102 protein-coding genes, 1 tRNA gene and 5 pseudogenes (2 of these 108 cut by a window edge) are annotated in these 115040 nt (G+C 63.2%); 51 read left to right on the top strand and 57 right to left on the bottom strand.

Annotated features, from left to right (window positions below; genetic code table 11):
* From QQK18_RS13745 to QQK18_RS13735, 3 genes are all read right to left on the bottom strand, one after another.
* Window positions 1-6910: the 5' portion of a DUF7507 domain-containing protein gene (locus tag QQK18_RS13745; RefSeq protein WP_284340898.1), read on the bottom strand. Its footprint begins 122 nt before the window's first position; the window shows 6910 of its 7032 coding nt (coding positions 1-6910); the start codon lies at window positions 6908-6910; its stop codon lies off the left edge, out of view.
* Window positions 6911-7392: 482 nt separating this feature from the next.
* Complete coding sequence (locus tag QQK18_RS13740) at window positions 7393-8124, bottom strand: helix-turn-helix domain-containing protein (RefSeq protein ID WP_284340897.1); 732 nt, start codon at window positions 8122-8124, stop codon at window positions 7393-7395.
* A gap of 635 nt (window positions 8125-8759) precedes the next feature.
* Complete coding sequence (locus QQK18_RS13735; protein ID WP_284340896.1) at window positions 8760-9269, bottom strand: hypothetical protein; 510 nt, start codon at window positions 9267-9269, stop codon at window positions 8760-8762.
* 88 nt (window positions 9270-9357) lie between these two features.
* Between QQK18_RS13735 and QQK18_RS13730 the strand changes: the two genes are divergently transcribed.
* The 5 genes from QQK18_RS13730 to QQK18_RS13710 all read left to right on the top strand — a co-directional run bounded on the left by QQK18_RS13730 (window position 9358) and on the right by QQK18_RS13710 (window position 14562).
* A complete protein-coding gene (locus QQK18_RS13730; protein WP_284340895.1) occupies window positions 9358-9981 on the top strand; it encodes a mechanosensitive ion channel family protein in 624 nt (207 codons plus the stop codon).
* A 343-nt stretch (window positions 9982-10324) separates the two neighbouring features.
* Entirely contained in the window at window positions 10325-10846 is a 522-nt protein-coding gene (locus QQK18_RS13725; protein ID WP_284340894.1) for a GNAT family acetyltransferase, read from the top strand.
* Window positions 10847-11169: 323 nt separating this feature from the next.
* A complete protein-coding gene (locus tag QQK18_RS13720) occupies window positions 11170-12939 on the top strand; it encodes a type I secretion system permease/ATPase (protein WP_284340893.1) in 1770 nt (589 codons plus the stop codon).
* Window positions 12936-14261 (top strand): HlyD family type I secretion periplasmic adaptor subunit, encoded by a 1326-nt coding sequence (locus QQK18_RS13715; protein WP_284340892.1) that lies wholly within the window; start codon window positions 12936-12938, stop codon window positions 14259-14261. Before QQK18_RS13720 ends, QQK18_RS13715 begins: the two co-directional genes overlap by 4 nt.
* Window positions 14262-14334: 73 nt before the next feature.
* Window positions 14335-14562 carry a hypothetical protein gene (locus tag QQK18_RS13710; protein ID WP_284340891.1) on the top strand — a complete coding sequence of 76 codons (228 nt, stop codon included), beginning with the start codon at window positions 14335-14337 and terminating at the stop codon, window positions 14560-14562.
* A gap of 98 nt (window positions 14563-14660) precedes the next feature.
* On the opposite strand, the gene QQK18_RS13705 is transcribed toward QQK18_RS13710, so the two are convergent.
* Together QQK18_RS13705 and QQK18_RS13700 are read right to left on the bottom strand one after the other, a co-directional pair.
* The gene (locus tag QQK18_RS13705) at window positions 14661-15092 is read right to left on the bottom strand and encodes a BON domain-containing protein (protein ID WP_284340890.1); all 432 of its coding nucleotides are present in this window, start codon (window positions 15090-15092) and stop codon (window positions 14661-14663) included.
* 266 nt (window positions 15093-15358) lie between these two features.
* Window positions 15359-16135, bottom strand: a complete 777-nt coding sequence (locus QQK18_RS13700) for a BON domain-containing protein (RefSeq protein ID WP_284340889.1) — start codon at window positions 16133-16135, stop codon at window positions 15359-15361.
* A 278-nt stretch (window positions 16136-16413) separates the two neighbouring features.
* On the opposite strand from QQK18_RS13700, the gene QQK18_RS13695 reads away from it, so the two are divergent.
* The 3 genes and pseudogenes from QQK18_RS13695 to QQK18_RS27565 all read left to right on the top strand — a co-directional run bounded on the left by QQK18_RS13695 (window position 16414) and on the right by QQK18_RS27565 (window position 18382).
* Entirely contained in the window at window positions 16414-16875 is a 462-nt protein-coding gene (locus QQK18_RS13695; protein ID WP_284341044.1) for a YbhB/YbcL family Raf kinase inhibitor-like protein, read from the top strand.
* Window positions 16876-16893: 18 nt separating this feature from the next.
* Window positions 16894-17073, top strand: coding sequence for a hypothetical protein (locus tag QQK18_RS13690; RefSeq protein ID WP_284340888.1), 180 nt, complete (start codon window positions 16894-16896; stop codon window positions 17071-17073).
* 11 nt (window positions 17074-17084) lie between these two features.
* Window positions 17085-18382, top strand: a pseudogene (locus QQK18_RS27565) (erythromycin esterase family protein).
* Between the two features lie 125 nt (window positions 18383-18507).
* Here QQK18_RS27565 and sorU read toward each other — a convergent pair.
* Both sorU and sorT read right to left on the bottom strand, forming a co-directional pair.
* On the bottom strand, window positions 18508-18927 hold the full coding sequence (gene sorU / locus QQK18_RS13680) for a SorU family sulfite dehydrogenase c-type cytochrome subunit (RefSeq protein ID WP_284340887.1): 420 nt from the start codon (window positions 18925-18927) through the stop codon (window positions 18508-18510).
* Window positions 18924-20132, bottom strand: a complete 1209-nt coding sequence (sorT, locus tag QQK18_RS13675; RefSeq protein WP_284340886.1) for a SorT family sulfite dehydrogenase catalytic subunit — start codon at window positions 20130-20132, stop codon at window positions 18924-18926. The genes sorU and sorT overlap by 4 nt, the downstream gene beginning before the upstream one ends.
* Window positions 20133-20492: 360 nt before the next feature.
* Here sorT and QQK18_RS13670 point away from each other — a divergent pair, with 360 nt between their 5' ends.
* The 9 genes from QQK18_RS13670 to QQK18_RS13630 all read left to right on the top strand — a co-directional run bounded on the left by QQK18_RS13670 (window position 20493) and on the right by QQK18_RS13630 (window position 33862).
* Complete coding sequence (locus QQK18_RS13670; RefSeq protein WP_348523227.1) at window positions 20493-21479, top strand: arginase family protein; 987 nt, start codon at window positions 20493-20495, stop codon at window positions 21477-21479.
* Window positions 21480-22200: 721 nt separating this feature from the next.
* The gene (locus tag QQK18_RS13665; protein ID WP_284340884.1) at window positions 22201-22431 is read left to right on the top strand and encodes a hypothetical protein; all 231 of its coding nucleotides are present in this window, start codon (window positions 22201-22203) and stop codon (window positions 22429-22431) included.
* Between the two features lie 245 nt (window positions 22432-22676).
* Window positions 22677-22811 carry a hypothetical protein gene (locus QQK18_RS13660; RefSeq protein ID WP_284340883.1) on the top strand — a complete coding sequence of 45 codons (135 nt, stop codon included), beginning with the start codon at window positions 22677-22679 and terminating at the stop codon, window positions 22809-22811.
* Window positions 22812-22968: 157 nt separating this feature from the next.
* Entirely contained in the window at window positions 22969-31467 is an 8499-nt protein-coding gene (locus QQK18_RS13655; RefSeq protein ID WP_284340882.1) for a GH36-type glycosyl hydrolase domain-containing protein, read from the top strand.
* A gap of 201 nt (window positions 31468-31668) precedes the next feature.
* Complete coding sequence (locus QQK18_RS13650) at window positions 31669-31875, top strand: cold-shock protein (protein ID WP_284340881.1); 207 nt, start codon at window positions 31669-31671, stop codon at window positions 31873-31875.
* Window positions 31876-31930: 55 nt separating this feature from the next.
* Complete coding sequence (locus tag QQK18_RS13645) at window positions 31931-32128, top strand: hypothetical protein (protein WP_284340880.1); 198 nt, start codon at window positions 31931-31933, stop codon at window positions 32126-32128.
* Between the two features lie 228 nt (window positions 32129-32356).
* Window positions 32357-32608 (top strand): hypothetical protein, encoded by a 252-nt coding sequence (locus QQK18_RS13640; RefSeq protein WP_284340879.1) that lies wholly within the window; start codon window positions 32357-32359, stop codon window positions 32606-32608.
* Entirely contained in the window at window positions 32605-32889 is a 285-nt protein-coding gene (locus QQK18_RS13635; RefSeq protein ID WP_284340878.1) for a hypothetical protein, read from the top strand. Before QQK18_RS13640 ends, QQK18_RS13635 begins: the two co-directional genes overlap by 4 nt.
* A 106-nt stretch (window positions 32890-32995) precedes the next feature.
* On the top strand, window positions 32996-33862 hold the full coding sequence (locus QQK18_RS13630; protein WP_284340877.1) for a transglutaminase family protein: 867 nt from the start codon (window positions 32996-32998) through the stop codon (window positions 33860-33862).
* Between the two features lie 422 nt (window positions 33863-34284).
* On the opposite strand, the gene QQK18_RS13625 is transcribed toward QQK18_RS13630, so the two are convergent.
* The 3 genes from QQK18_RS13625 to QQK18_RS13615 all read right to left on the bottom strand — a co-directional run bounded on the left by QQK18_RS13625 (window position 34285) and on the right by QQK18_RS13615 (window position 36744).
* Complete coding sequence (locus QQK18_RS13625) at window positions 34285-34593, bottom strand: hypothetical protein (RefSeq protein WP_284340876.1); 309 nt, start codon at window positions 34591-34593, stop codon at window positions 34285-34287.
* A gap of 222 nt (window positions 34594-34815) precedes the next feature.
* Window positions 34816-35907: a PQQ-dependent sugar dehydrogenase gene (locus tag QQK18_RS13620; RefSeq protein ID WP_284340875.1), complete on the bottom strand. Its 1092-nt coding sequence runs from the start codon at window positions 35905-35907 to the stop codon at window positions 34816-34818.
* A gap of 93 nt (window positions 35908-36000) precedes the next feature.
* Window positions 36001-36744 carry an SDR family oxidoreductase gene (locus QQK18_RS13615; RefSeq protein ID WP_284340874.1) on the bottom strand — a complete coding sequence of 248 codons (744 nt, stop codon included), beginning with the start codon at window positions 36742-36744 and terminating at the stop codon, window positions 36001-36003.
* A 168-nt stretch (window positions 36745-36912) separates the two neighbouring features.
* Between QQK18_RS13615 and QQK18_RS13610 the strand changes: the two genes are divergently transcribed.
* Window positions 36913-37833 carry an AraC family transcriptional regulator gene (locus QQK18_RS13610; protein WP_284340873.1) on the top strand — a complete coding sequence of 307 codons (921 nt, stop codon included), beginning with the start codon at window positions 36913-36915 and terminating at the stop codon, window positions 37831-37833.
* A gap of 30 nt (window positions 37834-37863) precedes the next feature.
* Here QQK18_RS13610 and QQK18_RS13605 read toward each other — a convergent pair whose 3' ends face one another.
* Window positions 37864-38445: a hypothetical protein gene (locus QQK18_RS13605; protein ID WP_348523226.1), complete on the bottom strand. Its 582-nt coding sequence runs from the start codon at window positions 38443-38445 to the stop codon at window positions 37864-37866.
* 5 nt (window positions 38446-38450) lie between these two features.
* Window positions 38451-40259 (bottom strand): SWIM zinc finger family protein, encoded by a 1809-nt coding sequence (locus QQK18_RS13600; protein WP_284340871.1) that lies wholly within the window; start codon window positions 40257-40259, stop codon window positions 38451-38453.
* Between QQK18_RS13600 and QQK18_RS13595 the strand changes: the two genes are divergently transcribed.
* From QQK18_RS13595 to QQK18_RS13545, 10 genes and pseudogenes are all read left to right on the top strand, one after another.
* Window positions 40258-40599, top strand: coding sequence for a hypothetical protein (locus QQK18_RS13595; RefSeq protein WP_284340870.1), 342 nt, complete (start codon window positions 40258-40260; stop codon window positions 40597-40599). The two genes, QQK18_RS13600 and QQK18_RS13595, sit on opposite strands and share 2 nt — an antisense overlap.
* A 203-nt stretch (window positions 40600-40802) precedes the next feature.
* Window positions 40803-41150, top strand: a complete 348-nt coding sequence (locus tag QQK18_RS13585; protein ID WP_284340869.1) for an ArsR/SmtB family transcription factor — start codon at window positions 40803-40805, stop codon at window positions 41148-41150.
* Entirely contained in the window at window positions 41137-41607 is a 471-nt protein-coding gene (locus tag QQK18_RS13580; RefSeq protein ID WP_284340868.1) for an SRPBCC family protein, read from the top strand. Before QQK18_RS13585 ends, QQK18_RS13580 begins: the two co-directional genes overlap by 14 nt.
* A 96-nt stretch (window positions 41608-41703) precedes the next feature.
* The gene (locus QQK18_RS13575; protein WP_284340867.1) at window positions 41704-42099 is read left to right on the top strand and encodes a YybH family protein; all 396 of its coding nucleotides are present in this window, start codon (window positions 41704-41706) and stop codon (window positions 42097-42099) included.
* 1010 nt (window positions 42100-43109) lie between these two features.
* Complete coding sequence (locus tag QQK18_RS13570; RefSeq protein ID WP_284340866.1) at window positions 43110-43952, top strand: helix-turn-helix domain-containing protein; 843 nt, start codon at window positions 43110-43112, stop codon at window positions 43950-43952.
* Between the two features lie 697 nt (window positions 43953-44649).
* On the top strand, window positions 44650-45105 hold the full coding sequence (locus QQK18_RS13565) for a hypothetical protein (protein ID WP_284340865.1): 456 nt from the start codon (window positions 44650-44652) through the stop codon (window positions 45103-45105).
* Window positions 45106-45337: 232 nt separating this feature from the next.
* Window positions 45338-46468: a transporter substrate-binding domain-containing protein gene (locus QQK18_RS13560; protein WP_284340864.1), complete on the top strand. Its 1131-nt coding sequence runs from the start codon at window positions 45338-45340 to the stop codon at window positions 46466-46468.
* A gap of 39 nt (window positions 46469-46507) precedes the next feature.
* Complete coding sequence (locus QQK18_RS13555) at window positions 46508-47098, top strand: DedA family protein (RefSeq protein ID WP_284340863.1); 591 nt, start codon at window positions 46508-46510, stop codon at window positions 47096-47098.
* A 374-nt stretch (window positions 47099-47472) separates the two neighbouring features.
* Window positions 47473-48489, top strand: a complete 1017-nt coding sequence (locus QQK18_RS13550) for a sensor histidine kinase (RefSeq protein WP_284340862.1) — start codon at window positions 47473-47475, stop codon at window positions 48487-48489.
* A gap of 105 nt (window positions 48490-48594) precedes the next feature.
* Window positions 48595-48878: pseudogene (locus QQK18_RS13545) on the top strand (hypothetical protein).
* Between the two features lie 138 nt (window positions 48879-49016).
* Here QQK18_RS13545 and QQK18_RS13540 read toward each other — a convergent pair.
* The 6 genes and pseudogenes from QQK18_RS13540 to guaA all read right to left on the bottom strand — a co-directional run bounded on the left by QQK18_RS13540 (window position 49017) and on the right by guaA (window position 55339).
* Window positions 49017-49750: pseudogene (locus QQK18_RS13540) on the bottom strand (2OG-Fe(II) oxygenase).
* An 8-nt stretch (window positions 49751-49758) separates the two neighbouring features.
* Window positions 49759-50292, bottom strand: a complete 534-nt coding sequence (locus QQK18_RS13535; protein WP_284340861.1) for a methylated-DNA--[protein]-cysteine S-methyltransferase — start codon at window positions 50290-50292, stop codon at window positions 49759-49761.
* 137 nt (window positions 50293-50429) lie between these two features.
* On the bottom strand, window positions 50430-51518 hold the full coding sequence (gene ada, locus QQK18_RS13530; RefSeq protein ID WP_284341043.1) for a bifunctional DNA-binding transcriptional regulator/O6-methylguanine-DNA methyltransferase Ada: 1089 nt from the start codon (window positions 51516-51518) through the stop codon (window positions 50430-50432).
* A 137-nt stretch (window positions 51519-51655) separates the two neighbouring features.
* Window positions 51656-52170: pseudogene (locus QQK18_RS13525) on the bottom strand (ester cyclase).
* 111 nt (window positions 52171-52281) lie between these two features.
* Window positions 52282-53052 carry an SDR family oxidoreductase gene (locus QQK18_RS13520; RefSeq protein ID WP_284340860.1) on the bottom strand — a complete coding sequence of 257 codons (771 nt, stop codon included), beginning with the start codon at window positions 53050-53052 and terminating at the stop codon, window positions 52282-52284.
* A gap of 730 nt (window positions 53053-53782) precedes the next feature.
* Window positions 53783-55339, bottom strand: a complete 1557-nt coding sequence (gene guaA / locus QQK18_RS13515) for a glutamine-hydrolyzing GMP synthase (protein ID WP_284340859.1) — start codon at window positions 55337-55339, stop codon at window positions 53783-53785.
* Between the two features lie 108 nt (window positions 55340-55447).
* Between guaA and QQK18_RS13510 the strand changes: the two genes are divergently transcribed.
* The gene (locus QQK18_RS13510) at window positions 55448-56023 is read left to right on the top strand and encodes a DUF1349 domain-containing protein (protein WP_284340858.1); all 576 of its coding nucleotides are present in this window, start codon (window positions 55448-55450) and stop codon (window positions 56021-56023) included.
* A gap of 80 nt (window positions 56024-56103) precedes the next feature.
* Entirely contained in the window at window positions 56104-57327 is a 1224-nt protein-coding gene (locus QQK18_RS13505) for an acyltransferase family protein (protein ID WP_284340857.1), read from the top strand.
* A gap of 253 nt (window positions 57328-57580) precedes the next feature.
* Here the strand turns inward: QQK18_RS13505 and QQK18_RS13500 are convergent, their stop codons facing one another.
* The 3 genes from QQK18_RS13500 to QQK18_RS13490 form a co-directional block, all read right to left on the bottom strand.
* A complete protein-coding gene (locus QQK18_RS13500; RefSeq protein ID WP_284340856.1) occupies window positions 57581-58876 on the bottom strand; it encodes an RsmB/NOP family class I SAM-dependent RNA methyltransferase in 1296 nt (431 codons plus the stop codon).
* Window positions 58877-59107: 231 nt separating this feature from the next.
* Window positions 59108-60610 carry an IMP dehydrogenase gene (gene guaB, locus QQK18_RS13495; protein ID WP_284340855.1) on the bottom strand — a complete coding sequence of 501 codons (1503 nt, stop codon included), beginning with the start codon at window positions 60608-60610 and terminating at the stop codon, window positions 59108-59110.
* 134 nt (window positions 60611-60744) lie between these two features.
* The gene (locus tag QQK18_RS13490; protein ID WP_284340854.1) at window positions 60745-61332 is read right to left on the bottom strand and encodes a CGNR zinc finger domain-containing protein; all 588 of its coding nucleotides are present in this window, start codon (window positions 61330-61332) and stop codon (window positions 60745-60747) included.
* 161 nt (window positions 61333-61493) lie between these two features.
* On the opposite strand from QQK18_RS13490, the gene QQK18_RS13485 reads away from it, so the two are divergent.
* From QQK18_RS13485 to QQK18_RS13470, 4 genes are all read left to right on the top strand, one after another.
* Window positions 61494-61727 (top strand): hypothetical protein, encoded by a 234-nt coding sequence (locus tag QQK18_RS13485; RefSeq protein ID WP_284340853.1) that lies wholly within the window; start codon window positions 61494-61496, stop codon window positions 61725-61727.
* Window positions 61728-61841: 114 nt separating this feature from the next.
* Complete coding sequence (locus QQK18_RS13480) at window positions 61842-62078, top strand: hypothetical protein (RefSeq protein WP_284340852.1); 237 nt, start codon at window positions 61842-61844, stop codon at window positions 62076-62078.
* A 163-nt stretch (window positions 62079-62241) separates the two neighbouring features.
* Window positions 62242-63636: a DHA2 family efflux MFS transporter permease subunit gene (locus QQK18_RS13475; RefSeq protein WP_284340851.1), complete on the top strand. Its 1395-nt coding sequence runs from the start codon at window positions 62242-62244 to the stop codon at window positions 63634-63636.
* Window positions 63637-63669: 33 nt separating this feature from the next.
* Entirely contained in the window at window positions 63670-65058 is a 1389-nt protein-coding gene (locus tag QQK18_RS13470) for an MFS transporter (protein WP_284340850.1), read from the top strand.
* Window positions 65059-65313: 255 nt separating this feature from the next.
* Here the strand turns inward: QQK18_RS13470 and QQK18_RS13465 are convergent, their stop codons facing one another.
* On the bottom strand, window positions 65314-66042 hold the full coding sequence (locus QQK18_RS13465) for an RlmE family RNA methyltransferase (protein ID WP_284340849.1): 729 nt from the start codon (window positions 66040-66042) through the stop codon (window positions 65314-65316).
* On the bottom strand, window positions 66032-67225 hold the full coding sequence (locus QQK18_RS13460) for a Ppx/GppA phosphatase family protein (RefSeq protein ID WP_284340848.1): 1194 nt from the start codon (window positions 67223-67225) through the stop codon (window positions 66032-66034). Before QQK18_RS13460 ends, QQK18_RS13465 begins: the two co-directional genes overlap by 11 nt.
* Before the next feature lie 236 nt (window positions 67226-67461).
* Here QQK18_RS13460 and QQK18_RS13455 point away from each other — a divergent pair.
* Window positions 67462-67535: transfer RNA gene (locus tag QQK18_RS13455), tRNA-Gln, on the top strand.
* Between the two features lie 793 nt (window positions 67536-68328).
* On the opposite strand, the gene QQK18_RS13450 is transcribed toward QQK18_RS13455, so the two are convergent.
* From QQK18_RS13450 to QQK18_RS13425, 6 genes and pseudogenes are all read right to left on the bottom strand, one after another.
* The gene (locus tag QQK18_RS13450) at window positions 68329-68736 is read right to left on the bottom strand and encodes a lysozyme inhibitor LprI family protein (protein WP_284340847.1); all 408 of its coding nucleotides are present in this window, start codon (window positions 68734-68736) and stop codon (window positions 68329-68331) included.
* A 572-nt stretch (window positions 68737-69308) separates the two neighbouring features.
* Complete coding sequence (locus QQK18_RS13445; protein ID WP_284340846.1) at window positions 69309-69515, bottom strand: hypothetical protein; 207 nt, start codon at window positions 69513-69515, stop codon at window positions 69309-69311.
* 585 nt (window positions 69516-70100) lie between these two features.
* Window positions 70101-70934: pseudogene (locus tag QQK18_RS13440) on the bottom strand (autotransporter outer membrane beta-barrel domain-containing protein); the annotation flags it as partial.
* Window positions 70888-72402: an autotransporter outer membrane beta-barrel domain-containing protein gene (locus QQK18_RS13435; RefSeq protein WP_284340845.1), complete on the bottom strand. Its 1515-nt coding sequence runs from the start codon at window positions 72400-72402 to the stop codon at window positions 70888-70890. The pseudogene QQK18_RS13440 and the gene QQK18_RS13435, both read right to left, overlap by 47 nt.
* A complete protein-coding gene (locus tag QQK18_RS13430; protein ID WP_284340844.1) occupies window positions 72399-73586 on the bottom strand; it encodes an autotransporter-associated beta strand repeat-containing protein in 1188 nt (395 codons plus the stop codon). The genes QQK18_RS13435 and QQK18_RS13430 overlap by 4 nt, the downstream gene beginning before the upstream one ends.
* A 276-nt stretch (window positions 73587-73862) precedes the next feature.
* Window positions 73863-74237 carry a DUF1515 family protein gene (locus QQK18_RS13425; RefSeq protein ID WP_284340843.1) on the bottom strand — a complete coding sequence of 125 codons (375 nt, stop codon included), beginning with the start codon at window positions 74235-74237 and terminating at the stop codon, window positions 73863-73865.
* A gap of 821 nt (window positions 74238-75058) precedes the next feature.
* Here QQK18_RS13425 and QQK18_RS13420 point away from each other — a divergent pair.
* From QQK18_RS13420 to QQK18_RS13410, 3 genes are all read left to right on the top strand, one after another.
* A complete protein-coding gene (locus QQK18_RS13420) occupies window positions 75059-75199 on the top strand; it encodes a hypothetical protein (RefSeq protein WP_284340842.1) in 141 nt (46 codons plus the stop codon).
* Between the two features lie 141 nt (window positions 75200-75340).
* The gene (locus tag QQK18_RS13415; protein ID WP_284340841.1) at window positions 75341-75526 is read left to right on the top strand and encodes a CsbD family protein; all 186 of its coding nucleotides are present in this window, start codon (window positions 75341-75343) and stop codon (window positions 75524-75526) included.
* Between the two features lie 575 nt (window positions 75527-76101).
* Window positions 76102-76389: a hypothetical protein gene (locus QQK18_RS13410; protein WP_284340840.1), complete on the top strand. Its 288-nt coding sequence runs from the start codon at window positions 76102-76104 to the stop codon at window positions 76387-76389.
* On the opposite strand, the gene QQK18_RS13405 is transcribed toward QQK18_RS13410, so the two are convergent.
* From QQK18_RS13405 to QQK18_RS13380, 6 genes are all read right to left on the bottom strand, one after another.
* The gene (locus QQK18_RS13405) at window positions 76381-76881 is read right to left on the bottom strand and encodes a hypothetical protein (RefSeq protein ID WP_284340839.1); all 501 of its coding nucleotides are present in this window, start codon (window positions 76879-76881) and stop codon (window positions 76381-76383) included. The genes QQK18_RS13410 and QQK18_RS13405 overlap by 9 nt on opposite strands.
* Before the next feature lie 27 nt (window positions 76882-76908).
* Window positions 76909-78000 carry a sialidase family protein gene (locus QQK18_RS13400; protein WP_284340838.1) on the bottom strand — a complete coding sequence of 364 codons (1092 nt, stop codon included), beginning with the start codon at window positions 77998-78000 and terminating at the stop codon, window positions 76909-76911.
* Between the two features lie 67 nt (window positions 78001-78067).
* Entirely contained in the window at window positions 78068-78994 is a 927-nt protein-coding gene (locus QQK18_RS13395; protein WP_284340837.1) for a carbohydrate ABC transporter permease, read from the bottom strand.
* Window positions 78991-79884: a carbohydrate ABC transporter permease gene (locus QQK18_RS13390; protein WP_284340836.1), complete on the bottom strand. Its 894-nt coding sequence runs from the start codon at window positions 79882-79884 to the stop codon at window positions 78991-78993. Before QQK18_RS13390 ends, QQK18_RS13395 begins: the two co-directional genes overlap by 4 nt.
* Window positions 79885-79892: 8 nt before the next feature.
* Complete coding sequence (locus QQK18_RS13385; protein WP_284340835.1) at window positions 79893-81179, bottom strand: ABC transporter substrate-binding protein; 1287 nt, start codon at window positions 81177-81179, stop codon at window positions 79893-79895.
* 65 nt (window positions 81180-81244) lie between these two features.
* Entirely contained in the window at window positions 81245-82348 is a 1104-nt protein-coding gene (locus tag QQK18_RS13380; RefSeq protein ID WP_284340834.1) for an ABC transporter ATP-binding protein, read from the bottom strand.
* Between the two features lie 113 nt (window positions 82349-82461).
* Between QQK18_RS13380 and QQK18_RS13375 the strand changes: the two genes are divergently transcribed.
* Entirely contained in the window at window positions 82462-83418 is a 957-nt protein-coding gene (locus QQK18_RS13375) for a dihydrodipicolinate synthase family protein (RefSeq protein WP_348523225.1), read from the top strand.
* Window positions 83419-83451: 33 nt separating this feature from the next.
* Window positions 83452-84159: a GntR family transcriptional regulator gene (locus QQK18_RS13370; protein WP_284340832.1), complete on the top strand. Its 708-nt coding sequence runs from the start codon at window positions 83452-83454 to the stop codon at window positions 84157-84159.
* 59 nt (window positions 84160-84218) lie between these two features.
* Here QQK18_RS13370 and QQK18_RS13365 read toward each other — a convergent pair whose 3' ends face one another.
* Both QQK18_RS13365 and QQK18_RS13360 read right to left on the bottom strand, forming a co-directional pair.
* Window positions 84219-85358, bottom strand: a complete 1140-nt coding sequence (locus QQK18_RS13365) for a mandelate racemase/muconate lactonizing enzyme family protein (protein ID WP_284340831.1) — start codon at window positions 85356-85358, stop codon at window positions 84219-84221.
* Window positions 85359-85367: 9 nt separating this feature from the next.
* Window positions 85368-86291 (bottom strand): dihydrodipicolinate synthase family protein, encoded by a 924-nt coding sequence (locus QQK18_RS13360; protein WP_284340830.1) that lies wholly within the window; start codon window positions 86289-86291, stop codon window positions 85368-85370.
* Between the two features lie 155 nt (window positions 86292-86446).
* Here QQK18_RS13360 and QQK18_RS13355 point away from each other — a divergent pair, with 155 nt between their 5' ends.
* From QQK18_RS13355 to QQK18_RS13335, 5 genes are read left to right on the top strand one after another with little or no spacing between them, the layout of a single operon-like run.
* Window positions 86447-88048, top strand: a complete 1602-nt coding sequence (locus QQK18_RS13355; protein ID WP_284340829.1) for an ABC transporter substrate-binding protein — start codon at window positions 86447-86449, stop codon at window positions 88046-88048.
* 27 nt (window positions 88049-88075) lie between these two features.
* On the top strand, window positions 88076-89125 hold the full coding sequence (locus tag QQK18_RS13350; RefSeq protein ID WP_284340828.1) for an ABC transporter permease: 1050 nt from the start codon (window positions 88076-88078) through the stop codon (window positions 89123-89125).
* Entirely contained in the window at window positions 89125-90042 is a 918-nt protein-coding gene (nikC, locus tag QQK18_RS13345) for a nickel transporter permease (RefSeq protein WP_284340827.1), read from the top strand. Before QQK18_RS13350 ends, nikC begins: the two co-directional genes overlap by 1 nt.
* A complete protein-coding gene (locus QQK18_RS13340) occupies window positions 90035-90889 on the top strand; it encodes an ABC transporter ATP-binding protein (protein WP_284340826.1) in 855 nt (284 codons plus the stop codon). The genes nikC and QQK18_RS13340 overlap by 8 nt, the downstream gene beginning before the upstream one ends.
* Complete coding sequence (locus QQK18_RS13335; protein WP_284340825.1) at window positions 90886-91626, top strand: ABC transporter ATP-binding protein; 741 nt, start codon at window positions 90886-90888, stop codon at window positions 91624-91626. Before QQK18_RS13340 ends, QQK18_RS13335 begins: the two co-directional genes overlap by 4 nt.
* On the opposite strand, the gene QQK18_RS13330 is transcribed toward QQK18_RS13335, so the two are convergent.
* The 12 genes from QQK18_RS13330 to QQK18_RS13275 form a co-directional block, all read right to left on the bottom strand.
* Complete coding sequence (locus QQK18_RS13330) at window positions 91606-92328, bottom strand: GntR family transcriptional regulator (RefSeq protein ID WP_284341042.1); 723 nt, start codon at window positions 92326-92328, stop codon at window positions 91606-91608. The genes QQK18_RS13335 and QQK18_RS13330 overlap by 21 nt on opposite strands.
* Before the next feature lie 226 nt (window positions 92329-92554).
* Window positions 92555-94240: a glycoside hydrolase family 3 protein gene (locus tag QQK18_RS13325; RefSeq protein WP_284340824.1), complete on the bottom strand. Its 1686-nt coding sequence runs from the start codon at window positions 94238-94240 to the stop codon at window positions 92555-92557.
* 5 nt (window positions 94241-94245) lie between these two features.
* Window positions 94246-94377, bottom strand: coding sequence for a hypothetical protein (locus tag QQK18_RS13320; RefSeq protein ID WP_284340823.1), 132 nt, complete (start codon window positions 94375-94377; stop codon window positions 94246-94248).
* 41 nt (window positions 94378-94418) lie between these two features.
* Entirely contained in the window at window positions 94419-95381 is a 963-nt protein-coding gene (locus QQK18_RS13315; protein ID WP_284340822.1) for an aldose epimerase family protein, read from the bottom strand.
* A gap of 3 nt (window positions 95382-95384) precedes the next feature.
* Window positions 95385-96461, bottom strand: coding sequence for an ABC transporter ATP-binding protein (locus QQK18_RS13310; protein WP_284340821.1), 1077 nt, complete (start codon window positions 96459-96461; stop codon window positions 95385-95387).
* 26 nt (window positions 96462-96487) lie between these two features.
* Window positions 96488-97585 carry a hypothetical protein gene (locus tag QQK18_RS13305; RefSeq protein ID WP_284340820.1) on the bottom strand — a complete coding sequence of 366 codons (1098 nt, stop codon included), beginning with the start codon at window positions 97583-97585 and terminating at the stop codon, window positions 96488-96490.
* A 24-nt stretch (window positions 97586-97609) separates the two neighbouring features.
* The gene (locus QQK18_RS13300) at window positions 97610-98353 is read right to left on the bottom strand and encodes a sugar phosphate isomerase/epimerase family protein (RefSeq protein WP_284340819.1); all 744 of its coding nucleotides are present in this window, start codon (window positions 98351-98353) and stop codon (window positions 97610-97612) included.
* 68 nt (window positions 98354-98421) lie between these two features.
* The gene (locus tag QQK18_RS13295; protein ID WP_284340818.1) at window positions 98422-99381 is read right to left on the bottom strand and encodes a sugar phosphate isomerase/epimerase family protein; all 960 of its coding nucleotides are present in this window, start codon (window positions 99379-99381) and stop codon (window positions 98422-98424) included.
* A gap of 25 nt (window positions 99382-99406) precedes the next feature.
* Entirely contained in the window at window positions 99407-100309 is a 903-nt protein-coding gene (locus tag QQK18_RS13290; protein ID WP_284340817.1) for a carbohydrate ABC transporter permease, read from the bottom strand.
* On the bottom strand, window positions 100309-101208 hold the full coding sequence (locus tag QQK18_RS13285; protein ID WP_284340816.1) for a carbohydrate ABC transporter permease: 900 nt from the start codon (window positions 101206-101208) through the stop codon (window positions 100309-100311). Before QQK18_RS13285 ends, QQK18_RS13290 begins: the two co-directional genes overlap by 1 nt.
* A 71-nt stretch (window positions 101209-101279) precedes the next feature.
* Entirely contained in the window at window positions 101280-102548 is a 1269-nt protein-coding gene (locus tag QQK18_RS13280) for an extracellular solute-binding protein (RefSeq protein WP_284340815.1), read from the bottom strand.
* A 57-nt stretch (window positions 102549-102605) separates the two neighbouring features.
* On the bottom strand, window positions 102606-103295 hold the full coding sequence (locus QQK18_RS13275) for a GntR family transcriptional regulator (RefSeq protein ID WP_284340814.1): 690 nt from the start codon (window positions 103293-103295) through the stop codon (window positions 102606-102608).
* Between the two features lie 307 nt (window positions 103296-103602).
* Here QQK18_RS13275 and QQK18_RS13270 point away from each other — a divergent pair, with 307 nt between their 5' ends.
* The 4 genes from QQK18_RS13270 to QQK18_RS13255 are packed head-to-tail and all read left to right on the top strand — an operon-like array spanning window position 103603 to window position 107423.
* On the top strand, window positions 103603-104610 hold the full coding sequence (locus QQK18_RS13270; protein WP_284340813.1) for an SMP-30/gluconolactonase/LRE family protein: 1008 nt from the start codon (window positions 103603-103605) through the stop codon (window positions 104608-104610).
* Window positions 104607-105719: an isocitrate/isopropylmalate dehydrogenase family protein gene (locus tag QQK18_RS13265; RefSeq protein ID WP_284340812.1), complete on the top strand. Its 1113-nt coding sequence runs from the start codon at window positions 104607-104609 to the stop codon at window positions 105717-105719. The genes QQK18_RS13270 and QQK18_RS13265 overlap by 4 nt, the downstream gene beginning before the upstream one ends.
* The gene (locus QQK18_RS13260) at window positions 105716-106765 is read left to right on the top strand and encodes a Gfo/Idh/MocA family protein (RefSeq protein WP_284340811.1); all 1050 of its coding nucleotides are present in this window, start codon (window positions 105716-105718) and stop codon (window positions 106763-106765) included. The genes QQK18_RS13265 and QQK18_RS13260 overlap by 4 nt, the downstream gene beginning before the upstream one ends.
* A complete protein-coding gene (locus QQK18_RS13255; protein WP_284340810.1) occupies window positions 106704-107423 on the top strand; it encodes a GntR family transcriptional regulator in 720 nt (239 codons plus the stop codon). Before QQK18_RS13260 ends, QQK18_RS13255 begins: the two co-directional genes overlap by 62 nt.
* On the opposite strand, the gene QQK18_RS13250 is transcribed toward QQK18_RS13255, so the two are convergent.
* From QQK18_RS13250 to pcaD, 7 genes are all read right to left on the bottom strand, one after another.
* On the bottom strand, window positions 107410-107709 hold the full coding sequence (locus QQK18_RS13250; RefSeq protein WP_284340809.1) for a putative quinol monooxygenase: 300 nt from the start codon (window positions 107707-107709) through the stop codon (window positions 107410-107412). The two genes, QQK18_RS13255 and QQK18_RS13250, sit on opposite strands and share 14 nt — an antisense overlap.
* Window positions 107706-108758, bottom strand: coding sequence for a hypothetical protein (locus QQK18_RS13245; protein WP_284340808.1), 1053 nt, complete (start codon window positions 108756-108758; stop codon window positions 107706-107708). Before QQK18_RS13245 ends, QQK18_RS13250 begins: the two co-directional genes overlap by 4 nt.
* A gap of 303 nt (window positions 108759-109061) precedes the next feature.
* Window positions 109062-110093, bottom strand: a complete 1032-nt coding sequence (locus tag QQK18_RS13240) for a 3-carboxy-cis,cis-muconate cycloisomerase (RefSeq protein ID WP_284340807.1) — start codon at window positions 110091-110093, stop codon at window positions 109062-109064.
* Window positions 110094-110112: 19 nt separating this feature from the next.
* The gene (gene pcaG / locus QQK18_RS13235) at window positions 110113-110733 is read right to left on the bottom strand and encodes a protocatechuate 3,4-dioxygenase subunit alpha (protein ID WP_284340806.1); all 621 of its coding nucleotides are present in this window, start codon (window positions 110731-110733) and stop codon (window positions 110113-110115) included.
* Complete coding sequence (gene pcaH, locus QQK18_RS13230) at window positions 110733-111479, bottom strand: protocatechuate 3,4-dioxygenase subunit beta (RefSeq protein WP_284340805.1); 747 nt, start codon at window positions 111477-111479, stop codon at window positions 110733-110735. The genes pcaG and pcaH overlap by 1 nt, the downstream gene beginning before the upstream one ends.
* The gene (gene pcaC / locus QQK18_RS13225) at window positions 111476-111865 is read right to left on the bottom strand and encodes a 4-carboxymuconolactone decarboxylase (RefSeq protein ID WP_284340804.1); all 390 of its coding nucleotides are present in this window, start codon (window positions 111863-111865) and stop codon (window positions 111476-111478) included. Before pcaC ends, pcaH begins: the two co-directional genes overlap by 4 nt.
* Window positions 111858-112652: a 3-oxoadipate enol-lactonase gene (gene pcaD, locus QQK18_RS13220; protein WP_284340803.1), complete on the bottom strand. Its 795-nt coding sequence runs from the start codon at window positions 112650-112652 to the stop codon at window positions 111858-111860. Before pcaD ends, pcaC begins: the two co-directional genes overlap by 8 nt.
* A gap of 153 nt (window positions 112653-112805) precedes the next feature.
* Here pcaD and pcaQ point away from each other — a divergent pair, with 153 nt between their 5' ends.
* Window positions 112806-113729: a pca operon transcription factor PcaQ gene (pcaQ, locus tag QQK18_RS13215; RefSeq protein ID WP_284340802.1), complete on the top strand. Its 924-nt coding sequence runs from the start codon at window positions 112806-112808 to the stop codon at window positions 113727-113729.
* Between the two features lie 25 nt (window positions 113730-113754).
* Here pcaQ and QQK18_RS13210 read toward each other — a convergent pair whose 3' ends face one another.
* Window positions 113755-114603 carry a helix-turn-helix domain-containing protein gene (locus QQK18_RS13210; RefSeq protein ID WP_284340801.1) on the bottom strand — a complete coding sequence of 283 codons (849 nt, stop codon included), beginning with the start codon at window positions 114601-114603 and terminating at the stop codon, window positions 113755-113757.
* 98 nt (window positions 114604-114701) lie between these two features.
* On the opposite strand from QQK18_RS13210, the gene pobA reads away from it, so the two are divergent.
* Window positions 114702-115040, top strand: partial view of a 4-hydroxybenzoate 3-monooxygenase gene (pobA, locus tag QQK18_RS13205; RefSeq protein WP_284340800.1) — the beginning only. It continues 819 nt past the right edge of the window; 339 of the gene's 1158 nt are visible here — the first part of the coding sequence; the start codon lies at window positions 114702-114704; its stop codon lies off the right edge, out of view.

Raw genomic sequence — 115040 nt, 5'->3', positions numbered from 1 at the left:
CGCCCGGCTCGAGATAGGTGAGGCGCAGCACCGACTGCTCCTCGGCAAGGAAGGCGATCAGTTGATCCAGTCCCTCCGCCCACTGCTCACGCAGCTCGATCCGGCCCGGCTCGAAGGCCGCGTCCTGCAGGTCGAGGCGCACCACCCGGCCGATCGAAGCCCCGAAGTTCAGTTCGGTCATCTTGCCGGCGGTCAGCCGCACCACCCGCGGGTTCTCCGTCGTCAGGCGATAGCCCGTCGGCAGGGTGCGGGTGTCGACCTTCATGATGAAGTTCGAGCCGATGCGCTGGTCGGGCAGCGCCGCGCAGGCGACGTGGAACCGGCCATGGGCATCGGTGGTCACCAGCCAACCATTGACCGTGGCGATGCGCACGCCCGGCAGGCCCAATTCGCCTTGGTCCTGATAGCCGTTGCGGTTCTGGTCGTCGAACACCCGCCCGATGATGTCGCCGCAGTCGAACACCGGTTCGACCAGGATCTCAACCGATGCCGTCGCCTCCGGCGCCAGCGGATTGCCGGAGGTGTCGGTGACGCTTGCCCGGTTGACGTGCTCGCCGGGTCCAGCGGAACTGAGGGCCAGCATGCGCAGCCGGATCTCGATCTGGCTGTTGGCCGGAACCGTGACGTTCTCGAAGATCACCCGCAGCCCTTCGACGACGGGCGTTGCCGCGACGCCGTCGATGCTGGCCGAGCCCTCGACGAAGCGGAAGCCGGAAGGCAGTGTATCGATTACCGTGAGGCCCGTGGCGGCTGTGGGCGACAGGTTGCTTATTGTGATGGCGAACGGCGCCTCCTCCCCGCGCCGTATGTGGCGCAGAAACGCGACCTTGGCGATCGCAATGTCGCCGAGCGCGGCGGCAGGGAGGGCCACTGTGACCGTGCTCTGCTGCGACTCCACCGGCGTGCCGGTGACCACATTGCCATTGACGTAGCCTATGGCCGTCGCGGTGTTTTCAACCCCGTCCTCGATGCCTGCGGCGTTGACGATATCGGTCTCGGTCAGCGTATAGCTCGCGGTAAAATCCGCGTGCTGTCCGGGGAACAGCGTGACGGGTCCCGGCGCGAAGGCGGAGAGGGATCCGGCAGCAGCCTTCCCGTTGAAGGTTGGACCGGGGTCCTGCGGCCAGGCATCGACGACCGTTTGCCCGCCGTCATTGGTGACAGTGAGGTTATAGGTCAGCGTGTCGCCGGGGTTGGCACGGCCATTACCATCGGCATCCTCGAACCGGCCGGTCTTCAGCAGAGTGAGGCTCGCAGGCTGCGGCGGTACGGTTACCGTGTCTGGCGGACTCTCGATGGGCGGCCCCGAGGGCGGCGTACCGGTGCCGGTGGCGGTGTTCTCGACCCGGCCTGTATCGATCTGGGCCTGCGTCGGCGTGTATTCGGCCGTGAAGGTCACCGTTCCGCCAGGCGCCAGCGTCTGCGGGCCCGGTGTGACCGAGATGCCCGCAGTGGTCAGCAGCGGATCGTTGACTGTCACGCCGGTCAGGGTCACGGCGCCGGTATTCTGCGCCAGGAAGGTATAGGTGATGGTCTCGCCGGTATCGAGTAGCCCGTCACCGTCGGCATCGTTGAGCGTGCCCTCCTTCTCGATAATGAGCCTCGGCGTCTGGTCCGGAGGTACAGTAACGGTGTCCGGCGGGCTTTCGGTGGTGCCACCATCGGGATCGATGCCGGTGCCGGTGGCGGTGTTCTCGACGCGTCCGGCATCGATATCGGCTTGGGTCGGCGTATAGGTCGCCGTGAAGGTGGCCGTTCCCCCGGGCGCCAGCGTCTGCGGGCCCGGCGTCACCGAGATTCCGGCGTTACCGAGCAGCGGATCGTTGACGGTCACGCCGGTCAACGTCACCGTTCCGGTGTTCTCCGCCAGGAAGGTATAGGTGATGGTCTCGCCGGGATCGATGAGCCCATCGCCGTCGCCGTCATTCAGCGTGCCGGTCTTGTCGATCGTCAGCCCGGACGTCTGATCCGGCGGCACTATGACCGTATCCGGAGGACTGTCGATCGGTGGGCCGGAGGGCGGCGTGCCGGTGCCGGTGGCGGTGTTCTCCACACGTCCGGCATCAATGTCGGCTTGCGTCGGCGTATAGGTCGCCGTGAAGGTAGTGGTCCCGCGGGGAGCTAATGTCTGCGGACCGGGCGAGACGGAAATCCCGGCATTGACGAGCAGCTGATCATTGACGGTAACGCCGGTCATCGTCACCGTGCCGGTGTTCTCGACCCGGAACGAGTAGCTGATGGTCTCGTTGAGATCGATGAGATCGTCGCCATCGAGGTCGTTGAGCGTGCCCGTCTTCTCGATGACGAGCGCTGGCGCCTGGTCCGGCGGCACCACCGAGGTGTCCGGCGGACTGTCGATCGGCGGACCCGAGGGCGGCGTGCCGGTACCGGTGGCGGTATTGGAGACTTGCCCGGCGTCGATGTCGGCCTGGGTCGGGGTATAGGTCGCCGTGAAGGTCGCGGTGCCACCGGGCGCCAGCGTCTGCGCACCGGGCGAGACCGCGATGCCGGCATTGTCAAGCAGCGGATCGATGATGGTCACGCCGGTCAGCGTCACCCCGCCCGTATTGGTGGCAAGGAACGAGTAGCTGATGGTCTCGCCGAGGTCGATGAGCCCGTCGCCGTCGGCGTCGTTCAGCGTGCCGGTCTTGTCGATGGTCAGGCCCGGGGTGTCGTCGGGCGGCACCACGGCGGTATCGGGCGGGCTGTCGACCGGCGGGCCCGAGGGCGGCGTACCAGTGCCGGTGGCGGTATTGGTCACCTGCCCGGCATCGATGTCTGCCTGCGTCGGCGTATAGGTGGCCGTGAAGGTGAAACTCGCGGCCGGTGCAAGCGTCTGCGGGGTTTGATCGACGGTCACCAGAGGATCGGTGACCGTCACGTTGGTCAGCGTCACTGCACCCGTATTCCGGACGAGGAACGAATAGCTGATCGTCTCGCCGAGATCGATGAGGTCATCGCCGTCGAGATCGTTCAACGTGCCGGTCTTCTCGATGGTGAGCCCGCTCGCCTGGTCTGGCGGTACGGTCACGGTATCCGGCGGACTGTCGATCGGCGGACCGGAGGGCGGCGTGCCGGTACCGGTGGCGGTGTTGGTCACCTGCCCCGCGTCGATGTCGGCCTGCGTCGGGGTATAGGTCGCCGTGAAGGTCGCGGTGCCTCTGGGCGCCAGCGTCTGCGGGCCAGGTGAGACCGAGATCCCCGCAGCGTCCAGCAGCGGATCGATGACGGTCACGCCGGTCAGCGTCACCGTGCCGGTGTTGGTGGCCAGGAACGAGTAGCTGATGGTCTCGCCGAGGTCGATGAGCCCGTCGCCGTCACTGTCGTTGAGCGTGCCCGTCTTCTCGATGGTCAGGCCCGGGGTGTCGTCGGGCGGCACCACGGCGGTGTCGGGCGGGCTGTCGATCGGCGTACCGGAGGGTGGCGTGCCGGTGCCAATGGCGGTGTTCGAGACCTGGCCGGCGTCGATATCGGCCTGGGTCGGGGTATAGGTCGCGGTAAAGGTTGCGGTGCCGCCGGGCGCCAGCGTCTGCGCGCCGGGCGAGACGGCAACGCCCGCATCGACGAGCAACTGGTCGTTGACGGTGACGCCGATCAACTCCGTCCCGCCGGTGTTCTCCACGCGGAACGAATAGCTGATCGTTTCGCCCAGATCGATGAGCCCGTCCCCATCGGTGTCATTGAGCGTACCGGTCTTCTCGATGGTCAGAGCCGGTGCGGCAAGTTCATTGGTGAACACGCATTGAAGGTCGGACTCCGGCCTGACATTGGCCGCCGGAATGGTCATCGCCGGCGAGGTGAAGCCGCCGACGACGGTCGGGTTGCCGGTGTTGGCAGCATTCTGGTCGGTACAGACGGCGGAGGCGAGGTTCCAGCCGGCGGGCACGACTTCGCTCAGAGTGATGGCCGTGCCCGGAATCGACTTGTAGGGGGACGAGGAGACGGGCGTGCCGGCGGTGGTCGTTGCCAGCGTGACGCCGGGTACGGTCGTTCCGCTGTCCTGCACGACATTGCTCATGTCGATCTGGAAGCTGCCGGTGCCGTCCTCGCTGACCTTGGCGACCGTCAGACAGGACGGGCGGGCGTAGAGCGTGTTGACGATATAATCACCGGCCTCGATATTGGTGCCGGTGATCGTGATCGATTTCACCGTATCCGCCGAATTGCCGCGCAGCGCACCGGCCGCCTTCCTACCATCGTTCGGACGAACGTAACCCAGCGCGCCCGTGGAGGCGGTGTAGGTCAGGTCGTTCATGAGGGAAGACCAGCCCGGAATGAGGGAAAAGTCAGCCGGAGTTGCCGTGCCACCCGCGCCCAGCGTGACCCTGATCGAGGGCAGCGTGGCCGGATAGGTGGCCCCGCCGCCGACATCGAAAACGGCAAACTGAATCCAGTTTGCCGGTATCGGCTGCGAGAAGGTCCAGGTGATCGAATAATTGCTGCCGAACGTCGTCCAATAGGTGTTGGGCTGCCACGTGCCGGTTCTCGTCATCGAGACATTGACGCCAAACGGATTGAATGCACCGCCCAGGTTGCGAACAGGCGAACACGCGCCCGAAGTGGGCGGTGGCGCGAGCGTATCGGTGTCGCTGGCGGTATTGTTGCCGGCGTCGATCTCGGTCACGCCGGTGGGCGCGGTCACCGTTGCCGTGTTGGTGAGGTTGCCCGAGTAGCTCTCGGGAATCCCCATGGTGAGCGTGTAGGTGACGGAGCCGCCCACCGGCAGGTTGGCCGTCGTGCTGATGGCGCCCGTGCCACTGGCAGCGCCGCAGACGCCGCCGCCCGTGGCGTTGCCGCAGGTCCAGCTGGCATTGGTGATGCCGGCGGGCAGCGGGTCGCTGATCTGGGCGGCACCCACTGGCCCGGGACCGTTATTGGAGACGACGATCGTGTAGCTCGTGTCCAGCCCGGGTGTGTAAGTCGCCACGCCGTCATCTTTGGTGATGGAGAGATCGGCTTCGCAAGGCGCGTCACCGGCAAAGATGAAATTGTCGATGAACAGACCGGTGGTGCCGGCGCCGGTCTCGACGAACTGGATCGTAGCTTCGGTGCCGGCCGCGATGAAGGTGTACCGAAAGGTGCTCCAAGTGACCGAATAGGCCGGCGTGTTCGGTATGCCAGCGTTTCCGTTGGAAATGGCATCCGCAGCCGGCCGAAGCGTCGCGAGCGTGACCGGCGTTACTCCAGCGCCATTCCCGAGCTGAACCAGGCCCGCGTTCGTCGTCAGCATTCCGGAATAGTCGATCGAGAAACTATATGACTGTCCCGGGACCAGGCCGGTGAAGGTTTGCCGGAATGTCGCTGCCGCCGTACCGAAGAGGTCAATGCTCTGCGTACCGTGACTGGCATTATTGAAGTGACGCAAGAAATCGACCGTGCCGCTGACGGTCTGCCAGCCGTCTATGGGGTACGTCGTTGTCCGCCATATCGCATAGCCGTTTACATAGGCCGTGTTTTCACCCGTGCGTTGCGGCTCGGTCTGGATGTTCGGCGACTCGAACGAGCCGTTGTTGGCGATATTGCAGGCGCCCGGGCCGGGACCGGGCGGAGACGTGAACTGGGTGTCGGTGTCGCTGGCAGAGTTGTTGGCGGAATTCGCCTCAGTCACGCCGGCAGGCGCGGTCACCGTCGCCGTGTTGGTCAGGTTGCCGCCGAAGCCGATCGGCACGATCATGCTCAGCGTATAGGTGACGGAGGTACCGGCCGGCAGATCGGCGGTGGTGCTGATCCCGCCCGTACCGCTGGCTGCGCCGCATGTGCCTCCACCGGCGGCACTGCAGGTCCAGCTTGCGGTGCTGATGCCCGCAGGCAGCGGATCGCTGACCTGAGCGCCGGTCACGTCGGACGGGCCATCGTTGCCGACCACGATGGTGTAGTTGACGGTGCCGCCTGGCGTATACTGCGTCTGGCCGTCGTCCTTACTGATGGAGAGGTCGGCCTCCACCAGTTGCAGTCCGATGTTGAAATCGGGATGATCGCCCGTGGCGGAGTCCGCGCGGACGACGTTCAGGATGCCGTCGAGCGGCAGAGCGCCCGTCGTGCCATAGGTTGGATTGGGCGTCTCGCTGACGAGCTCGTAGCCGGAGGGAACGGTGGCGGCGGCAACAACCTGACCAAGCGAGGGCGCGCTATTTAGCAGGATGACCTTCTGGCCGATGTCCGATGTCGAATATGCTGCGTTCGCGAGAAGATAAGTGCCGTCGGCCGCGATCTGGACGAAATCCATGACCGCGTTGTTCGCGTCGACCACCGCGACATAGGGCAAAGAGGCGGAAAGCGTCCCGTCGCCTGCGTCGAAGACGCCATTCGTATTATTATCGACATATATCCGGCCCGATATCCTGGCCGTCGCCATTTCGACGCGAATATCGTCAACAACGATGTCATTGCCTTGCGGAACGAGCGGAGTTGTATTGACGAAATTGAGATAAATCTCGCTTGCGGCGTAGTTGATCGGTAGTTGAAAGGAAACGGCTCTCTCCACCCATGCAAGCGGTCCTGCTGTCGCGGCACGTGCCAACGGAGTGGAGTTGCCCGGGCCTGTCGCAAGTATTGTTCCCCCACTGGCCTGATCTTCCACCGTGAGGCCGATATACCCGTCCGAGTAGACGGGGTCCGCATCGTACCTGATGGCGTTGGCCGTCCAGTAACTGGCCCTGTATGTCGCACCCGGAACTTCGACGGGCGAACTTATGCGATAGTAGGGGCTCTGATAGTTGGCGTTGAACAGCGCCATGTAGCCGGCGCCGGTCGTATGATCGGGGCCGTTATGCCATGCGGGGTTAGCCAGGGACGGGTTTGTGACCACATAATACACGCCATCCATGTGAGACGAGGTTCCCGGCGCCAGCTGGGCGTCCGGGTTCGAGCTGATCGGTTCGGCACCCTGACCGAAGGTCTGGAGCAGCAAGGTCTCCCAGATGGCCTGAGCATGAGCGGTTCCGCTCGAAAACGACAGCGCGCCGATCGTCACCAGAGCGACAAGAGCGCTACGCCTCGCTTCGGCTCGAACGGGTAGCTCCGCCAGCCATCTCGTCGCGCGAGCGACAGAACACCCGACGTGGCACGCATGGTCGCGCAACGAAATCAGCTTTTGCATAACGGCCCCTTCGACACACCAGTCCGGCGAGGAGCCGCCTTCTGCACAATCATGCTTCCGCCGCCCGAACAAGGTGCCTGACTTCCAAGAAGTCCGGCGCACCGCAACATGCTCGAACGGAGCTGCCCCCAAACCGGATTTCTCCAGCACGCCCAGAAGGGCACAGGCACGTTCAGGCGTATTTCAAGAAAGTCAGGCCGTATCACAATCCTCGGCAGACAATCCGATTTTACTCTGCGGCTGTCGCGGCACAGCCACATTGGTATTTCTGACGATGGCGAATCTATAAACTTTTACGATCGGCCATTCGACCGCACCTGCGCCGGCGTAGTCTGCCTGTACTTGCGCATGGCAGAAGTCAGGTGACTTTGACTTGAGAAGCCGCTGAGATAGGCGATCTCGGCGATCGGCAGGGCTGTCTGCGAGAGCAACTGCACGGCAAGGCCGAGGCGCAGGTTCAGCAGGTACCGGTGTGGCGGCACCCCGAAGGTCTTGGTGAACGCCTCGATGAAGTGTCCGCGGGAGAGGTCGCAGAGCGCGGTAAGGTCGCCAATGGTCACCTTGCCTGCAACGTTCAGGTTTAGGAATTCCTGAACCCTCTGGGCGACTGTCGGCGACAGCCCGCCGACCGGCTTGACGAGCTTTGCACTGCTATCTGCATTGGAATAGCGGCGAATGACATGCAGGCCCAGTGCCGTGATCAGTGACTCTACATAGAGCGCATTGGGCGCGCCGCTGAGCAGTTCCCGACGCAGGAGGTGCCCGATCTGCAGAGCCTGGTCGTCGGCTGTGGCGAAGCCGCGCCAACTGAGTTTGAGTGCAGGCAGACCGAACGCCTGGGCGGCGAGCACGCCCAGTTGCCCAGGTTCGTAGCCGACGGTGAGACTCTCGAGCGGCGAGGCCCATCCCCCGTAGCGCTCCATGCCGGCGGGCACGATCGCCACGGCGCCGGCAGGCGCGTCGACAACGTGGGCGCGACCGCTGGTTGAGCGCGACTCGAAGCCTTGCACAGGTGCGAGCAACACCACTACGCAGTCCCCGGATGAACGGAGGGTGAAAGTCTGGGGCGCGCGTACGCAATGCACGACGCCGCCCTTGGAGGTCGAGACCCTTGGCTCTGTATATCCGGAAATTGCGGGAAAATCGCTGCCCGCCGCGCGCGGGCGGGATCCGGCCGTTTCCTCAATCGACATCTGCACCCAATGCGAAATTTAATGTAAAATAGAATAGAATGTCTGCCCCAGCCGCGCCGGGACAGGCAGACTCAATAATAAGTCGCGCCTAGCTGTTTGGGACGATTCCTAAGCGATAAACATGTGAATGTAATGAAGCTTTTAACTGGCTTCCTCCTATATAAGGGAACCGGTCTTACTCGCCCAAGACACCGATATGGCTGGATCATTTGAGCCCCGCTGGCACCGCAACCGGCGAAATGCACGAATTGCAATAACGAGATCACCCTTCGCAGCTTTCAAACTGGTCTGGCATGCTGGCATTGTCAACTTATTGATTCACGGAAACGCCTCAGTTTGATCACAAAATTTCCATCGGCATTTGAGTCAAAATCCGTGGTTTGATCGGGAATAAGGTTTTCGCCCAGAGGCTTGAGCAATGGGAACCGAAGCGCGCGAAACGCCGTTGCGGCCAGAGGACGTAAGCCTCACAGCGTGAAGTTGAACTGACGTCGGATCTTCGAGCCCGTGTCAGGTGCTGTCCGGCTGCAGGAAACCATAGCCAAGGTCGCCGGTGTTTCATGGATCAGGCTCTCACCAGCATCGATGGAACGCTGACCCGGTTTCTCGCCTTGATGCCGGCCTCGATCGCCAACCTCCTCGTCTTTGGCATCGCCATCCTGCTGGCGCTGCTGGTCGGCCACGATCTCCACCGGCTGCTTACCCGGCTGGTGCGTGACAGAGACACGTTCCAGCGGTCGCTGGTCTCGCGCACGCGGCAGACGCTGCGCTTCGCGCTCATCGTCCTTGCCTGCTGGGTCGCAGCGTTCGTCGCGCCGCTGTCGTGGGAGGCGACCAGGACGGTCCAGCACGGGCTTTTCATCGGCATCATTATCCTCGCAGTGCTGGCCGTCCGCTCGGCGATGCACATCTGGGTGACTCTCTATTTGCGCCGGTTCACGCTCGAGGCCGAAGACAATCTCCTTGCGCGCAAGCACGTCACGCAGACCCGCATTCTCCAGCGCGTGGCGATGACGGTCCTCGTGATCGTGGGCACGGCCGCGGCGCTGATGACTTTCCGAGGGGGTGCAGCAATGGGGCATCAGCCTTCTGGCATCGGCAGGCGCGGCAGGCCTGGTGCTCGGTCTCGCCCTGCAGCCGGTGTTGAAGAACCTCTTTGCCGGCATCCAGATTGCCGTCACCCAACCCATCCGGCTCCACGACGCGTTGCTGGTCGAAGGCGAGTGGGGAACGGTCGAGGAGATCGGCTCGACCTATGTGGTGGTCAAAACCTGGGATTGGCGCCGGCTCATCCTGCCGCTGAGCTATTTCATCGAAAAGCCGTTCCAGAACTGGACGCGCGAAGAGACCTCGCTCATCGGCAGCGTCATGCTCTATCTCGACTACACGGTCCCCGTCGACGTCATCCGCCAGCAGCTCGGACAGATCGTCGAGAAGTCGCAGAACTGGGACCGCAATGTCGCCCATGTGCAGGTGACGGACCTGCGCGAAACCAGCATGGAGATCCGCATCCTGGTCACTGCGCGCAATGCCGGGAAGGCGTTCGACCTGCGATGCGAGGTGCGCGAAAAGCTCATCGCTTTCCTGCAGGCGGAATACCCCCAGCCCCTGCCGCGCGTGCGCACTCAGTCGCCCGCCGCCGCCGGCGAGATGGGCTTTGGGGATGGCGTCGCCGATGGGCTGTCGTAGGGGACGCTCCATACCCCACCGCTGTCATCCTTATCCTGAGGGCGTTGAGTGCGTGGCGGCATCGCGGCACCCCCTCCCGGCCTCCCCCATCAAGGGGGAGGTGGCGTTCGTGCCTTTGGCAGGACCGCGCACACCCCAATGCATCCGGTTCCTGGTTGCTGAGGCACGCCTTCGCCAAGCCACCAGACCGGCACCTCCCCCCTTGTGGGGGAGGTTGGGAGGGGGGAGCTCGAAGTGCAGGCGAGCGGTTCTGGTTCGGCCGCCCCAACCACCCCCCCGTACGGCCCGGCGGAACGCGACACCCGCCCCATCCATTGATCCTGCGGGGTCAACTGGAGCCGAGATGGATAAGTTCTACGGGATTCTGGCGCGCGTCTACTTCTTTGCAGCCACCATCGCCCTGATGATCATGGCCATCCTGCTGCTGCTCGGGGCGCTGTGGAACGTGGCACGGGGCCTCACTTCGCCCGAGCGGACCAACGTCATTCTCGACGCAGTGGGTCTGCTCATCATCGGCTTTGCGGTTATCGAGACCGCCAAATTCGTCGCCGAGGAGGAAATCCTGCGCCGCAGGGAGCTGCGCTCGGCGCTCGAGTCGCGTCGCTCGCTCACCAAGTTCATCTCGATCATCGTCATCGCGGCGAGCCTGGAAGCGCTGGTGATGGTGTTCAAGGCCAGCCAGACGAGCATCGTCGAATCGATCTATCCGGCCGTCCTCTTTGCCGCTTCAAGCATTGCCCTGGTTGCACTTGGTGCCTACCAGTGGCTGTCGAGCCGGATCGAGCCGCCCTCCTACCAGGAGGCCATGGAAGCGGCACGGAGCAAGGATTCGAACGAGGAGTCCAGCGATGGCGGGTCTACCTAGATTTCCGCGAGGAACCGGTTCCCACTTTTGTCGCGCGCCGTAGCCGCCGGAGGGGGATTCCGCTCCCCAGTCTCAAGATCATTCAAGTTCGTGAGGGGCCTTTGACGTCGTCGAAATACTCTTGCCCATAAAATGCCAGGGGGTCGCGCAATGAAGCTGCGGCTTTTGGCAGGAGCGGGATGTGCATCCTTCGACCGAAGCTTGCAGTGGGCCTGATTCTCTGGGCAAACAATGACAGTGTGCTTGGGAAGACGACGGAAGCATTTGCAAGTGGACATCGTCATCGCCGATAGGGCCGCAGTGCCAGCTTTTTGGAGGCGGCCGTGAGCAGAAACAGGGGTCGCGAGCAGCCTTCCCTGCGGTTCCTCAACAAGGCCCTTGTCGAGATCGGGCTGTTCTCGGCGGCGGTCAACGTCCTGCTGCTGACCTCTCCGCTCTACCTGCTGCAGGTCTACGATCGGGTTCTTGCCGCTTCCAGCCTCGAAACGCTCATCTATCTCTCGATCGCGGCACTTCTCGCCCTCGCAGTTCTGGGGGTGCTCGAAGTGGTGCGCGGCCGGTACGCCAATCGCGTGTCGGCGCGGCTCGATGCAGAGCTCGGTACCCGGGCGTTCGAGGCTTCGCTCGCCTCGCCTGCTGCAGGCTTCGGCGATGTGCAGCCGCTGCGGGATCTTGCCACCTTGCGTGCCTTCGCCGGCTCGCGCTCGCTGCTCTTCCTCTTCGACGTGCCCTTCGCCCCGCTCTTCCTGATCGTCCTCTATTTCATCCACCCCCTGCTCTGCCTGCTGACGAGCCTCGGGGCTGCCGTTCTCGTTGCGCTCGCCATCCTCAACCAGGCGGCAACGATGCGCAGCGGGGCCCTGGCGGCAGGTTCCTTGCTCGAGGCCACCAATCTGGCACAGACGCTGGTGCGCAATTCGGACGTTCTGAAGCCGCTTGGCATGACCGCCAATGCCAGAGAGGTGTGGGGTCGCCGGTTTGCCGAGTTCCTCCAAGCATCGGACCAGCTCACCCGCACGAACGCCTTCTACAGCGGCGTCTCGCGGATGCTGCGCATGATCCTGCAGATCGCCATCCTCGGGCTCGGCGCCTATCTCGTTCTCAATGGCAACATGACGGCCGGGATGATCTTTGCGGCCTCGCTCATCGCCGGCCGTGCGCTGCAGCCTATCGACCAGGTTATTGGAGCATGGCGCCAGATCGCCGACAGCTACGGCGCCTGGCAGCGGTTGCGCCAGCTGCGCGCTCCTGACCAGGCTGCCGATCGTCTCGAGCTGCCGGCGCCGCGCGGCGCGCTTTCGGTGGAAGATCTCATCTATCAGACGCCTGGCGCCGCCGCCGGGGCGCCGCCGATCATCCGCCGACTCGGCTTCCAGTTGCGAGCGGGCGAAAGCCTGGCGATCATCGGCCCGAGCGGAGCCGGCAAGACCACGCTCGCCCGGCTGCTGGTGGGGGCGCTGGAGCCCACGGCTGGTTCGGTGCGTCTGGATGGAGCCGAACTAGGCAGCTGGGATAGGGACGCACTTGGAGCGCATCTCGGCTACCTGCCGCAGGACCTCGAGCTTTTCCCTGGCTCCATTTCACAAAACATCGCACGTCTGCAGCCGGCTCCCGACGATGAGGGCGTCATTCGGGCGGCGCAGCGGGCGGGCGTCCATGACCTGATCCTGCGCTTGAAGGACGGCTACGCGACGCAGGTCGGCCCGGGCGGACTGCGCCTTTCGGGCGGCGAGCGCCAGCGCATTGCCCTGGCACGGGCCTTTTACGGCGACCCCAGCCTGCTGGTGCTCGACGAGCCGAACACGAACCTCGATGCCGAAGGCGAAGCAGCCTTGAGCAGGGCAATTGCGGGTGCGCGCGAGCGTAAGGCGTCCCTCATCGTCGTCACCCACAGGATCGGTATTGCTTCGCAGCTCGACCGGATCCTCTTGCTGCGCAATGGCCAGATCGAGCTCATCGGACCATCGGCCGAGATCATTCGGCGGCTCAACCAGCTCGGCCAGGCGACACCCGCCGTCGTCGCTGCCGTCGGGGCGCCGCAAGAGCCCTCCGGTCCGAGATCCACGTCGAGCGAGCAGCACAGGGCCCGATGACACAGGTGGAGACCAACCGGAGCTGGAAAAGTTCGGTCGTCACGAGCACAAGTTCCTATGCGCTTGCCGGCTATCTGACCCTGGCCGTCTTTGCCGGCGGCTTCGGCTATTGGGCCGCCGCAGCGCCGCTCGCCGGCGCAGTGATCGCTCCGGGGGTCGTCGCTGCTGCGGGCCAGAACATCTCCATCCAGCACCTCGAAGGCGGTATCGTCAAGGAGATGCATGTGCGCGAGGGCGGGCGCGTTGCGGCAGGAGAGCCGATGCTCGATCTCGATACGACCATCGTCGAGGCGCAGCTCAATCGGCTCCTGCGACAATCAATCGCCCTCCAGGCCAGGGCGGCGAGGCTGGAAGCGGAGCGGGACGGCCTCGAAGAGATGGCCGTGCCCGCCGACCTCGTGCAGGTCCCTCCCGATCCCGAAGTCGCCAAGGTCGTCGACGAGCAGCGCAGGGAGTTCATGGCGCGCCTTTCGCGCTACCGCGCCGAAACCGGAATCCTGCGCCAGCGGATTGCGGCGCACGAAGCGGCAGTTGCAGGTCTCGAGGCGCAAAAGGCTGCCGCCGAAGAGCAGTTGCGAGTCGTCGAGGAGGAAGTTATCCGCAAGCAGCAGCTCCTCGGCCAAGGACTGACGGACCGCTCCGACTATGCGGTGCTGCTGCGCAGCCAGGCAGAGCTCATCGGCCAGATCGGCTCGCTGCAGTCCCAGATCGCCAGTTCCTCCATCCAGATGGTGGAAACGCGCGAGCAGATCGAACGTCTCGAAACGGGACGGGTAGAAGAGGCCCTTGGCGAATTGAACAGCGTGCGCGCCACGCTTGCCGATGTCGAAGAGCAGATCGTGGCTGCCTCCTCGGTCGTCGAGCGCATGGTCGTTCGTGCCCCGGTCGACGGGATCGTCGTCCAGGCCACGTACAACTCTGTTGGCAGTATTGTCAGTCCTCGCACGACGATTTTCGAGCTACTCCCCACGACCAGCGATCTGGTGATCGAAGTCCATGTGCAGCCACGCGATATCGACGCCGTCGCCATCGGCCAGGATGCCCGGCTGAGATTTACTGCGCTCGACGTGCGCAGGACCCCCGAAGTATCGGGCACGGTGATCTATGTTGCCGCCGACAGGAGGGTGGACCAGGACACAAGGGAGGCCTTCTTCGAGGTCCGATTGGAGCCTACTCGCGAGCTCCCCCCGGGGATAACTCAAGAGCAGATTTACCCGGGAATACCGGTCGAGGCCTTCATTTCCACCGGCGAGCGGACGTTCGTCGACTATCTGTTGAAGCCTATCCAGGATTCTTTCAGCCGGGCGTTCAGGGAAAATTGATCCCTCGCCTGCGAACCGTAAAAGTGATGTCCAGTTCTGCTGAAAGCGCTGCAGATGAGAGGAACGAACCGAAATGGGCGAATGGATCGACATGGACCGCTGGGTCGAGTGCGCAACCATGGAACGCCCGGGGATCATCTTCGAAGTGGTGAATGCGCAAGGTCAGTCGGTCTTCACGCCATGCGTAGCTGAGGTCCCCGTCCCCTTCGACTGGGAATCCGGGCCCATCAAGTTCAGGCCGATCGAGGAACCCAAGCCGCGTCACTCGGATCCGCTACCGCCGCCGATCGGGAAGCGGTAGAGCTCGATCCGCAATGTGATTTGATTAATTGGCGAGTGGGCCGCTGACCGATCCCACCCACCGCTGTCATCAGTGGTCCGCTACACCATTCGTCCGCCCTACCCGCTCCGCCAGGGCACGCCGGCTGTGCGTTGCAGGCGCAGATTGTTCTGGACGCCGCGCACACCGCGAACAGATTCGGCGAGATCTTCGGCGAGGCGCTTGTCCTCACGGTCGGCAACGCTTCCGTCGAGCACGACGATGCCATTCTCTACACTGAGGTCGACGTCGCTTGCATCGAGCGCGTCGTTGGTGGTGAGGCGCTCGGCGACGTCCTCTTCGATGCGCCCGTCCGAGCGCGTGTAGTTAGGCGGGCCGCGCCCGCTGTAGTCGGGCAGGTCCGGCCGGCGCTGCAGCACGCGATCGGTGAAACCTCCCGGCTCGTGCTCGCTGAACCCGTGGTAACGCCGTGCGGCGTAGGGGCCGTGGTGGTAGCCGCCACCTTCGCGCGACGGCGGCACGCGATAGGGAGCATCCTCACGAGGACGCATCCCCTCGTAGTTGAGGCCGCGGTTGGACTGGCCGTAGCCGCCGCCCTGGCCGGAATATTGCGGGTGATAGCGCCTTTATTTAAGGCTCTCCCGCCCCTCAGGGGACGGGCGACGATCGTCGGGCATAGTCGCACTCCTTTTGCTGGGCGCGATGCGATTTGATGCAATCAAACCACGCGCTCCACAATTGTTGTCGCGGAATTTTCGCAAACTCCGGTTCCCATCCCGAATCGCCGCCGGGACAGGTTTTTCGCATTCCGCTCCGGTCAGCCGCCGCCGGCGGTGATCGAACTCATCGGCATGCCCTCCTGCGGCGGCTCGATGCGCAAATTGTTCTGCACGTGACGCACACCTGAGACGTTGTCGGTCAGATCCTCGGCCAGGCGCTTGTCCTGCCGACTGTGGACCGTGCCGTTGAGGGTCACCTCGCCGTCGGTGACGTCGACCTCGATGTCGGAAGCATCGAGCCGCCAGTCGTCGCTCAGTTCGTCGCTGACGTCCTCGGTGATGCGTGCATCCGAGCGCTTGTAGCCGCGCGGGCCGCGTCCAAAGTGGCCGCCTCGACGGCGGTCGATGTCGCGGCGCTCGGCCGCCTCCTCATCACCGAACCAGGAGGAGAGTTCGTCTCCGGCTTTGTCCATGAAGTTGCGTTCACGCCCACCATAGCCGCCCGCGCCAACCCGGCCCGGATAGATGCTCGGCGGTTCATAGGGATCTGTCGTATACGATCCCTCCCAATCGCCGTACCGGTCCGTGTAGCGGTTCGTGGACGGGCCATTCGTATAGGGGCCGGCGAACCGGCCATACGCCCCGTAGTAACGATCCAAGGCACCGCGGCCGCCGTAGCGCGGATATCTATCGCCGCGATAGTCGGGTGCTCCGCAGTCCCGCCAGTCGACGCTGCGATAGCCGCGGGGCAAGTCATCGGGATAGCGGGGATCGTAGTCGGCGCCACTGAAATCGTCGTCCGAAAAGCGCGATCCTCGGGCCCGGTCCTCAGCCTCACGCCAGCGCCAATCCTCGTGCCTGCGTCTGTCCATCATGACATCCTCCTTCTACGTTGCGTCTTGTCCGGAAAACGCTCGGGACAGGGCGCTGTTCCGAAAAACCCGGCAAACTCCTGGTTCCGCATTCCGAGAGCGCCGGACTGCTTTATGTTATCGCGCCCTGCCCCGCCTTTCAGACCGGAGCACTAGGTTGCGCTCGCTTTCGCATTCCCGCGAACCCGTGGGTCGGAAGGACGTTTCCCCAATGTCGGGCCGGAATGGTCGACCGCACCGGATCCGATCCTTGGGTCAGAAACGTCACCCGGAAGAACGCCATCACTCTCACCCTCATCAGCCCGGCTTTCGCCGAGAACGAGCCGATCCCCAGAAAGTACACGCGTGATGGCGAGAACCTTTCGCCACCGCTGAAATGGACCGGTGCGCCTGACAAGACGCGCAGCTTTGCACTGACGGTCGAGGATCCGGACGCGCCAAGCGGTGCGTTCCACCATTGCACGATCTTCAACATTCCCGCCGATCACGACCGGCTGCCCGAGAGCGTCGATACCGGCCCTGCCGATTGGATGCGCTATGCATTCAACGATTTCGGCAATGCCGCCTATGACGGGCCGCAGCCACCGCCCGGCCATGGGCCGCACCATTATCATTTCCGCCTTGCCGCGCTCGATGTGCCCAACCTTACCATTCCGGCCAAGGCCGGCGCCGAGGAGGTCTGGCGGGAGGCGCGCAAGCATACGATCGAGGAAACCGAGCTCGTCGGCATCTACGAAGCATGACAAAGAACGGAGCCCCAAATGGCAAAGCATGAACGCGACCGGATGGCTGTCGGCAAACAGAGTTCCCACGGGCGGCATGGCGGCAACCGGGCCGGCGACCAGCACAAGGACGACCGGCCACAGCAGAGCAGCCCCTCCGCCGGCAAGGATCCGCATCGCGGCGGTCGGCCGAGCGGCGGCCTGCCGAGATCGTCCTGAAGGCCAATCGGATGACCGAGCCGAGCGCGACCGTCCGCAGGGCGGCAAAGCCCCTGCCCTCGCCCGACTCCATAGACGCGTTCGGGAAAGCCTTGGGCAACGTCGCCGACGCCAGGATCGTGCTTCTGGGCGAGGCGACGCACGGTACTGCCGAGTTCTACCGCGCTCGCGCCGCGATCACCCGATTCCTCATCGAAGAGCACGGCTTCGGCATTGTGGCGGTGGAAGCGGACTGGCCGGATGCAAACCGCGTCGACCGATATGTGCGCCATCGGGGACCCGGGCAATATGACGAACGGTCCTTTGCCCGCTTCCCGACATGGATGTGGCGCAACGCGGAAGTTGCCGACTTCGTCGAATGGTTGCGCGGTCACAATGCCGATCTGCCTCTCGAGGGCCGCGTCGAGTTCCGCGGGCTCGACGTCTATTCCCTCCATCATTCGATCGGCGAGGTGCTCGCCTATCTCGATGACGTCGATCCGCAAGCGGCAGTCCTGGCGCGCAAGCGCTATGCATGCCTGACGCCCTGGCAGGCGGAGCCCGCCTGGTATGGACGGGCGCTGGTCACTGGAGAGAGCGACCCCTGCGAGGATGCCGTGGTTACGCAGTCGCGGGATCTGCTCAGCAAGGAGCTGGACTATGTGACCGGCGACGACGGCGCCGCCTTCTTCGATGCGGCGCAGAATGCGCGCGTGGTGCGGGCTGCCGAGCGCTATTACCGCACCATGTATCGCGGCTCCAACGACTCCTGGAACCTGCGCGACAGGCACATGTTCGACACGCTCGAAGCCCTGCTGGCGGCGCGCGGGCCCGACGCTCGGGCGATCGTCTGGGCCCACAACTCCCATATCGGCAACGCCGCCGCCACCGAAATGGGCTGGCAGGGCCAGTTCACATCGGCGAACTCTGCAAGGCGGCCTATCGCGACGCAGCCGCGACCGTCGGCTTCGGCACGGATCGCGGCACGGTCGCGGCGGCGGACGACTGGGACGCGCCGATGCGGCTGAAGACGGTCCTGCCGGCAAGGCCCGACTCCTACGAGCGCGTGTTCCTCGAAACAGGCATCGCCTGCGCGGCCGTGGACCTACGGGCCGACGAGACGTTGCGCGCGGTTCTTTCCGAGCCGCGGCTCGAGCGGGCCGTCGGCGTCATCTACCGGCCCGAGACCGAGCGCCAGAGCCACTATTTCGAGGCGGTACTGCCCGAGCAGTTCGATGTCTATGTCTGGTTTGAGGAAACCGGCCCGGTGACACCGCTCCCGACAGAGGCGCCGAGGGGCGTGCCGGAGACCTATCCGTTCGGGTTGTGAGAGGCCTGCCAGTGCATTGGTCGTTGTTGCGGTTTTCAGCGCAGATGCCTTGAGGTCGAAGAGCAGGCTTGGCGCCCGTGGTCACGGGCGGATGCACTACGCCGCTCGATCTCGTCCTCGATCTTTCACGGTTGCCCCCCACCTGCCACGGCCGCGACATAGGCTGAAATCAGCTCCATCTGTTCCATGGTCAGCTTGTCACCATATTCCGGCATCACGCCGGGCCCCTCGAGCAGGGCGGCCCTGACGGTCTGCGCATCGGGTTTGAGCTGATCGAGACTGGGCCCGAGCGTGCCCGTGGCCTCGGCCGCTGCCAACTGGTGGCATACAGCACATGCCGGCCCGGCGTCGCTGGTGATCAGTTGCCTTGCGACATCCATTTCTTCCTCGCTGAGTGCCGCTTCGGCATCCTGCTCCGCCGGCTCCTGAGCTTGCAACTGCACCTGCAACAGGCCTGCCGCCAGCGCGAGGCCGCACACCACGCTGATGAACAGCGCTCCGTTGGCAGAAACCCTGCTGTCCGGTGCAAGCCGGCGCTCGCTCACAGCACCGTCACCTCGACGGCCAGCCTGTCCCAACCGCTGTAGTCATAGCCCCGGTGGTTGGGTTCGGTTGTCTGCTCCTGGACATTGCCCTCGGAGTCCGTGGCGCGGCTGGTGATGCTGTAGGTGCCGGATGGCAGTTCCACGGGCAGAACGAAACTGCGCCATGCATAGCGTCCTAGGTCCGGGTCCAGGAGCTGGGCCTCCTGCCAGCTCTGCCCGTCGTCAGTGGACACCTCCACGCGCTGCACCGGATTGATCCCGCCGAATGCTACCCCGTGGATCTGGATTGGCCCGGATGGTGTTTCGACCACCGGATGGGTCACCCAGGACTTGACCTTCATCTGCCACATGGACGGCTGATCGGGCGCCCCGGACTCCCCCACCGGCCGCACCCGGTAACCGGTCTGCTGGATGTCCGCTTCGGATTCCGCCTCAGTGAACGCTATGCGCTTCACGTACTTGACGTTGTTCACTCCGTAATATCCGGGCACGATCACCCTCAGAGGGCCACCATGTGCCAACGGCACGGGCTCGCCATTCATTTCCCACGCCAGGATGATGGTATCGACATTTTCGATCGGAACCGAGCGCTCGACGAGCACTTCGTTGGCGTCAATGCCTTCGGGAATCACCTCGCCCCCCGTGTTGGTGACGAACCTGGCACCTTCTGCCACCCCGCCCAACGCATCGACCACGGCTCGCAGCGGCACACCGCTCCAGACGACGCAGCCTGCGGCGCCCGTGAGCCATGGGCTTCCGCTGGCCTCGTGATCAAAAAGTCCCCGGCCGTTGCCTGAGCACTGCAGAACCGTCGGAACGGTCGCGATGCCAAGTTGCTTGAGTTCGCGAACGGTCATGGTACGCGGTTGCGCAACGCCTTCGAATGCCACCTCCCAAGCATCGGCATCGGCGACGATTGCTGAATCAGGGGGCTCCAGATTGTTTCGGACAAACAGGATATTAGAGGGCACAACCGAGCTGGTGCCGATGAACGGGCGGCGTGTCTCCAACGTCAGTTCGGTGTGGACGATCATCGCCTCCGGCTTCTTCCAGGAGGCATAGTCGGGCAGTGGCGTCGTGGGTGCTTGGGTGCCGATTGCCTCCTGGGCAAACGCCAACCCACCCATGCCGGGGACCGTTGATGCGACGGCAACCCCAGCCGCACCGATAAGGAAGTGGCGACGATGAACAACAGGCGTGTCCATGGAAAGTCCTCCTCCGTATGTCGGACAGCAGTATTCGCCTGAGGGCGACGTCAGTCAAGCAAAGCCCTTCAAGCGCGAAGGCTGCCGGCACAATTGACAGGCTGCTGCACCGAGAGCTCGCGAGTCACCAACTCGGAGTAATCTTACCTCTGACACCTCCTCTGCCGCGAGCCCGTCAGTTCGGTTTGCACATAGGCGGCAACAACTCGTGGCCTCTACCGGCGTGCCGCGCAAGATGCACGCGCAGGGAGTGGGTATAGGGATGGATGGCCGCCTTCGTGGCAAATAGGGGGCGAGAGCCTGCGGCAGAAACGCCAGTCGCATGTTTGCCGAAATCTTGTGATCTGCCGTAGCCGCCAAATGGCGCTTTTTTCAACGCTGGAGCCCTCGCCGGAGCGAGTTATGAGCAACCGCTTGGCCGTAATCGGAGCGCCGACAAGTGCCGGGGCATACGCGCCCGGACAAGAGAAAGCGCCGGATGCATTCCGGCGCCATGGCTTGGTCACTGCGCTTGAGCGGGCTGGGTGGCAAGTCCGCGACGCGGGCGATGCATTCTCTTTTCGTTGGCGGCCGGATCGGGGCAATCCTGCCGCGATGAACCTTGCCACCGTACGTGAAGCGGCGATAGCCGTTTCCGGACATGTCGCGCGTGCCATGACGGATGGCGAAGCGGCGTTCGTCCTTGGCGGAGACTGCACCATCGGGTTGGGAGTCGTTGCGGGTGCCCTGACCCACGATGCTTCCGTCGGATTGATCTATATCGATGGCGATGCGGATCTCAACGTGCCGGAAACCGCCGAGGGTGCCCTCGACTGGACCGGCATAGCCCACATGCTCGACCTGCCAGGCGCCCTCCCCGACCTCAGCGGCCTCGCCTCAAGGCGGCCGATGCTGCAACCTTCCGATGTGCTGCTGTTCGGCGCGCACGAGATGACACCGCCGGAGGAAAAGGCCATCGCCGCCAACGACATTCAACACATCGCCCTGGGGGAGATCAAAGCAGATCCGGCGGCTGCAGCCGAACGTGCGAAGATCTGGGGCCAGAACTTCGATCGGTTGCTCGTTCATATCGACGTCGACGTGCTTGCATTCACATCGTTTCCGATTGCTGAGAACGTCCGCTACGGGGCACGCGAAACCGGCCTTGAGCTCGAGGAGCTCGGCCGGGCACTCGAGGTCCTGTTGGCAGCACCGAACTGGCGTGCGCTCACTCTGGCCGAGTTGAACCCGGATCACGCACCTGATGAGGCCGCTGCATTTGGCAGCCTCATTGCCACCCTGATGCAGGCACTCGCGTCCATTGCCGCCGCGCCGGACATGCGCGGCAAGAGCACATTCTCAACGTGACACTTCAGCTTCTCCACCGTCCCCCTGGAGGTCGTCAACATGCCTGCGGGCTATGGTCCCGCCAACCCCCCTTAGCAATCGGTGGAAGGTACTGGCGATCGATGATCCCGAGTTCGTCCTCGTCGTCGCCGATGCGGAACTCCACATAGGCGGGCGTTCCCTCCTTGGGACGCTGGAAGTATGGCTCGACCCCCAAGAAATCCCCGCCTACCAGTCGCGGGTTTTAGTAACGCCGTCGGCCGACAGGTTGACGTGGGCCAGCCCGCGCAAAGCACTCTTCACCGCCATTTGTCATGTTCTGTCGCTTACCTCCTCGTTTCGCGCACATTTGGAGTTTCGACCTTCAGCGCCCGTACATCTCACTTTGTGTGCAGCGGCGACCGCCGCTTCAATACCGAGCGGTTTTGCCGTTATCTCCATGTAAACTCCATATAAGTGTTCACTATTTTCCATCAGTCCGGACCGCTTAGACAAGAAAATTGGCGAAATATCGAACTGAAAATTTAGGGACCACGATTATATTACTGTAATTATTTCTGAGAAGGTGATATCGGTAAAATCAACGCGCACACTCTGCGCTCCTCCAACATAGATTGACCCTCTCATGAACTTCCCCGTTTGGATTAAGCCTGCGCTTACGGGTGCAGGGGTAGGAGCTGTTGCCACTGCAATCGTCGGATTCACCTGGGGTGGATGGGTGACGGGCGGCAGTGCCCTGGAAATGGCAAGCAAGCAATCCGAAGCGGCTGTCGTTGCGACCCTGACACCCTATTGCGTCCAGCAGTCGACGAACACGGCGGCAGTGGCGGTGCTCGCCGAGCTCGACGCAGCCTCGGGGTTCAACCGTCGGGCGGTGATCGAAAATGCAGGCTGGGCAACGCCGCTCGGCACCGATGCGCCGAACCGCGCCCTCGCCCAGGCCTGCCAGCTCGCGCTGGCCGCTGCGCGCTAAAGCGGATTTTCTCGCGAAATCGGGTTCCCATCCCGGATCAAGTCCGGGGCAGGATTTTTTCGCATTCGCTCTATGCGCCAACCACCAGATGCCTGCAGCCACACCAGGCTGCAGGCTATCGACCGACCTTCACCGATAATCAGATAGTCACCTGCGATCCGACCGGCCGCGTGAAGCCACGCGCCGGTATGGTTGCCGATGCCAATGCGGACGTCCGGCCGAATCCGGGCACAGGAATAATAATCATGGCCAAAGGACAAATGCGCGGCAATCGGGAGATCCGAAAGCCCAAGATGGTGAAGGCCGTGGCGGAAGCGCCCGCCGCGCTCCCGGCAAAAGCAGTGCTGGATCGGATCAGCGCGTCGAAGAAGAAGCGCTGATCGGCGAGGTCTCCTCGCCTAAAACGAGAGGCCCGTCGGCCGTCAACCGACGTCGCCATGCGCATGGGTCGTGTTGCAACGGTTTCGATGCTCTTCCGATCCGCCCCGAATATGCCGATCTCCATTGATAATAGTGCCGGCCACGGGACGGAGACATATGATCGCGATTTCTCGCTGGAGCTTGACCGTTAATCCCTCATCACGGGCGCCCTGGGACGACAAGGCGCCCGTGCGCGAGGAATTGTTCGGCGTCGAAAGGCTGGAGCAGCATGCAGAAAGCCTCGCTTCGGCTCAACCGATCACCGCGAGGCCGGTGCCAGTCCTGTCTCTCCAGAAGAGGCTGAAGGACAATGCCTCGGTTCTGCTGGCGGCTTATCGCGCCAGCGCCATGGAAGTGGAAGAGGACAGGGGCGTCGTTCCCGCTGCCGAATGGCTTCTCGACAATTATCACGTCATCGAAGAGCAGATACGGGAAATCCACGACGACCTGCCACCCAATTACTACCGGCAATTGCCCAAGCTTGCCGCAGGTCCCTTTGCCGGCTATCCGCGCGTGCTTGGCATGGCCTGGGCGTTCGTCGCTCACACCGACAGTCATTTCGATCCCCAGACACTGCGCCGCTTCATCGCCGCCTATCAGCGCGTCCAGCCACTGACCATTGGCGAACTTTGGGCAGTCGCCATCACGCTGCGCATCGTTCTCATCGAAAACCTGCGCCGGCTGGCCGACCAGATCACCGCAGGGCGGGCGGAGCGCGCAAAGGCCGACGCATTGGCGGACCGCGTGCTGAATGGGGATGACGACGCCAGCATCAGATGGCCATCCTTGTCCGAGCCGTTGTCGGAGCTATTCGCTGCCCAACTGGCAAAACGCCTGAGGAACCACGATCCCGAAACCACGCCAGTCCAGGGCTGGCTGGAAAGGCATCTTTCCCAACAAGGCACCTCCATCGATACCGTCGTCCAGCATGCCCAGCAGCGGCAAGGTGCTTCCAACGTCACCGTGCGCAATATCATCACCAGCATGCGGCTGATTTCCGATATCGACTGGGCGGACCTCGTCGAAAGCGTCAGCCTGGTGGACGCGCGCCTGGCGTCGGGCAGCGGCTTTGCCGCCATGGATTTTGCGACCCGCAACCTTTACCGCAGCGCAATTGAGGAGCTCGCCCGAGGCTCCAGCGTCTCCGAACTCGACATCGCCGGTCATGTGCTGGAGGCATCTCAGCTTGCAGCGGGCAAGGAGGACACGGCGGTCGAGAAAGAGCGCGTGAGCGATCCCGGCTATCACCTCATTGCCATGGGCCGTCCCGATCTCGAACGTGCCATCGGCTTTCGGCCGCCCGGCCGCCTGTGGATCAGCCGTCTCACCGTCCGACTCGGCATTGCCGGGTATGTCAGCTCGATTGCCGTCGTCACCATATTGCTCCTGGCGCTGGCGCTGTGGGCACTGTCGACCACCGGTCTTGCCGGCGGTTGGCTGATCACCATGGGACTGCTGTTGCTTGTGCCTGCGAGCGATGCGGCGACGGCCCTCGTCAATCGCGCGACGACTTGGAGTTTCGGGCCCGTCACCCTGCCGGGTCTGGAACTGGCGGGAGGCGTTCCGGAATCGCTGCGCACACTGGTTGCGGTGCCCACGCTTCTGACCAGCCGGAACGACCTCGTCGAACAAGTCGAGCGGCTCGAGATCCACCACCTTTCCGGAGCCGGAGGCGATCTCAGCTTTGCCCTGCTCTGCGATGGCGTCGATGCCGATAGGGAAGTTCTGGAAACCGACTCTGAACTGCTAAGTGTCGCGGCCGACGCCATTGCGGCACTCAACCAGCGGTATGGCCGCGGCCCGGGCGGGGACCGGTTCCTGCTGCTCTACCGGCGTCGCCAGTTCAACCCGAGCGAAAACCGCTGGATGGGCTGGGAGCGCAAGCGCGGCAAGCTGCATGAACTCAACCGGCTGTTGCGCGGCGCAACCGACACGAGCTTCATCGACATCGCCGGCACGCCACCCGCGGTGCCATCTGGTGTTCGCTACGTCATAACCCTCGACGCCGATACCAGGCTGCCGCGCGATGCGAGCATACGGCTGATCGGCAAGATGGCGCACCCGCTCAACCGCGCACGCTTCGATGCGACCGAGCAGAGGGTCACGAACGGCTATGCGATCATGCAGCCGCGCGTCACGCCCTCACTGCCGGTCGGTCGCGAGGGTTCCTTCTATCAGCGTGTGTTCTCGGCGCCGGGCGGTATCGACCCTTATGCGGCTGCCGCTTCGGATGTTTATCAGGATCTCTTCGGAGAAGGCTCCTATACCGGCAAGGGCATCTATGATGTCGATGCCTTCGAGGCCGCGCTAGCCGGCCGCATTCCGGCCAATACCCTGCTCAGCCACGATCTTTTCGAGGGCATCTTCGCGCGCGCCGGACTTGCCTCCGATATCGAAGTCGTCGAGGATTTCCCGCCGCGCTACGATGTGGTCGCGCGGCGACAGCACCGCTGGACACGCGGTGACTGGCAGTTGCTGCCCTGGATAGTGGCCAGCCGAGCGCTTCCCTCGGTTGGCCGCTGGAAGATGCTGGACAATCTGCGCCGTGGGCTGATTGCTCCAACCGTCTTGCTTGCCTTCCTCGCGTGCTGCCTGTTGCCATTGCCCGCCGCCCTGCTCGGTGTCACGCTCGTCTTTGCCTCCATAGTCATTCCGACTCTCCTGCCGGTGCTATTTGCCGTTCTGCCCCCGCGCAGCGGACTGCAAATGCGCAGCCACTTCAGAAGCCTTGCCAAGGACGCGCGATTGGCGGCGGCCCGGGCGATCCTCGACTTCGTGTTTCTGCCCGATCAGGCCTGGCGCAACGGCGATGCCGTCGCCAGGACATTGTTCCGGCTGCTGTTCACGCGACGGCATCTGCTGGAGTGGACAACCGCGGCCCAGTCGAGCGAGCGCCCCCGCCTGACGCTCACCGGCTTCTACCGAGAGATGGCGGGCGGCACGGTGCTGGCACTGGCCTGCCTGACAGCCGCCTTGATCCTGATGCCGTCATCATGGCCGCTGGCGTTGCCGATGGCGCTCGTCTGGCTCTCTGCACCGGGCGTCGCGCTCTGGGCTAGCCGCGCTCCCGACATTGCGGCAAACAGGGCGCTTTCGGCCCGCGAAACCGTGGAACTGCGCCTGATCGCGCGGCGCACATGGCGCTTCTTCGAGACCTTCGTCACTGCCGCCGAAAACATGCTGCCGCCCGACAACTTCCAAGAAATCCCCAACGCGGCAATTGCCCACCGCACGTCGCCGACCAATATCGGTCTTTACCTGCTGTCGGCAGTTGTGGCACGCGATTTCGGCTGGGCCGGAACCCTCGAGACCGTGGCGCGGCTGGAGGCGAGCCTTCTTACGCTCTCCAAGCTTGCCCGCTTCAACGGACATTTCTTCAACTGGTACGATACGCGCGATCTGCGCACCCTCGAACCGGCGTACGTCTCCTCGGTCGACAGCGGCAATCTCGCCGGCCACCTGATCGCCCTGGCCAACGCTTGTGAAGAGTGGATCGGGGAGCCGCCTCGGGCAGATGATCATGCTGGCCTCAGGGATGCATTCGCCCTTGCACGTGCAGCCCCGCTCATTGCGTCCAGCACCAGTCGCGCAATCGTTTCGTCCATCTTCGAGGAAATCGATGCCCTGGTGACTGGCCCTCAATCAGCGCAGGCCACGTCACCGGCCCTGGTCCGTCTGGTGGAGAAGGCCGAGGCAACCATCAGGGAGACACTCCCGGCAACAGACGACGGCGTATCAAGCGAGGCGCTGTTCTGGATCGAGGCGATGCGGCGTTCCCTCATCGAGCAGGCGCGCGACCAGCAGGCTCGGAGGGAGGCACCTAACGACCTCGAGGTTCGGCTCAAGACCTTGGCTGATAAAGCGCGGGCCCTGGCACTCGAGATGGATTTCGCCTTTCTGCTCGATCCGGACCGCAAGCTACTGTCGATCGGCTATTCCCTTGCCGAGAACGGCCTCGACCGCAACTGTTACGATTTGCTTGCCTCGGAGGCGCGCCTCGCCAGCCTCTTTGCCATCGCCAAGGGCGACGTTCCCACCAGGCACTGGTTTCGTCTCGGCCGTTCTGCAACCCCCACGGGAAATGCCTCTGCATTGATCTCCTGGTCGGGTTCGATGTTCGAGTACCTGATGCCCTCGCTGGTGATGCGGGCGCCCGCCGGCAGTTTGCTCGACGACACAAATCGCCTGATCGTTGCCCGCCAGCAAGCCTATGGCCACTCGATCGGCGTGCCATGGGGCATCTCGGAATCCGCCTATAGTGCCCGCGACATCGAGTTCACCTATCAGTATTCCAATTTCGGAGTCCCCGGGCTTGGACTGAAGCGCGGTCTTTCGGGCAACACGGTCATTGCCCCCTATGCCACCGCACTCGCCGCCATGGTCGATCCGGTGGCGGCAATCGCCAACTACCGGGATCTGGAAGCCATGGGCGCGCGCGGCGACCATGGATATTATGAAGCTCTCGATTTCACCCGTTCGCGCCTGCCCGAGAACGAGAGTGTCGAAATCGTCCGCAGCTTCATGGCACATCACCAGGGCATGACGATCGTTGCCGTCGCCAATGTGCTGCAGGGTGGACGGATGCGCGCGCGCTTCCATGCTGAGCCCATGATCCAGGCTACCGAACTGCTGCTCTCCGAGCGCATGCCGCGGAACGTCGCCATCGCCCGCCCCCGCGCGCAAGAGATTGAGGTCTCCCCTGTCGACGAGGGCAGCCCATCGCCGGCAGTGCGCCGTATGACCGGCCCGGGTGACGACGCTCCGGTCACTCACCTGCTCTCCAACGGGCGCTATTCGGTCATGCTGACCGCTTCGGGCAGCGGCTACAGCCGCTGGCGCGATATCGCGGTTACCCGCTGGCATGAGGACGGCACCTGCGACAACCGTGGCTCGTTCGTCTTTCTCAGGGATGTCCGGACTGGCGCCGTCTTCTCGCCGACCGCCCAGCCTCTGGGCGGTGCGGCGGACGCGACCGCCGTGGTGTTCGCCGAAGACCGTGCGGAATATCTACGTCACGATGGCTCGCTGGCGACGGAACTGGAAGTTCTGGTTTCGGGAGAGGACGATGGCGAAGTGCGCCGCGTCAGCCTGACCAATAGCGGCCGGCGTGCGCGCGAGATCGAGCTGACCTCGTATGCCGAACTGGTCTTGACCACACCAGCTACCGACAATGCCCATCCGGCCTTCGCCAAAATGTTCGTGCAGACCGAATATCTGGCCGAGTTCGGCGCTCTGGTCGCGACCCGCCGCCGGCGATCTCCGGCGGAACGCGAGATCTGGGCGGCCCACTTTGCCGTTGTCGAAGGTGAGATCGTTGCCGATCCACAATACGAATCCGATCGTGCCAAATTTCTCGGTCGCAACCGCTCCATCGCTACCGCTGCCGGCATTCACGATGGAAAGGATCTGGCCAGAACGACGGGCACCGTTCTCGACCCTGTGTTTTCACTGCGCCGCCATGTGCGTATCCCTCCCGGAAAGGTTGCTCGCGTCGCATTCTGGACCGTCGTTGCCTCCACTCGCGCCGAACTGCTCGAACTCATCGACAAACACCATGATCGCAGCGCCTTCGAGCGTGCCAAGACCCTGGCCTGGACGCAGGCCCAGGTACAGCTCCATCACCTTGGCGTCACGACCGAAGAGGCTGCCGATTTCCAGCGCCTGGCCGCGCCGATCCTCTATTCCGACTCTCGTTTCCGGCCGGCATCCGCCGCCATCGTGGCGGGTGCCGGCCCGCAATCCGGACTCTGGCAGCATGCCGTTTCGGGCGATCTGCCGATCGTGCTGCTGCGCATTGCCGAGGTCGAAGACATTCCGCAGCTACGCCAGATACTGCGGGCGCACGAATATTGGCGCATCAAGCAGCTCGCGGTAGACTTGGTCATCGTCAACGAGCGTGGTGCCTCCTACGTCCAGGATCTGCAGAGCGCTATCGAAACCGCCGTACGCTCCAGCCAGTCCCGGCCGCGATACGGGGATGAGCTGGCACAGGGATCGGTGCATGTTCTGCGCGCCGATCTGATAGGAGCCGAAACACTGGCGCTCATGAACGCGGCTGCCCGCGTCGTATTGCTGGCGCCCCGAGGGACGATTGCGGATCAACTCGTGCGGTTGCAGACGGCCTCGCCAAGTCAGCCCGTCCTACCCCCTCCCACCCTACAAGCCGCCCTTCCCTCCGATGATGTCGAACTGCCCTCGCACCTGGAGTTCTTCAACGGGCTGGGCGGATTTGGCGCCCAAGGCCGGGAATATGTCACGGTCTTGGAGGCGGGAGCTGTCACCCCCGCCCCATGGATCAACGTGGTTGCCAACCCGGCGTTCGGCTTTCAGGTTTCTGCCGAGGGCAGCGGCTATACCTGGGCGGGCAACAGCCGCGAGAACCAGCTCACCGCTTGGTCCAACGATCCGGTAACGGATCCGGCCGGCGACGCCATCTACATCCGCGACGAGGACAGTCTCGATTTGTGGAGCCCGACGGCACAGCCGGTTCGGAACGCGGGGCGCTACGTCACGCGGCATGGTTTCGGCTACAGCCGCTTCCAACACCAGGCCCACGGCATCGCCAGCGACCTCACCTGCTATGTGCCGCTTGCCGATCCGATAAAGATCTCGAGGCTGAGGCTCACCAACCACTCGTCGCGCCTGCGGCGGTTGTCGGTCACCGCTTATACCGAGTGGGTGCTCGGCAGCGTTCGCGGTACCACGGCGCCGTTCATTACCACGACAATCGATGCCGCGACCGGCGCGCTGCTGGCACGCAATCCCTGGAACATGGCATTTCCCGGCCGAGTCGCCTTTACGGACCTTGGTGGGGAGCACACGGAATGGACCGCGGACCGCAGCGAGTTTCTTGGTCGTAACGGTGCCGTCTCAGCCCCTGCGGCTATGATGTCGCTTGCGGCTTTGGAAGCCCGGACCGGAGCCGGGTTCGATCCCTGCTCGGCGCTGCGGCGCTTTGTCGAAATCGAGCCAGGCGAGACCGTGGAAATCGTCTCCTTCCTCGGTGAGGCCAGCTCGGGCGAAGCCGCAAGCGCGCTGGTCACCCGCTATCGCTTGGCCGACCTCGATGCGGTCCTTGCCGAAGTGACCGGGTATTGGCAAAGGCTGCTGGGCACCATCCAGGTCCACACTCCGGACCGGGCCATGGACATCATGCTCAACGGCTGGCTGCTCTATCAGACCCTCGCCTGCCGTATCTGGGCTCGCTCGGCATACTACCAGGCAAGCGGGGCCTATGGCTGCCGCGACCAGTTGCAGGATGGGATGGCCCTGGCCTTCGCCTCTCCCGAGGAGACGCGAAGCCACATCCTGCGCGTTGCGGGCAGGCAGTTCGTCGAGGGAGACATGCAGCATTGGTGGCTGCCCCATTCCGGCCAGGGCGTACGCACCCGCATTTCCGATGATCACGTATGGCTGGCCTTCGCCACCGCCACCTATGTCCAAACGGCCGGCGATCCCGCAATCCTCGACGAGATCATTCCGTTCCTTGATGGCCCTCAACTCAGGATCGGCGAGCACGATGCCTTCTTTCAACCCATGCCCGCCGATGAATCGGCGTCGCTGTTCGAACACTGCGCCCGTGGTCTCGACCGCGCTGTCTCGCGCAGGGGCAAAAATGGCCTGCCGCTGATGGGCACCGGCGACTGGAACGATGGCATGAACCGGGTCGGCGAGGGTGGAAAGGGCGAAAGCGTCTGGCTCGGCTGGCTGCTGGTGCGCACACTCGATCTCTTCGCGCCCATCGCCCAAGAGCGCGAACCGGTGCGCGCCAGGCGCTGGGCGACCCAATCCGCCAGGCTGCGCGCCGCCCTCGAACGGGTCGCCTGGGATGGCCAATGGTACCGCCGCGCTACTTTCGACGACGGCACCTGGCTCGGTTCGAAAGACAGCGACGAGTGCCGCATAGACTCAATCGCTCAATCTTGGTCGGTCCTGGCGGGCGCCGATCCGTTGCGCGCCGGTCAGGCGATGGCCTCCCTCGAAACTCATCTGCTCCGCAAGGATGACGGCCTCGCGCTGCTCTTTACTCCGCCTTTCGACCAGACGTCGCGCGATCCCGGCTACATCAAGGGCTATCCACCGGGCCTGCGCGAGAACGGAGGGCAATATAGCCATGCCGCAATGTGGGCCATCCTGGCCTTCGCCAAGGGCGGCGACGGCGACAGGGCACACGAGCTCTTCGCCCTCCTCAACCCGATCAACCACGCCAGGACGGACGAGGCTGCCTCCCGCTACAAAGTCGAGCCCTATGTCGTGGCGGCCGACGTCTATTCCGTCGCCCCGCATGTGGGGCGGGGCGGCTGGACCTGGTATACGGGGTCGGCCGCGTGGATGTATCGCGCCGGGCTCGAGGGTATTCTCGGGATCAGGCGGGAAGGCGCGTTCCTGGTGGTCGATCCGTGCGTGCCGGCCGCCTGGCCGGGCTTCGAAGTCGCATTGCAGGTCGGCCAAACCCGCTTCGACATCAAAGTCAGCAATTCCGGGGCCGGACAACGGACTCCCAGGTCCGTGATCCTGGATGGGAACAGGCTCGAAACTGCTGCGGGAGCTCTACGCATACCCCTCGATGAGCGCAATCATATCCTGCTGATTGAAATGGGCGGGCAGAGCGAGTAGACCGCCTCGCCCCTCTTGAATTGAGCTCACTGCGTTCCTACATAGGGAGTACGTTTTCAGCCCGTCATCGGCTGCCCGATCGCCCGGTTTTCCGGAAGTTTGGCTTTCCCTGATTTATGCGAACGTTAGATCCACTCGCGCATGTTGCCGGGTGGAAATCGCCCGTTCGCCTAAGGCTCCGGGCCACATCGAGGTATTGCCATGATTAAAGGCACCGTAAAATTCTTCAACGCCACTAAAGGCTTCGGCTTCATCGCGCCCTCCGACGGCAGCAAGGACGCGTTCGTCCACATTTCCGCCGTCGAGCAGGCCGGGTTGTCGGGCCTCGCCGAGGGGCAGACCGTGACTTACGATCTGGAGAACGGCCGCGACGGCAAAGTCGCGGCTGTCAATCTCCAGCTCGTATAGCCCAAACGTTCCGGACCGCCGAAAGGCAGTCCGGCACACCAGCCAAGGAGCGATGATGAACCAGACGTTGCGTGATGCTGCCGAAAGTCATTTCGCTCCTGGTTCGCCCGGGTCGTCAGACATCGGACGGGCCACCAAAGCAGACCGACTGACCAAACTCCGAAATACGATGCGCGTGCGGGAACAGGCGGCAAAGATCGTGCAAAAGCAGGCACGGTTGCGGGCGCGCGCCGCCAGCAGGTTTTTGGCCTGACCCGAGCGCGGCAGGCCTGTGCCAGTCCCCTATCCTGCCGGCCCATGACGACACGCCGGCTTTGTGCGCCGGCGACGCCCGGACTTTCCGATCGCGGTCCATAGACCCGCCTTCACTGCTTTCACGCCTTCCGACGGCTCCGAGCCGGCAGACCTGAACCGTGCTCTAAACGACGCACGCGAACGGCGCTCGGCAAAGCAGGCATTCTCCAACCTCGAGGTCTTTCACATGTCCAATTTCGACTACAACGACTTTGCCGAGCTCTATCTCGGCAGGAGCCCGCTGGGGCAGAGCATGGCCCGCTATCGCCGGTTCGACACGGCTGCGGAAGCCCTGCGTTTCGCCATGGAGGAATTGCCGCGCGACGTGCTGCGCGGTTCCATGCTGGAAGTCGACGAAGAGCGCTTCAACTCGCATCAGATCGATGAGCTCTACAATGCCAGTCAGTATCCTCTTTCCAGAGCCGAGGAAGCTGCATGAGCGACCGTATTAGACAAAACAACGCTCGCAGCGCCGCCGAGCAGATCGCGCCACGCCCCAACGGCTCGGTCATGACCTACGGCCTGGTGGGCATCGCCCTTGCCGGCCTCGGAATGGCTGCATTCGGCCAGTTCTATGCGGTCGACATTCTCGCCTATCCGCTGCTCGTAGTCGGGTTGATGTCGTTTGCGTTCGCTTCGGGCATCGGACTGCGCAAGGCGAGGCAGATCCGGCATCATAACGCCTACAAGGCCGAATACTCCGAACGATCGTCTCCCTAAAGACGGCACACGCTGAAGGGATCCGAACTGTCCGATCCTACAGGCGCACACACTGGACGAGCGATGGAGCAGGTACGTCGAAAACAGCGGCCGATCGGAACTGCCTATGGTCACATTGAACATTCTCCACAAGACAAGCTACCGGTATGACTCTCAAGTCACGCTCGGCCCGCACAGGCTTCTGCTACGTCCACGCGAAAGCCGCGACCTTAAACTGATCTCGTTCGAACTGGCCACTTCTCCCCAGGCAGCGATCACCTGGGCGCAAGACGTATTTGGCAACACCGTAGCAACCGCAGTTTTCGATACCCCATCCGACACTCTGATCGTCGAGAGCCGGGCGAGGGTTGATCTGGATGTTGCGGCATGGCCGATCTTCGATATTGCTGCTTCAGCCATCTCCTATCCGTTCAGCTATTCACATGCCGAGGGGACCGATCTCGGGCCTCTTGCCGTTCCGCACTATCCGGACCCGGCAGAGCAGCTCGCACAATGGGCAAGGGCTTTCGTTCGCAGCAATCCGACCGACACCTTGTCACTCCTCAAAGATCTCAACACAGGCATTTCGGGATGGATCGCCTATCAAAGCCGAGACGACGAAGGCACGCAGGCGCCTATCGAAACCCTGAATCGCGGCTGGGGATCCTGCAGGGACATGGCGGTTCTTTTCGTTGAAGCAGCCCGAAGCCTTGGCTTCGGCGCTCGTATTGTTTCGGGCTATCTGTGGACTGCCGAACAGCCCGCCGCGGTTTCGAAAAGTGCCGACTCCACCCACGCCTGGGCTGAAGTCTTCGTTCCCGGCGCGGGCTGGATCACCTTCGATCCGACAAATCGCAGCACGGGCGGCCTGAATCTGATTCCTGTCGCCATGGTGCGCCATATCGATCAAGCGGCCCCGGTATCAGGCCATTTCTCGGGGCGCTCCGAAGCGTTCCAATCGTTAAGCGTAGCGGTCGAGCTGACGACCGCGTAGACGTGAATCGAGCCCTATTCCACTAGAGCACTGCCCGTTCCGATTTAATCGGAACGGGCGCTCTAAGTTATTGAATTATCGCGTTTTCGAACCACAAAAGTGGTGTTCACTTTTGCTGAAAACGCTCTAGCATCCGGGCCAATGAGGACGACCGCTCAGAAGCCTGGGCGCCAACAACTTGGTTCACATCCGGACAAGTGGCGATCATGGCAGGTATTGGCTCATACTCCGATCAGCGGACAATATCGCCCTGCCCCCATAGAGTGATTTTCACCCCTATGCAGTGCGGCCTAAACGGGTCTTTGGGAGATGAGCCGGTTGGGGACCGGAGGAGATCTGGACGTGCGCTTGGCGGGCGATTGCTGCGCTGTTGAATGACGCATGGAATTGCTGACGGCAGTCGGGCCTGCAGGCCCTCGTCTCTACGAGGGCCTACGTTGCTCCGTTGCGCCGCCTTCACTTTCCCAATCACTGAGACGTTTTGCTGTCTGAGAGCTATTGCCAAAATCGGGCGGGATGCCAGCGCGTTCCATCCAGTCGCGCACGATCGGGGCCGCCTCCGCTGCCGTCCGACCCGATCGCTTCTGGATCAGGAGAGCCAGATCAGTTTCTGTTTCCACGGCCGAAAGTTCTTGCCAGGAAAGAAACGGCCATTCCTGTTTTGCCGCCGCCCTCAGATGCGCCTTCCGGCCGACGGCGGCGTTGAGGTCAAAGGATCGACTTTTGAACATGTTTTGTTCCACGTTTGCCAACGTTCGAAACGCCAAGCACCAAAGAGACGTGGGTCACCGGGCAGGCCTCATCAAGTGAGCCATACTGACCCTTCGGACGCGCATTTCGGACATGTATCGTTCAGCGGTCACGAGGCGCGCTTGCGCAGTGTCAGCCACGACAGCACCGATAGACCGGCGATTGCAGAGCGTACCAAATGGCACCTCCGCCGCCCGAGAGTCTCACTGTGCTATAAGCTCGAGTCTCAGGATCCTGTCGTCACCGCCCCGGGGTGCGGCGCCGCCCAGCGTCGCCTCATCCGTGTTGGATGTGACGATCCAGAGCGAACCATCCGGCGCGAGCTCGACCGCTCGCATGCGACCGTATTCCTGATTGAAATAAACTTCCGGCTCTCCCACCGCCTCGCCTGCCTCCACCGGGAGGCGCCACAAGCGTTGTCCATGAAGCGTGCCCATCCAGATCGCGCCGCCGGCATAGGCGATCCCCGAGGGGGAAGCCTCCGACGGGCGCAGTGCGTAGATGGGAGGAACGCCGAAGTCCCCATCGGGGCCCTCGGCTTCGGGCCAACCGTAGTTCGCGCCCGCCGCCACCACGTTCAACTCGTCCCAGGCATTCCAGCCGAGCTCGGAGGCATAGAGCGTGCCGTCGGGGCCGAAGGCCAGCCCCTGCACATTGCGATGGCCGGTGCTGAAGACGGGCGTGCCGAAGGGATTGTCCTCAGGGATCAATCCATCGGGATTGATGCGGAGAATCTTGCCGTTGAGGGAGCTCTGATCCTGCGACCGCGGCGGATCAAAAGCATCGCCCGTGCCGATCCAAAGATAACCGTCGGGGCCGAAGCGCAGGCGGCCGCCGTGGTGGCGATTTGCCGTTCCGATACCGTCGAGAACCACCCGATCGAGTTCGAATGAATCCAGCGCCTCGCTCATTCTCAGCGCAACGACCCGGTTGCTGGGAACCGAGGAGACATAGGCGAAGACGGTCCGGTCCTGCGTAAAGGTCGGCGATACGGCCAGGCCAAGCAGCCCCCCTTCCGCACTGAAATCCATGCCGGGAACCACGCCGATCGGCCGAGCTTCCCCTGCGTCCGGATCGATGTGGAGGATGCGCGCGGACTGGCGCTCGGACACCAGCGCCGTGCCATCCGGCAGGAAGGCGAGCCCCCAAGGCATGTCGAGGCCCGAGACGATCTCCGTCACGTTGCCAGGAACAAGCTCCGTTTCCTGTGCCGCGCCGGCTTGCACGCCGAGGGCGGCAACGACGAGGGCGGCCCAGCCGCTAGTGCGACAAGCATTTTTCAAGGTATCAAACACTTGGCGTCCTTTCTTCATGTCTTGAATCTGAGTGACAAAGCGTGTCGATGTCGCGAGACTTCCGCGAAACCGGTTTCTCTTTGCGTCCCCGCTTCAGCCGTTCACGCGCGCGAACGACTCCTGGTAGCGCCCTTCGCGTTCGGCATAGCGCTGGAAATGCACGCGTTTGACGAGGATCTCGTCGGCGTCCGGGTTCGCCTCGAGCAGCGCCATGGTTTCGGAAATGTAGTCTGCCAAGGGCATGGCGTTGGGATCGGTTGCCTGCTGGGTGCTCATCAGTTCGGTCTGCACGTAGGGCGGCACCAGTTCGATGACCTCAACCGGTGTGCCGCGCAGGTGCACGCGCAGGGATTGAGTGTAGGAATGAATGGCCGCCTTGGTGGCACAATAGGTCGGAGCGACCGCACGCGGCAGGAACGCCAGACCGGACGAAACCGTCAGCAACGCCGCCTTCGGCTGCGCCAGGAGGTGGGGGAGCAATGCCGCCGTCAGGCGGATCGGCCCGAGAAGATTGGTGGCAATCGTCGCTTCGGCCGTTTCGGTGCCGCCGTCCGAGAGCACCTCGGCGCGCATGATGCCAGCGTTGTTGATCAAGACGTTGAGGGAGCCAAAGTCCTCAACGACCCGCTCGGCGAAAGCGCTGATTGCGGCCGGGTCATCGACGTCGAGCTCATAGGCGCGAATACCTGGGTTGGCCTCTTCGACTTCGCGCAGCCTCTCCCGGTTCCGGCCGGTGATGATGACGTCGTTTCCTCTGGCATGAAAAGCCTCGGCAAGCGCGCGCCCGATCCCGCTTCCGCCGCCGGTGATGAGAATGGTATTGCCCGTGATGTCCATTTTGAATCTCCTTCAATTCTGGTCCGGTGAGACATAGCGTCGGGGCTACGGCACCGCGTGCCACATCCTGGAAAGAACCTGCCTATTTCTCCGAAACCTCACAGAGGAAGCCTTGCCGGGAGCTCGGCGTTCAATGTATGAACTGCCTGTTTCTACGCGGACGGCTCCATGACCATCGAAGACCTCGCCTACCGGGTGCTCGCTTATGCCGATGCGCAAGGCGTCGGCGACGCACCCAGCATCACCGACGTGCCGGGACTGAAGGTTTCGCGCCAGCGGCGACCGACAGCCCTCGCTCCCGTTCTCTACGAACCGATTTTCTGCCTGGTCCTGCAGGGCGCCAAACAAGCTCTGCACGGACGGCAAATCGTGAATTTCCCCAAGGGGCACTCGGTCATCGTCGGTGTGGACCTTCCGACCGACGCCCGCGTCGTTGAAGCATCTTTTGACGAACCCTACGTAGCCCTCGCCCTCGGGCTCGACATGGCGCTTATCCGTGAGCTGGCGATTGAGCTGGCAGCGGACGGCGCCACTGAAGGTCAGGTCGCCGCGATAACCGCCGCCGAGGCCGACGAAGCGATCATCGACGCCATGGCGCGCCTCTTTTCGCTCAACGACAAGCCGGCCGCCCTATCGGTCCTGCGACCGCTGCTGATGCGTGAAATCCACTACTGGCTGCTCTGTGCCAGGCACGGCTCCCTGCTGCGCTCCCTGGCGCATTCGGCCAGCAACGCGGCAAGGATCGCCGACGCCATCGCCACCATCCGCAAGCGTTTCGCCGATACGCTCGTTGTTGCCGACCTCGCAAAATCGGTCGGCATGAGCGTTTCGGCCTTTCATCACCATTTCAAAGCCGTGACGGGCACGACGCCGCTCCAGTACCAGAAGCGGCTGCGGCTGATCGAGGCGAGGCGGCTCATGCAGTCGGAACGGCATTCCGTTTCAAGCGCAGCCTTCGGCGTCGGCTATGAAAGCCCCACTCAATTCTCGCGCGAGTATGCGCGCATGTTCGGCCTCCCGCCGCTCAGGCATGCCCGGCAAGGCGTTCCGGTGGCGCGCGAGGGATATGAAGGGGCGGCGTTGCCATAGGGCTGCGGGCAAGAACGCGATAGTTGAGCATCAGACTGCCGCAGGCAAATCCAGAGCGGACATGAGCCTGCCCTGTCCGCGCCGATAGAGTGTCGCATGGGCGGCTGGAGCCAGAAGATCCGCAAACGGCCTGAAGGCCGGAATCGTTTTGTTGAACGCAATGGCGCCGCACCCGGGCACGGCGCAATCTCGCTTGCCTTTGGGACACGTGCTGAAATCGCACAGCCGGCCGAGATAGCGGTCGGTCACCGGCTCAACGAGAAAAACGTCCACCTGATGCCCGACCACGCTCAGGCCGGTGCCGGCGTGAAAGGCGGCCTGCAGCGCCCGATTGCGAGCGCGGCGCAGTTCGCCCAATCGGTGCTGTGAGGAAAGCCATACGGCAAGATCGAGATCCTTGCACTCGTGCCACACCTCGATCCGGGCCCTGCGAAATTCGGGAAAGCGCGGAATCTCCTGCCACAGTGCCCGGGCAACGGAGCCGATCACGGCCACCGCCTCGATCTCCTCGAAGCCCATGAAGGCGTCCGTCACGACATCGGCGGCCGCACGGAACTCCCGCTGGCGCCTCAGCAAGTAATCGTTCTGGGCTTCGATCTCAGTGCGTCGCATCGGCTCTATCCCAAGAGCTTCATCAAATTCCGTTTGCGTCGGTGACGCTCTTTGAGTTCGGCCAGATACGCCCTCTGCTCGGCCTCCCCCCGCAGGGCGCCCATACGGGTAACCAGCGCGGCCGCCTCTTGGTAGCCGGGGGTGCCGCCAACTGCCGCCAGTTCCTCGACCCGTTCCTCATAGACGGCGATCGCCCGATCCGCATGTGTCGTCTCGCTCGCCCGGGCAAGGGCTTCCTTTACGCTCCGCGATGCTCCACGGTCGCGCACGACATCCCAGGCAGCCTCGATCATTTCTTCTTCCATCATGATCGTGATGAGAAGATCGGCAGGGAAAGACCACGGGGCTGAGGACGGAGCGCCTTCAAGCTTCTGCTGCAAATGACCTATGGCCCGCTGCGCCGCCGGCTCACCGCCGAGTGCGCGCAGCCGGCCATAAAGGCTGAGGGTCGGCTGCTTCTCGAAGGCACGCCAGAGATGCGCCTCAGCCTCCGCGCTTCTGCCTGACTTCAGCAGCAGATCGGCTGTGAACAGCACCAGCCGCTCGTCGGGCCGTTCGTCCTCGAAAAGCCACAGCCCCTCCTCGGCGCGACGCAGGGCCGCCTTCTCCCGGCCGTGCGCGAGACAGAATTCGACAAGTTGAAGGTAGGCCCCTTGCGACGACAGGTTCTTGGCGCGCAGGGCAATGCGCTGGTCCACATCCCCGTCGCGCTCGGCGAAGAAATCGAGGATCGACGCCACCTGGAGATCGCCATATCGATCGTCCTGCCCGCGGCGCGGGCCAATCCGCGCCGGCAGTTCTTCCCAGGCCTCCTCCGCAAGCCGGCGATATTCGGCAAGCCCCTCTTCGCCCAGAATGTCCGCATACTCCACCACCGCGTCGCGGAAGGTGTCGTAGTCACTCTGCGTCTCGCGCGAGTAGAGATCGCGTGCGAGTTCCACCGGATCGGGCCTGGCGGTCCGGCACGCGTCAAGATGAACGCGTTGCGCGTGGGCGAGCAGTGCGAGGCAATAACCGTCGGAGTCGTCGATGTCCTCTATGGCGCGCTCGATCCGGGAGATCGCATAGTCAGCCAGTTCCGTGACCAGCGGCGCACGCGGGCCCGACGCCGTTTCGGCAAGCAAGTCCAGCGCGGCGGTGACGCCGGCCGCCCACGCCGGCGCCCGCGCGTAATCGACGAATCCACGCGTACGGGTCGCATCACGAACTGCCACCCGCATCTGCGATTCAAATGTCTTGTCGTCGGCGCCAGCCGCCACGGCGGCGATCTCCAACCTGCCGAACATGCCCGGATCGCGCTCGGCCATGTCCATGACCATCTCGACCAAGGCCTCTATATCCTTGGTTCGCAGATAGTCCCGAACCCGGGCCAGGACCCCGCCCGAGCCGTCCTCGCAGCCGGCGGCAGCATTCGCCGCCAACGCCACCGCCACCATGTGCTTGCAGAACCCCTCGCGCTCAAACGCCGGACAGGAGCACTCCCCACCAACCGCCGTTCCCTGGCCTGTCATCACGATCCGGTAGTCGTCGGTGCCAACGACACGTGCCAGCACCCGACCTGGTTCAATGCCCTGAATGTCCACAGCTCCACTACGGAAGTATGCTTCCCCGCGCGCGAACACGCGATCGCCGGCAAGGGCTTCGATTGTGTAGAGATCAAATCGGGGATTATCTTTTGACGTCATATCACCAGTTGGAGCAGTAGGTTGGTTGTCAGCGGCGTTCCTTCTGCATCGTTCCCCAGCTCGTCGATGTCTTTCGCTCCGGCAGGCGGCATTCGAGTCTGCAGAGTGCAACAGGAAGGCAGGACCCATGTCGAGCGCGAACTATAACCTCTTCGCCCAAGCCATGAAGGAGCGCAAGCAGGTTCATTGCACCTATCGCGAGCATCCGCGTGTGGTGTGCCCCATAATTCTGGGCCACACCAAGGGAGAGGAAAAGGCGCTGGTTTTCCAGGTCGGCGGCAAAAGCAGCCAGCGGCTGCCACCGGAGGGTGAATGGCGGTGCTTCCACCTGAACGAGGTCATGGACGTCGAGCTCCATGACGGTTTGTGGCGGGCGGATTCAAGCCACCGGAGCTCGCAACACTGCGTCGAGGACGTCGATCTCGACGTCAATCCGGATAGTCCCTATTCGCCGCGACGGCGGCTTTGACCTCAGACGCTCGCCTCGAATGGGTTGAGGGCGGGCACGCCCAGATCCTCGAAGTCACGGACACTTCGTGTGACGACGACGAGGTCATGCGCCGTGGCCGTGGCTGCTATCAGGCGTCCTCGCGGGCATCACCACCCATCTCTTGACAGGTGGCCGCGAACTTACTACAGAACCAAGTGGTTCCGCAACCAAGAGGTTCCATAGTGGCTCTCGATCAGCTCAGCGCAACTTTCGCTGCGCTCTCCGATCCAACCAGGCGCGCCATCCTGGCGCGCCTCCTGGAAGGCGAGGCTTCGGTCGCCGAACTCGCCGAGCCGTTTCAGATGACGACGCGCGCTGTCTCCAAACACATCGGTGTCCTCGAGGCGGCGGGTCTTGTGACGCGGGGTCGCGATGCTCAGCGACGGCCCAGCCGAATTCGGGCAGAGCCGCTGGTGGACGTTGATATGTGGCTTCAAGGCTATCGGCGGCTCTGGATCAGCCGCTTCCAGCAACTGGACGAGCGGCTCGCCAAGCTGCAGATGGAAGGGCGTACCGGTGACAGGGAATGACAAAGGGGGCGGTCCTTATGAAATTACCATCGTCCATATTTTCGATGCTCCTCGAGAGCTCGTTTTTCGGAATTGGGTCGATGCTGTCGACGTCAGGACGTGGTTCGCGCCCGACAACTGCACAGTCTCATTCTGTGAAGTAGATGCCCAGCCGGGAGGTAAGTGGCGGGTTGAATACAGCTACGACTTTGGCGGAGATTACATAGAATACGGAGAATTTTACGAAGTCGTTGAGCCAGAACGGCTGACTTTTAGTCTCACGCAGGAAGATGGAGATGGAAACGTCGGCCACAAAACACTAATTACCGTCAGTTTTTCTGAAGCGGGCGCGAAGACGGAGATGACGTTCAACCAGAAGGGCTTCGAGACGCCTGCCCGGCGGGACAACAATACCGAAGGCTGGAACGAGTGCTTCCGCAAACTCGACGAGCACATGGCGAACGCTGGGGCCGCGTGACCCCCGCACAAGACGCGACGACAGCCCAGCCGGCCAAGTTCTCCTGGATACCACTCAACGCGTACGACGGCTTGGCGAACAAGAGGGGGACGAACAGTGAGCACTGAGGAAGCTGAAATCCGCGCACTGATTGAGCGTTGGGCGAAGGCGGTGCACGCCTGCGACATGGACAGTGTCCTTGCCGATCACACCGACGACATCGTGATGTTCGATGTGCCACCGCCAAACGAAGTGCGGGGCATGGCTGCCTACCGCGAAACATGGCCGCCCTTCTTCGAATATCAGAAACAGGGCGCCGTATTTGAGATCGTCTCGCTCGAAGTGACCGCCGGGAGCGATGTCGCGTTCGCGCACGCGCTGCTGCGTTGCGGGACCGACGAAGAATTCAGGAATGATCCTGACAACCGCCTCCGTCTCACTGTTGGTCTGCGTAAGCTGAACGGCCGATGGGCCGTTGCGCACGAGCACCACTCGTTTCCATTGAAATCATGAGCTCCAGGTCGCCGGCCCCAATGGTCTGGCGGAGCTGGTGAGCGGGTACGTCCTCTTCTCTCTGGGGCTTGCGCCGGTATTCACCTTGGCGACAGACCCGATTGTCGGAACGGCGCCGCCAGAGCGAGCGGGCGCCGCGTCGGCGATCGCGGAGACCAGTTCCGAGCTGGGTGGCGCCCTCGGCATCGCCATCCTGGGTAGCATCGTCACCGCCATTTACCGGAGCGCAATGGCCAGCGCCGTCCCGCCCGGCGTGCCTCATCAGGCCGCAGACGCCGCACGGGACACACTCGGAGGCGCCTTGGCCGTGGCCCAGCAACTGCCGGAAATGACCGGTGCGCGCTGCTCGGCACCGCTCGCGAAGCATTCGGCCAGGCGTTCGAGACAGCGGTCATCATTTGCGCTGCCGTTGCTCTGGCTGCAGCGATCCTCGCAATGGTCCTGCTGCGCGGCGTTGGAATGGCGCCGGGCAAGAGCCGCAACCGGAGCCGGGTGGTGGCAGCGGTGGGAACGGCGTGCAACCGGCGGTGGCCGCAGAGCTTTGAACAGAGAGCGCATTGGGTCGGATAGCCGGCAATATCAGGGGCGCACTCGCGCGGCTGACCACGCCGATCGGACACCATGATGTGCTGATCGCTGGGTAAGGACATGCCGTCGGATGCAAACCGTTCGAGCAACTCGTGCCAAGCCAGCTCCCTCGCTGCGTTTATCCAGATCGATCTTGAAGCATGGCGCGCAGCGGTGCTAACCTCTTGGGATTACAGGAGTAGCTGATCGCTTGTTCTGCGCCCTGCGCGGTATTCCGGGAACAGCATCAGTCAGACAGTAGTCTCTCCGCGGAAGCACCCTGCTTCGCCTCGGGCGCCAAGCGAAATCGTGCCCGGACACCCCACACATGCACGTGAAGATGACGCGAAGTGTCTTCGCGAGGCACGGCAGAGTTTGCCGCCTCTGATGACAGCCCAAGACCCGATCCCGGTTGTCTCAGGATGGTTCGAGGGAGTGACTAGATGCTGAACGATATACCCGAAAAACGGGTGCCGAAATTCGAGCCTGATGGAGGCGCACTCGCCCGCGCGCCGAAACAAACCAACTCCATTCGGTTTGCTGCGCCCGCGCCCATGGCGCTCGTCATGTTTGCGCCCCAACCGGACAGGGAGACCGCGCTCGAGGGCGAGAGCGCCACGTCAGGCATGGCCCCCGCCGGATCGCTCGAGATTATTCCGGCGCACGCTGAACTCCATGCCCCATGGAATGTAGAAAAGCAGAACCTGCTGTTGGCCGTCGATTCCAAGAGGTTGGAACGGCTCGTGGGGGTTGAATTCAACAGGGAAACGTTCGAACTCCATCCGCCAAAGCTCGCACTGGTCGATAGCAAGGCCCATCGACTCGCGCGCTGGATCCGAAGCGAGGTCGAAAACAAGGGTCTGAGTTGGAACGAATGCGTTGACGCACTCATCACGGTTTTCGCCGCGCACCTGGTGACGAACCATCCCTCGGTACAGAACCGATCGATCCGACACAGCGGTGGCCTTCCGCCAGCCATCTGGCGGCGAGTGGACGATTTCATAAATGGCAATTTGTCGGATTCCCTGACCTTGAAACGGCTGGCACGCGTTGCCCGCCTGTCCCCCAGTCACTTCGCCCGCGCTTTCAAGCAAACGAGCGGGCAATCTGCGCACCAGTACGTGATTTCAGCCCGCCTCGCCCATGCGCGCAACCTGATCACAAGCACCGATCGACCCCTGAGCCAAATCGCGAAAATGGCCGGTTTTTCGAGCAACAGCCATATGACGACATTGATGAGGCGCGCCTGGCACTGCACGCCGACAGATCTTCGAAAACGGCGGTAAGGCCGAGCGCGACGCCTGCGCGCGACCCGCAGGTCGCGGCCTCAGCATCGTCTCCCCGTCTTCACCTTTGGCACGACCAGGCTCGGGCGAATGATGGCGGCCGAGCGGTTCCAGCGTCGGTGATTATCAGCAACTGACCAGATTGGCACAAAGCAACCAGAAACAGCGCTCAACGCGCACAATTAGCTCATGCACCACGAAATTTCTCACTAGGCTGAGCTCATGGCGATCGTCCTTCCATAACGGTGATCGTCCAGGCGGACAGGTCAAAGAGGTGCTCCCGTGATTATCCCGAAGTCTATCGCTGGCATTTTGATTGTTCTTGCGCTGGCAGCGTGCGCGAGCAGCACAGCATATGAAGATGGCTGCCATGGTGTGGGTTGCCTGGTGGACGACCCCGACAATCCGGAGACCTGGCCGATGTGCTCGGACGGGGCGCGTCATCCAGACTGCAGCTACGCGCCTGAAGGGCGCTGAGCGCGCGATTTTAAGCCGACAGGACGTCCTTAAGGCAGGATGCCAACTGCTTTCGCTCGCACGCCAGTAAGCCGGTCCGGCCGGAGCGGCGTCACGTGACCGTGGACATTGTCGCGGTAACGCCGGGTCCCACAGGGCCCGGCTCCGCGTGAAATGAAAGTACAGCGGCGGCGGTTTTCGGCCGCCGACAAAGTGATTTCAACAAATGGGAGATAGAACCATGATGGGTCAATTCGATCTGCGAGCGTCGACCATGTCGAGACCCGTCTTTCTCGCTGCCGCCGCAATTTGCCTCCTGATTTCCTCTTCCGCTGCCGCCGAGGCGCAGGATGCGTGTGAGAGTATTGAGCAGACGCTGACCGACGAACTCGCGCAAGATTATGCGGCGCCGGCCGCAGCGGTGTTTGAAGGGGAAGTCACGCCGGAAGAGGTCGAGGTCATGACAGTCCTCAGGAGCGGCACCTGGAGCGTGGCCTATGTGCAGACGCCGGTTTCCGATCCCGGCTACATGTTTTTCGAGGAGGTGGAGGGGGAAATGCAGTTCCAGGACGTCTGGGGCGGAATGGCGTCGGCGTCCGAACGGCCGGAAATCACCGCCTGGGCCGAAGACCTGGGGGCACCGGCGGATCTGGCAACCTGTTTTGCGGATATGGCCGCCACCGACGACGACGAGTAGCATAGGAATCGGCGATGAATAGCGATCGCGCGCGCAAGCTCGCACGCGATCGCGCGATCGGTTTCAAGCTGAAGACACCGGTCGTGCCCGCTTGAGGGAGACGAGCAGGCTCACGAGCGAGGCGGCTTCGACGATAGGGGCGCTGCTTCCCGTCGTTCTCCAGATCGCAGAATGGCCGTGTCGGCTCTGCTGAGACCGGCATTGAGCAAGGAAGAAGGCTATTGAGGGTGGCATGCTGGAAATTTTCTACCCGCAGGGCCAGTGGCGCTGCAGTCTGAGAGGTCTTGGCCTCGTCATCACGTTGATCGTGCTTGCGATCAGCCTTTGCGTTGTCGAACAGGCCAGCTCCCAGGAGACAGCGGTCTCGCCTCCCTTGCAGGTGGGGGTCTATGTCAGTCCGCCTTTCGTAGCGAGGATCGGCGAGGACACCTATTCGGGCATGGCGGTCGAGCTGTGGACGGAAGTTGCCCGGCGCATCGGCGTGACATTCGAATACCAGGAATACGAGACGGCCAGGGAGGTCCTCCAAAACATATCCGCCGGCACTCTGGACGCCGCCGTTACCAACCTGACGATCACGCGGGACCGGGCGGAGGCCGTGGCCTTCACTCAACCCTGGTACGATGGGGGCTTGAGGATTATGGTGCACACTGAGGGTTCAGGGGGATTCTGGGACGTATTCTCGGGACTGGAGAGCGCCGGACATCTGCGCGCCTATGCCTGGCTTGCCCTGGTCATTCTCGTGGCGACCGTGGGCTTGGCCCTCTTCGATCGCAAGTTCGATCCCGAGTTCCCAAAGCGCTGGCGTGAGGGACTGGCCGAGAGCTTTCACCACGTGATGTCGATCGCAACGTCGGGGCGTGCGTCACGCAAGAACCTGTTCGGCTGGGTGGGGCGCATCTGGCAGTCCCTTTGGCTCGTCATCGGCGTGGCCGTCATCGCCTATATCACCTCTTCCGTCACGAGCGTGATGACCGCGGTTTCATTGACTGGCGACATCCATTCCCTTGCCGATCTTCCCGGCAGGACCACAGCGGTCTTCACCGGCACCGTAGCCGAGGAATACGTACGCGACCTTGGACTTCCGTCCCGCTCCTACCCGAGCATCGAGGCCTCGGTCGAGGCTCTCGAGGCGGGAGAAGTCGACGCCATCATCGCCGACGCGCCAATCCTGGAGCACTATGCCCACACCAATGCCCACGAGCGCGTCGACGTCGTCGGCAACATCTTCCATCCCGACAAATATGGATTTGCCTTTCCGCACGACAGCGAATTAGCCCACGCCGTGACGCTGGAGATACTCGCCCTGCAGGAGGCCGGCGTCCTCGAGGACATGAAGCAACGATATTTCGGCACTCAGTGAGCTTTTTCCGGTGCAACCCCTGACGGATTGGTACCAGGCGTGCCTTCGGATTTCATCCATTCGCTCATAGAGCAATACGGGCTCCTCGCCATCTTCGTGGGCTGCCTCCTCGAAGGAGAGAGCGCGGCTATTCTCGGGGGCTTCTTCGCGCATCAGGACGTTCTCGTGCCGTGGAAGATTTTCGTCACGGTCTATGCGGGGGCGTTCTGCGGTGACGCGGTCTTCTTTTTTGCCGGAAAGTATTCCGCGGCGGGCCCCCTCGTGCGCAGGTTCGAGCGCAAGCCTGCATTTTCCTACGCGCAGCGGATGGTGCGCGCCCATCCAACGCTCTACGTGCTGCTCAATCGCTATGTCTACGGGCTACGGATGATCGGCGGAGTCGCGGCGGGGCTGGCGGGGATCAGGACGCCGAAATTCCTGGCTCTCAATGCCCTCTCCAGCCTTGCGTGGTCCGGTATCTTCATGGGGATCGGGTATGTCTTCGGCACGGCCGCCGAACAGATCATCGGCTCCGAACTTGCCAGGCACGAGCGTCTCCTGGTTGCCGTTGGCATCGGCGTTTTCGTTGTTATGGCCGGCTTCTATCTGATGCACAGGCTCCGGCGGCATCAACGCCCAAGGAGCCCGTAGACTGCTGCCCGCGGCGCGGAAGACCCGCAAGAGGCTGCTGCGCGCTTGTGGAACCACAAGGGCGTTGCCCGCACCGGGCGATTGCTGCGCCGCAACAATGCGCCTATATCTCGAAGGACGGTCCCCAAATCACCCGGGTCGTGGGCGACGTCCCGAGGTAGTAGCCCACGTCACTTCGACGGCCGATATGGGGGCGCATTGCCGACTGACTGCTGCGGGGGGCCGAAGCGGACTATCAGCGCTGTGATATTTAGCATGGTGTCGGTCCATTGCAGGCATGGTAGAGTGTACGCGTCTGACCTGCCGTCCTGGCTGGTGGACGTCGTTGCCGAGTGATGACTCGCTCCGTGAGTTTTCGGCCCTTGAGGCCATTCATGTTAAAGACCCCGACTGTGCATTTTGAAGCGGCGAGCACTCTTGCCGTGGTTGTATCCTCCAACGAACCACTGCTGTTCTTATCCGAGGACCAGAAGGTCATTGCGGCGAGCGCATCGTTTTGTCGGGCATTCGAGATCGATCCCGCGACAATTTCCGGGAGGAGTTTGAGCGCACTTGGAAACGGCGAATGGGCGATGCCCAAGCTTGCGTCGCTGCTGAATGCTACGGCTTCGGGAAGCGCTCGTATCGAAGCCTACGAGATCGACCTCGAGCGGCCAAACCAGGAAGCTCGGCAGCTGGTCGTCAATGCGCGCACGCTTGATGACGGAGACAAGGAGCATATTCGTCTACTTGTGGCGGTAACGGACGTGACCGATATGCGCGCCGAGGCCCGACTGAAAGATGATCTGGTTCGCGACAAAGCGATCCTGCTGCAGGAGGTTCAACATCGGGTGGCAAACAGTCTCCAGATCATTGCCAGCGTTCTCATGCAGAGCGCGCGTCGGGTTCAGTCGGACGAAGCGCGCGGGCACCTCCACAACGCTCATAACCGGGTCATGTCGATCGCAGCACTGCAGCGGCAACTCTCGACGTCCACCGGCGGTGACGTTGAACTCCGTACCTATTTGACACAACTCTCCCAAAGCCTCGGGGCGTCGATGATCGCTGACCCTGATCGACTCTCGATACAGGTGACAGTCGACAACAGTGCCGTTGAAGCGGACGTATCGGTAAGCTTGGGGCTGATCATGACCGAGCTTGTAATCAACGCCCTCAAGCACGCCTTTCCCGATGAGCGAACGGGCAAGATCGAGATCGACTACCGATCGTCGTGTAAGGACTGGACCCTCTCGGTTACGGACAACGGCATCGGTATGCCTGCGGGAAACGATGCACCAAAGGCGGGTCTGGGGACCGGCATTGTGGAGGCACTCGTAAAGAATCTTGAGGGCGAAATTCAGCTGAGCGATGCGGGCCCCGGCACAGCTGTGACGATCCGCCACCGGGAATGAGCCGGATCCGGGACCGGCGCTTCTAAGGCCGCATAGGAACCCAATCGTTTCCGAAGCGCTATTCCATCGCAGCCCGCGCTCCCGACCCTCTCACCCGAGTAAACGATGAATAACGGCAAACCGGTCGTACTGGTTCTCGAAGACAGCACGATCATTCTGGTTTTCACGGATGTTCAGATGCCGGGGCGATGGATGGCATTAAGCTATCTCATTACATCAGGAGCCGATGGCCGCCTGTGAACCTGATTGTCGCATCCGGCGCCACAATTCTCGAAGAGAACAGTCTGCCCATCGGGAGCAAGTTCTTTTCACAACCCTACGATGACCACACAATCCCAGACGCAATGGCCCGCCTGCTTCGATACCAGAGCAAAATCAGGTCACGCTGAAAACTGTCGGCGGACTACCGCGAGTTCGTCGAGCAGCGCGGTCGATCGACACGCCGAACCGCCGAGCACCCCCGCTCCCTTATCAACCGGCCCGTCTGCCGAGAGACCGCGTCAGCTCGATCGGCAAGGTTCATGTCCTCAGGCGGCGTCATGGAAGATGATTCCGAGCGTGTGGCGATGACCCGAGCGCAGCTTGCTCACGCCATGGAGAAGCTTTACGCGATAGAAACCGCGCGTGCCCTGCACTGGGCGGCTGTCGACCGCGAACACCACAGCGTCGCCTTGCTTGAGCGGAACCACCATAGCGCGCGACTGCATGCGCGGGCGCTGCTCGGTCAGCACGAACTCGCCGCCTTCGAAATCCTCTCCCGGCTGGCTGAGCAGGACCGCGATCTGCAAGGGGAAGACGTGCTCGCCATAGAGATCCTGGTGAAGCGCGTTGTAATCGCCTTCGCCGTACTGGAGCAGCAGCGGCGTGGGTCGGGTTTGTCCGGCTGCGTGGCAGCGCGCGATGAAAGCGGCGTGGTCGTCTGGAAAGCGTACATCGATCCCCATCGCTTCGTGCCAACGATTGGCGATCGGCGCGAGATGCGGATAGACGTTCATGCGCAGCTCCTCGACCAGCGGCGGCAGCGGATAGGCAAATATTTGTACTCGCCGCGGCCGAAGCCGTGCCGTGCCATCACGACATGACTGCGGAAACCCTGATCCTGGTCATATCGGCCGGCCACGGCGTTGCAATTGTCCGCGGTAAGCAGCGTCGGCATGACCGCCCAGCCCTGAGCATCGAGGTCGGCGGACACCGCCGACCAGTCGATCGCCACTCTGCGGCTCTTCGCCTCTTCGGGTTGTTGTCTTGCAGTGCTCTTCATTGCGGTGCTTATATCAAGGCCTCCCGGTTGATCAGCTTGCGCTTGCGCTGCACGCCCCAGCGATAGCCTGAAAGCGAGCCGTCTGCCTTGACCACTCGGTGGCAGGGGATGGCGACCGCAAGCACATTGGCGGCACAGGCCGCGCCAACCTCCTGGGCGGTGGCGGGCAGCGGCAACGCCTTGGCGATCTGGCCATAGGTGATGGTTTCGCCCGACGGTATGTCGCGTAGCGCCTGCCAGACAGCCTGCTCCAGCCCATTGCCGCGAATGTCCAGGAGCAGATCTAACCCCCTGTGCGGCGCTTCGAGGAAGTCGACGACTTTTGCGGTCGTGTGTTCCAGTCCTGTCTCGTCAACGACGGCGCGCGCATCCGGGAAGGCGCTCGTCAGCTCGCGGGTGAGCGCTGGGCGGCCGTCACCCATCAGGATGGCTGCGACGCCCGTGTCGCTTGCCGCAACCAGCACGGTGCCCAGCGAGAACGTCGCGAAAGCAAAACGGATTTCCTCTGCGGCGGCCTCGCGGATGTCGATTGTGGCGTTCATGACGATGTCCTCTATCCATTGTCAGGATGCACTTTCGCATCGCGCCGAGAGACCGGCACTCCGGCCCTTGCTTTCGAATTGAATAAAGGGTTGAGCTATTGCGATTGCCTACAAGGCGCGCCGTGACGGTGATGCGCTCAGGCGGCCGCGGCCTCGCGATCGATCAGAGCCCGCTTGCGCTCGACACCCCAGCGATAGCCGGAGAGCGCGCCGTCGCTCTTTACCACCCGGTGGCAAGGGATCGCGACGGCCAGCGCATTTGCCGCGCAGGCTCCAGCCACAGCGCGCACCGATGTGGGCGCGCCGATCTTTCTCGCGATGTCGGCATAGGTTGCCGTCGTGCCCGCGGGGATCTCGCGCAAGGCCGCCCAGACGCGCTGTTGGAACGCCGTGCCACGGACGTCGAGGGGAAGATCGAGGCCGAGCCGTGGGGCCTCAATGAGGCCGACGACGCGTGCCACCAGATTCTCGAACTCGGCATTGCCACCCGTCAGGCGTGCCCGCGGAAAGCGGTCCTGCAAATCGCGAACCAGCATGTCCGGATCGTCACCCAACAGGATTGCGCAGACCCCCTTCTCGCTCTTCGCCACTAGGATCGAGCCTAGCGAACATTCGCCGACTGCAAAGCGGATTTCTGCATTGGCGCCGCCGGCGCGATAGTCGGTCGGGGTCATGCCAAGCATCTCGTCCGAATTTTCATAAAAGCGACCGGAGGAATTGAATCCGGCGTCGTAGATCGCGGAAGTCACGGTGTCGCTCCGCTTGAGTTCGTCGCGAACCTTGCCGGCCCGATGGGCCGCGGCATAACCCTTGGGTGTCACGCCGGTGATCGACTTGAACATGCGGTGGAAATAGCCGGGGCTAAGGCCGACAGTCTTGGCAAGTTCATTGAGCGGTGGAATCTCTTCGGCCTGCTCGATCAGCCGGCAGACACGCGCGACGATCGCGGCGTTTTGGAGCTCGGCCGAAGGCTGGTCGGGCTTGCAGCGCTTGCAGGCTCTGAAGCCTGCAGCCTCTGCATCGGCAACGCTTTCGTGGAAGCTCACGTTTTTCGGGTTGGCGGTCCGCGACGGACATGATGGGCGGCAATAGATTCCAGTGGTGGCGACGGAGTAGTAAAACTGTCCGTCCATCGACCGATCGCGCGCGAGAACCCGCGCCCATCGCGGGCTCTGTTCCGTGGCAGCGGCCGCCGATATCGATCGTTCTTTCGCTAGCGTGTTCATGGTCAAAACTTTCCCAATTTTATTCGGCGGCCAGGATGATGCGCCTTGACGGTGACCGCACTCCGGCTCTTGCTTTCGAATCGAGATAGGGCTTCCCGAGGTGAATGACGAGGGCGGCATATACTCGCGCAGTCGCGTCACGCCGGATTCGTCGAGCAGCCAGACTTCGCCGCCTTTCCCACGCAGTTTGCTCCTGTTTGCGCGCCGTTCGTGCCAGGTCGCGAGCCCCGCTTCGGGCAGCGCGGCAAACAGGGCGCGACCTTGCCGTCATCCAAGCCGATTTCCTCGACGATCTTGCCGTTTAAGACGCGAAGCACGGTCGTTCCCGTGAAGTGCATCCTTCGGCCCGATTTCGCGGGGAGCGAACCGATCAGGAAGTCCCCGAACGTTCCTCCGCCTTCAACGACCGACCACATAGTCGCGCTCGGCGATAAGGTCGGCCGCCCCACCGAACTTGAGATCCGGGAACGCCTCGCGGAAGTCGGTCATGAACGCCCTGATCTCGTCACGGCCCGGCGGGCTCATGCAGTGAATAGTGCAGGAGCATGTTAGGAGCGGTGAGCTCGTCGATAATATCGGGATTCCAGGGGTTGCCCCAGAAGCCGTCGAACCATCGGCCGACGATGTCCTTGTTGTCTTTTTCCTTCGACATGATGAGATTCCTTTTTGTGTGCTGCCGTTGTTTCGGGAGACCATTCGGGTGGCGGCATGCCGCTGATCCTGGTGTTCGAGCAATCCCGCCAGACATTCGCTGTTTTCGTGTCTAGGTCCGGTTGATCGACACGCCCCCGTCGACCAGCAGTGCAACGCCTGTGATGAAGCTCGATGCGTTGGACGCGAGGTGGAGCGCAGATTGCGCAATCTCCTCCGGCAGCGCCAAACGCTTGAGCGCGTGGAGACCCTCGATGAACGCTCGTGTGCCTTCGGGAGCACCTGGCAGGTTGGCGTGGTTGGCCGGCGTATCGGTGCCGCCGGGAAGGATCGCGTTTGCTCGGATGCCCTTGGCGCCGAATTCGGCAGCCAGCACCCGCGTTAAGCCCACCACCCCCGCCTTGGCGGCGGCATATGCGCCCGTACCTGGGAAGCCGACGGTGTTACCGACAAAGCTCGAGGTGAACACGATGGAACCACCACCGCGCTCGATCATCGCCGGCACCTGGTATTTCGCACCAAGAAAGGCGCTAGTCAGGTTGGTGTCGATCGTATCGTGCCATCCGGCGACCGACAGGTCAGACACTGGCCCCATCTCACCGCTCGAACCGGCATTGTTGAATGCGATGTCGAGCCCGCCGAATTGACTTATCGCTGTGTCAACCAGAGCCTTCGCGTGCGCCTCGTCTTTCACGTCGCCCGCAACGGCGATCGCTTTTCCGCCGGCCTTTTCGATTTCGCCGACCAGCGCGTCGAGTTCCAGCTTGCGGCGTCCCGCCACGACGACTTTGGCGCCTTCCTGTGCGAACAACTTCGCAGCCGCATAGCCGATACCCGAGCTTGCTCCGGTAACGATCGCGATTTTGTCTTTGAGCACGTTCATAAGTGACTCCGGGTTCTCAGTTCTGTCCCATAGAGATGGCCCTTTAGACGTCCAGCGACACTCCGCTTGTTGCTTTCCAATCCGATGACTACTCCGGCAGCCATCAGGATTCTTCGAAGTGCGCTGCGAGCTTGCCTGGAAAGCCCTATCCTGCTCGATAAGCCGTCCATGCAATCATGACCAACGATGCCGGAGAACCTGACGCGGATGCAGACAAAAAAGTGCGCGGCTCGTCAGCGTGGATATTCAAGTTGCTTGGCGACCACATTGGTGGTGCGTGTTCCCTGGTGGGCGGCGATCACCGCCAGCGCCTAGTCGAGCGCATCCGCCGGATTCTCGTCCGAAAATGTCGACACTTGCCGGTCTTCCGACCACCTCGACGCCACATGATCGGGAAATGCGCGAACACCGTGGCGGGTTTAGGCGGCTCCCGCTGATCCTGCGAACGTCGTCGCACTGGAACGGTACGTCTGCCGCCATGCATCGGCTACCCGCTCCCCGCTTGCGTTAACGGTTTAGCAAACTAGCCTATGTGCACGATACCTTACGCTACAGATCTCTCACCCTCCGAAGCAATTTTACTTGATCCGGGTATTGGGCACACACCGGGTGCGTCAATTTCGAAAGGGAGAGATCATGCGGCTCAGCGGAAGTCGGGAGCAGAAGGAATGGCAACCTTACGTCAACGAAAACCGCCGCCGAAACTAGGCTATCGCCGCCGTTTGCTCCCTCACTCCCACTCGATCGTGCCCGGCGGCTTGCTGGTCACGTCGTAGACCACGCGGTTGATGCCCCGCACCTCGTTGATGATGCGGGTGGCGGTCTTGCCGAGGAAGGCCATGTCGTAGGGATAGAAGTCGGCGGTCATGCCGTCGACCGAGGTGACGGCCCGCAGCGCACAGACGAATTCGTAGGTGCGCCCATCGCCCATGACGCCGACGGTCTGCACCGGCAGGAGAACGGCGAAGGCCTGCCAGATCGTGTCGTAGAGGCCAGCCTTGCGGATTTCGTCGAGATAGATGGCGTCGGCCTTGCGCAGGATGTCGAGCTTGTCGCGGGTGAGGCCGCCCGGGCAGCGGATCGCAAGGCCGGGGCCGGGAAACGGATGGCGGCCGACGAAATGTTCGGGCAGGCCCAGTTCGCGCCCTAGGGCGCGCACCTCGTCCTTGAACAGCTCGCGCAACGGCTCGACGAGCTTCATGTTCATGCGTTCGGGAAGCCCACCCACATTGTGATGGCTCTTGATGGTGACCGATGGGCCGCCGGTGAAGGAGACGCTCTCGATGACGTCGGGGTAGAGCGTGCCCTGGGCGAGGAACTCGGCACCGCCGATCTTCTTGGCCTCTTCCTCGAAGGTTTCGATGAACAGCCGGCCGATGGTCTTGCGCTTGACCTCGGGGTCGCTTTCGCCCTCGAGGGCACCGATGAATTTATCCGATGCATCAACATGAACGAGCGGAATGTTGTACTGCTGCCGGAACATGGCGACCACGTCCTCGGCTTCGTTGAGCCGCAACAGGCCGTGGTCGACGAAGATGCAGGTCAGCTGGTCGCCGATCGCCTCGTGGATGAGGACGGCCGCGACCGAGGAATCAACGCCACCCGAGAGTCCGCAGATCACCTTGTCGGTGCCGACCTCCGCCCGGATCTTTTCAATGGCCTTTTCGCGATAGGCGGCCATGGTCCAGTTGGTCGAAAGCCCGCAGATCCTATGGACGAAGTTGGCATAAAGCCTGCCGCCGTCGGGGGTGTGCACCACCTCGGGGTGAAACTGCACGGCCCAGATCCGGCGCTTCTCGTCGGCGATCATGGCGAAGGGTGCACCCTGCGATGTACCAACGACCTCGAAGCCCCCGGGGATGGCCACCACCCGGTCGCCGTGGCTCATCCAGACCTGGTGCTCGGTGCCAAGGTCCCACACGCCCTCGTAGAGCGCCGAGAGCTTCTGCACCTTGACCTCGGCACGTCCGAACTCGCGGTGGTGTCCCGCCTCCACCTGGCCGCCGAGCGCGACGCATAGTGCCTGCTGGCCGTAGCAGATACCGAGGATCGGCACGCCTGCCGAGAGCACTTCCGGGGCAACGGTCGGCGCGTTCTCATCGAGGACGGAAGCGGGGCCGCCGGAGAGCACGATGCCGGCCGGGTTCATCGCGGCAACGGCGGAAGCGGCGCTCTGGAATGGGTGGATTTCGCAATAGACGCCCGTCTCACGGATGCGGCGGGCGATGAGCTGCGTCACCTGCGAGCCGAAGTCGACGATGAGGATGGATTGGGGCTGGTCTGTCATGGCGAGGCTTTACCGGCCTTGCCTCGATTCCGCAAGCGGGCGGCGCGCGCGGCTTTGCAGAAAATACCAGCCATGCAAGAACTGAAAGGCCTACGCGAAGGAGACGCCATGTTCACGCCCCTGCCCTGGCTCAACGAGCCGCCCGAATGGCACGCCGAGGGCGACACCCTGACGCTCAAGACGGGACGCGAGACTGACTTCTGGAACGCAACGTTCTACGGCTTCGTGCGGCACGACGGCCATTTCCTGCCGCATCGGGTCGCCGGAGACTTCACCGCCAGCGTGCGCTTTCATGCGCAGTGGCAGGCGCATTACGACCAGGCGGGCCTGATGGTGCGGGTCGACAATGCCAATTGGATGAAGACCGGCATCGAGTTCACCGACGGCCAGGCGCACTTCAGCGCCGTCGTCACCCGCGACGGCTGGTCGGACTGGTCGGTGCTTGCCCTGCCTGAGGCGGCGGTTGCCGGCATCGAGGTGCGCATCACCCGCCATGGCGAGGCTCTGCGTGTCGAGTACCACGTGCCGGAGACCGATTGGCGCCTCGCCCGGCTCTGCCACCTGCGCATGGGCGAAGCGGTCGAGGTCGGCCCCATGGCCTGCTCGCCACAGGGCGGCGGGCTCGAAGTGCGCTTTTCCGGATTCTCGATCGAGCCGCCCATCGCGCGCGAGCTACATGGCTGAGGCCCAGATGCGAACCGATCCCGGCGTGACTGCGTTCCCGAGCTTGCGGACGGGCGCTCGAGCCAGGAGCAATGGCTGGCATGATTGAGAACCGTCTGCGCGGCGCCGATTGCGTGCGGGCCTCGGCATGCCTCATCGTCGTCTTCCACCACCTGGCGCAGCGTGTGGACTGGCGCGCCGATATGGGCGTCTTCGATTTCGCCCGGTTCTTCGTTGCAACCGGCGGCTTCGGCGTCGGCACTTTCTTCGTGCTCTCGGGGTTTCTGCTTGCCCGGCCGTTCTGGCAGGCGCTCGACCGGGGCGAGCCGATGCCCAATCTCGGGACCTACGCGTTGCGCCGCGCCGCGCGGATCCTTCCCGGCTTCTGGCTGGCGCTAACGGTCTCGTTCCTCGTTTCGATCACCGTCTTCGGCCTTCGCCCCGACGCCTGGCTGATCGCCCGGTACCTTGCCGGGCTGTTCCTCGTTTCCGACTGGCACTGGACCAGCTTCTTTCCTGTCGAGATCAACGGTCCCCTGTGGTCGATCGGTTTCGAAGTCAGCTCCTATCTGATGCTGCCCATTGGCTTTGCCGCCGTGTTCGCGCTCTTCAGGTCCAAATCGAAGCCTCTGCTCTCGCGGGTCGCCTGGCTCGGCGTTATCGCGGCCGCGCTTGCCCTCCACAGCCTTTTTGCAATGCTGGTGCCTGTGCCCGCGATCGGTCGCGGCTTTGACTACGGCTTGCAGGGCGGCGCCAAGGTGTGGATGCCGCTCTTCAACCCCTTCGGGTTCTTCGCCATGTTTGCCATCGGCGCGCTGGCGGGCGGCGCACAGGTGATGCTTGCGCGCTACCGATCGTGGCTCTTCGACCTGTTGGCGGTGGCGGCGCTTGCCGGCATTGCAATGCTGCTCTTCCAGCAAGCTGAAGAGCGGACCAATGAGGCATGGGGCGTTTTCGAAGTGCCTTATGCCTATCCGGTGTTTCAGCTTCTGGTCGGCGCGCTGCTGGCAACTGCACCTTCGTCCATGCTTGGCGGCCGTCTTCTCGACAATCCGCCAATGCGGTACGTCGCCCGCATCTCCTTCGGCATCTATGTCTGGCACATGCTGATCCTCGAGCTCGTGCGGGTCTACTGGATGCCCGAGCTCGACTATGGAGCGCTGAGGACGCCGCTCGCCTTCGCTTCGGCGAGCGTGGTGGTGATCGCCACCACCTTCGTCGTCGCCGCACTGTCGTTCCGCTATATCGAAGCGCCGGTCACGGCCTGGGCCCGCCGGCTCGAGCCGCGGCCATCGACCCCGACGCTGTCGCCGGCGGCGGGGTAGCGGGAGGAGGTGCACTCTTGCGCCCGATACCTCACCCCCACGGTGTCATCCCAGCGCAGGGCTGGGATCCAGCCTGAGATACAGCGGTGGCCGCAAGGTGTATGAACCAGTCATGGAAGGCATCCCTTACTGGTCTTTCCGTGCCTGGTGATGTGTTCAGGGGCTGACTCCCGGCCTTCGCCGGGATGACAGCCGGTGGGCATGGGAGCATCGGCGCCCACTCAACACCTCCGTTCGGAAATCTATTTTGTTTCTATGACTTACGCTGCAAAGCGCAGAAATAGAATCCGTCCGTGCCGGTCGTCAGCGGCGTCAGGATCAGCCCACCCTCGGCATCAGTGACGGCCGCCAGCGGCAACGAGAGCTGGGCGCCCCACAGCGTCGCCGCGTCGCGCACCGCGAATTCTGGGTGGCGGATGCGGAAGGCTGCAATCTGGTCGCCGTTCTCCTGCGGCAGGATCGAGCAGGTGATATAGACCAGCGTGCCGCCGGGCTTGACCAACCGCACCGCCTCGTCGAGCAGCGCGGCCTGCTCGGCGGTGCGCTGGGCCAGGAGTTCGGGGGTCAGCTTCCACTTGGTGTCCGGCCGCCGCCGCCAGGTGCCGGTGCCGGTACAGGGCGCGTCGATCAGGACTCGATCCATGCGGCCGGCAAGGTCGTCAAGCGCACCCTCGCCCGGCGCGCGCACCTGCACGTTGCGCACGCCATTGCGCTTGAGGCGGTCGTAGATCGGCGCCAGACGCGTGCGGTCGGTGTCATAGGCGAAGATCTGGCCGGTGTTGCCCATGGCTGCGGCCATGGCCAGCGTCTTGCCGCCGGCTCCGGCGCAAAGGTCCAGCACCTGTCCGCCGACGGTGGCATCAACGAGGGCCGAGACGATCTGGCTACCCTCGTCCTGCACCTCGAACCAGCCCTTGAGATACCCCTCGTCGCTGGTGACGTTGGGCGTGCGCGCATCGCGACTGCCCGCCGGCATGCGCAGGCCATGGGGCGCGATCGCCGTTTCCATAGGCTCGAAACGCTTCAGGGATTTCATCACCCGTTCGCGGCCGGACTTGAGCATGTTGACCCGCAGGTCAAGCGAAGGGCGCCCTGTCATCGCCCGCAATTGCGTAACCCATTCGTTACTAAAGGCACGCTCAAGTGCACTCTCCAGCCATTCCGGCGCATCTGCTCGCGTTGCGTTACCGGCTGAGGCTAGTGAATCGTCGCCGCGCTCGAGCCTTGCGATCTCGTCCTTGGTCAGGGGTTCTGGCGCATGCCGGTCCTCGGCAAAGGCAGCGTTGAGCATCTCGGGCTCCTCGCCCCAATCGCGGATGGCCACCGCCAGCACCAGTGCACGCGGGTCGTCGCTCCCCATCACATGGCCATGCGAGGCGCGCCGCCGCAGGGCGTCGTAGACGAGGTTGCCGATGGCCGCCCGATCGCTGGCCCCGGCGAAGCGGTTGCCGATGCCCCAGGTCTTCAGCGCCTCGGAAACCGGACGATGGCGCGTGTCGACCTCGGTCAACACCTCGATGGCGGCGGAAAGGCGTCCGGGCAGGCGCATGGTAGGCTTCCTACGGTTCCAAGTGACACAGTGGAGCGAGCACGAATGCTGCCCCCTCACAGAGTCATCCCCGCGAAAGCGGGGACCTCCGTTTCATATCGCACGCTGGCAACAGAGGTTCCCGCTTTCGCGGGAATGACCCGGTGGAGAGAATGCGCTCGCGCTAGCTACCCAAGTCTGTGGTCGCGCTTTCGAACCGCAAATTGGCATCCACTTTTGCCGAGAACGGTCCTACCGCCCGCCGCGATAGTTGGGCGCCTCGCGGGTGATCGAGACGTCGTGCACGTGGCTTTCGCTCAGCGCGGCGCCGGAAATCCGCACGAACGTGGAGTTCTCACGGAAATCCCTCAGGTTGTGGGCACCGGTATAACCCATGGAGGCCCGCAGGCCCCCGGCGAGCTGATGCAGCACCGCAGCGACCGGGCCCTTATAGGGCACCTGGCCCTCGATGCCTTCGGGCACCAGCTTCATCTGGTCGCGCACGTCCTGCTGGAAATAACGGTCGGCCGAACCCGAGCCCATGGCGCCGACCGAGCCCATGCCGCGGTAGGATTTGTAGGAACGCCCCTGGTAGAGATAGACCTCGCCGGGCGCCTCGTCGGTGCCGGCCAGCAGCGAGCCGACCATCACGCAGGAAGCACCGCCCGCCAAGGCTTTAGCCGCATCTCCTGAGAATTTGATTCCGCCGTCGGCGATGACCGGAATGCCATGTTTGGCCCCCTCCTCGGCGCAGGCCATGACCGCGGCGAGCTGGGGCACGCCGACGCCGGCGACCACACGCGTGGTGCAGATCGAACCTGGCCCGATGCCGACCTTGACCGAATCCGCGCCCGCCTCGATCAGCGCGCGCGTTGCTTCGGCGGTCGCCACATTGCCGGCAACGATACGCGTGGAATTGCTCTCGCGCTTTACCCGCTCGACGGCTTCGGCGACGCGCACCGAGTGTCCGTGGGCGGTATCGATGACGAGGAGATCGACACCGGCCTCGATCAACTGCATCGAGCGCTCGAAGCCGGCATCGCCGACCGTCGAGGCCGCCGCCACGCGCAGCCGCCCCTCGGCGTCCTTGACGGCGTTGGGGTTGAGCTGGGCCTTCTCGATGTCCTTGACGGTGATGAGCCCCACGCAGTTGCCGCCATCGTCGACAACCAGCAGCTTTTCGATGCGGTTGGCGTGGAGAAGGCGCTTGGCGTCGTCCTTGGAGACACCGTCGCGCACGGTGATGAGACCGTCACGGGTCATCAGCTCGCGCACCGGCTGGCGCGGATTATCGGCAAAGCGCACGTCGCGGTTGGTGAGGATGCCGATGAGCTTTCCCGTAGTGCGTCCGCCCGTGCCGCCGGTCTCGACCACCGGAATGCCCGAGATCCGGTTGATTTGCATCAGGGCCAGTGCGTCGGCAAGCGTTGCGTCGGGCCCGATGGTGATGGGGTTGACCACCATCCCGCTCTCGAAGCTCTTGACCTGGCGCACCTGCTCGGCCTGCTGCTCGGCGGTGAAGTTCTTGTGGATCACCCCAAGCCCGCCAGCCTGGGCCATGGCGATGGCCATGGCGGCTTCGGTGACTGTGTCCATGGCCGAGGAGAGGATCGGCAGGTTCAGCGCGATGTCGCGCGTCACATAGGTCGAGATATCGGTCTGCGTCGGCAGGATATCCGAGCGCGCCGGCTGCAGCAGCACGTCGTCGAAGGTGAGCGCCGCTTCGCCGGTGATGGAGGTAATGATTTTCGCCAAGGCCAGACCCTTCCTGCCTTCTCAAGGAAACCAGAGATGTTGGAATCGAAGCGGGGAGGAAGACTCACCCGCATTCAGGTTGGCGAGGGTCAATAGCACCACGATGACGGTTTGCATAGCGCCCGCATGCTTCGTCAGTGACGAGCCCGAAATCTCCGGCCTTTGCTCTGATTGCCGCAGGTGGCCATGTCGCACCAGCGGCGCGAGTTGTTCTTGCTGCGATCGTAGAAGAGCCACCCGCAACCGTGGTTGGGGCATTGCTTGAGCCGCTCGAACCCGCCGGCCGAGAGCAGTTCGAGTGCCGACCAGGCGATAGGCCCCAGCGCCGCCGCTTCCGGTGAGCCCGCGGCAAAATCGAGGCGGTATTTCTTGCCGTCCCAGGCGAGCGGGGTGGTAACCATGGCCTCGCGGGCCCGGTCGCGGATCGTGTCCAGGTCGGCCTCGGCGACCACGTGTCCGTCGGCAATCTGCGCGCCCACCCGGTAGATCGCCTCGCGCAGGTCGAAAGCGCGCTCGAGGAGACCGTCCCGGCCGTGCGCTGCGAGCGCCTTGCGCACGCCATCGGCGGCCTTCCCCTCGAGCACTCCGGCTTGTTCGAGCCAGTCGGCGAAGTCCTGGCTCGCCTCCAGATGTTCGAAGAAGTCCGGCGTCCCGCGTCCGGCAGCGGTATTGGCGAAATCGAGGGCCAACGCGCCACCGATCAGTTCAAAGTCCTTTGCCACCACAACCTCCAAAACTCGTTTTGCCGGTTTACAACACCACCTAAATCAATTATAGTGGTTGTTATCGGATAGGCAAGGCTTCGCTCCAATCGGAACGGAACCACCGGGGCAACAAGCGCCGCCACGGCGCAGGCAGTCATTGCGCCTGATAGGAGGATGAAATGAACTATTCCGTGTTTCTGGCCAGCTACGTCATCGCGCTTGCCGATCCCCCGCGCCGCGACCGCATGCATGGCGAAGAACAATACCTGCTCGACAACACCGACTCCGAGACCCGCGATCTTCTGCGGCGCGCCGTCATTGCCGTGGCGATCATTTCGCTGTCGTTCTGCGGACTCGCGGTGGTGTCGGGTGCCGATATGGGCGCGAGCCAGACGGCGGTTTTGGCGTCGTGATGGCGGGTGTCCCAGTGCCCTCACCAGGCGCTGCGATGAAACTCGCAAGGTTTCGGGCGCAGATCCGCACGGTGGGTCGTGGCGGGCGGGCTCTGTCATTTGTCGGAGGGTAGGATGGATCATTCGATTTTTCTGGCCAGTTATGTCGTTCACCTCGCCAACCGGGAGGCGTTCGTTCGCAAGCGCAGCGAGGAGCAGTATTTCCTTGAGCAGGCAGATTTCGATACCGGTGACTTGGTCCGGCGCCTGGTCGTTGCCGTCGCCATCATCTCGCTGTCGTTTTCGAGCCTGATCGTCGTGGCAGGGTACGCAGCGCCGGAGGTGCGTGAGCAGACTGTGCTGCGGTCGTGATGGCGACGAGCGACCGAAGGAGATGATCTTCGGTTACGGCTACGTCCATGCAAACCGTTGAAATTCTTTCACCACAACCCTTTGCAGGACTCGAAAAGCGGACCATAGTGCCGGCGGACGGCTTCCCGCCGTCCTCCCGTCCTCCCGCCAGGCTTCGTGTCACGTGGTCCGCGTCACGCCCCTCATATTGGCGGTCGCCCTGTTCATGGAACAGATGGATTCGACCGTCATCGCCACTGCGCTGCCAGCCATCGCCGCCGATATCGGCACCGAGCCGGTCGCGCTGAAGCTTGCGCTCACCTCCTATTTCGTGGCGCTCGCCATCTTCATCCCGATCTCCGGCTGGATGGCCGATCGGTTCGGGGCCAAGAACATCTTTCGCCTGGCGATCTTCGTTTTCATGCTGGGCTCGCTTGCTTGCTCGTTCTCCTATTCGCTGGAGACGTTCGTTGCCTCGCGGTTCTTCCAGGGCATCGGCTCGTCGATGATGACCCCGGTCGGTCGGCTGCTGCTGGTGCGCTCGACCCCGCGCAATGAACTGGTCGGCGCCATGGCGTGGCTGACCATCCCTGCCCTTATCGGGCCGATCACCGGCCCGCTCCTCGGCGGGTTTTTGACCACGTTCCTGTCCTGGCACTGGATCTTCTGGATCAACATTCCCATCGGTGTTGCCGGGATCCTCCTCGCCACCCGCTTCCTCCACGTCATCGACCAGCGCAATCCGCGCCCCATCGACATCGTCGGCTTCATCCTCGCCAGCATCGCCTTTGCCGGCGCGGTGTTCGGACTTTCTGTGGTGAGCCTGCCCGCCCTGCCGATCATCTACGGCTACCTGACCCTGGCGGTCGGGGTCACCGCCGGCATTCTCTATTTCCTCCATGCAAGGCGGGTGAAGTTCCCCCTGCTCGATCCGCAGCTCTTCCGCCACAAGCTGTTTCGCACCGCGATCGCCGCCGGCTCGATCTTTCGCATCGGGATCGGCGCCGTGCCGTTCCTCCTGCCGCTGATGCTGCAGCTCGGCTTCGGGCTCACCCCGTTCCAGTCGGGCCTCATCACCTTTGTTTCGGCGATCGGCGCGATCCTCTCCAAATTCGTCGCCGAAAAGCTTTTCGCCAGCTTCGGCTTTCCCAGGCTCCTCGGCTTCACCGCCCTTGTCGGTGGGCTCCTCATCGGCGCGCACGGCTTATTCGAGATCGACACGCCGCCGGCCCTGATCATGACCGTGCTGCTGGTCAGCGGCCTGACGCGGTCGATTTTCTTCACCGGCACCAACGCCATCGGCTATGGCGATATCGACGACGAGGAAGCAAGCCAAGCCACGGCCATCACCTCTGTCGCCCAGCAATTGAGCATTGCGCTCGGGGTTGCTGTCGCCGGCGCCATCCTCGAGGTCAGCAGCCTTCTCGGCGGCGAGGGGCTGCGCCTCCTCGATTTCCACATCGCATTTTTCGTCGTCGGCGGCATTTCGACCCTTGCCGGCTTTCTTTATCTGCGCATGCCGGCCGATGCCGGCAGCAACGTTTCAGGCCACAAGGCCAACCTTACAGCCAAGGAGTGACCGGAGCACGCTGCCGGTCGACCAGAACCTCAAGTGAACCAACGTATCGTCCCGCTGATCCTGGCGTTCGCGCTCTTCATGGAGAACATGGATTCGACGGTGATCGCGACGTCGCTGGCTGCGATTGCCGCCGATATCGGCACCGATCCGATCTCGTTGAAGCTCGCGCTCACCTCGTATCTCGTGGCGCTTGCCATCTTCATTCCCATCTCGAGCTGGATGGCCGACCGGTTCGGCGCGCGGCTGGTCTTTCGCTGCGCCATGCTGGTGTTCATGGTCGGGTCGATCTCTTGCGCCTTCTCGGATTCGCTCGCTTCCTTCGTCGTTGCCCGCTTCGTCCAGGGCATGGGCGGCGCCATGATGGGGCCCGTCGCCCGCCTGGTGCTGGTGCGGGCAACGCCCCGGCATCAGCTGGTCGACGCCATGGCGTGGCTGACCATTCCGGCGCTGATCGGACCGATCGTCGGCCCCCCCTTCGGCGGGTTCCTCACCACCTATTTCTCCTGGCACTGGATCTTCATCATCAACGTGCCGATCGGCATACTCGGCATGGCGCTCGCCGGGCTTGTCTTGCCCAAGACGATGCGCAACGCACCCCGGCGCATCGACGGCAAGGGGTTCGTCCTGGCCGGACTCGCCTTTGCGCTCTTTGCCTTCGGTTGCTCGGTGCTGAGCCTGCCGGCGCTACCGCCGATCTATGGTGCCATCGCCGCGGTGGCGGGGGTGATCTTCGGCATCGTCTATGCGTTCCATGCGCTGCGCACGGACTTTCCCCTCCTCGACCTGCGGCTGCTTAGCTTCCCGAATTTCCGCGTGGCGGTTGGGGCCGGCACCTTCTTTCGTCTGGGACAGGGTGCTACGCCCTTTCTTTTCCCTTTGATGCTGCAATTGCATTTCGGCATGACGCCGTTCCAGTCCGGCATGGTGACCTTCGCCGGCGCGGTCGGCGCGCTCGCGGCCAAGTTCGTCGCCAACCGCATCTTCGCGCGCTACGGCTTCAAATATCCTCTGGTCATTTCGACGGGCATCTCGACCCTCGGCATGCTTGCCATGGGCCTCTATCAGCCCGACACATGGATCCCGCTGATCCTTGCCATCCTCGTCTTCGTCGGCTTCTGGCAATCGATCTTCTGGACCGGCTCCAACGCCTTCACCTTCGCCGATATCGAGGACAAGGACGCCGGTCAGGCCAATGTGATCAGCCAGGTGTGGGGCCAGCTGATGTTCGCCATGGGCGTGGCGCTGGGCGGCGGTGCGCTGGAGCTGACGCACCGGCTGCGCGGCGGCGGTGCGCTCGAGCTCATCGACTTCCACATCGCCTTCTATGTGGTGACGGCCGTATGCGCGCTCTCGACGCTCTTGTTCCTGCGTCTGCCGAAGAATGCGGGGCATCAGCTACTGGGTGGGCCGCATTTGCATTGAGGGGGTGTGGCCGGCGCAAGATTTTGCCACCGTTGTCTCAACAATCTCGGTGTCATTCCGGCGAAGGCCGGAACCCAGCCTGAGATGCCGCGCCAGCCGCGAGGTGTGTGAATTGGGCACCGAACGGGTGCCACACTCTGCTCGTTCTGTGTCCTGCGAAGTGTTCAGGGCTGGGTCCCAGCTTTCGCTGGGATGACAGCCGGTGGATGGGCAGCATTGAAGCCCACAGAATCCTCCCGAGGAGGGAGCCGCCAGCTACTCTTCCCCGTCCCCCACGTCATCCTTCCCCTTGAACCCCTTGGCCACGAGATAGGTCTCAGCCGAATCCTGCCGGCTGGCGGGGGGCTTTACGTGGAAGGTCGAACGGAAGTGGCGCTTGAGGTGGTGCAGCAATTCGTGCTCGGTGCCGCCCTGGAACACCTTGGCGACGAACGCGCCGCCGGGCGCGAGCACGTCGATGGCAAAGTAGGCCGCCAGTTCCACCAGTTGCACGATGCGCAGGTGGTCCGTGGGGCGATGGCCGGTGGTCGGCCAGGCCATATCGGACATGACGACGTCAGCCTTATGGCCGCCGAGGGCATCCACCAGCATCTGCGGCGCGTCGTCCTCGGTGAAATCCTTTTGCAAAAGGACAACGCCCGGGATCGGATCCATCTGGAGGTAATCGATGCCGACGACCAGCGGATGCGCATCTGTCGAGCCGACCGCGGCGGCCGCCACCTGCGACCAGCCACCGGGCGCGGCGCCAAGGTCCACCACCCGCGCGCCCTTTTTGAAGAGCTTATGCTTGTCGTCGATTTCCTTGATCTTGAAGGCGGCGCGCGAGCGCATGCCCTGGGCGCGGGCGCGCGCCACATAGGGATCGTTGAGCTGGCGCTCGAGCCATTTGGTCGAGGAGACTTTGCGACCCTTGGCCGTCTTGACCCTGATCTTCAGGTCCTTTTCGGACTTGCGGCCGCCGCGGCCGAGCGCCTTATCGGCCATTGGCGCGGCTCCGGTAGAGGCCGCGCTTGGGGCGCAGCTGGCCCCGGTCGGCATCCATCAGCGAGATCAGTATGCCTTCGCGCAGGCCCCGGTCGGCGACGCGCACGCGTTCTGTCGGCCATTCGCGGCGGATGGCCTCGAAGATGGCGCAGCCCGGCAGCACCAGATCGGCCCGGTCGCGCCCGATGCACGGATGGCCCACGCGCCGCTCGAACGGCATCGCCAGCAGCGCGCGGAGCAGATCGTCGACTTCATTGCGCCCGAGCCAGAGCCCGTCGACCTTCTGGCGCTCGTAGCGCTCGAGCCCGAGATGGAGCCCGGCCAGCGTCGTCACCGTGCCCGAGGTGCCGATGAGGTGGACCGAGTGGTTGGCGATCATCTGCTTCAGTTTCTCGCGGCCGCGGAAGTGTCGCAGGTGCTCGGAAACATGGGCGACCATCGCCTCGAACACTTCCGGGGTGACGTCGACCCCGCCGAACTTCTCGGCAATCGACACGACGCCGACCGGCAGCGACTGCCAAGAGCGGATAGAGGCCGGCATGCGACCCTGGCTCCTCGGCCGGCCTCCGCGGAAATCGAGCCAGGCAAGCTCTGAGGAGCCGCCGCCGATGTCGAACATCAACGCACCCTCGGTGCCCATCTCGATGAGGTCGGCGCAACCGGTCACGGCAAGCTCGGCCTCGGTACGGCGATCGACGACCTCGAGGTCGAGACCGATCTCGCTCTTGACGCGGGCGATGAACGCGATGCCGTTCTCGGCGGCCCGGCAGGCTTCCGTGGCGATCAGGCGCATGCGCGCCGGCTGGTGGTCGGTCAGCTTGACCGCGCAGTGGCGCAGGGCCTCGAGCGTGCGGTCCATCGCCGCGTCACTCAGCCGCCCGGTGGTCGAAACCCCTTCGCCCAGCCGCACGATGCGGGTAAAGCCGTCGAGCACCCGAAAGCCCTGCTCGTACGGGCGGGCGATGAGAAGCCGGCAATTGTTGGTGCCAAGGTCGAGCGCGGCATAGACGGGGCCACGGCGGTACCGTGGACTGACGGCGCTGGCTGTCCGCCTCTCCGCCGGATTCGGGTGAGGACCCCCCTGCCCGAAGCGCTGCCCCTGGTGTCGTTCTTCGACACCCTGGGTGCGGAATGCCGTATCGCCGCCCAGCGATTCGGCTGCGGACCGATTTTCATCGGTCACTGGTCTTACTCCTGCTGCGCGGTCGCTGGACCCTGGTGGTCGCGCCCGAACGCAGTCATTTTTGCGTGTTGGTTCAAACGGTAGTGCAAGGCGACCCGAAGCGCAATGAAAACGATTGCCGGCGCCCGCCTTCGCCCCTTGCAATCGTCACCTCATTTGGCTATTTGAGACCGCGCGCGGAACGGGACCTCTTCCCGACATCAGCGCACCCGGACCGCCTCAACGTCGGTCCTTGCTGGGGAATAGTTCAACGGTAGAACAGCGGACTCTGACTCCGTCGATCTTGGTTCGAATCCAGGTTCCCCAGCCAATCCTTTTCACCAATAAGATCAAAGACTTAAAGAACTTACTTGGCGACCCACACCCGTCGCCGTGTGCCAATCATGTGTCACGCCTACTTACCAGCATTTCCGGGCATTTCTCGACAGCCCCGGCGATTCCATGGCACATGAGATGGCACATGGCACAGTCGGCTGGTCGCCCTCCGGGTGCGCGGCGGGATGCCCTTAAGCGCGGCGATCTCCTCGCGCACCATCCGCGCTAGGTCTTCAGGCGTGCCCATCGCCGACGTCGTCAGTCATAGGTTCGAGCGTACCGAGCCGGCGAGCGCGTCAATTCTCCCGACATGTGCTGGACTCCCGAGTGACGGCGCGAGTAGAACATAACGAGAACATGCTTCGGGCGACGACGATGCCTGAACACACGATCCCTCTGCGCGGCCGCAACTCTTGCGCGCTCTGTCTGACTGACGAAGAGGCCGTGGAGCTCCACGACAAGGGTTTCCGATTCTCGATCTTTCGCCCCGGGCGGGAGCAGTGTCACTCAGCCTGCCTCTATGAGGTAGCCATCAACATGCAGCGAGGCACGATCACGATTCGCCAGTCGCAGGATGGAGTCCTGACGGTCGGGAGGCCGATGGAACCGAGACGATCGCAGCAATGCGGGCGATCGGCTAGGAGAAACGACGGTGCGCCGTGAGCTATCGCCTTATTCCACCCGAGACGCCGGCCAGCGCCCCTCCCCGGGGGGAGAAGGGCCGCGAAGCGGCCGGATGAGGGGGAGGCGGTGCCTCCGAGCGCGCAAGCGCTAAACGCCGATCTCGCCTAGTTGACTGCCCGTGGCACTGGACAACCTAGATCGCCTTCCTCGCAGGCCAGATAGTCCTGAAGCTCAGAGATGCGCGTTTGGGTCTGCGTATCGAGGCACATGGCTTGGATCATTGGATAAACGCTGCCACCGGCGGTGCCCGAAGACGAAAAAGCGCACTCCGCATCGCGAAAGGCTAACCAAGCGCGTTCGGCTTCAACAAGCAGTTCCTTTGTATCGGCGTCGTCGCCCAACCGAGCTTCGATCTCGCGATAGAGTGCGTTCAGCTCGGCGTCAGAAGCCTCATAGGCCTGCTCGGCGCACGCTGTCATTGTCGCTTGATCCTCGGCATCCTCGCATTCCTGCGCTTGGGCTGAAGGTAGCATCAGCGTGATAAATGCGATCGTTAGAAGGGCGCGTTTCATTCCTGTTCTCCTAATGAATTATCTTAGAAGTCCCGGGGACGATTTCCGAGATCAGCCGGGCTTGATCGAGCGCCGTCGCCAATTGATGCTGGTCTTGCGGCCCTTGCCTGTGGCGCGATGAAGTCCTCACCTGGGGACCAAACCGACACTGGAGGAATGACAGAACCTGCCCAATTTGGCCGCATCCGATACGATCATCCTTGCAAAATTGCGGTCAGAATGCACGGGCAAAATCCTGCTATATATTAAGAAATTGCCAATTTCTGTGCGCCACGCTACGCGATGCGGAGGTTGAAAAATGCCGTCATTACCCGAGCATATCCCGGATCACCGGGGACCGAAATATGAAGGCGACGGCTGTAGCGCGCTCAGAATTCAAACCGGCCCCGACTCGATGCCGGGCGCTTTCCGAGGCGTTGAAAGATGATTTCGCTGATGACGCGCTCCGAGACATAGCAATCAACGTCCGCGATGAAGCCGACGTGGTCGTTCTCCGGGTGTCTCTCTCCTATTCCGCGACGCCGCTCTTGTTTTGATCCGCGCCATCTACGCCAATGCAGGTGCCTGCCGCTTTACCCCTCTCCGTCCGCCAATCCTCGTTCGCTCAAGCGATCGATACCCGTTGCTGTTAGCTCAGGCCCCCCTTCCTTTTGCTCAATCAGGGCCAACGACAGCAGCTTGGCAAAGTGATGCGGATCTATGTCGTGCGCCTGGATGGCAGATCGGAAGCGACTCAACGTCTTCAGTTCTTCGGGTGTGAGGTCGTCATTGTCGGCCATCGCGTATTCCCACAGTGATTGCTCGCTCAACAATCAAGGGCGCCATAGGTTGCCTAGAGCTGGCGACCGGAAAGCATTCTGTGGCACTAGATCACAAGCCTCCCAAAGCGCCCCAAGCAATCGCGCCGGCAACCTTGTCGGCCGTCAAGACTAGGAGTACGCTATTACTTCGACACGGCACTGCACCAGCAAGAGGCTTTAGGTCGAGCTCCTGGCTGAAACGGGGAGCTATGACCATGTCCGAGGAAGGAGCCGTGCGCGCCACGGCAATCTGCGCTGCTTGCGGTGCCAAGAACGAGATTACCGCGGGACATCTATCCACTTGGTCACTCATCTCCTGCTCCCATTGCGGAACGGAGTTGGGAGTATTAAGCGAGTTCGTGCCGGCGCCCGAAGCCCAAGAGGACGATGGAGCTATAGCCCCACGACGCTCTGATAAGAGCAAATGAGCGTGCGCCCGCACTCCAACGACACCGACGACCGGTGAACACTCCACCGTCACAAGGGCACATGATCACGATCATTGCTTTAACTTGCTGACGGCTGCGGCCCTTCGCGCAGCCCAAGGTCGGTCCTCCTCCCGCCTCAGAGCTTGACGCGGAAGCCGATGATGCCTGATACCGCGTGGCTCTCACCGAACGCATCAAGGCTCGTCTTCGCCAGCACCTCGCCGTGGATGGCGTACCTGTCGTCGTCGAGGCTGAGCGAGCCACCAACGCCGATCCCACCCCAGAGGCTCTCAGCGACGGTTTCGATGCTGGTGCCGGCCACATCGACCGTCGAGCTGTTTTGGAGCGGGATATAGAGGTTGGCGATGCCGTAGAGGTGCGACCGGTTGCTCTGCCCCGACGCATCCTGCCACTCGCTCTGCCGATCGATGGAAAAACCCAGTCGGCCAACCAGAACATGGCTTTCGTCGAGCGACACCAACGCGCCGAACGCGTCAGTGAAGTCGTCGAAGGTGACCGACGAGTAGCTGAGCTGCGCCTGCGGCGTCAGCGACCACTCGGGCGCGATGGCGATGCGCTGACCCGCCTCAATGCCGAGGCCATAGCCGAACCCGTCATTGTCGCGGATGAGACCAACTCCGGCGGCGCTGGAGCTGAGGCTGCTGTTGAACCAGCTGACCTGCCCTTGCCCGTCTAGATAGAAGCCGTTGTCGCCATACCAGGTCAACGATCCGCCCAACCCGAAGGCGGTGCCGCCGACGCTGCCGTCGCCATGGATAGAGGAGACATCGGCATCGTAGGTGCCATAGTGCAGGTTGACACCGGCAACGAGTTCACCACCGGCAAAGCTCGCCAGCGGCGTATCGACGCCAGCCTTCAGCCGCCAGGTCGTCGCGTCATAGTTGGCCCCGCTGGTCGAGGTGTTAGGCTCGAGGCTGATGCCTGCGGCGTGCAGCTCGGCCCATAGTCCGAACTGTCGGCCGTCTTCCTCGACCGGCTGCCCCGCCCATTCGCGGTTCCCCCGCGCTGCTGCAGCGTCCCGAGGTCGTTGAACGCCTGCAGCGCCGCGGCATAGGCCTCATAGACCGGTACGCCGGGCTGGAAGGCGGATCAGGTTCCGGATCGGGTTCGGGGTCCGGATCGGGATCCGGGCCGGGATCGACCGCCACGAGGGCCGAGCGCAGGTACCAGTCTCCATCGGACGGATCGCTGGTGCTCCCTTGGTAGAGCCGATAGCCGTAGGCGCCGGCAACGATCGCCTGCTCGCCTTCAAAGATGTAGTGGCCCGAAAGAGTAAAGGCACCGTGCGAGGCACCTTCAACGTCGACGAACTTGATACCCTCGACGGTCTGCCCGCCCGTGCCGCCAAGGTTGATGACTTCGACGATCGTGGAGCCGGAGGTGTCGCCGGTGACGACAAGCAGGTCCGCTGGCGAGCTATCGTCGCCGAGCACCGCTTCCACCTGGAGCGTGCCGCCGCTGCCGATATAGTTGCCGAGCGTCAGCTTGCCGATCGAGTTGCCGGGCGCAATCGTTGCGCCGCTGGCAATTGTGGTGGTGCCCACCGTGCCCGAACCACCTAGCCTGCCCCCAGATTGCACATTGACCGCACCGCCGAGGATGCCGTTCACCGCAAGCGTGCCACCATGGATGGTTGTGTTACCGGAAAAGCCGGAACTCTCGCCGGTGAGCAGCGTGGTTCCGGCGATATGGTCGACGACATGCGTGCCCGCGCCCGTGCTTTGCAGCCCTGTCGAAAACACATAGTTGGTGTCGGTATGATTGAAGACGAGCGTTCCGGCGCCGTCGCCGAATTGAACGGATGGGGTGTTCAGGACGCCTGCGGCTGTCGCTGTGTCTCCCGCCGCCGCGCCGATATTCAACGTGCCGCTGCTGTTGGCAAAAATTCCGAGAACGGCATTGGCGCCGGACACCTCTCCGCGACCGGCGATGGTCACTGTAGCCTTGCCATTATTGCCGAGATAAAGCCACTGGGCTGTCGACAAAGTGGAGCCCGCCCCAGTGACGGTCGCCGTGCCCTCAGCACCTTCGGTTGTGCCGAGCCCGATGCCGAAAGGAGTGCTTGCATTTGCGCCGTCTTCAACGGTAAGCGAGCCCTTTCCGAACTCGCCAACACGGATGTTAGAGGAATTCATCCAGGTTGACCCCGCTCCGGAAACAGTGACGGTACCGGTGCTGCCGGAGTTCAGAGCAATAAAACCGGAGGCGTTGGAGACGCTTGCCCCGTCTTCAATCCTTAGGACGCCGCTGCTGTTATCGACGGTGCCAATGTAGAGATGGTTTGTATTGGTCCAGGCAGACCCCGGCCCGGAAACGACCACTTGATCGACGCCGCCATCCGCGTCGCCGATATAGCCACGATAGTTGGAGACGGTTCCGCCATCCGTTATGGCGAGCGTTCCATCATTGACGGTCATATCACCGTCAATGGGTTTTCACCGGTCAGCGTCAGCTTGCCGCTGCCGGACTTCGTCAGCGCGCCGGTACCGGTGATTGCGCCCGAAAGCGCCAGGTCCGCATCAGTCTGAAAGGTACCGCCGCCAGCATTGATCGTTACATCACGGCTGGAGGCGAAGGCCGCGGAGTTGTGCAGGGTACCGCCATCGAAGGTGATATCGCCGCCGTCGCCGAGGTTGCCGTCGGCCGCGACGGAGAGAACGCCGCCCAGGAGATTGGCGCCGCCCTGGTAAGTGTTCGCCCCCGAGAGGACGACGGTACCGCCGCTGACCGCAAGCGCGCCAGCGCCCTCGATCACGCCCGAGAACTCGTCCGCCGCGTCGGCGATTGTCAGGGTCTTCGCCCCGAGATTGACGAGGCCGCTACCCGCGAGGCTCTGAATGCTGGTGTCGGTCCCGGTCAGCCCCGAGACGTCAAACATGCCGTCGACCACCACCTTCCCAGAACTGGCGATGGTCGCGGCGCCAGCCAGGGCCAGCGTACCGCTCTGGATGAGCGTATTCCCAGTATAACTGTTGAGATTGCTGGTCAGCGTCAACGTACCGAGCCCGGTGAGAATTAGGTCGCCGCTGCCCTTGATCTGAGACAAGCTCGCGGTGTTGGTGTTGTTCACCAGGTCGATCGTAAGCGTGTTGGCGCCAAGTCCAATGAAATTGGCGACGGGAAATACTCCGGCAGTCGTCTGAAAACCCCCGCCTGCGACGTTGCTGGCTTGCCATGTCTGGCTGGCGCCCAAATCAATGCGGCCGTAGAGCGACACCACATAACTGGCCTGTTGATCGATCCCTACCCCCCCGATGCCGTGAAGAGTCTGGATCGGCAAGTTGGTCGAAAATGGGTTGGCGAAACTGATGCCAGCGGCCGCGCTGGTGAACTGCATCTGCCCCACCGGCCCTTGTGGATTGCGTATGCCTGACAACGTTGTAGCGAAGATGGCCCGATCGTCTGCGTCCGGAAGAGTCCCGGTTGACCAATTGACAGGGGCGTCCCAGAGCGTTCCGCTGAGGCTCTTGTCCTCGGCAAGGACCGAGGCCCCCGCAGCAATGAGCGCCACCGAGGAGGCTCCCAACAACAGTGCGGCTCTCGCGCCGCGCCGCCGCTGCAGCAAGCCCAAGGCAGCGGGATGTCCCAGTCGGTAGATCATAATAGCCTCTCACCAAAAAAGGGATGGCGCCAGTCGCAGCAGCTCTGTCCGCTGACTACCGTCCACTCCACGCAAGCCCCGCCGCCGATTCGGCACCCGCAGGGCGCAGCATGCCGGAAGAGGCCCTCCGGTGACAGGCTGAATTCCCTAGAAGCCGCAATATGTTGAACGTAGGGTTTCGTTATAGCGACAGATACTTCTTCCGCCATGCGCTACACAGGGGACTTCGCGCCTTGCTGGTGAGCCCGCTCCGCGCAGCTCGCGCACGCGCTAACGTCACGACGATATTCCCAGCCAAGACCGCACAACTTGCACCACGCCCTCGCCCACCGTGGCGAGCGTGATGCCGAGCGCGGAGAAGGCGAACCCCAGCAGCCCGGCGATACCGAGCCCGACCATGCGCATGCGCTTTACGTCGTCGGTGACTGGCTTGATCTCCTCGTCGACGATCTTCCTCGTGGCGGCTGTTTGCTCACGGGCCTGGGCCGCAACCTGCCCGACGATGCCGAGGTCCTCCTCGATTTTCTCTAGATGAAGGTGGATGCGCTCACGGCTCTTTCGGCCCTCTTCAATGTTTTCGTCTTGACGCCTGACGCCTTCCTCGAGCCGGCCGAGGGTACGCAAAATTTCATGGAACGGATCTTCGGCCACGGTGGTCTCCGGTGGTCTCGGATGTCAGGAGGCGGAACAGGTGGCCGCCGGCGGGCTGAGGTTGATCCGAGGGCCTCAGCCCCCGGTCAGCCTCTCCCACAGCGTGCGCTGCCGCGGGACCGATTCCGGCATGGCCTCGACTTTGCGCTTGCCAGTTGGACCAGTCCCACATGAGGAGTGGATCACCTTGGTGCGGGATGATGTGGTCGACCACGCTTGCAGCAGTGATGCGGCCTTCCTTCTGGCACTTGATGCAGAGAGGGTTCTGGTTGAGGAACATGCCGCGCTCTCGCTGCCAGCGTCCGCCGTATCCTCTCTCTGCTGTCTTGCCTCTCTGGTGGTCGTAGCGCTTGCGCTGCTCGGCTCGGGTTGCTTGGCCTGGTGGAGCGTGGCGCTTTGGCTTTAATGGCATCAGGCCGCCTTTGCCTGCAGTTCAAAGCGGTTTCGGTTCGCAACTATTTCTTAAGGCTACGCTTGCTGCGGCTCTCATGAAGGTGGATCAAAACGAGGGCGATCTCGTTGGTCTGCTACGAGACGAAAAAGTCATGTAGTTGAGATGCTTACGCGCCGCGAAAACCGATTTATCGCCATTGCTCTCAAGGCAACCCTACTTGTCACAGCCGGTGCCGTGTTGTTCATGCCGAAGATCGACTTCGACCTGAGTACATTCTCTCCCAATTACCTCGTGGGAACGGTGCAAGCGGCTGAGGCCCCTCCCCCAGTCACGCGTCGGTGTCTCGAATGGGTTAGGTGCGCAGCTAAATAGCGCGTACAAGGTGGCACTGACGCGGTCCCGCGTCCGTCCTTGAAAGGACCCACCCATGCCCGTTGATATCTCACGCGAACCGGCGGCCTCGCCGGGCGTCTTGACCCTGTTTCCTTTTCACAGGTCTATTGCTTTCGTGATCGGGTTCGGCGGCGTCTGGCTGGTCCTGGCACTCGCGAGTCAGTTGCTGATCTGATGCGAGCTCCACTAGATATGATCATCTGCCTGGGGGCTTCGCGTGAGGTTCGGTCGGTACCGCTGCCGACATCAAATTCTCCCATGGCTGGAACGCGCAATCTGAACCCTCGTTATCTGTGAACCTCGAAAGGAGGACCAGATGCCCCACAAGGACAAAGTTGAAGGCTCGGCCAAAGAGGCTCGTGGCAACGTCAAAGAAGCCGCCGGCAAGATGACCGGCGACGAGAAGCTTCGCACCGACGGCGCCGCCGACAAGGCGAAAGGCAAGGTTCAAAAGGGCGTGGGCAAGGCCAAAGAGGCCGCTCGCGACGCTCTGAAGCACTGACGCCAGCTTGCCGCGCGAAGAAGAAGCCGCTCATGTTATCTGGGCGGTTTCTGTTCGGCGAGGTCGGAAGCGTGCCCAGGCGGGCCCTCATGCGTTTACCGCAGCGGGCATCAGCCTCCTCATGAGGAAATCAGCAATGCGAAACGGTGAGCGCGTCTTCTGGAGGCGAAAGCACAACTTATGAACTTGGAGCATTCCTGATACAGGAACGGCATTCCGCCCAGAACCAGTCTCTTCGTGCTCTTATCGCCTCGCTCACGCAAAACGAAGAGTAGGGCGGCAGACCCATTTCGCATTGGCCGATGACGCGGCGGCCGGCGCGGCCGTTGGGAACGTTCGTCGATAGCGCGCCGAGAGTGGCGAAGGTCAGATGCCTGTGGTCCTCGTTGTAGAGGTCAGCGCCGGATTCAATGAAGAGGCGCATGCCCAGTCGATGACCTCGAGCGCCGGAGCGAACGCGGGGTCCGCTGGGCTATCGATTTGTGGTGTACGGGAGGTTGTGGGCGCATCAGATTTCCTTGCCCTTCTCCAGCGCCTGCGCGAAGCTCTTGTGACTAGGGTTTAGGAAGACGAGCATGACAAAGACCGCTGTGGATTGGGCTCACATGCGAGCGTTTAGGTTCTCCAACGATCGCCCCGATGATTGGCCGCCAGACGTCGACTCCATTTCCCTGAATGGGGTCGCGTTGCTCGGCATTCACCGAAAAACTGGCGAGCTTTACTGGGACGGGAACAGGCTAGTCACCGCGAAGCGCTTCTCCAATTTCGAGCGCGGCCTTGCAGTGGTCACCTTACTGATCGTTTTGGTAGGCGTTACCGCAACTGTCGTTCAAGCGTGGGCAGCGGTTGTTGCGCTACCCTAACATTGGCGGCCTGCCGTTCAGGGGACTCGCTGCGACAAAACCGAAATGCTCGGCAACCACGTCGATCGCTTCCTTGAGGTTGCGAACGGCCGAGGATCGCCCTGCCCCACTGTCACGCAACCCGCGCGTGACGGCGCCCGACAGCCGCTCACGAGTTCGTTGCACGTACTCTCGGATCAGGTGCGATTTAGCAGTGCCCTGTGCAGCACGAACCAATTGCTTGACGGCCTTTTTGTAGCGCCGCTTTTCCTCTAGCCGCCGCTCCTCTACTATTCGTTCCTGCTCCTCCCGAGTACGTACCTGCGCTTCCGCCTTCCTTTGCTCCTCGCGTTGCCAAACTTCCTCGTGCCATTGGCGTTCCGAGAGTTCTGCTGCACGTGCTATCGCCATCACCAGTTCTGCCAGCCGAGTTTCCAGCTTTCCGGCATGGTCGTCTTTCCAAGTTTCATCCGGCCGTTTGTAACCGCTGTGGACAGCGGGCGCCCGAAACATCAGGGTGCCGGTGCCCAGAGCGCCACGTCAGGGCCGGAACAGCGTGCCTGCGATATAGCGGTCGGTTTCAGCGCCATGGTTATAGTAGTAGACAGTGAGCGCGGTACCGGTTCCGAGGACGATCGTGCGCGGATAGCCGAGGTCGGACATGCCGGCATCTTCACGCAGGATCAGATCTCGACTCCAGCTCTTGCCGCCATCGTCGCTGGTCCGTGCTCGAATGCCGTAAGGCGCATCACGAAAGCCATAAACGAGAAGCAGCCTTTCATCCGGCAGTGAGGAGAGCGTCGGCGGATTGCCACCGTAGCCGGTGTTGTCCACCACCCTTCCCTCGAGTGTCCAGCTCTTCCCATCGTCGGTGGAGCGGTACTGTTCGATCCAGGCTTTCCGGTCCGGCCCCTTGCCTGGAGTCGAGCATCGAACCAACGAGAGAATGCTTCCGTCAGGCAGTTTCAGGGAAGCGGGCATGATGGCATAACCATCCGGCTCCTCGCCGACGAAGCTCTCGAAGGTAAAGCTGCGCCCGCCGTCACGGGTGCGCAGGCAGAAGACCCGCCCTTCCTTGCCATTCGACTTGACCGCCGTCAGGAGGAACAATGCGTCGTGCTGGCCCAGCGGCACAATGTCGGTGCGCGCCGAAATGCCTCGCAAGCCGAAATCGCCGAAGCGATACGGTCCCTGCCACGTCCTGGCACGATCGCGGCTCACATAGAACCAACTGACCGAACCTTCACCGAGGCCGGTGCGCGCGCACATGACAATGGTTTCGGGATCGAGGAAGTCGATCGGGGTGTCGAGCGGGAAAAGATCGCGCTCGGTCTCGATGTTGGGTTGGCACTGAAGCGCCCCAATCACGTGCTCGTCACCCGACAGAGACGCCCCGCCCGGAATGCTCCCGGTGAACGGTTCGCTGATCCAGGTGCGCCCTGCGTCATGGCTGCGCGCCTGCTTGCCGACAAACGGACGGGTCATGTCGCGTGCATGAAGATTTTCCTGCCTGCCGCGGAAGCCTTGCGAGAAGATCGCCACCACCTCGTCGTCCCAAGCCCAGAGACCGTAATTGGCTGGCCAGGCTGCGTATTCTCCCGGCACCCGGTAGACTTCGACATGTTCGATCATAGGTAACCTTCCTCGTACACGCGACGGACGCGTGCATTGCTGATGACTGATGAAGGCTGGTTCCAGCCTAACCCTTGACGCCGCTGGTGACCGCTCCGTCGATGACGTAGCGCTGGGCGAAAAGAAACACGACGATGATCGGCACCGTGATGAGCGTTGCCATGGCCATGACGACGTTCCAGCGCGCGTCCGGCCCGCTCTGGATTAATTGAAGGCCGATCTGCAGCGTAGCCATGTCGCGCGAGTTGGTGAGGATCAGGGGCCAGATGAATTCATTCCAGGCGCTCTGGAAGCTGAGCACGCCGAGCACCGCCATGGCCGGTCGTGCCAAGGGCAGAATAATGCGCCAGAAGATGGTGAAGGGCCTGGCGCCGTCGAGCCTGGCGGATTCCTCGTATTCTATCGGAATACGGCTGAAGAACTGCCGCATGAGAAAGATGCCAAACGGTGTCGCGGCCGTGGGAAGGATCATGCCCCAATAGGTATTGAGCAATCCCGTACCGCCATTGCCCATCCAGTCGTTTCCGCCTGCAAAGGGAATCCGCTGAACGATCAGGAAGACCGGTACGATCTGGCTCTGTGCCGGCACCATCAACAGGCCCACCACGAGGGCGAAGATGAACGTCTTGCCACGGAACTGCATCCGAGCCAGGGCAAAACCGGCGAGTGAGCAGAAGACGAGGTTGGAGAGGGTCGATCCCAGCGCGAAGATCAGGCTGTTGACCAGTTGCCGGCCCGTATCGGGCGCGTAGATCACGTCAAGGTAATTCTGCCAGACCAGACCCTGTGGAACGAAGCTGGGTGGGAACTGGAACACCTCGGGGTCTGCCTTGAACGACGTCGAGACCATCCAGAGGAACGGCGCCATGGTGGCAAAGGCCGCAAAGAGCAGGAGCCCGTACCCGACAAGAGCTTCGATGACCGGGCGGGCGGCCTGAACAGTCGCGCCAATGCTACCCTTGGTCTGGATGCTGTCCGACATTGCCACGCTCATGCTTCGCCCCTCCTCATGATTTTGGTGCCCACGATGGAGAACAGGAGAATGACGAAGAAGAGGACGGTGGACATAGCCGCCGCATAGCCGAATTCGGTATAGCCGAACGCAGTCTGGTACATCTGGAACACGATGGTTTCCGTGGAGCCGAGTGGTCCTCCACCCGTCATGACGTAGATCGCGCCGAAAACCTGGAAGGACTGCACGATCAGGATGATCATCAGATAGAAGGTGACGGAGCTGAGCATGGGAACAGTGATCCGCCGGAGGATCGCCAGCCTGCCTGCCCCATCCAGGCGCGCCGCTTCGTAGATCTCTTCCGGGATATCCTGGAGCCCCGCCAGATAGATGATCATTGCCGTACCGAAGTCGCGCCACACCGCCATGATAATGAGGGCAGTCATGGCCAGGTCCGGCGATTGCAGCCACGGCTGTGGGGGCAGGCCGAGGGACACCAGAAAACCGTTCATCGGCCCCGAATAGGGTTCATAAAGGTAGACCCAGACCACCGCCGCCGCGATCAACGAGGTGAGTACGGGCAAGTAGAAGATAGTGCGGAACGCGATCCGGAACGGGAATCGCCGGTTGAGCGCCACGGCCGCCAATAGCCCCAACACCATGGTCGGCAGGGTCACGCCCAGCGTGTAGTAGGTGGTGTTGCCGACGGCCTGCTGAAAACGGCCATCCGACAGCAGCCGCAGGTAATTGTCGAGGCCGACGAAGGTCGTCGGCCTCAGGAACGACACATCGGTAAGACTCATCCCGATCGTGGCAACCGCCGGCAGGAGCAGCGACAGGAACAAGATCAGCAACGCCGGAGCCAGAAACAGATAGGCGCCGAGGTTCTGGTTGAACGCTCCGGTTGCGGTCGCGGACGATCGGGATGCCATGACGATACCTATCCGCGATCGAGGATCGTCTGCACTTCGTTCGCGGCAGCCGCGAGGGCGTCCTCCACGCTGGTGCGATTGAACATGGCCTCCTGCACAGCACGCGCAATGATCGTCACCAAGCGCGAGAAGGCTGGGATGGCCGGGGCTTCCGCCGGTGCATAGCTGGCCGTCTCGACGAACTTGGCGAGATACGGGTCGGCCTGCACCGCCGGATCCTGCTGCGCCGACTTGAGGACAGGCACGTTCTTGCTTTCGACGGCGAAGGCTACCTGCTGCTCGGGCGTCAGGGCAAACGCGATGAACTCGACAGCTCCCTCGACGTTCCTGGCATCGCGCGGAACCGCATAGCAGAACGGATCGACGAGCGATGTGTAGCCACCGTTCTCCTTGGGAATAGGCGCCAGGTCGAACTCGATACCAGCGCGCAATGCGTTGTTGGTGGAATAGTTGCCGGCAATGATCATGGAAGCACGGCCGCTGTTGAAGGGGCTCGCGAGGCCGCCTGGGCCGAGGCCGAAGCCAAGGTCGGTCACCTTGTCCTCGTGCAGGAGACCATGGAGGAAGGTCAGCGCCTTGACGCCCTCCGGACCGGCAAAGGTCGGCGCAGAAAGGTCTTCGTTCAACAGCGTGCCTCCAGCTCCCTGGAGAAACAGGGTGAAGACCTCCCAGGCCTCGAGATCGTTGTGGAACATGGAAAAGCCGGCACGTTCCAGCAGGCCGGATTCGTGCCGCTTAGTGAGCGCTATGGCCCAGTCGCGGAACTCGGCCCAGGTCGTGGGCGGCGCTTCAGGATCGAGTCCGGCCTCTATGACGTAGGCGCGGTTGAAGCCGATACCGCGCGAGGTGCCGTACATGGGAATGGAATACTGCGCCCCGTTGATGTGCCCATAGGCGAGAAGGGAAGGATCGAGCGCTGCCATATCGACGTCCAGCGCCTCGCCCAGATCGAGCATGCGGTCACCCGCGGCATAGGTGAGGTTATAGTCCCAGTGCTGGACGAACAGGTCCGGCGCGGTATTGCCATTGATGGAGGTGAGGATCTTCTCGTTCAGTTGGGGCGGCTCGGCATAAAGCGTGCTGACGAGGTTGCGCTCGGGGTGCGCTGCCTTGAAGGCGGTTTCCAGTGCCTCGCCGGCGGCGCGCTTGCTGCCGGCAAACTGCGACCAGAAGACCAATTGCTGATCCTGGCCGAAAGCCCTGCTCGAAACACCCGCGAAACCGAGCGCAAGGCTGCTCGCCGCAACGCCGAGCAGCAGCTCGCGCCTCGATAGCGTCAAGGATTTATCAGACATGTGTTCTCTCCCTTGTTTTGCGCAAGGTGGGGGCTACTCCTCTCCCCCTCCCATGGGCGATTGGTTCAAGCTGCGATCTGCCTCGAGCGTCCGACCCCGTCTTGGTCGAACAGGTAGATTTGTGTGCGTGGAACACGGACATGAATCTGCTCCCCCGGGCGCAACCGCGGGTCGCCGTTGAACAGGGCCGTAAATGGTCGCCCACCGCTTTCGGAATGGACGATGGTGTGGAGGCCAAGGCGTTCGATTATGTCCGGCACGATTGAAAAACTGATGGAATCGTCGGTGGCGTCGCCCAGCGTGACCGCTTCAGGCCGGATTCCCAGCGTCACCTTGTCTCCGGTCCGCACTGCAGAGCCGTCATAGGGAACGGTCACTTCCCCGAAGCCCGGCGCCTCGACGCGCAGCATCGCCTCGCCCGCAATCGACCCGGCCACGCCGGCGATGAAATTCATCGGCGGACTGCCGATAAAACCCGCGACAAAAAGGTTTGCGGGGTTGTGATAGAGCTCCATGGGCGCACCCACCTGCTCTACTTTGCCGCCGTTGAGCACGACGATGCGATCGGCCATGGTCATGGCCTCGAGCTGATCATGCGTCACGTAGACCATGGTGGAGCCCAACCGCCGGTGCAGTTGCGTCAGTTCGGACCGCATCTCCATGCGCAGCGCGGCATCGAGATTGGAGAGCGGCTCGTCCATGAGGAAAATGCCGGGCTTGCGAACGATCGCCCGGGCTATCGCCACACGCTGCCGCTGGCCTCCCGAAAGCTTGGCCGGCTTATCCTGAAGGCGAGTGGAGAGTTGGACGACCTGGGCGGCCCGCGCCACCTCCTGCTTTATCTCCTGCCTGGAGCGGCGCTCCATCTGGAGCGGAAAAGCGATATTGTCGTAAACGCTCATATGCGGATAAAGCGCATAGTTCTGGAAGACCATGGCAACGGGACGTTGCCCGGCCTGACGTGTCGTCACATCGTTGCCGCCGATGGCGATCTGGCCTTCGCTGACCGGATCGAGCCCTGCGACCAGGCGCAGCAGCGTGCTCTTGCCGCACCCCGAGGGCCCCACGAACACCGCGAACTCGCCGTCGCCGATCTTGAGCGACACGTCGCGCAGCGCGTTGAACGCACCGTAGGTCTTGGACACGCGGCTCAGTTCCAGCTCAGCCAAGGTTTCTCGTCCTCCAAATCAGGGCTGGGTCACGTCTCCCCCAGCGCCAGCAAAAGGACCTTGCAACAAATTGGACCATGTGTAAATAGTTGATTGCATCATAACTCATATCGGTGATTGTATCAGTGACACAACAGCCTTTCCCCGCCCCCCTCCGGAAAGCCGAAGTAGGCGGAATTGTCGCCGCGTCGCTGACGCCGGTCACCAATGCCTTCCGGATCGACGTGCAGCGCCTCCAGGCGCACCTCGAGTGGTTGGTCGCGCGGGGGTGCAGTTACGTCTCCCCCTTCGGCTCCACCGGCGAAGGGCCGTCGTTTTCAGTCCATGAGAAGGTCGAAGCGTTGCGCGTGCTGCGCGAGCACGGTTTTGACATGGGCCGGGTCATTCCGGCGGCAATGAGCGTTGCGCTTGATGATACCGTAGCAATGGCGGCCGCCGCGGCCGAGCTCGGCTGCCGAGCCCTGCTGATGGTGCCGCCTTATTATTATGGTGCGAGCGCGGATGGTATCGCCGGCTACTTTGCCGCTTGCGCCACCCGGCTGGGCGGAAGTTTCCCCATTGACGTAATTCTCTATCATATCCCTCAAATGAGCCGTGCCCCTTTCACTGCGCATCTGATCGAGGACCTGATCGCGCGTCATGGGGAACGGATCATCGGCGTCAAGGATTCGACCGGCGTCGAGCTCGATACGCTGGCGCTGGTCCGGAGTTTCCCGCGGTTGCGCGTCTTCACCGGGGACGATCGCGTCTTACCGGCACTCGTCGGCGAGGGTGGCGCAGGGATGATCGGCGGCATGCCCAACGTCGTCGCCGCCGATCTCGCCGACCGATATCGCTCGAGTTCGGGACTGGCGGAGCCGGTTGCGATGGATCGGGCCGCACGCCGCATCGAAATTGTGGAGGCTACAGGCGGGGTTGTGGCGCTCAAGGCGCTCAAGGCCCGGATGACCAACGATCCCTCCTGGCGCCGTCCGATGCCGCCCCTGCTTCCGCTCGATGCCGAAAAGGAAGAAAAACTCATCGCGGCATTCACCGCGACTCGATTTGATTTTGCCGCCGAGTCTGATTGATTGAGCGCTCGCACCAGGATTGGAGGATCAGCAATGCTGTCGGCCAGTGGAGTTCGGAAGGTGCGCGGCACTGCCGGCAACTCAGACGTTCCCGCAGACAATGCCCTCAATCGGCAGACCGCTTATCGTCGCTTCCAGGACCTACTCTTGTCCGGCGACATCCGCCCAGGACAGAGCCTGTCGCAACGCGAACTGATGGCCAAGCTCGGAATCTCGCTGGGTGCCCTGCGCGAGCTGCTGGCCCGGTGGGAAGCCGAGGGACTGCTGGCGGTCATGCCGCAACGCGGCATTCAGATAACCACGGTGGACCTGAGGATGATCCGCGAGTCCTACCAGTTGCGGATAGCCTATGAACGCGAAGCTACCATCTACGCGGTTGAGCACCTGAGCGACGATCAACTCAACGCTCAGCGTCTACTGCACACCGACATTCTGGAACGGGCCAATCAGGGCATCACCGGCCAGTTGCTGGATGAAGCGCAACGCATCGATTCCGGTTTTCACGACTTCCTCATCGCCGCGACCGGCAACGAAACGATGATCCAGGCTTATTCAATCAATTCCATCCGGGTGCGGATGATCCATCTCGACCGTATCAAGCTCAATCCCGTGGTACTGGCGCCGGCGCTGGAGGACCATCTGGAGATCATCGATGGCATTCTGGCCCGTGATCGGGAGCGTGCGGTCGTCGCCATTGAACGACACCTCTACAATGCCCGTCAGCGCGCGGTGGCGTTCTGATCGCTGGACACCCGATCGATATGCATCCGGCCGCAGGCCGATAACCTGCCAAGGCTCGACTAGGGATAGGCTGTCGACCCGTCCGGCTTCCGGGTGACCTTGCGTTCCCAATGCACGTAGTCGTCCGTTGCGAGAGCTCCTTCGTCAATCTCGATGCCCCAGCCCGGCCGATCGGGCCGCAAGTCCATGTGGCCGTCAACGGGAACGTACGGGTCGAGTGCCCAGGGCGCATGAACGTGGGGCTTGAACTCGAGGACCTTGAAGTTCGGCTGTGCCGCGCAGAAGTGGATGTTGACCGCCGTGGCCAGCGGTCCCATCGGATTATGCGGCGCCACGGTGACATAGTGCGCTTCGGCCAGTGCGGCGATCCGGCGCATTTCGGTGAGCCCGCCGACCACGCAGATATCGGGCTGGATGATGTCGGCGCCCTGGGCCGAAAGGAGGCTCAGGAACTCGAAGCGGTTGTAGAGGCTTTCGCCGGTGGCCAGCGGCACCCGCACCTTCGACTTGAGCTCGCGCCAGGCCGGAATGTGCTCGGGCCGGATCGGCTCTTCGTAGAAATAGGGATCGGAGGGGGCGAGCGCCTCGGCCAGTTGCACGGCCTGGTAGGGCTCGAAGATCTTGGCGTGCGCATCAAAAGCGAATTCGAAGTGGCTGGGCGTGATCTCGCGCACGCGGCCGAAGTAATCGCCGGTTTCCTTGACCAATTCGCCCCAGCGCCCGGCATGAAGATCGCGCCGGTACGGGCTGAGCTTGAAGGCGGTGTAGCCGTATTGCTCGTTGAGGGCGAGCGTCTGGTCCAGCGCCGCCTCCGGATCCGGCGCCGTGTAGACGCCGCAATAGACCTTCACCCGGTCACGCACATGCCCGCCGAGCAGCATATAGACCGGTAGCCCTGCCGCTTTGCCGGCAATATCCCACAGGGCATGATCGATGACCGAAATGGCGGCAAGGCCCATGGCCCCGGGTGGAAAGCGACACTGCTGATTGAGCTTGAGGACGAGATACTCGACCCGACGCGGGTCCTCGCCCACGAGGTAGTTGAACATATAGTCGAGGATCGGCGGCAAGGCCCAGTCCGGACCGTGATTGTAGGCCTCGCCCCAACCGGAAATGCCTTCATCGGTCTCGATCTTGACCAAGAGCCGCGGACGCTCGTCCACGCGCTGCATGAAGGTTTTGAGAGCGGTGATCTTCATCCACAAACCTCAGGCAGAAGGATTGATCGAACGGACGCGGGAAACAATTTCGCGCAGGGTTGCCCGCTCTTCTTCGTTGAGCGCTTCGAGACCGGGCATACGCACCGGCCCCGCCGACTCGCCCATGATCTCGAGCGCTTCCTTGACCACCGTCACGTTGGCGCCATTGGAATATTTGGTCCGCAGCGCTTCAAAACCAGCAATCGGTGCAATGAGGCTGCGCGCCCTGGCGTAGTCGTTCGCTTCCAATGCCTTGTGGATGGCCAGCGAAAGCTCGGGGAACACGTTCACGAGCCCCGAGGTGAAGCCGCGCGCGCCCATGGCATAGAATGGCGGGGCCCAGCCTTCCGCCAGCCCGCACACCCAAACCGTAGGATATTCGGCGGTAGCGCGGATGGCTTCGCCCAGCAGCATCAGGTTGTTCGAGGCGAATTTGATGCCGGCGACATTCTCGTGGGCGGCAAGGAGCTTGAAATCGGCAATCGAGAAGGTGTCGGAACGTACATAGGCGATCACCGGTACGGTGGAACTGTCCGCAAGTGCAAGGAAATAGCGCGCCTGTGCGGCCGGTGCCGCGAACGGATCCATGGGATGGTGCCCCATGATGGCATCTGCGCCGGCGGCGATGGCATCGCGCGCAAGCCGCTTGGCGTCGGCCAGAGATCGTCCCACGGCCGCGCTCACGATGCTGGTTCCCTCGTGCGCCGCCTCGATCGTCAGCCGGTGGACTTCTCCGATCTCCTCCAGGGCCAGGGCGAAGAACTCGCCGGTATTGCCGGCCGCCATCAGATTGTGAACACCACTGCGTGACAGGCGCCCGATCAGCGCTTTTAGCGCCGCACCGTCTAGCGCGCCACTCCCCCCGTAAGGCGTTACGGGTACTCCGGAAATGCCCGTAAGCGCTCGGCGCACCTTGGTGATGGCTTCGGACATTGGCGGAGTCTCCTCAAAATGTTGCCGCACATCGCTCACCTGAAGCCGACGCGCTAACCGGTTGACGTCGGCACTGATTTATGAACATTGAAATATCAGATTTCAAGAGCTCTTCTGCAGCATCCGCGCTGAAGAGCGAAACCGGGAGAGGAAGAATGAAGAGACGCGAACTCCTGAAAAGCGCCCTGCTATCGGGCGTTGTCATTGCCGCAGCCGGGCATCTCAGCCTTGCCAATGCAGCGACCCCCGATGACCAGCTGGTCATCGCCATGAACATGTCGTCCATGCGCGGCCTTGATCCGCATGACCTGAACCAGTTCGAATCCGCCGAGATTGCGGCCAATCTCTATGAGCGCCTCGTGGTGCTCCCGGCCGACAACATCTCCGAACCTCAGCCGGGGCTTGCCGAGAGCTGGACGATCTCGGAAGACGGCAAGGCCTTCACCTTCAAGATCCGGTCGGGCGTCACCTTCCACTCCGGCAATCCGCTGACGGCGGCGGACGTCGAATGGTCGCTCCGCCGACTGGTCAAGCGCGGCCTTGCTCCGTCCGTGGATCTGCGCCAGTGGGGCTTTACCGCCGAGAACGTCGATACGCTGATCCGTGCAGCTGACGACAGCACCGTGGTCGTCGAGACTCCGGAAGTGTGGAACCCCAGCCTCATCCTCTATACGCTCGCGAGCTTCTCCACCTCCATTCTCGACAGCGCTCTCCTTGCCGGGGAAGAGCGTAACGGCGATATGGGTGGAGAGTACCTCCAGACCCGCGACGCCGGCTCGGGCCCCTACACGCTTCGCACCTGGCGTTCCAATGATATTCTCATCGCCGAAGCTTACGAGGATTATTGGCAGGGTGCACCCGCCATGCGCCGCGTCATCCTGCGGCACATGCCGGAATCAGCCAGCCAGCGTCTGCAGCTCGAAGCCGGCGACATCGATATCGCCACGCGGCTTTCCAGCACCGATCTCGCCCAACTCGCGCAGGGTGGGCAAGTCACCATCCAGCAGACACCCGGCTATGGATTCTACTATCTGGCGCTCAATCAGAAGAACGAGATCCTCGCCAATCCCAAGGTGCGCGAAGCCTTCCGCTATCTCGTCGACTATGAGGGTCTCGCGCAAGGCGTGATGCGCTACTATGGCACCATGCAGCAGACCATCATCCCCGCGGGGCTGATCGGGGCCATCGAGGACAATCCCTATACGCTCGACATCGAGCGGGCCAAGGAGTTGCTCACCGAGGCGGGCTATCCCGATGGCTTCTCCATGGTCTACTTCGCCAACCCCAATACCCCGGAAGGTGACCTCGCCCAATCCCTGCAGGCGAATGCCGCCGAGGCCGGCATCACCCTCAATCTCCAGCTCGGCGACCACCTCGGCTCATTCCGCGCCCGCGACTTCGAAGTATTCTCCGCGCGCTCCGGCGATCGCCTGCCCGATCCGCATGCGGTACTCCAGTCCTACGCGACCAACGCCGACAATTCGGACGAAGCCAATCTCACTGGCATCAACGCCTGGCGGACCGCCTGGGATGTCCCCGCCGAAATCCAGGAGATGGTGACCGCCGCAGCGCATGAGACCGACCAGGAACGCCGGGCCAAGCTCTATACCCAGATCAACGAGGCCTATCTTGCTTCATCGCCGGCGCTCATAACTTCGTTCCAGCGCTCGGACGTGAAGGCTATTCGCGCCAACGTTCAGGGCTATGTCGGCCACTCCACCTGGCTGACCCGCTGGGACACCGTGACCAAGCAGTAAGGCCAGGAGGCCGAGCAGGTAGCGTTCATGCAAAGCGTATCGACCGAGAACCGGCTGGCAGGGCTGACCAGGGCCCTGCGCAAACTGGCCACGTCCCTCGTGGTCATCGCGACGACCCTGTTCGGCCTGCTGGTCATTACCTTCGTGGTTGGGCGCATGGTGCCCACCGACCCCGTGATCTCGCTGATCGGCCCCGAGGCCGATCAGCAAACCTACGAGCGCGTCTATCGGATGCTGGGACTCGACCAGCCGCTCTATGTCCAGTTCTTCACATATCTGCGCGATGTGCTGAGCCTCAATCTCGGCCAGTCCTTCATCACCAAGAACGCGGTGACCACCGACCTCGCCCGCGTCATTCCCGCCACTCTCGAACTGTCCACCCTTGCCATTCTGATCGGTGGCGGCCTCGGCATCCCGCTCGGCATCATCGCGGCGGTGCGCAAGGGGAGCTGGATCGACCAGGTTGCCCGCGTCGTCGGCCTGGTCGGCTATTCCATGCCGATCTTCTGGCTGGGCACCCTGGTCATCCTCGTCTTTTACGCCTGGCTGCAGTGGATACCCGGGGGCGGCCGCATCGACATCTACAACGAGGGGATCGTCAGCGGCCCGACGCAGTCGCTCCTCATCGACTCGATCATTGCCGGCGAGTGGGAGGTGTTCTGGAGCGCCCTCCATCACCTGATCACCCCTGCCCTGATCCTGGGCTATGCATCAATGGCCTATCTCAGCCGCATGAGCCGGGCCTTCATGCTGGAGCAACTGAACCAGGAGTATGTGCTGACCGCCCGCGCCAAGGGCCTGCCCGGCCGAACCGTGGTCTGGGGTCATGCTTTCCGCAACATCCGCGTACAGCTCCTGACCATCGTCACGCTGGCCTATTGCGGCCTCCTCGAAGGCACGGTGCTGATCGAGACGGTCTTCGGCTGGCCCGGCCTCGGGCAGTATCTGACGAGCTCCCTCCTCTATGCCGACATGAACCCGGTGCTGGGCAGCGTGCTGGTGATCGGCCTGATATCGATCATCGCCAACCTGCTGTCCGACGTCGTCTACCGGTTTGTCGATCCAAGGACCCGCTGATGACTTCTTCGACCACTGTCCTTTCGGGCCTTCACGCCTGGCTGGTGACCGATGACGTCGCTTCATCCCGCCAGGCCAAGCTCGGCCGCGCCTACCGGGTGTGGCTCGAACTCCTGGCCAACCCGCTCGCGTTCGGCGGCGCCGTTGTCGTGCTCGTCCTGGTGGCGCTCGCCCTCCTCGCGCCGGTGATCTCGCCTTACAACCCCAATGCACAGAACCTGCTTGAGGCGCTGCGGCCGCCCTCGGCGACCCATTGGTTCGGCACCGACGAATACGGCCGCGACGTCTTCTCGCGCGTTCTCTTCGGCGCCCGCACCACGCTCTACACCACGCTTCTCGTTGCCATAATCGTCGCCCCCATCGGCTTTCTCGTCGGCGCCACCTCCGGCTACCTGGGCGGCTGGGTGGACACCGTGCTGATGCGCATCACCGACATCTTTCTCGCCTTTCCAGGCCTGGTGCTGGCCCTTGCCTTCTCGGCGGCGCTCGGGCCGGGGATCGAGAATGCGGTCATCGCCATTTCTCTGACGGTCTGGCCGCCGATCGCGCGCCTCGCCCGCGCCGAAACACTGACGGTCCGCAATGCCGATTACGTGGTTGCCGCCCGCCTGCAGGGCGCCAGCGTTGCCCGCATCCTCTGGCGCCACATCGTGCCGATCTGCGCGCCCTCGATCATCGTTCGCGTCACGCTCAGCATGGCCAGCATCATCCTGACCGCAGCCGGTCTCGGCTTTCTCGGTCTCGGCGTCCAGCCGCCGACCGCCGAGTGGGGGGCCATGGCAGCCTCGGGCCGCCAGTACCTGCTCGATGCCTGGTGGCTGACCACCATCCCTGGCCTTGCCATTCTTCTTGTCAGCCTTGCCTTCAATCTGCTCGGCGACGGCCTGCGCGACATCCTGGATCCCCGCAATGGCTAAGCCGACCCAGCCCATGCTCGACGTCGAAAACCTCAAGGTGCGGTTCCGCACCCTTGCCGGACCGATCGAGGCGGTGCGCGGCGTATCCTTCACCCTCGGCAAGGAAAAGCTCGGCATCATCGGCGAGTCGGGTTCGGGCAAGACGATGACCGGCCGTGCCGTCATGCGCCTTCTGCCCAAGTCCGCCGAGATCATTGCCGACAAACTCCAGTTCGAGGATGTCGACCTGAGCACAGCGACGGAAAGGCAAATGCAGTCCGTCCGTGGCCGTCGCATCGGGATGATCCTGCAGGATCCCAAATACTCGCTCAACCCGGTGATGAGCGTTGGCCAGCAGATCAGCGAGATGGCGCGCTTCCATCTTCGCGTCGGCAAACGGGAAGCCGAAGAGCGCACGCTGGCGATGCTCGAGCAGGTGCACATCCGCGACCCGCACCGCGTTTACCGCCTTTACCCGCACGAGGTCTCGGGGGGCATGGGCCAGCGCATCATGATCGCCATGATGCTGGTGGCCTCACCCTCGCTGATCATCGCCGACGAGCCGACCTCGGCCCTCGACGTTTCCGTGCGGGGGCAGATCCTCGAACTGCTCGATGAAATCGTGGTCAGCCGCGGCATCGGCCTCATGTTCATCTCCCACGATCTCAATATGGTGCGCAGCTTCTGCGACCGCGTCCTGATCATGTATGCGGGTCGGATCGTCGAAACGATCGCAGCGAGCGAACTCGAGAACGCACGGCATCCCTACACGATCGGGCTGCTGGAGGCGCTGCCGCGGATCGATGCGCCGCGCGACAGGCTTGCGGTGCTGCAGCGCGATCCATCATGGCTGGAGCCCACCCGATGACCCCCGCGATCTGCGTCGAACACCTCACCGTCACCTTCGGCGAAGGTATGTTGGCTTTCCGCGCCGTCGACGATGTCTCGTTCAGTGTCATGCCTGGTACGGCCTTCGGTCTTGTGGGCGAAAGCGGCTGCGGAAAATCCACCGTCATGGGCGCCATCGCCGGCCGGCTGACGGACTGGCAGGGAAAGATCGCGATCGACGGCGAGCCCATCTCCGGCCGCCGCACTCTGCCCCAACGCGCCCGTGTCCAGATGGTCTTTCAGGATCCCTATGGATCGCTCCACCCGCGCCACACCATCGAGCGGACCCTTCTCGAGCCACTCGAAATTCATGGCCTTGATGATCGCGACCGACGGATCGGCAAGGTACTCGAGCAAGTGGGCTTGCCGCAGCGCTTTCGCTACCGCTTCCCTCACCAGCTCTCCGGCGGGCAACGGCAGCGCGTCGCCATTGCTCGGGCGCTGATCCTGTCGCCAAAGGTCATGCTGCTCGACGAGCCGACCTCGGCGCTCGACGTGTCGGTGCAGGCGGAGGTGCTGAACCTGCTCAAGACCCTGCAGGAGGATCAGGGGCTGACCTACCTCCTCGTCAGCCACGACATGGCCGTGATCGCGCATGTGTGTGACCAGATCGCGGTTATGCGCGAAGGCCGGTTCGTCGAGCTCACAGACAAGCAACGGCTCATCGCCGGGGCGGTGGAGAACGACTACACCCGCCTACTGCGTGAGGGGGTCTAAGCCTCCCATAGGCGTTTCGCTGTTGCCGAACACTCGCCGGATATAGAGCTCGCCCGAGCGCATCACGTGGTTGCGCATCGCCTGTTCCGCCGCGTCGGGATCGCGAGCGATGATAGCTCGCCCAATCTGGGTGTGCTCTGCAAGCGCCTTGGCGCGCTCGGTCAGGTCCGAGTGGATGATCCGGCGCGTACTCGCATCATAAAATCGCTGCCGATCGATCAGACGTCCGAGATAGACGCAGGCGGAGCTCTTGTGAATCTGGTCGTGGAACGCCTCGTTCGCCTCGATCAGTTCATCTGGATCGTCGCCGCTGGACGCCACGGTCATCCGCTCAATCAGGCTTTCCAGCTGTTCGGCGTCGTCCTTGCTCAGCCGTTGCGCCGCCATTCGGGAGATCATCGCTTCGAGAGCCGCTCGCGCCAGGATCATCTCCTCGGCCCAGGTGCGCCCATAGAGCACCACCACCCCGCGCCGCGGCAATGTGGTGACGAGGCCATCGGCTTCGAGCTGGCGCAGGGCTTCCTTCAGCGGCGTCGTGCTCACCCCTAGTTCCTCGGCGAGCTGCCGCTCGTTGAGCCGCGACTGATACGCAAAGCGCCCGCTGATGATGGCAAGACGCAAGGCGCGATGCACATGATCGCGCAAACTCACCGTCAGCTTGGGATCGAGTGGCTCCAGCGCTCTACCGTCCTCATGCAGCATCGATTCACCCACGCACGTGTAACCTGGCACCTCTTACAGTGATATATCAGTCTCTACAACGTCCAATCCGCCTCTCACAGAGGAAGCCAGCTCACCTGCTGGAGACAGCTCGTGATGCACCGCCGATCTCGGGGCCAGGTATCGGCATCATTGGTGACCTGCGCCATGGCTCGGGCGACAAGGGAGAAATGACTTTTCCCCCAGTTAGTCACAAGCTTGATTCCCATCAGAATCGGGCATCCTCCAGGCCGCAGAACGGGTCGACAGGCGAGCGTCCCTCAAAAGCGCGCAGCCCCATCATGCAATCCAGCACCGCTTCCTGCATCTCGTCGGACGTGCAGTAGGCGTTCACATAGGCCGGCATACGGGGCGCATCGTAGAGGTAGTAGGGATAGCCGAAGGAGATCATTGCCGTCGGCACTTCGTGCCAGGTGCGGCGCATCGCCAGGCGAAAATCGCCCATCAGCCGCAACCAGTCGAGGAATATGCGGCCACGGGTCAGCAGCGTTTCCTCGCCCAGTGCGTAGAGGACGAGGTCGTAGTCGCCCGTTGGAACGGGCGTGCCCGATTCGTAGACGTCCACCTTGAAGCCGCGTTTGCGCATAAGGTCCGGCAAGGCGAGAAGGATGGGTGCGCCGTGGATCGGCGAGACGATGCCGCCGGTGATCAGCAGGACCCTGCGGTGGCGCTCCGAGGAGATGGGAAACAGACCCTCGACATCCTTGACCAGGGTTGGTGCGCGCTGAAAGCCACTGCTCGCTGCAGCTTGCGCCTCAGGCCGGCGCAGCCGAGCCAGGCGGTCGGTCGCGGGCTCGCGCCGGTCCTTGTGCAACCCGAGGGCTGCCTTGAGGCCGAGCACGCGCATAAGGGCTTCGTCGACGCGATCCTCAGAGAGCGTGCCATCGGCGAGGGCCGACTTGATCGCCTTGAGGTCTCGATCCATGTCCTGTGAGAACAGGATCATGTCGCAGCCGGCGCGCAACATCTCGACCTTGGCCTCAGCCGTGGCCATGAAGGAGGTCACACCCGCCATTTCGGAGGCGTCCGAAACGATCAGGCCATTGAAACCAAGGCGCCCGCGCAGGAGCTCTGTGGTGAGCCCGCGGGACACGGATGCCGGGCGGAACGCTTCGATGCCGGCCTGCGGATCGCCCTCCCGGACAAAGGCCGGCAAGGCGATATGGGCGGACATGACGGACATGACGCCGCCGGCAATCGCTGAGCGATAGAGGCGCCCGAAGCGGGTCTCCCACTCTTCCATCGACAACGAATTGACGGTGGTCAGAAGATGCTGGTCGCGATCATCGAACCCTTCGCCCGGCCAATGCTTGACGCAGGCGGCGACACCCGCCCGCTGGAACGCGTCTGCCTGGGCCATGGCATGGGTCTCGATGCGATCGACATCCGAGCCGTAGCCCCGCGTTGCAACGATCGCCGAGCGGAATGCCGCGTTGATATCGAGCACCGGGGTATAGGACCAGTTCACCCCGACGGCCCGCGCCTCGTCGGCCATCACGCGCGAAATCTCCCGCGTCAGGGTGACGTCGTCGACCGCCGCCAGGGCCAGGGGATTGGGTACGGTGGTGGCGAACGGCAGGCTCATGCGTGAGCCTTCTAGATCGGCCGAAACGAGGAGCGGAACGTCCGCTTCGTCCTGCAGCCGATCGAGCAATGTGGCTTCAGCCATACCGTCTGCCGAAAAGAACCGCATGACGCCCCCCGGTCGCAGCCGCTTGATCTCGTCACCGCTCCAGTTCGCGGCCGGGCCATGCATGCCGATGACGAAGAGCTGCATCAGCCGTGCGTCGGCGTCGAGCCCGGCTGCCATATTGGCTACCCAGGCCACGGCCTCGTCATCGAGGTTGAAGGGGGCAAGGCGGAGGTGATCGAGAGAGACGGCAGGTCGATCCATCATGACTATTCCTCGAAATCGGGTTGCCGCGCCGGAGCGGCGAGGGCGAACGCCGGCAGGGCCTTGCAGCTGGCGGTGATGGCGGTGAGGCGTTCAAGGTACGACGTGTCATAGCCGAAGCGCTTCGCATTGGCCATTTGGCCGAGCTTGCCCGGATCCAAACATGATCAGCGCCGCCCTACCGAGCAAGCGTAAAGCGATACTCCGTAACCTGACGATAGGTCTCTCCTGGACAGAGGACCGCGGAAGGGAAATGCCCATGGTTTGGGCTGTCGGGCCAGTTCTGAGCTTCCAGACAGAGGCCAGCATGCGGACCGTAAATACGTCCTCCAAGACCAACGAGGCTGCTCCCGAGCTTGTAGCCATCATAGAGGTGGAGGCCGGGCTGCGTCGTCCAGAGCTCCATTGCGGGCCCGCCGGGCAGGCCCAGCCGCGCTGCGAACGTCGGGTGAGCGCGGCTGGCCTCGGCGAGGCGATAGGTGTTGTTGAAACCGGGCTGGGGTCGATTCGCACCCAGCGCCCGAAGCTGGCGAAAATTGAAGGGAGAAGACCCTACGGGACGGATCTCGCCTGTCGGTATCAGGTTGGGTCCCGTCACCAGATAATGCGTGGCGGCGATCTCGAGGTGATGATCGAAGATATCGGGCCTGCCGGAGAAGTTGAAATAGGGATGATGGCAAAGATTGACGAATGTCGGCTTGTCGGTCGTCGCCTCCAGTTCCAGCCTGAGCGTTGCCGGCGGCAGAACGCTGTAGACGGCCCGCACCCGGCAGTTGCCCGGATAGCCTTCATGCCCGTCCGGGCTCAACCAGGTGAGCACCACCCTTGTGACATCGGCCTCCTCCAAGCGCCACGACTGGCGGGCGGCGCCGGTCCCTCCGCCATGGAGGTGATGGCCGTCACCGTTGATCGACAGGCGGATCGGGCGACCGTCGAGAACGGCACGTCCATGCCGGATGCGGTTGGCGAAACGGCCGATGACTGCGCCGGCATAGTGGTCAGCCTCTGCATAGTCCTCGTGACGCTCGAAGCCGAGAACGAGCGGCTCCGGCCAACCGGAGAGGCGCAGATCGACCAGGGTGGCGCCGAAGGGAGCGATGCGTGCCGAGAGCGCATCGTTGGCAATTGCGACGGCTTGCATAAGCTACTCGATACGGATGCCGCTCGACCGGTCGAACAGGTGGATACGCGCTGGATCGACGGCGAGAGTCGCAGTCTCGCCCGGTGCGATATCAAGCCTTTCGCGGAAGAGGGCGAGCAGCGTCCGCTCACCGGCCTTGAGATTGAGCAGGGTCTCGCTGCCGGTCGGCTCGACGACCACGACCTCGGCAGTGAAGCTCCCCGGTCCGCCCGCAGCCTCCAGCGTCACGTGCTCGGGTCGAAAGCCGAGGACGACGTCCCGGCCGGCCAGACCGGCCCGGCCCGGATCGAGGCGGACTGCCAGTGTACCGGAGCCGAATGTTACGACACCGTCGCTTACCTCGACCTGCCCCTCGATGAGGTTCATCGAGGGCGACCCGATGAACCCGGCGACGAAGAGATTGGTCGGACGATCGAAGAGATCGAGCGGAACGCCCACCTGTTCGACATGCCCATCGTGCATTACCACGATGCGATCAGCCATGGTCATGGCCTCGACTTGGTCGTGGGTGACATAGACGGTGGTGGTCCTCAAGCGCTGGTGCAATGCCTTGATCTCGGCCCGCATCTGCACGCGTAGCTGCGCGTCGAGATTGGAAAGTGGTTCATCGAAGAGGAAGACGGCCGGGTCGCGGACGATGGCGCGGCCCATGGCCACACGCTGCCGCTGCCCGCCCGAGAGTTGGGCGGGTCTGCGTGAAAGCAGCGGCTGCAACCCGAGGATATCGGCCGCCACCTTGGCCTTGCCCTCGATTTCCGATTTCGGCCGTTTGGCGAGCTTCAATGAAAAGCCCATGTTCTCAGCGACCGTCATGTGCGGATAGAGCGCGTAGGACTGAAAGACCATGGCGATGTCCCGCGCCTTGGGCGGCAGGTCGTTGACGACCTGCCCACCGATCGCGATGTCCCCGCCTGTGATGCTCTCGAGCCCTGCGATCATGCGCAGCAGCGTCGATTTTCCGCAGCCGGAAGGGCCGACGAGGATGATGAACTCCCCGTCGGGAATGTCGATCGACACGCCATGCAGGACTTCCACGGCCCCATAGGCCTTGCGGGCGGATTGGATGGCAATGGAAGCCATGTCGTGCTCCTCTTCGAAGGGCTGGTTTAGCCGGCCGCGCCGGTGATTTCGGCAACGCGATCGAAGAAACGCCGCTTCTCCGGGGTGGAGATGCCCCAGTTCACCGGCGGGGATTGGAAACCGTCGCGATAGTTGTTCTTGCCCTGGTCGTAGTAACCCCACGGCACATAGTGCGGAAAGGCCGCGTCCATGTTCTCAACAGTCGTCGAGTCCTCGTTGATGCAGAGGGGACGCGGGTTGGTCTTGTAGGTCTCGGTGTCCTTGACGACGCGGATGACTTTGTCGATGCCGGCGGGATCGAGCCCGTTGCCGTGGAAGAGGATGAAGTCGGACTCCTCGATGACTTTGTCCACCTTGCCCCTGGCCAGCCGATCGAGGAAGGCCTGGTCGACATTGGCGGCATCGTTGCCGCGGGTGAGCGGCAGGCCCGCCTTCTCCTTAAACGGCCAGTTGGTGACGCTGGCCGCCACCAGCAGGCGTCGACCGTCGCGATGCCGGGTCTTGATGCGGGTGATCAGTTCGTGGACGCGCGCCGGGGTCAGGATCTCGTGCTCGTAGAGGGGCACGTCGCACTCGTTGTTGACCTCGACCATGACGTTCTCAAGGCCGGTATCGAGCAGCCAATCGGTGATGTTGTCGACGCCGCGGATGATCGCCGCCTCGTCGGCCATGTTCTCGTCCTGGCCGAAATAGTAGTAGCCAAGGATGACGGCGATGCCCTGGTCGTCACAGGCCCGAAGCGCCTTTTCCAGCCGCTCGAGATATTTCGGCTTGAGTTCGCCTTGAGGCGTGAAGGCAGAGTTGATCCAGGGCTGGGCCCGTTCGGTGCCCGTCACCGGCATGCCGCCCTGGAGGTTCAGCGTCACGGCGCGGATGCCCTTGGTATGATAGGTGGGCAGTTGTGCGATGAACTCGCCGAGATTGCGGTCGGGGTCCCAGCGGCGGGTGTCGGGATAGGCCCACTGCTTTGCCGACTCCGCATTCTCATCATCGAAGATCGCCTGCACCATGCGGGTGTTGAAGAGCAGCCCCTCCACCGGCTTGCCTTCGAACGAGCGGCTCTTGTAGGTCGGCTCGCCGTTGATCAGGAATTTTTCGCCTTCGATCGTGATCCTTGTGGACACCTGGTCCTCCCTTACGCGTCTGTTTCAGTGGATGGCCGGCTCTTGCCGCGCCCTTGCAATGCTGCGGTCGAGCCACGCCAATTCGGCTGCATGGCTGGCGGTGAAGTCGCCCTGCCAAGGCAACCAGTGTTCGAGAATGACGTTGACGTCGCGCCCGTGCGCGAACAGCTCGACAAACACCGCCCCGATATCGAGCACTCCCTCGCCCAGTGGCGTGCCCACCATGGCGCAGCCGACACCATGCGGGTCGAGCGCCACGCGGTAGTCCTTGAGATGCAGGTTGACCGCGAAGGGCGCGAGCATCCTGATCGTGTCGGCGGGCCATTCCTGACAGGCGAGCGAGTTGGCGACGTCGAGACAAACACCGACGGCCGGGTCGGCTACCAGCTCAAGGATTTCCACCAGCCGTGGCGAGGGCAGATGGAAGTGATTTTCGACGGCCAGGGTGACGCCGGCATCGCGGCTGGGCCGGGCAGCGTCCCGCAGCAATGCGGCGATCTCCGCGTTGTCACGGGCGGATTCCTCGGCTGTTGGTGCGATGCGCAGGATGCGGGCGCCAAACTGCCTGGCAAGATCGAGATAGGTCGTCACGAGGGCGAGATCGCACCCTGTGAGACCCAGTTCGATCGTCACGCCGTGCCCGCTGGCCGTCTCCGCCAGTTGTTCGATCTCGGCGACCGAGAGCTGGTGCAGCGGCAGGTTGTCGGCATATTGCAGCAGCTTCACTCCACGCCCGGACACCTCCTCGAGCATGGCGAGCGCGGACATGGGTCGCTCAGGGAGGCGATCCCGGATGCCCACATGCCACCGGAACGCATAGCTGCCTACTCCCAGCATCAGAGCAGGGCCCCGATCATGGAATTGAAGGCGCGGGCAGGGATACCCTCCTGGCTCAGCCCCTTGAGGGTGTCAAAGCCGATCCGGTCGATGAGCTTGTCGAGATTCTCCATGATCTCGAAGGTGGCCGCCACCGCCTCGGCGTTGTCGCCGGAGCGGGTGAAGACGTCATAAGCCGCCCAGCCGTCCCAGCCGAGCTTGCGCACGTAGTAGAGCGCCTCCAGCGTTTCCCAGAAGTTGACGGAGGCCGGGAGCATGTCCCAGTCGGCGCCCCGGTCGTTGTCGTTGAAGTGGATGTAGAACAGGCGGCCGGCGGCATGGGCGATGCAGATCTCCGCGGCGGGGGTCTCGCCAGCGATCAGCGCATGACCCACATCCATGGTGACGCCCAGATTGTCGGCGCCGACGACGTCGCAGAAGTGCAGCGTGCGTCCCATATTGGGCAGCACGATCCGGTTGCGGACCTCATAGGCCTTGTATTCGATGCTGATCCGAACATCCGGACGATAGGCGGTGGCCTCCCGGAAGCATTCGGCCAGCCACTGCCACTGCTTGTCGTACTCGACCTGGAAGGCATAGTCCCAACCATCGATCAGCGGGCAGACCGACAGCATGTCGGCGCCGAAGTCGGCAGCCATGTCCATGGCGGTCTTGAGGTAGTCGACCGAGCGGCGCCGGATTGCCGCGTCCGGATTCGTGAAGGAGCCGTTGCGGAAGATGTCCTCGCCCTTGAGGTTGACGTTGACCGCCGAGATGGCAAGGCCGCTGTCCTTGACGGTCTGCACGTGTTCGCCGTGATGACCGAGGTCCTGCGGATAGACCGGCTCGACGCCATGGGTACGGGGAATGCGCTTGGCGATCTCCAGCCGCTCCGCGAGGGAACGGGATTTCTGGTACTCGTGGAAACGGTCGGCATAGCGGCCGAGCGTGCCAAGCAGGATCGAATTGCGAATGGGCATATTGGTTCTCTGGGCTGGGATCGCGTCAGGTCTTGACGGAACCGGCCGTGAGGCCGCCGACAAGCCAGCGCTGGACGAAGACGAAGAGGACGAGGGCGGGGATGGTGGCGACCACGCAGGCGGCCATGAAGGCGTTCACATACTGGACGCCGCCACCCTCCTGGGCGAAGTCGCCGATGCCGACCTGGATTGTCTTCATCTCGCCCTGGTTGAGCAGCAGGCTCGCCCAGAGGAAGTCGTTCCAGGCGTTGAGGAAGGTGAAGATGCCTACGGCCGCGATGCCCGGCAGGCAGACCGGCAGAATGACGCGCCAGAAGGCCTCGAAGTAACCGCAGCCGTCGATAAGGGCCGCCTCCTCGAGTTCGGGCGGAGCCGCCGTTTCGAAATATCCGCGCAGCATGAGCACGGCAAAGGGGAGCGAGAAGCCGACATAGGCGAAGATCAGTCCCACATAGCTGTTCAGAAGGCCCAGGTTCTGGATGAAGAAGTAGACCGGAAAGATGCGGGTGATCGGGGGGATCAGGTTGGTGAGCAGGATGAGCCCCAGGATCAGCGTGGCACCCGGAAACCGGAAGCGCGCGAGGACGTAGGCTGCCGAAGAGGCGATGACCGTGGCGATGGCCGAGGCTGTGAACGATACCAGGAGCGAGTTGCCGACATAGCGCCACATCGGGATCAGCCGATTGGCGTTGGTATAGGGTTGAAGCGTGGGATCCTGCGGCACCCAGATCGGCGGCAGAGCCCTAACCTCGGCATTGGGCTGGAAGGAACTCTTCAGCATCCAGTAGACCGGGAGCAGGATGTAGAACAGCAGCGCCAGCGTGACCGCCACGATCACGATGCGGGTGATCATGTCGGTCTTGCTCATGGCGGCAAAGCGCCGGAGGAGCCCCGGCCGCTCTGCGGCCGTCGTCATTGCCAGTGCCATCAGAGCGTCCTCTTGAACTGGGACCGCAGATAAAAGACCGAGACGAAGCCGGTCATGATCAGGATCACGCCGCTTGCCGCCGAGGCCAGATCGAAGCGGTAGAAGGAAAAGGCCTGCTGGTAGGAGTAGACCGCCATGATGTTGGTCAGGTTCTGCGGGCCGCCGCCGGTCATGATGTAGTTGATCTCGAACGAACCCAGCCCGCCGATGACCAGGAGGGTCAGGAGGATGGCGAGGATCGGCCGCAGCGATGGCAGGGTCACGTACCAGAACTTCTGGAACAGGGTGGCGCCGTCGACTTCGGCCGCCTCATAGAGGCTGCGCGGAATGGACTGGAGAGCCGCCAGGATGAAGATGACGGCGAAGGGAAGGCCGTTCCAGACACGCACGGCTGTGATGGACAGCATGGGCAGGCTAAAAGGCCCCCATGTGCTGGAATCGGTCAGAAAGCGCAGGTTCGAGGTGATCAGCCCCATGTCCTGCAAGAGAAAATTGACCGGGCTGCGATCGGTGTGGAGCAGCCACATCCAGATGGCCGAAGCCACCGCGGGAGGAACGAACCAGGGCACGCACACCATCATCCGCACCACAGCGCGACCGGGGTATGTGGCATTCAGAACCTGACTCAGGAGCAAGCCGAACCCAACTGTCGCCGCGACGGCGAGAACAGTGAAAAGGATGGTGTTGACCACGGTCTGGATGAATCGCGGATCGCCGAACACGGCGACATAGTTGTCGAGACCGACGAATGGCGTCCCGAACTGGGCGATGCGGAGCAGGTCGAACTCCACGAAGCTCATCCAGAGCGAGTAGATCATCGGATAGATGCCGAGGGCGCCGGTGATGATCAACGCGGGTGCCAGCATCATGTAGCAAAAGAGGTATTTTTGCCGAGTCAAGGCCGTGCTCCCTGAAGAGATTGCGGGGATCGCGGCCGGAGCATGCCCCGGCCGCCACCTTGGGAGACAGGTCAGTTGGAGGCGGTTGCGCGGTCGAGTTCCGCCTGCATGCGCGCTTGAGCCTCGGTCACCGCCGCGTCGATATCGGCGCCACCGATCACGGTGTTGTAGACGAGGTCGTAGATCACCGCGCCGGGCTCGGGAGAGGCCAAGGCCGTCCATACCGAGCTTGGATGCTGGGAGGTGTGACCGTGGTTCAGGGTTTCGGCCATGACCTCCTTCCACGGGCGGTCGGTCCAGAACCCGGACGACATCACCGCGCGGCGAGGGCTGGCGGCGCCTGTCGTCTCGCTGATGCGCTGCATGGTTTCCTCTGAGGAGAGGAACTTAAGCCACTCGATGCATGCATCGACGTCGCTGGCGCCACGGAGCACGCCCCAATAGCCGGCGCCTGAGAAGGAATCGCGGTTCTCCGGACCTTCAGGGTTGAGGGCCAGCGCCCAGGTGCCGTCGAGCTCGGGATAGTCGCGGTCGAACTGCACCGGCCAGGCGTTGCCGGACGAACCATTGATCGCAACCTGCCCCGAGACGAAATCGGTCAGCGGGTCCGCGCTCTTCTCGAACATCTCCGGTGAGCTGATCTTGTGCACGTGCACCAGGTCCTGGAGGAACTTGAGCGCGGTGCGCATGGCCTCGTTGTCGATGGTTGCGGTCGTGCCGTCCGCGCTCATCATCGAACCACCGGCCTGCCAGTAGTAGGGCAACAGCGTCTGGCCAGGGTTGTTGTTGCCCGGCGCGAAACCCCAGCGACTCACATTGCCATTGTCCTCCCGCACGGTGAGCGCGAGACCTTGCTCGACGATCTCATCCCAATTGGCCGGCGGCGCATCGATGCCCGCCTCGGCGAGGAAATCGGTGCGGTACATCATCGGCCGGATGTCGACACGCCACGGAATCCCATAGAATTCGTCCTGGTAGTGCACGTCGGCGAGGGCGCCGGTGTAGAAGTCTTCCTCCAGGTTCGGCCACTGGTCACGATACTCGGTGATCGGCAGGGGGCCATACTGCTCTCCGCCGATGCCGGAGAACGAGTGCAGCCAGTACATGTCCGCGCAATCGGGCGCGGCGCCCCCCTGGGCGACGGTCAGCCAGGTATTGAACGCCACCGACCAGTTGATCACTTCGTAGTTGACGCTGATGCCGGTCTGTTCCCGGAACTCGCTGGTCAACTGATCGTAGAGATCCTGGTAGGCCAGCAGGTCACCCTGCGGCTGGGTCCAGAAGGTGATGTCCTGACCCTGCGCCGAGCTCATCGACGCCGCTGCGGCCAGGATGGCCATGGATGGACCCAACAGACGCCTGTTCACTTTCCAAGTCATATGCTTCCTCCCTGTTTTCTAGACTGCGGCGCCGGCTGTGGCGCCTGTCGGGTGCGAGGCACTATCCTCCGCGGCCCGCTTTCGCATCAGTGAAATGGTCGTTCGGATGTGCCGCAGCATTGCCTGCTCGGCAGCATCGGCATCGCGCGCTTCGAGCGCCGCGATGATTTCCATGTGTTCGGAATAGGTCTCGGACGGCGCCCGCAGCAGACCCTGGGCTAACGACAGGCTGAGCACGTCGCGCACGGAAGCGAGCTGGCGCGTCAGGAAATCGTTGCCCAGCAATGTCGTCAGGTAGTTGTGGAATTCCTGATCGGCGCTGCGGTATGCGCTCCAGTCCCCGCTGTCGCCTTCCGGCATGGCCGCGGAGATGAGCGAGCGCAGATACATGGCGTGCTTCTGCTCGAAGGACGGCGCTACCAGGCGGCAGGTCAGCCCTTCGAGGACGGCTCGCACCTCGAAGAGATCGGCAATGCGCGCTGGACCGAAACTCGCAACCGTGGCTTCACCTCGTGGCGAGATGGCCACGAATCCATCGCGTTCGAGCGCGGCGATCGCGCTGCGCAAGGGAGTGCGGCTGACGCCAAGGCGCTGGGCCAGGTCCTCCTGGACAAGCTTCTGCCCGGGGGCCAGCTCACCCTGCAGGATCATCTGCCGCAGGGAGCGGTAGCCGAACTCCTCAAGACTTTGCGCCCCTACGCCAGTCATCAATCCGTCCTCCCCACCGGTCTCGCGCCGGTCGTTGTATACAGTGGATACGCTGTATACAGAAAACATGTCAAGGGTGGCTTGGCCTAGGGTGAGCATGGGCAGTCCCAAGATCATCTGCCGCAATTAATGCATTCATTAATGCGCGCGTCAATAGCGGTGTTTAGGCGAGGCCAATGGTACTTTTCTCGCCATCATGGCTGCAAATCGCGCTGGACTCCCTGCTCAACCCGACCGTCACGGCTGGAAACTTCTGCCTTGCCACGCCCGCATCGGCAATCTATGCATACGTTAATGGAGGCTCGATATGGCGCTTATCGACATCGGCCACGTCGGCAGGATCGGCAGCGGACTGCAGCGACCCGAATGCGTGGTCACCCATTGCTCGGGCCTGGTCTTTGCCTCCGATTGGGCCGGCCATGGTGGTATTGCCGCGATCGCGCCGGATGGTGCGGTGGCGCGGATCGGCATCGCCGATCCGCAAAAGGCGCTGCGCCCGAACGGCATCGCGCTCGAGCCGGGCGGGAGCTTTCTTGTCGCCCATCTCGGCAGCGATCGTGGCGGCCTTTTCCGTCTCCATCCCGATGGCCACTGCGAGGTGGTTCTCGACTCGGTGGACGGGACTCCCCTGCCCCCGAGCAATTTTCCGTTGCTGGATGCGCAGGGAAGGATCTGGCTCACGACGTCGACGCGGGTGGTGCCGCGGGCCGCCGACTACCGCGCTGACGCAAGGAGCGGCTTCGTCGTACGGATCGACGGCAGCGACGTCCGCGTCGTTGCGGATGGTCTGGGTTATGCCAACGAACTCTGTTTTTCGGCTGATGGTCGGTATGCCTTTGTCAACGAAACGTTCGGCAGGCGCCTGACGCGCTTTGCCGTTTCCGCGGACGGCACCTTTTCCGACCGCACGGTCATCTGGACCTTCGGTTCCGGGGACTATCCCGACGGCCTCTGCCTCGACGCGGACGGGCATCTCTGGGTGACGAGCATCATCTCCAACCGCGTGCTGCGGATCGCGCAGGACGGTACGGGGCCCGAGACGGTGATCGAGGACGCCGACCCGGTGCACGTCGCCGAGGCGGAAAAGGCCTATCGCGCGAACAGCATGGGTCGGCCGCACCTCGACCAGCAGCCTGCCAGGGTCCTCAAGAACATCTCCTCGCTGGCGTTCGGGGGACCGCAGCTGCGGACTGCGTATCTGGGCAATCTCCTGGGCGACTGCCTCATGAGCTTCGAGAGCCCGCATGCCGGCGCCCGCCCTGTTCACTTCGACTTCGACATCTCTCCCCTACTCGACCACCTGGATTTCTCATGACCGCCAATACGCTATTCGACATCGCAGTACTGCCGGGAGACGGCATCGGTGCTGAGGTCGTCTCCCCCTGCCTGGCGCTGATGCAAGCCGCAGCCGAACGGGTGGGCGGCTTCGGGCTCTCCTATCGCCAACTTCCGGCGGGGGCGCAGGAATATTTGCGCTCGGGGGTCGCCCTGCCGAACGAAACGCTAAAAGAGTGCCGCGCCGCCGATGCGATCCTGCTCGGCGCAATGGGATGGCCCGAGGTGCGCTACGAGAACGGCACGGAAATTGCGCCACAGCTTGATCTGCGGACCGAGTTGGGCCTCTTCGCGGGCGTCCGCCCCGCACGCGCCCTGCCCGGCGTCGCGCCTGTCCTGGCCGACCAGCGAGCCGCGAATCTCGACTTCGTTATCATCCGCGAATCCGTCGAAGGGCTGTTCGCGCTGCGCGACGAGGGCCAGGTCATTGACGACCGCGAAGCCCGGGATACCATGGTCATCACCCGGGCGGTATGCGAGCAGCTGTTCGACTTCTCCTTCGCCTATGCAAGGCAGAGAAAGCAAGCCGGCGGCGCGGGGCGGCTCACCTGCGTCGACAAGGCCAATGTCTTTGCCAGCATGGCATTCTTCAGGAAGATCTTCGACGAGCGCAGCAAGGGCTTTGGCGACATCGAGGCCGACCACGCCTATGTCGATGCCACTGCCCTCAACCTGGTGCGAAGGCCCTGGGACCTCGACGTGATCGTGACCGAAAACATGTTCGGCGACATCCTCTCCGACCTGGCTGCGGGGCTCATCGGGGGCATGGGATACGCGCCATCGGCCGACATCGGTCTCGACCACGCCGTGTTCCAGCCATGTCACGGCTCGGCACCCGACATCACCGGCAAGGGCGTGGCCAATCCAACGGCGACGATCTTGTCGGGTGCCATGATGCTCGACTGGCTCGGCCGGCGCCATGACGTGCCACAGGCGGTGAAGGCCGGACAACTACTCTCAGACGCCGTCGATGAAGCCTTCCGCCGTGGAATCCGGCCATTCGAATCGGGCGGCGATGCCACGACGGAAACGGTGGCGGAGGCGGTGATGGACTCCATGGGTACCTTGTCGCATTCGGAGGCTTCATGACCGGCCGGTTACGGCTCGCCACCCTCGGTGCGGGCTATTTCAGCCAGTTCCACTACCGCGCATGGGCCCGCCTGCCGGTCGATCTCGTGGCCATCTGCGACCTCGATCCGCAGCGGGCCCGGTCACAGCTCGAGCTTTTTCCAGACGCCACGGTGTACGAGCAGGTGGAGACGATGCTTGACGCAGAGCGTCCCGATGTCCTCGACATCATCGGGCCGCCGGCGACGCATCTGTCCACCATACGCGCCGCGGCCCTGCGCGGCGTCAACGTCATCTGCCAGAAACCCTTCTGCGGCGATTATGCGGCAGCCGGCCAGGCCGTGGCTCTGGCGAAGGCGGCGGGCACTACGCTGATCGTCCATGAGAATTTCCGCTTTCAACCCTGGTACGGCGTCGCCAAGGAAACTCTGGCAAGCGCCTCGCTCGGCGAGGTCTACGGCGCCACGTTCCGGCTGCGTCCGGGCGATGGACAGGGCGCGCACGCCTATCTCGACCGCCAACCCTACTTCCGCACCATGCCTCGCTTCATGATCCATGAAACCGGTGTCCACTATGTCGACGTGTTTCGCTATCTCATAGGCGAGATCACGGCGGTCACGGCGCGGCTGCGCCGCATCAACCCTGCAATCGCGGGAGAGGACGCCGGCATCGTGATCTTCGAGATTGAGGGCAACAGAAACGCAGTGCTAGATGGCAACCGCCTCTCGGATCATCCGGCAGACAATCGCCGCCGGACGTTGGGCGAGATGATGGTGGAAACGGAGGGCGGCGTGCTCAGCATCACCGGGGACGGCACAGTGCTGCTGCGCCGGCATGGAGAGAACGTGCTCAGTCCCATCCCCTTTGCCTGGCAGGACATCGATTTCGGGGGAGATTGTGTCTACCGCACGCAGGCAGCGGCGCTTGCGGCATTGACCGGCGATGGTGCCGTGGTCAACTCAGGCGCCGACTATCTCACAAACCTCAGAATTGAGGAGGCGATCTATGCTTCCCACAGAGAAGGACGCAGGGTCCGCATCGATGAGCCAGGTCTCGACCTCGACTGAACGCGCCAACCAGGCCGATGTCGCCTACGGGCGCCTCAAGCAGCTGATTCTTGACGGAACTCTGCCCGCAGGTGCGCAGATGCTGGAGCAGGAGGCGGCTACCCGCCTCGAGATGAGCCGGACTCCGGTCAGGGAGGCGATGGTCCGGTTGCGGCAGGAGGGCATGGTGGAGATACGGCCCCGCCACGGTATGCGGGTGCTGCCGATCTCAGCGAGCGACATGGCCGAGATCTACGCCGTGCTGACCGCCCTCGAAGGCACTGCGGCCGAACTGGTGGCGCAGCGCGGGATCACGCCGCGGCAACTGGCCCAGCTCCGCGGCGCCGTCGCCGACATGCAGACCGCACTGGAGCGCAGCGATCTCAAGGCCTGGGCAGCGGCGGACGAGCAGTTCCACCTGCACCTGGTGCGCCTGTCGGGCAACTCCAGGCTGATCCAGATGGTCGGCCAGCTATGGGACCAGGCGCACCGCGCCCGCATGCTGACCTTGCAGTTGCGTCCCACGCCGAGCAATTCGGTCAAGGAGCACGCCGACCTGGTCGACGCCATAGCCGCCGGCGACGGACCTCGCGCCCGCAAGGTGCACGAGGACCATCGGCGTCGCGCGGGCACCATGCTGGTGGACCTGCTGGATCGGCTCGGGCTCAACCAGCTCTGAGTGTCATCGTCCGCACCGACTTGGCGGCCAGCATGGATGATGTTGCGATCTCGAAAGTCCGGTAGTGCGGACTGGCCAGGTGCGCCGCGAACGCCACCTCGTCGTCGTAAACCTCATAGAGGAGCAAGCGGCACGGGGCGTCCTCGTCCTGGCAGATGTCGAACCGCACGCAGCCGGGCTCGACCGGCAGGGAGGCGCGGGCGTTTTCCAGCATCAAGGGCATGAAAGCCTTAAGGTGGCCGGCGCCGACCACAAGGTCGACGACGACGACATGATTGGCACTCACGCGGCGCCACCCGTGATCCCCTTCAGGTAGCTGAAGAACGCCCGCTTGCGGTCGCTGTTGATTGTCCAGTCCACCGGAAGCGACTGGAAACCGTCCTCGAACCGCTCGCGGTTCATGCGATAGTCGAAGTAACCCCACGAGAGATATTCGCCGATGGCCGCGGCGAAATTGTTGTCGGGCTTGTCGAAGTCGAAATGGTCGTCCTCGTTGATCATCACCGGCATCGCACGATAGGCGGGCTGCGCCCTGTTGGCCCGAGCCATGAGCCGCACGCTATCCGGGTGGTGCGTGCCGTTGCCGTGGAGCAGCAGGAAATCGGCGGTTTCCATGATATTGGCCCCGACGGGCGAGGGTCGCGCCAGGCTCGTGGACACCAGCAGGCGGCCGCCCGGCGTATCGAACCGGCCTTCCGAACGCTGCTGGGCGAGCCGGATCAGCTCATGGCAGCGCGGTGCCTCTATGATGGGCTGAAAGAAGGTCAGGTCGACTTCGTTGCCGATTTCAAGCAGCACGTTGCGCGCGCCGCGCTCTGCCAGCCAATCGACGGTATTCTCGACTGCCCGCCTGACGGCCGCTTCGTCGGCGAAAACCCGGGTCTGCTTCCAGTAGAACAGACCCAGCACCACGACCATCCCCAGCCGGTCGGCTTCGGTGATGACCCTATCCAAACGGTCCAGCCATGGCTGCTTGATCGAGCCGTCGGCATTGAAGCCGGTGATCGTCCAGGGCTGGACATTGCTGTAGCCCTGTGGACTGCCGCTCTGCAGATTGATGCACACGGCATCAAGGCCGTGGGCGCGGTAGTCCTTCAATGCGGCCACGAACTCGTCGTTGTTGCGCTTTGCAGTAAAGACCTCGCCATCGGGGTACATCCAGACACCGCGTGTGGAGGGGTTCTCGTCATCCGTCAGAGCCTGCGCCATGCGAGAGTTGAACAGCAATCCTTCCAGGGAATGGCCACGCCACGTCTTTCCCTTATGCGTGGGTTCTCCATTCACCACAAATTTCGTGCCGTCGATGGAAACTACCGTATCTGTCTTGGTGACCATGCGCGCTTCCTCCTTTGCGCACGCATTAATGCATGCATTAGTGCATTTGGTAAAGGGCTTGGCCAAGTCGGGCGATGTCCATTTCGGGGCCGGCACATGGCAACTTCGAGCGGCAGTGGCTCAGGTCGGCAACGGTCCTGCCTACCCGGCAACGATTGATTTGGAATCCTATTCCGCGGAGTAGTCTGCTGCGATCCACCCGATAGGGCCGCGTCACAGGGCGGCTGAAAGCCTAGACGAAATCGTGCGGCGCAGAGCGCGAGCTTCAAGGCATAGCCGAGCGTTCAACAGCCGGTGCTCCCCTTACCCCAAACGCATCTGCTCGACCAGTTCCAGGCTCAGCCGCAAGCTCGCGCCGGCGGTCACCGCCATCTGCGGCAGAGTCAGCCATTCGAGCGTCCAGGCGGCGCCCGAACGCTCGTATTCGTGCACCATGGCCTGGTTCAGCGTCCCGGCAAGGCCCGCGTTGAACCGTGCCAGCGCCACCAGCACCTCTGCCCGGACCGGATTGGACTTGTGCGCCATGGCCGAGGAGCCGCCTCCGCCTTCGAGCCGTACCGCGCCCACTTCGTTCTGCGCCAGGAGCGTCACATCGGCGCCGATCTTGCCCGTCACGCCGCTCACCAGCGCCAGCCGGTTGCCGAAGGCAATGATGGGATCACGCGTTGCATGCCAGGGGGCGGCCAGCCCGAGGTCGAGCCGCCGGGCAAGACCCGCGGCAATCGCGTCGCCATGCCCATCGAAGCTGCCCCGGTCGCCCACCGGTCCGCCGAGCTGCACCACCAGCAGACTGCGCCGCATGGCTTCGAGCGCCCGCAGCTGGCGTTGCAGCGGCTCGCTCCAGCTCGCGATCTTGGCGCCCCAGGTCGTCTCCAGCGCCTGTTGCATGCGAGTATGTGCCATCAGCTTGCGCCCACCCTCTGCCTCGGCCAGCGCGTCGAGCCGCGAGAGCAGAGCCGTCAGCCGCGCTTCGAGCACGTCCATCACCCGCGCCAGCTGCAACATCAGCGCCGTATCGAGAATATCCTGACTGGTTGCCCCCTTGTGCAACGCCATCCGATGCGGCTCCGGGATCGTGGTCCGCAACTGCTTGACCAGCGCCGGCACGACCACGCCGTCTCGCGCCATGCCTGCGGCCAGTTCCTCCTTGTCGGGCACAAAACCTTCGATGGCCTTGCCGACCGCCTCCGCATCCGCGGCCGTGATCCAGCCGGTGTCGGCGCAGGCCTCGGCCAAGGCGCGCTCCACGGCCAGCACAGTGGCGATCTGTGCCTCGTCGCAGAGCAGCGTTTCGATTTCGGCATCGCCGGCGAGCGCGGAAAGGAGCGGAGTCATGGCAGCCACTATGGCCCGGCTAGATGTCGAAGAACACGGTTTCCTTGTCGCCCTGCAGGTGGATGTCGAGAAGATAGCGTGGCTCGGGGCCGCCCTCCCGGCGCGCGATGAGGGTTTCGCGGCGGCGTGGGTCCATGATCTTGTTGAGGACGTAGTCCTCCTTGTTGGCCTCCGCTTCGTCGGCAAAATAGAGTCGTGTCTGCAGGCCGATATTGATGCCGCGGGCCACGATCCACAGCGAGACGTGGGGGGCCATCAGTTTGCCGTCCGGCCCCTCGACGCGGCCTGGCTTGATGGTCTCGAAGGTGACTATGCCCTCTGCATTGGCCGGCTGTCGGCCCCAGCCGGTAAAGGCTGGCATCGAATTGCTGCCGGGCCGCATCGGCGCGACATAACTGCCTTTCGCATCGGCCTGCCAGATTTCGACCACGCCATCGTGGAGCGGCACTCCGGCGCCATCCAGGATGCGGGCACAGATGACGATCCGTTCGCCTTCGACATCGCCATTGATCATGGTCGAACCCAAATCGGCGTCGATGACCCCGGTGATGCCGCAGAAATTCGGCGTCATCCCGATATGGACATATGGACCGCCGGTCTGGGACGGCGTTTCCTTGAGGGTCGGTGTTGGGTGCAACATCAGTTCCCCTCCAGCTTGTTCTCGAACATGGTCGAACGGAAGCCGCGCAGCACGATATCGAAGCGGTAGGCCAGCGCGTCCATGGGTGTGGTGTTGTGGCGGTCGAGCCGGGCGATGAGCTGATCGATCGCCGCCCTGTCTGGAATGGTGCCGACAATGGGGCATTGCCAGATCATCGGGTCGCCCTCGAAATACATCTGGGTGATCAGGCGCTGCGCAAAGGCCTGGCCGAAGACCGAGAAATGGATATGGGCGGGGCGCCAGTCATTGCCGCCATTGGGCCAGGGATAGGCGCCCGGCTTGACCGTGCGAAAGTGATAGAAGCCGTTCTCGTCGGCGATGGCGCGGCCAAAGCCACCGAAATTGGGGTCGAGCGCGGCCCGATACCCTTCCTTCTTGTGGCGGTAGCGGCCACCGGCATTGGCCTGCCAGAATTCCACCAGCGTGCCGGGCACGGGCCGGGCATTCTCGTCGAGCACCTGGCCGTAAACGATGATGCGCTGGCCGATGGCTTCGGTGCCGTCCTGACTGAAATTGCGGATGAGGTCGTTGTCCAGCGGCCCGAGCTTTTCGTGGCCGAAGGTGGGGCCGGTCAGCTCCGATTTGGTTGGGCCAAGTGCGAGAAGGCTGTGGCGCGGAGCGCGGAACGTCGTGCTCTTGTAGCCCGGCGTATCGGCCGGCGGGTGCCAGGCGCGGTCGCGCTGATATAGAACTCCGTCGGCCCCAGGGAGAATGATGCCGCTCATTGTGCCGCCTCCGCGCGTTTGGCGAGTTCTTCCTTGGCGATCTTGAAGGCCCGGTTGGCTGCCGGGACTCCGGCATAGACCGCCACGTGCAGCAGCGCCTCCTTGATGTCCTCGGGCGAAGCGCCGGTGTTCTCGGTCGCGCGCACGTGCATGGCCAATTCCTCCTCGTGTCCCAGCGCCGCCAGCAGCGCCAGCGTCAGCATGGACCGCTCGCGCTTGGTAAGTCCCGGGCGCGACCATACCGATCCCCAGGCGCCTTCGGTGATGAAGGACTGGAAATCATCATCGAACCCCGTCTTGCGGGCCGTGGCATTGTCGACGTGCCCGTCGCCCAGTACCGAACGGCGGGTCGCCATGCCGCGCTCGTAAAGAGATGTATCAGCCATGGCCGACCTCGTTGAAGTAGGTTTTCATCAGTGCCGACAAGCGCCCCGGCTGCTCGATGGACGGTATGTGTCCGGCATCCGGGACGATCTCGAAGCGCGCGCCCGGGATGCAAGCCGCCGTCTCGCGAACGAGCTCGACCGGCGTTGCCACATCTGCGTCGCCCACGACGACCAGCGTTGGCGCGGCGATACCCGCGATATCGTTCCGCAGATCGGTGTTGCGCAGCGTGGCGCACGTCCCGATGTAGCCCTCAGCCGGCGTGCGCGCCAGCATGTTGCGCCAGCCCGCCAGCGCATCGGCCGAGTCACGGCGATAGCGCTCGGTAAACCAGCGCAGCATCACCGCATCGGCCAGCGCCTCCATGCCCCCGCCCTGCACCGCAGCGATCCGCTCGTCCCACAGAGGCGCGTCACCGATTTTGGGCGCCGTATCGCAGAGGACGAGTCCCGCAATCCGATCGCTGTGACGCAGGGCAAACCCCTGCGCAATCAGTCCGCCGACGGAAACGCCCGCGACCGCCGACTGCGCCACACCGAGGTGGTCGAGGAGGCCGACAAGATCGGCGACGTGATCATCGAGGCTGTAGTCGCCGGCAGGTGCGTCGCTCAGCCCGTGGCCGCGCTTGTCGTAGGAGACGATGCGGTAGTGCGGCAGAAGCTCGGTGATAACCTCGTCCCAGATTCGCGCGTCGGTCCCCAGCGAGTTCACCAGCACCAGCACCGGCGCGCCTGTCAGGCCCTGCACCCGATAGTGCAGCAATATCTCGCCGGTGCGCACGAACGCCATGCTTTCTCCCTCGCAACCGCGGCGATTTAAGGCGGCGCGGGGGGCCAAGTAAAATGATTACTTGCCGTCGCCTCATAACCTCTGGTTTATGGGATCGCCGCGTAGAGCGATTTTTTTTGGCACAGGTCCGCCTATCCATAACCGGAGATGCAATTGGCCAAGCGCGCCATCGATCCGCGCATCAAGCTGCGCCACATCAGTTGCTTTCTCGAGGTGGCGCGGCTCAAAAGCGTGGTCAACGCCGCCGAAGCGCTCAATATCAGCCAGCCGGCCGCGTCCAAGACCATCCAGGAACTCGAGGAGATCCTGGGGGCATCGCTCTTCGATCGCAGCCGCCGCAATCTCTTCCTCACCCCTTTCGGCGAGGTCTTCTATCGCTATGCCGGCACGAGCGTGGCGGCCCTGCGCCAGGGCATCGAGGCCGTTGGCGGCGCCCATGAGGCGACGATCGTCCGGGTCGGCGCTCTGCCCACGGTCTCGGCGCGCATCCTGCCCGATGCGGTGGACTCCTTTTCCGGCGGCGGACAGCGCGCCCATGTCCGCATCGTCACGGGCCCCAATGGCTATCTGCTCTCGCTCTTGCGCACCGGCGAGGTCGATCTTGTCATCGGGCGCATGGCCGAGCCCGAGGCGATGCTCGGCCTTTCCTTCGAACATCTCTATTCGGAACGCGTGGCGATCGTTGTCCGACCCGGTCACCCTCTGCTCGCGGAGCGCCATTTCAACCTGGCCATGATCGAAAGCCACCAACTGCTGATGCCGACGCCCGATTCAGTGATCCGTCGCCTCGTCGACCGTATGCTGCTCGCCAATGGCGTCACCAACATCCGTGACGAAATCGAGACCGTCTCGAACGCCTTCGGCCGCTCCTATGTGCGCCAGACCGACGCGATCTGGATCATCTCGGAGGGCGTTGTCGCTAGGGATGTCGCCGAAGGCCAGCTTGCCCGCCTGCCGGTCGACACCAGCGAAACCACCGGGCCGGTGGGGCTCACCACCCGCATCGATACCAGTCAGTCGCTGGCGACCACCGGCTTCATCGAGGCCGTCCGCGCCGTGGCGGCCGGGTTGCGCTGACTAGGGCCAGTCAGCTCGATCCGATCTAAGGGCGCTGCCCGGCCCGGGCCGTGGCGCGGTACCGGCCGGGCGTCATGCCCAATACTCGTGTCAGTACCCGCGTGAAATAGGCTGGATCTTCATATCCGAGATCCGCACCTATCTGCTTGATCGAAAGCGACGAGAACTGCAGCATCCTGCGCGCCTCGAGCGCCACGCGCCGCTCGATCACTGCGAGCGCCGAGGCGCCCAGCACCTGCCGGCTTATCCGGTTGAGGTGCGTCGGGCTGATCGCCAGTTCCGACGCATAGTCGGCGAGGCGCCGCGTTTGGCGGAACCGCTGGTCCACCAGCCAGCGGAAGGCCTTGGCGTGGAGGACGCCGCGGTCTCCGGTCGCCTTGCTTTCCGCGTCCGGCAACGGGCGGGCCCGCTCGATGGCGACGATCAGCAGTGCCAGCAGCGCCCGCATGGCGACGTTATGCCCGGCGCCCGGGCGGTCGGCCTCGGCGATCAGCCGGTCGACGGCTTCGCCCACCTCGCTGGCGTCGGGCAATATTGCCGGGCCGATCTCCCCGAGACCGGCCGCCCGCGCGTCACGCTCCATCAGCGTCACCACGAGGCCCTCGACGTCTGTGCTGAACAGATAGCCGTGCACCGTCAGTGCGGGCACCACCACAATTGCCGGCGGCTGCAGGTCGAACGTGACCCCGTCGATCGTCACATGCGCCAAGCCGCCGGTCAGGTGCAGCACCTGGAAGAACTGCTCGTGCCGGTGCGGGGCGATCAGGTAGTCGTGGAGGCGGCTGCGGGACTGGATGGTTTCCCAGTGCAGCCAGTCCTGCTCCCGGTCCGCATCCGCCTCGCCGTAAAGTGCATAGTTTGGGATTGGTTTCATGTTCGGATAGTGCAAGAGAATGCGCCGCCCGTCCATTTTTGCGTTCGCCCGCTGCGTGCATCATTTCGTCGAATGTCGTGCAGTTATTGGGGGGAAGTTTGCGAACGCATGTGGTCATTGTCGGCGCAGGTCCGGCCGGTCTGATGCTCGGGCGGCTGCTCGAGCTTGCGGGCGTCAACACCGTCATCCTCGAGCGCCGCAGCGGCCAATATGTGCTGGGCCGAATTCGGGCGGGTGTCCTCGAACAGGGTTCGGTCGCCCTGATGGATCGCGCCGAGGCGGGCGAGCGTTTGCACGCCGAAGGGCTTCTCCACCATGGCGTGGAGTTGAGCTTCGACGGCGACCGGCACCGCATCGACTTCAACGCACTGATCGGCCGCCACGTCATGGTCTACGGCCAGACCGAGGTGACGCGCGACCTGATGGCGGTGCGCCAG

Origin of the sequence: Devosia nitrariae (assembly GCF_030160115.1) — a bacterium.
Classification (GTDB): Bacteria; Pseudomonadota; Alphaproteobacteria; order Rhizobiales; family Devosiaceae; genus Devosia; species Devosia nitrariae.
This window is presented reverse-complemented; position numbering and strand designations above follow the sequence as displayed.

Coding starts and splice junctions, on each gene's coding strand:
- QQK18_RS13725 (WP_284340894.1), top strand. CDS start 10,325: ATGGATAAGTTCTACGGGATTCTGGCGCGCGTCTACTTCTTTGCAGCC.
- QQK18_RS13715 (WP_284340892.1), top strand. CDS start 12,936: ATGACACAGGTGGAGACCAACCGGAGCTGGAAAAGTTCGGTCGTCACG.
- QQK18_RS13710 (WP_284340891.1), top strand. CDS start 14,335: ATGGGCGAATGGATCGACATGGACCGCTGGGTCGAGTGCGCAACCATG.
- QQK18_RS13705 (WP_284340890.1), bottom strand. CDS start 15,092: ATGCGTCCTCGTGAGGATGCTCCCTATCGCGTGCCGCCGTCGCGCGAA.
- QQK18_RS13700 (WP_284340889.1), bottom strand. CDS start 16,135: ATGATGGACAGACGCAGGCACGAGGATTGGCGCTGGCGTGAGGCTGAG.
- QQK18_RS13690 (WP_284340888.1), top strand. CDS start 16,894: ATGGCAAAGCATGAACGCGACCGGATGGCTGTCGGCAAACAGAGTTCC.
- sorT (WP_284340886.1), bottom strand. CDS start 20,132: ATGGACACGCCTGTTGTTCATCGTCGCCACTTCCTTATCGGTGCGGCT.
- QQK18_RS13670 (WP_348523227.1), top strand. CDS start 20,493: ATGGCGCTTTTTTCAACGCTGGAGCCCTCGCCGGAGCGAGTTATGAGC.
- QQK18_RS13665 (WP_284340884.1), top strand. CDS start 22,201: ATGGCAAGCAAGCAATCCGAAGCGGCTGTCGTTGCGACCCTGACACCC.
- QQK18_RS13660 (WP_284340883.1), top strand. CDS start 22,677: ATGGCCAAAGGACAAATGCGCGGCAATCGGGAGATCCGAAAGCCCAAG.
- QQK18_RS13655 (WP_284340882.1), top strand. CDS start 22,969: ATGATCGCGATTTCTCGCTGGAGCTTGACCGTTAATCCCTCATCACGG.
- QQK18_RS13650 (WP_284340881.1), top strand. CDS start 31,669: ATGATTAAAGGCACCGTAAAATTCTTCAACGCCACTAAAGGCTTCGGC.
- QQK18_RS13645 (WP_284340880.1), top strand. CDS start 31,931: ATGAACCAGACGTTGCGTGATGCTGCCGAAAGTCATTTCGCTCCTGGT.
- QQK18_RS13640 (WP_284340879.1), top strand. CDS start 32,357: ATGTCCAATTTCGACTACAACGACTTTGCCGAGCTCTATCTCGGCAGG.
- QQK18_RS13635 (WP_284340878.1), top strand. CDS start 32,605: ATGAGCGACCGTATTAGACAAAACAACGCTCGCAGCGCCGCCGAGCAG.
- QQK18_RS13630 (WP_284340877.1), top strand. CDS start 32,996: ATGGTCACATTGAACATTCTCCACAAGACAAGCTACCGGTATGACTCT.
- QQK18_RS13625 (WP_284340876.1), bottom strand. CDS start 34,593: ATGTTCAAAAGTCGATCCTTTGACCTCAACGCCGCCGTCGGCCGGAAG.
- QQK18_RS13615 (WP_284340874.1), bottom strand. CDS start 36,744: ATGGACATCACGGGCAATACCATTCTCATCACCGGCGGCGGAAGCGGG.
- QQK18_RS13610 (WP_284340873.1), top strand. CDS start 36,913: ATGACCATCGAAGACCTCGCCTACCGGGTGCTCGCTTATGCCGATGCG.
- QQK18_RS13605 (WP_348523226.1), bottom strand. CDS start 38,445: ATGCGACGCACTGAGATCGAAGCCCAGAACGATTACTTGCTGAGGCGC.
- QQK18_RS13595 (WP_284340870.1), top strand. CDS start 40,258: ATGTCGAGCGCGAACTATAACCTCTTCGCCCAAGCCATGAAGGAGCGC.
- QQK18_RS13600 (WP_284340871.1), bottom strand. CDS start 40,259: ATGGGTCCTGCCTTCCTGTTGCACTCTGCAGACTCGAATGCCGCCTGC.
- QQK18_RS13570 (WP_284340866.1), top strand. CDS start 43,110: ATGCTGAACGATATACCCGAAAAACGGGTGCCGAAATTCGAGCCTGAT.
- QQK18_RS13565 (WP_284340865.1), top strand. CDS start 44,650: ATGATGGGTCAATTCGATCTGCGAGCGTCGACCATGTCGAGACCCGTC.
- QQK18_RS13560 (WP_284340864.1), top strand. CDS start 45,338: ATGCTGGAAATTTTCTACCCGCAGGGCCAGTGGCGCTGCAGTCTGAGA.
- QQK18_RS13550 (WP_284340862.1), top strand. CDS start 47,473: ATGTTAAAGACCCCGACTGTGCATTTTGAAGCGGCGAGCACTCTTGCC.
- QQK18_RS13535 (WP_284340861.1), bottom strand. CDS start 50,292: ATGAACGCCACAATCGACATCCGCGAGGCCGCCGCAGAGGAAATCCGT.
- ada (WP_284341043.1), bottom strand. CDS start 51,518: ATGAACACGCTAGCGAAAGAACGATCGATATCGGCGGCCGCTGCCACG.
- QQK18_RS13520 (WP_284340860.1), bottom strand. CDS start 53,052: ATGAACGTGCTCAAAGACAAAATCGCGATCGTTACCGGAGCAAGCTCG.
- guaA (WP_284340859.1), bottom strand. CDS start 55,339: ATGACAGACCAGCCCCAATCCATCCTCATCGTCGACTTCGGCTCGCAG.
- QQK18_RS13510 (WP_284340858.1), top strand. CDS start 55,448: ATGTTCACGCCCCTGCCCTGGCTCAACGAGCCGCCCGAATGGCACGCC.
- QQK18_RS13505 (WP_284340857.1), top strand. CDS start 56,104: ATGATTGAGAACCGTCTGCGCGGCGCCGATTGCGTGCGGGCCTCGGCA.
- QQK18_RS13500 (WP_284340856.1), bottom strand. CDS start 58,876: ATGCGCCTGCCCGGACGCCTTTCCGCCGCCATCGAGGTGTTGACCGAG.
- QQK18_RS13485 (WP_284340853.1), top strand. CDS start 61,494: ATGAACTATTCCGTGTTTCTGGCCAGCTACGTCATCGCGCTTGCCGAT.
- QQK18_RS13480 (WP_284340852.1), top strand. CDS start 61,842: ATGGATCATTCGATTTTTCTGGCCAGTTATGTCGTTCACCTCGCCAAC.
- QQK18_RS13465 (WP_284340849.1), bottom strand. CDS start 66,042: ATGGCCGATAAGGCGCTCGGCCGCGGCGGCCGCAAGTCCGAAAAGGAC.
- QQK18_RS13450 (WP_284340847.1), bottom strand. CDS start 68,736: ATGAAACGCGCCCTTCTAACGATCGCATTTATCACGCTGATGCTACCT.
- QQK18_RS13445 (WP_284340846.1), bottom strand. CDS start 69,515: ATGGCCGACAATGACGACCTCACACCCGAAGAACTGAAGACGTTGAGT.
- QQK18_RS13435 (WP_284340845.1), bottom strand. CDS start 72,402: ATGACCGTCAATGATGGAACGCTCGCCATAACGGATGGCGGAACCGTC.
- QQK18_RS13430 (WP_284340844.1), bottom strand. CDS start 73,586: ATGATCTACCGACTGGGACATCCCGCTGCCTTGGGCTTGCTGCAGCGG.
- QQK18_RS13420 (WP_284340842.1), top strand. CDS start 75,059: ATGCCCGTTGATATCTCACGCGAACCGGCGGCCTCGCCGGGCGTCTTG.
- QQK18_RS13415 (WP_284340841.1), top strand. CDS start 75,341: ATGCCCCACAAGGACAAAGTTGAAGGCTCGGCCAAAGAGGCTCGTGGC.
- QQK18_RS13410 (WP_284340840.1), top strand. CDS start 76,102: ATGACAAAGACCGCTGTGGATTGGGCTCACATGCGAGCGTTTAGGTTC.
- QQK18_RS13405 (WP_284340839.1), bottom strand. CDS start 76,881: ATGTTTCGGGCGCCCGCTGTCCACAGCGGTTACAAACGGCCGGATGAA.
- QQK18_RS13400 (WP_284340838.1), bottom strand. CDS start 78,000: ATGATCGAACATGTCGAAGTCTACCGGGTGCCGGGAGAATACGCAGCC.
- QQK18_RS13395 (WP_284340837.1), bottom strand. CDS start 78,994: ATGAGCGTGGCAATGTCGGACAGCATCCAGACCAAGGGTAGCATTGGC.
- QQK18_RS13390 (WP_284340836.1), bottom strand. CDS start 79,884: ATGGCATCCCGATCGTCCGCGACCGCAACCGGAGCGTTCAACCAGAAC.
- QQK18_RS13385 (WP_284340835.1), bottom strand. CDS start 81,179: ATGTCTGATAAATCCTTGACGCTATCGAGGCGCGAGCTGCTGCTCGGC.
- QQK18_RS13370 (WP_284340832.1), top strand. CDS start 83,452: ATGCTGTCGGCCAGTGGAGTTCGGAAGGTGCGCGGCACTGCCGGCAAC.
- QQK18_RS13365 (WP_284340831.1), bottom strand. CDS start 85,358: ATGAAGATCACCGCTCTCAAAACCTTCATGCAGCGCGTGGACGAGCGT.
- QQK18_RS13360 (WP_284340830.1), bottom strand. CDS start 86,291: ATGTCCGAAGCCATCACCAAGGTGCGCCGAGCGCTTACGGGCATTTCC.
- QQK18_RS13355 (WP_284340829.1), top strand. CDS start 86,447: ATGAAGAGACGCGAACTCCTGAAAAGCGCCCTGCTATCGGGCGTTGTC.
- QQK18_RS13350 (WP_284340828.1), top strand. CDS start 88,076: ATGCAAAGCGTATCGACCGAGAACCGGCTGGCAGGGCTGACCAGGGCC.
- nikC (WP_284340827.1), top strand. CDS start 89,125: ATGACTTCTTCGACCACTGTCCTTTCGGGCCTTCACGCCTGGCTGGTG.
- QQK18_RS13340 (WP_284340826.1), top strand. CDS start 90,035: ATGGCTAAGCCGACCCAGCCCATGCTCGACGTCGAAAACCTCAAGGTG.
- QQK18_RS13335 (WP_284340825.1), top strand. CDS start 90,886: ATGACCCCCGCGATCTGCGTCGAACACCTCACCGTCACCTTCGGCGAA.
- QQK18_RS13330 (WP_284341042.1), bottom strand. CDS start 92,328: ATGCTGCATGAGGACGGTAGAGCGCTGGAGCCACTCGATCCCAAGCTG.
- QQK18_RS13325 (WP_284340824.1), bottom strand. CDS start 94,240: ATGGATCGACCTGCCGTCTCTCTCGATCACCTCCGCCTTGCCCCCTTC.
- QQK18_RS13320 (WP_284340823.1), bottom strand. CDS start 94,377: ATGGCCAATGCGAAGCGCTTCGGCTATGACACGTCGTACCTTGAACGC.
- QQK18_RS13315 (WP_284340822.1), bottom strand. CDS start 95,381: ATGCAAGCCGTCGCAATTGCCAACGATGCGCTCTCGGCACGCATCGCT.
- QQK18_RS13310 (WP_284340821.1), bottom strand. CDS start 96,461: ATGGCTTCCATTGCCATCCAATCCGCCCGCAAGGCCTATGGGGCCGTG.
- QQK18_RS13300 (WP_284340819.1), bottom strand. CDS start 98,353: ATGTCCGCGCTCGCCATGCTCGAGGAGGTGTCCGGGCGTGGAGTGAAG.
- QQK18_RS13295 (WP_284340818.1), bottom strand. CDS start 99,381: ATGCCCATTCGCAATTCGATCCTGCTTGGCACGCTCGGCCGCTATGCC.
- QQK18_RS13290 (WP_284340817.1), bottom strand. CDS start 100,309: ATGGCACTGGCAATGACGACGGCCGCAGAGCGGCCGGGGCTCCTCCGG.
- QQK18_RS13280 (WP_284340815.1), bottom strand. CDS start 102,548: ATGGCCATCCTGGCCGCAGCGGCGTCGATGAGCTCGGCGCAGGGTCAG.
- QQK18_RS13275 (WP_284340814.1), bottom strand. CDS start 103,295: ATGACTGGCGTAGGGGCGCAAAGTCTTGAGGAGTTCGGCTACCGCTCC.
- QQK18_RS13270 (WP_284340813.1), top strand. CDS start 103,603: ATGGCGCTTATCGACATCGGCCACGTCGGCAGGATCGGCAGCGGACTG.
- QQK18_RS13265 (WP_284340812.1), top strand. CDS start 104,607: ATGACCGCCAATACGCTATTCGACATCGCAGTACTGCCGGGAGACGGC.
- QQK18_RS13260 (WP_284340811.1), top strand. CDS start 105,716: ATGACCGGCCGGTTACGGCTCGCCACCCTCGGTGCGGGCTATTTCAGC.
- QQK18_RS13255 (WP_284340810.1), top strand. CDS start 106,704: ATGCTTCCCACAGAGAAGGACGCAGGGTCCGCATCGATGAGCCAGGTC.
- QQK18_RS13245 (WP_284340808.1), bottom strand. CDS start 108,758: ATGGTCACCAAGACAGATACGGTAGTTTCCATCGACGGCACGAAATTT.
- QQK18_RS13240 (WP_284340807.1), bottom strand. CDS start 110,093: ATGACTCCGCTCCTTTCCGCGCTCGCCGGCGATGCCGAAATCGAAACG.
- pcaG (WP_284340806.1), bottom strand. CDS start 110,733: ATGTTGCACCCAACACCGACCCTCAAGGAAACGCCGTCCCAGACCGGC.
- pcaH (WP_284340805.1), bottom strand. CDS start 111,479: ATGAGCGGCATCATTCTCCCTGGGGCCGACGGAGTTCTATATCAGCGC.
- pcaC (WP_284340804.1), bottom strand. CDS start 111,865: ATGGCTGATACATCTCTTTACGAGCGCGGCATGGCGACCCGCCGTTCG.
- pcaD (WP_284340803.1), bottom strand. CDS start 112,652: ATGGCGTTCGTGCGCACCGGCGAGATATTGCTGCACTATCGGGTGCAG.
- QQK18_RS13210 (WP_284340801.1), bottom strand. CDS start 114,603: ATGAAACCAATCCCAAACTATGCACTTTACGGCGAGGCGGATGCGGAC.